The sequence below is a fragment of the Streptomyces sp. CA-181903 genome, assembly GCF_050937075.1.
GTDB lineage: Bacteria > Actinomycetota > Actinomycetes > Streptomycetales > Streptomycetaceae > Streptomyces.
Genome location: NZ_JBNJLY010000001.1, coordinates 224,925 through 340,267 on the forward strand (window position 1 = coordinate 224,925; position 115,343 = coordinate 340,267).

The window sequence follows — 115,343 nt, forward strand, 5'->3', positions numbered from 1 at the left end:
GGTCCTCACCGAGCGGCTCTTCCCGCAGTGGGCGGAGGTCGTCGGCGTCGACGACTGGCTCAAGACGGTCGCGCCCCGGTAGTGGCGGCGATTTCGGGACGGGACGGTGCCGGCCTCGCCGTGTGGGAGTTGAGCATGGCGGACGCCGCCACGGCGTCGCAGGTGCATCGCGTCGGCCGCCGCGCCTACGCGGTCGAGGCCGAGCTGATCGGTCACACCGGCATCCCGGCTCTGCGGGAGAGCCTGGAGGAGATGCGCGCCCAGCCCCTGCGGTGGCTCGGCGCGGTCACCGGAAGCGGTCGGGTCGCCGCGTTCGTCGCCTGGCAGGAGTTCGGCGAAGACGCGGCCGTCGATGTGCACCGCGTCTGCGTCGATCCGCCCTGGTTCCGTCGCGGGCTGGCGTCACGGCTGCTTCGCCACCTGCTCGGGGAACTGGTTCCGGGCCGTGACGTGGTGGTGAGTACGGGCGCGGACAACCACCCCGCCGTGGCGCTGTACCAGCGACTCGGTTTCGCGCGTCTCGCCGACTTCGAGCCGGTTCCGGGGCTGGCTGTCGCCCGGTTCCGCCTCACGAGGTCCGGGGGTCCGTAGGCCGGATCCGGCGACTCCGGTGCGGGAGTCACGAAGGCGGAGCGCGACGAGTCGGTGCGGGCCGCCGTGAAGCGGACCGTGGCGGAGGAGGAGCAGGCGGCCGCCGTCCGGTGCGGAATATCCGTGTGCTCGGACGGGCGCCGTTCCGGTAGCGTGCCGGGCATGTCGCGCCCCGAAGCATCCAGGGTGGGGGCTGCCGGTCACGCCGTCAGCCCCCAGCGCCACCACTGAACTCCGCCGTCCTTTCCGGACGCCCGCCGGACGCGTGTGCCCGTGGGTGCCGACCGCGGTGACGAGACGAGCCGTTCCTCGCCTCCCCTCACCTCGGAGCCCCTCCATGCCCCTCCCCTTGTATCTGCTCGCCGTGGCGGTCTTCGCCATGGGAACCTCCGAATTCATGCTGTCCGGACTCGTGCCGGACATCGCCTCCGACCTCGGCGTACCGCTCGGTACGGCGGGCGCGCTCACCCCGGGCTTCGCGGTCGGGATGGTCGTCGGCGCCCCGCTCGCGGCCGCGTTCACGCGCGGCCGGCCGGGGCGGAGCAGCCTCCTCCTGTTCGTCCTCGGGTTCGCGGCGGCCCATGCCGTGGGGGCGATCACGACGAGTTTCCCGGTCCTGTTCGCGACGCGGGTCGTCGCGGCGCTGGCGAACGCGGGCTTCCTCGCCGTCGCGCTGACGACCGCCGCCGGTCTGGTGCCGCGCGACGAGAAGGGGCGGGCGCCGGCCGTCCTGTTGTCGGGGACGACGGTCGCCACGGTCGCCGGTGTCCCGGCGGGAGCGCTGCTGGGCGCGCTGCTCGGCTGGCGGGCCACCTTCTGGGCGGTGGCCGCGCTCTGTCTGCCCGCGGCCGTCGGCATCCTCGCGGGCCTGCCCGCCCGTCCGCGGCGGGAGGACGCGGCCGGCAGGCCGGCCCTCCGCTCGGAGCTCGCGCGGCTCGGGAACCCGCGGCTGCTCCTGGTGATGCTGCTGGGCGCGCTGGTCAACGCGGCGACCTTCGGGAGCTTCACCTTCCTCGCTCCCGTCGTGACCGACCGCGCCGGGCTGGGCGAACTGTGGGTCCCGGCCGTGCTGATGCTCTTCGGGGCGGGTGCCTTCGCCGGTGTCACCCTCGCCGGGCGGTTCGCGGACCGCCGCCCGGGCCTGGTCGTCGCGGCCGGCGGCCCGCCGCTGCTCGTCGGCTGGCCGGCACTGGCCCTCCTGGCCGAGCGGCCCGCCGCCCTGCTCGTCCTCGTTCTCGCCCTGGGCGCCCTGTCGTTCGCGCTGGGCGGCACGTTGATCACACGGGTCCTGTACGAGGCGGCGGGCGCGCCCACCATGGCGGGCGCGTACGCGACCGCCGCCCTCAACGCCGGCGCCGCCGTCGGACCGCTCGTCGCCGCCACCACCCTCGGCACGGGCCTCGGGCCCGTCGGACCGCTGTGGGCCGGCGGCTGCCTCGTCGCGGCGGCCCTGTCCCTCGCGCTGTCCTTCCGCGCGGTCGTCTCGGGAGCGGAGGGGAGGAAAGGGCGGGGCGCCGGTCCGCTGACGTCGTCCGCGCCGGCCTCCACCGGGTGACCAGGCCCGCCGTCCCCGTCACGGCAACCGGCCGCCCGGTCCACCCGCTTCGCGCCAAGTTCCCACGGCCGCGCGGTGACAGCGCAGCAGGGCTTCTCCCAGGAGCCCCGGCACCACCCGGCCCCCTTCGGTCCCGCGCGGAACGGCGGAACGGGTGGCCGGTTCCCCTCCCCTCTCCCCCGCCTCGTCCCGGTTCCGCTCAACGGACGGGCGCGGTACGGGAGTCCTGTCTCCCGTACGCACCCTTCATCGCACAAGGACCGAACGGAGACCGCGGATGGGCAGCGCAAGGACAGTGCACAGGGCTTTGATCGCCGGGGCGGCGGCCGTGACGGTGGCCGCGACCGCCGTCACCTCGGCCGTGGCCGCCCCGGCGGCGGACGCGCGCACCTCGCACAGGGCGACACAGGCCGCACTGGAGGCACAAGTACGCGCCGGGATACCCGGATTGCTCGCGGAAGCGCGGGACGAGGACGGGCGGTGGAACGGCTCGGCGGGAGTCGCGAACCTGGAGACGCACCGCAAGCGGCTGCCCCAGGACCGCTTCCGGATCGGCAGCATCAGCAAAGTGTTCAGCTCGGTCGTCCTCCTGCAACTGGAGGCGGAGGGCAAGGTCGACCTCGACGACACAGTGGAACGCAGACTGCCCGGTGTCGTCCGGGGCAACGGGAACGACGGCGGCCGCATCACCATCCGGCAGGTGCTCAACCACACCAGCGGCCTCTTCAACTACACCAATGACGAGGGCTTCCGGAAGGCCCTCGGCACGGACTTCTTCAAGCACCGCTACGACACCCGGAAGCCGGCCGACCTCCTGCGCACCGCCCTGTCGCACCGGCCCGACTTCCGGCCGGGCACGGACTGGTCCTACTCCAACACCAACTACATCCTCGCCGGGATGCTCATCGAGAAGCTGACCGGCCGCCCCTACGCCGACGAGATCCGGCGCCGCGTCCTGCGGCCGCTGGGGCTGCGCGCCACGACGCTGCCGGGCACCTCGCCGGGCGTCCCGGGCCCGCACGGGCGCGGGTACAGCAAGCTCTTCGGCGACCCGTCCGCGAAGATCCACGACACCACCGAGCAGAACCCGTCGTGGGCCTGGGCCGCGGGCGAGATCATCTCGACCACCGGCGATCTCAACCGCTTCTACGGGGCCCTGCTCTCCGGCAGGCTGCTGCCCGAGCGGCAGCAGCGCGAGTTGCTGACCACCGTGCCGAGCAAGGGCGAGCCGGGCGAGACGGGGTACGGGCTGGGCATTTCGCGGGCCGTCACCTCGTGCGGCACACCGGTCTGGCTGCACAGCGGCGGCATCCACGGTTCCACGTCGCTGGCCGTGTCATCGCCCGACGGGCGGCACACGGCGGCGTTCAACCTGAACGGCGACTGGGGCGGCGACCTGGCCGCCCTCGTCGACGCCGAGTACTGCGGCGCGGGCACCCCCGCCCCCGGCGGCGACGACGGGCGGGACGGTCACCGGGCGCTCCGGCGGCTGACCGCGCTGCGCTGATCCGACGCGGCGGGGCGCGGCGCGCGGCGGGGTGAGGCGGCACGACACGGCGGGGCGCGGCGGCTCGTTCCGGCCTCGCCCGCGACGGCTGCCTCACGGATGCGGAACGACCGCGACAGGGCCAGGCGGCTCGTCCCCGCCCCACCCGCTCCGCCGCTGCCCGTTCCGCCCCCGCTCGTCCCCGCCCCGCCCGCGCACGGCTGCCTCATGGATCACGGATGCGGAACGACCGCGACCGGGCCGGGCGCGTGGTGCAGGGCCGCCAGGGCGACCGGGCCGAGGCGGTGGACGCCGTGCCGCCCGGGCAGCCGTCGTCCGACGACCACGAGCGCGGCCCCGGCGCCATGGGCGAGCAGCACTTGGGCCGCGCTGCCCGTCTCGACGTGCGCGGCCACGTCGACCGTCGAATGGCGTTCGCGCCACGGGCGCAGGACCTCGTCGAGGCACCGGCGTTCGCGTTCGCGCATTCCCTCGTCCTCCCCGGCGAGCCACAGGGAGCCGGGGCTCCAGGCGAAGACCGGCGGGACCGTCCAGGCCCGTACCGCCCGCAGCCGCGTACCCAGTCGTTCCGCCGCGGCGAACGCGAAGTCCAGGACGGGAGCTCCGCGTTCCGCCAGGTCTTGTACGCCCACGACGACCTCGCCCGCGGCCGGGTCGTCCGTCTGACCGTCCGTGTACCGCCCGCTCCCCCGCCGGTCGTCGTCGCGCGGGCCGCGGACGACCACGACCGGGCCGGTGGCCTGGCGCAGCACGTGCAGGCCGACGGAGCCGAGCAGATGCCCGACGACGGTGCCGTGGCCGCGCGAACCGAGCACGAGCAGGTCGGCCCCGGCCGCCTCCGCGATGAGGGCCGGGACCGGGTCGGCGGCGACCTGCCGGGTGGTGACGGTGAGGGAGGGGAACTCCTTGGCCGCCCGCTCCCCCGCGTCGCGCAGGACGTCGGCCGCCCAGCGTTCCCGCGCGGCGGCGTCCTCGGCGGCGACCACGACGTGGGGGCGCCGTACGGAGGCGTGCACGAGGCACAGCTCCATGCCGCGCCGCGCGGCCTCGGCCGCCGCCCAGTCGGCCGCGGCGCGGCTGTGATCGGTTCCGTCGACTCCGACGGCGATGGTGCCGGGCATGGGACCCTCCTGGGGAGCGGGAGCGGTGGCGGTGGGTACGTGGGACGCCGAGCGGGAGCGGCCGCTGCTTCCAACGTGGCTGCCGGGGCCGGTCTTTCGGGAGGGCCGAAGGGCCCTGCTCCGGGTCCGAACGGGCCGGGAACGGGTCGGCACGGGCCGGAACAGGCGGGAACAGGTCCGCCGGGCGGGCCGAGACCCGGCGGACCGCCCGAGAGGGGCGACGCCCCGCGAAGCGTCGTCGAGATGCCGCGTCCCCCGCCAGGAGTCGGTCAGGTACCGCTCAGGGGCTGACCGCCAGCACCACGTACGCTGCCAGCAGCGACAGGTGCACGCCGCCCTGGAGGGGCGTGGCCCGGCCCGGGATCACCGTGAGGGTGCCGACGGCGACGGTGAGGGCGAGCAGGACCATGTGGGTGGCGCCGAGGCCGAGGACGAGTGGGCCCTCCAGCCAGACCGAGGCCGCGGCGACCGCCGGGATGGTCAGGCCGATGCTGGCCATGGCCGAGCCGAGGCCGAGGTTGAGGCTGGTCTGGACGCGGTCGCGGCGGGCGGCTCGGACGGCGGCGATGGTCTCCGGCAGCAGCACCAGCAGGGCGATGACGACGCCGACGACGGACGCCGGGAGGCCGGCCGCGGCCACGCCGGACTCGATCACCGGCGAGACGCCCTTGGCCAGGCCGACCACCGAGATCAGGGCGACGCCCATCAGTCCGAGGCTGGTCAGCGCGGTCCGGGCGGAGGGCGGGTCGGCGTGCTCGTCGGAGTCGATGACCTCGCCGGCGGCCGTCACGGGCAGGAAGTAGTCCCGGTGCCGTACGGTCTGGGTCGCCACGAACAGGCCGTAGAGGATCAGGGCGGCCAGCGCGGCGAAGACGAGCTGGGCGGCAGAGAAGCGCGGCCCGGGGGTGCTGGTGGTGAACGTCGGGAGGGCCAGGCTGAGCCCCGCCAGGGTCGCCACCGTGCCGAAGGCGGCGGCGGTGCCCTCGGCGTTGAAGACCGCCACGCGCCGCCGGAGCGCCCCCACCAGCAGGGACAGGCCGACGATGCCGTTGCAGGTGATCATCACGGCGGCGAAGACGGTGTCCCGGGCGAGCGAACTGCTCTTGTCGCCGCCGTCGGCCATCAGCGTGACGATGAGGGCCACCTCGATGACGGTCACGGCCAGGGCGAGCACGAGCGAGCCGAAGGGTTCGCCGACCCGGTGCGCGACGACCTCCGCGTGGTGCACCGCGGAGAGCACCGCGGCGGCCAGGCAGCAGCTCACGAGGGCCACGAGGCCCGGGGACAGCGACCGCCCCCAGGTCAGCGCGAGGACGGCGGCGGCCAGGACGGGCGCGCCCACCGGCCAGCGCGCCAGGAGGGAGCGGAACCGAGCGCTCATGAGCCGATCTTCGCAGATCGCCCGATACGCGCATGTTTTCCGCCATCGTCCGCTGTTCTCCGCCGTCGTCCGCCTTTCCCTCCTCCGCCGCACGACGATCACCGTGCGTGATGCGATCGTCCGCATATCGGACGAGGCGCGCGCCGGGCCATCCCTTTGCCCATAATCGAGACCTCCCGATCTCGCATATTGGACAGGCATGACCATGAGCCGGACACTGACGCCCTCTCCGCCGCCCTCGGGCGGAGGGCCCGCAACCGACACGCCACCCGCCGACGGCACGGTCCTCGACGGCCGCCCGGCCGACGACGCGTCGCGGCCGAGCCCCTCGGGCTCGCTGTCGAACGGGCTCAAGCAGCGGCACCTGTCGATGATCGCGCTGGGCGGGGTCATCGGCGCGGGCCTGTTCGTCGGGTCGGGCGCCGGCATCGCCGCCGCCGGGCCCTCCATCGTGCTCGCGTACGCCGTGTCCGGCCTGCTCGTGATGTTCGTGATGCGGATGCTCGGCGAGATGTCCGCCGCCAACCCGGCGTCCGGTTCCTTCTCCGTGCACGCCGACCGGGCGATCGGCCCGTGGGCCGGCTTCACCGCCGGCTGGATGTTCTGGACGCTGCTGGTGGTGGGCGTCGCGATCGAGGCGATCGGCGCCGCCCACATCCTCCAGGGGTGGTTCCCCGGCACCCCGTCCTGGATGTGGGTGCTGATCCTGATGGCGCTGTTCTGCGGCAGCAACCTGGGCTCGGTCGCGCACTTCGGCGAGTTCGAGTTCTGGTTCGCGGCCCTGAAGATCGGGGCCATCGCCCTCTTCCTGGGCCTCGGCGTGCTGGCGATCCTCGGCGTGCTGCCCGGCAGCGACTCCCCCGGCACCGCGCACCTCCTGCACGACGGCGGGTTCCTGCCGACCGGCACCAACGGGTTGCTGATCGGGCTGCTGGCCTCGGTCGCCGCGTACGGCGGCCTGGAGACGGTCACCATCGCCGCCGCCGAGTCCGAGAACCCCGTGCGCGGCGTGGCCAAGGCCGTGCGGACGACGATGTGGCGGATCGGCGTCGTCTACGTAGGGTCGATGCTGGTGATCGTCACGCTGCTGCCGTGGCACGACAAGTCCGTCACCGAACAGGGCCCGTACGCGGCCGTGCTGGAGCGGCTCGGTGTCCCGGGCGGCGGCCAGATCATGAACGTGGTGGTGCTGGTCGCGCTGCTGTCGGCGATGAACGCCAACATCTACGGCTCGTCGCGGATGGCCTATTCGCTGGTCGCGCGGGGTCAGGGCCCGAGGTTCCTGGCGAAGGTGTCGGGCGGGATCCCGCGCCGCGCGGTGCTCGCCTCGTCCGGCTTCGGCTTCTTCGCCGTCCTGCTCTCCTTCTGGTGGCCCACCACCGTCTTCGCCTGGCTGCTCAACATGGTCGGCGGCGTCGTGCTGGTCGTGTGGGGCTTCATCGCCGTCTCCCAACTGCTGCTGCGCCGCCGGCTGGAGCGCGAGGCGCCCGGCAGGCTGGTGGTCCGGATGTGGGGCTTCCCGTATCTGACGTGGGTGACGCTGGCCGGGGTGGCCGGGGTGCTGGTGCTGATGACGCTCGACGCGGACACCCGGGTGCAGCTGTACTTCACGGGCGGCCTGGCGCTGACGCTGGCCCTGGTCGGGCGGCTGCGGCAGCGCGCCGGGAGGCGCTGACCGGGCGGCTCCGCATCGCCTTTCCGAGAAAGCCGGCAGGCCGCTTCCCGTAGGACGGGGAGCGGCCTTCGCGGCGTCCGCGCTCCGGCTCCAACGGGCGCCGCCGGAGCCGGAGTCGGGCACGTCACAGGAATAGCGGGCGGCCCTCCGGGCAGCCGTTCAGTCAGCAGTCAAGAGATCGACACGCGACGACGCGGACGACTGACGGAACGTCAGGCGGCGTGCCGTCGCCCGCGGGCCACCCTTCGACCGCTCGAGAGAAAGGACGGACATGTTCTTCCTCGTCCTGGCCCTCTTTCTGCTCGGCGTCCTGACCGGGACGGCCGCGCACGTGCCGCTGCCCGTGACCCTCGTCTCCGCGGCGGCGATCCTCGCCTGGCTGGCCGCCTTCGCGGTACGCGAGCGCGGCCGGGCGCACCGGCGGGACCGGTAAGGAGCAGCCCTGATGAACCGCATCTCTTCCCTGGACACGCGAAAGCCCACCGGCACGCACGGCACCGCCGGCACGCACGGCACCGCCGACGCCCACGGTTCCGCGCACACGCACGGCCCCGCGGACACCCGCGACTTCACCGACACCCACGAACGTGCCGACACCCACGAACGCGCCGGTGAGCGCCCCACGACCGCCGTCAGGCCGGACGCCGAGCACCCCGGCCACGTACACCATCCGGCGGGACACGCCCCCGGGCACCGCGACGCCGCACGCCGGCGCCGTAACGCCGACTTCATGGCCGTAACGTCGTTCGTCACGGGCCTCCTCGGGCTGCTGATCGCCAACGTCGTCTTCGGCCCCTGCGCCATCGCGCTGGGTGCCGTCGCCCTCGCCCGGGGCACCGCCCGGCGTTTCCGCGCCCGACTCGGCATGGTGCTGGGCGTCATCGGGCTGGTGCTGTTCGTCGTGCTCTCGGTGGCGGACGGGACGCCGAGCTGGCATCTCTGAGCCCGCGGGGGCGTCCGGGCGCGCCGGCACGGCACCACCCGCGCCGGCGCCCCGCCTGCCGGGCGGCCACCCGACCCGGCCGCCGGCCCGCACGACCTCCACGTGCGCGCGGGCCAGTCTCCGTCGTTCCCGTCCCGGAGGAATCCGGGCGGGGCGCCGGGTCAGTGGTCGACCTGCACCTCTTCCAGGCCCAGGTACATCACGGACGGCCGCGCCGGGTTGAAGGCGATGGCCGAGATGCCGTCGTGGGCGTTGTGCGTCTTGCCGACCTTGCCCGTCCGCGCGTCGTAGCGGTAGAGGTCGGTGCCGTACGCCTGGAAGTACGTGCCGTACTCGAAGTAGAGGACGTTGGCGTCCACGGGACTCGGCGCCAGCAGGGTGCTGTTGGTGAGCTCGGTGTCCGGGGTGTCGTCGACGATCCGGGTGTACGTCCGGCCGCCGTCGGTGGACCGGTACAGGTGCCGGCCCTCGGCGCCCGAGCCGGGCGCGGCCTCCACGAGGTCGATGCCCAGGGCGTAGACGACGTTGCGGTCGGCCGGGGAGACGGACGCGGCGAAGAGGTTGGACTTGCCGCCGGCCGTGGCGGACAGGCCGGTGGCGGCGGTCCAGGTGGCGCCGCCGTCGGTGGTGACCGCGCCGCCGGTCGTCATGCCGCCGGCGACCGCGTGGTCGAGGTCGGCGGGGTCGAAGGACACGGTGTAGAGGTTGGCCCCCGGGCCGAAGGCGAGCTTGCCGATCGGCTTCCAGGTGGCGCCGGCGTCCGTCGAGTCGTAGAGCTGCCCGTCGCTGCCGGCGAGGCGGACGTGGTCGCGGCGCGCCTTGTCGGTGCCGACGCCGACGATGTCGGCGCTGGGCGAGGACAGCTTGGTGACGGTCTTGCCGTCGACGCGGGCGAGGTAGCCGCCGTTCTTCTCCCAGGCGAAGGCCCGGCCGCCGGTGGCGGCGGTCAGCCAGGTGGAGCCGCTGCCGAGCGAAGCGACGCGGGTCCAGGTGCAGCCGGCGTCCGTCGAGCGCTGGAGCTCGTCGTTGTGCGTGGCGAGGAGCGTGTTGGGGGTGTCCAGCGCGACCAGGCCGTGGGTGTAGCTGACGGACTTCAAGGTGCCCGTCGTCGGGGCGAGGGTGGCGCCGTCGTCGGTGGTGAAGGTGACGGCTCCGTCGCCGGTGACCTTGGTGCACGAGGGGGCCCGCCACCCGGAGGTGGAGTCCGCCGCCTGGGCGGCGAGCGACGACTGGGCCAGGACGATGGTGGTGACGGCCGCGGTGACGGCCCATCCCATCCGCTTCACGATCTCTCCCTTGTGGGGCGCAGACATGAGGTTGTTGTTGACGATCAGGTTCTATCGGGGCGGAGCTTCGGAGCAGAACACGCTTGAGCGCCAATCTTCCTGTCCAGAAAGGATCTTGACGTAAGGTTTCCGGTCTGCGGGCGGGGGTTTCGTCACCCTTCCGTCCGCCGGTGTTCACCGGCGCGCCGTCCGGCCGTCCCCTCGGCCGCCCGCCCGTCCGGGCCCGCCGGTGCGGCGACGCCCCGGCCCGTCCGCGCGTCGCGCGATTCGCCGACGACGGAGGGCGGCCCTATACCGCTTTAGTCGGCCCGGCGCCGAAGCGTCCTCCGGGATGTTCATCCATTTACGATCTTGATCACGTCGGCCGCGCGACTTATTACCAGTGGGTATTCCTCAGCGGTCCCCACCTGCGCTTCCCCTTCGGGGATTCGCGCTCCCCGCCTTCCCCGCAAGCGGTCTTTGCCCCGGCCATCTATCGGCGGGCGGAAGCGATACGGGAGCAGGATCACATTCGAGCGATCACCCATTGACACGCCGCATTCGGTGATCAATCATCGCCGTACAGTCCAGACACCGATACACGGCGCCTGTCGTCCCGCGTTCCGTACGCCAGGGCGGCCTGTGCGGCCCGGAGGTTTGCCATGCCCTGACGACGCCTCATGAAGTCGCTCATGACGGTCGGTCGTTACCGGTGCCGCAGCCGGATTTCCCCCAGCAACCGCACGCTCCCCGCATGCCATCTCCCGTTTCCCCGTCGCCCCGTTTTCCCGTTTCCCCCGCACAAGCGGTGCGGTGCCGGGGCGGGCCCCGTCCCCCGTCCGGCGATCCCGGGCCACGGAACGGCGAAAGCCCGCCGCAGAACCACCCTCCCCTTGAGGAGAAGAAGCAGCCTTGCCCGCGCAGCAGACGCCCAGCGCCCCCTTCCCCAACAGCCCGACGCGGCGCGGAAGGAGTCGGCCGGCGGGCCGCCCGCCCGCCCCGCGCCGCCCGCCGCCCACGACCGGGACTCCGCTCCGGCGGCCGCCGCGCGGGATCGCGTCCCGGCGTCGTTCGCCCAGCGACGGCTGTGGTTCCTGGCCCAGTTGCCGGGGGCGAGCGAGGCGTACCACGTGCCGCTGGCCTTCGACGTGCGCGGCCCCCTGGACCGTACCGCCCTCGCCCGTGCGCTCGACGCCTTGACGGCACGTCACGAGGCCCTGCGTACGCGTCTGTTGGCGGTGGACGGCGAGGTGTTCCAGCAGGTGGATCCGGCGGACAGCGGCTTCGCGCTGTCCGTGGACGACCTGACGCGGGCCGTCGGCGCCGACGCCGGCCTGGCGGAGCGGCTGGAGCGGCTGCGGCGGGAGGAGGCCGCGGCCCCCTTCGACCTGGCCCGCGGTCCGCTCGCGCGCGGCCGGCTGGTCGTCCTGGGCGAGGACCGGCACCATCTGCTGCTGACCTTCCACCACACGATTTACGACGGCTGGACGGAAGTCCTGCTGATGCGGGAACTCGGCGCGCTTTACACGGCGTTCCTGCGCGGGGAACCCGATCCGCTGCCGCCGCTCGCCTCCGGATACACGGATTACGCCGTGCGGCAGAAGCGGGAGTGGGAGGACGGCACGTTCGCCGAGCAGGCCGCGTATTGGACGGAATCCCTGGCGGGCGCGCCGCCGTTGCTGGAACTCCCGACGGACCGGCCGCGTCCGGCGGAACAGGATTACCGCGGCGCCGAGGTCCGGTTCGCTTTCGACGCGGAACTGACGGCGGCGGTGAAGTCGCTCGGCGAGCGGCAGGGCGCCAGTTTGTTCATGACCGTGCTCACCGGCTGGTCCCTGCTCCTTTCCCGCATGTCGGGACAGCGGGATCTCGTCGTCGGGATACCCGTCGCGAACCGCCGGCGGGGCGATGTCGAGGACGTCGCGGGATTCTTCGTCAACACCCTCGCCCTGCGCGTCGACCTGTCCGGGGAACCGACGGTGGCCGAGGCGCTGGAGCGCGTACGGGCGGTGGCACGCGCCGGACTGCGCCGTCAGGACCTGCCGTTCGAGCACGTCGTGGAGCTCGTCAAGCCCGTGCGCAGCCCGGCGCACACCCCGCTGTTCCAGAACATGCTGGCGTGGCAGTACACGGACGGCGGCGCGCTGGAGCTGGCGGGCGCCGAGGTGACGCCGCTGCCGCTGCCGGCGCCCGGTGCCACGTTCGACCTGACGCTGATGGCGGCGGAGAAGGACGGCCGGCTGACCGGCAGCCTGCGCTACGCCGAGGCGCTGTTCGACGAGGTGACGGCCGAGCGGTACGTCGGCCGGCTGCGGCAGGTGTTGGCGTGGATGGCGGACGGCCCGGAGCGTCCGGTGGCGGATCTGTCGCTGCTCGACGGGCGGGAGCGCCGGCGGGTCCTGGAGGAGTGGAACGACACGGCCCTGCCGGGCGGCCCGGCGGGGCTGGTGGAGCGGTTCGAGGAGCAGGCGCGGACCCGCCCGGAGGCGACGGCCGTGGTGGACGGCGCCGTCCGCCTGCCTTACGCGGAGCTGGCCCGGCGCGCCGACCGGGTGGCCCACGCCCTGATCGCCCGGGGCGTGCGGCGCGGCCACGTGGTCGGGCTGCACATCCGGCGGTCGGCGGAGCTGGCGGTGGGTGCCCTGGGCGTCCTCAAGGCCGGCGGGACCTGTCTGCCGCTCGACCCTGACCTGCCGGCGGAGCGGCTGGCCGGGATGGTGGAGGACGCCGGTCCGGCCGTGGTGCTGAGCGCTGAGCCGGCGCCGCCCGGGGGCTGGGTACCGCTCGCCGCCGTGGAGGCGGAGGCGGAGCGCGAGGACGCGCCCGGCGTCGCCGTGTCCCCCGACGACCTGGCGTACGTCATCTACACGTCCGGTTCGACCGGCCGCCCCAAGGGCGTGGCGGTGCCGCACCGCGCCGTCCTCAACCTGCTGGACCACTGGGTGGCGCGCTGCGGCGCACTGCCCGGCGAGCCCGCGGCGCAGTGGGCGAGCACCGGATTCGACGTGGCCCAGCAGGAGTTGCTGCTGCCGCTGACGACCGGTGGTGTGCTGTACCCGGTGCCGGACGAGGTACGCCTCGATCCGGCGGCGCTGCTGGACTGGATGCGGGAGCACCGGGTGGCGCAGGCGTTCCTGCCGCCGGCCTTCGTCCGGTGGATCGACGAGGCGCCCGCCGAGCGGCTGAAGGGGCTGGCGCTGCGGCAGTTGCTGACGGGCGTGGAGTCGCTGCCCGAGGGCACGCTGCACCGCTTCACCGAGGCGCTGCCGGGCCTGCGGCTGCTGTACGGCTACGGGCCGACGGAGACGACGGTGTACAGCACGGCGTACTTCACGCCCCGGCCGCTGGACCGGCAGAGCCCGGTCGGCCGGCCGATCGCCAACACCCGGGTCTACGTGCTGGACGAGCGGCTCCGGCCGGTGCCGCCGGGTGTGCCGGGCGAGGTGTACGTGGCGGGCGCGGGCCTGGCCCGCGGCTATCTGGGCCGGCCGGGGCTGACGGCCGGGCGGTTCGTGGCCGACCCGTTCGGGCCGGGCGGGCGGATGTACCGCACCGGCGATCTGGCCCGGTGGCTGTCGGGCGGCGATCTGGAGTACGCGGGGCGCCGGGACGACCAGGTGAAGCTGCGCGGGTTCCGGATCGAGCCGGGCGAGGTGGAGGCCGCGCTGCGGGCCGAGCCGGGCGTCGGCGAGGCGGCGGTGCTGGTGGACCGGGCCGCGCGCGGCGGTCCCGTCCTGGTGGCGGCCGTGGGGCGGGACGGCGCGGAGCCGCGTCCGGCGGCGGAGTGGCGGGCGGCGCTGGCCCGCCGGCTGCCGGATTACATGATCCCGCAGGTCTTCGTGGAGTTCCCGCGGCTGCCGCTGACGCCCAACGGCAAGCTCGACCGCGCGGCGGTGCTGGAGCGCGCCGCGTCCCGCGGCCCGGCCGCCGTCAACCAGGCGAGCCCGCGTGACGACATAGAACTGACGCTGTACCGGATATGGCGGAGCGTGCTGCTGCATCAGGACATCGGCGTCCGGGACGACTTCTTCGCCCTCGGCGGCACGTCGATCTCGGCCATCAAGCTGGCGCACGCGGTCCGCGAGGCGTTCGGCGTGACGCTCCAGGTGCGGGACGTCCTGCTGCACCCGACGATCGAGGCGCTGGGCGGTCTGCTCCGCGAGGGCGCGGCGGAGCGCCGCCCCGGGAGCCTGATCGAGTTCCGTCCGGGTACGGGCGCCGCGCGGGTGGTCTGCGTCCACCCGGCCGGCGGTACGGCCTTCTGCTACCTGCCGCTCGCCGGGCTGCTGCCGGACGAGGTCGGGGTGACCGGCGTCCAGGCACCGGGCCTCAACGAGGGTGAATCGTTCCTGCCCACCGTCGAGGCGATGGCGGAGGAGTACCTGCGGCTGATCGAGCCACTGCCCGAGGGGCCGCTGGTGCTCACCGGGCTGTCGTACGGCGGCCTGATCGCGCACGAGATGGGCCGCAGGCTGGCGGCGGCCGGCCGCGCGGAGGTGAGCGTGGTGCTGCTGGACACCCACGGCACCGACGACCCGGCCGAGCGGGCGGCGATCGAGCCGGTGGAGCTCGCCGAGTTCCGCGACAAGCTCGTCCGCTTCAACGGGATGTACCCGGGCATCGACGACGAGCAGATCGAGCGGTACTTCCGGGTCTACAACCACAGCCGGCTGACGACGCGCGACTACGAGGTCCCGCCGACGGCCGCCCGTACGGTGCTGCTCCAGGCCGAGGGCCCGGAGGACGACCGGGTGACGCCCGAACAGCTGGCCCGCCAGCGGGAGTTCTGGGCCCGGCGGGCCGGGGACGGCCTGACCGTCGAGCCGCTCGCGTGCGGCCACTGGGACGTGCTGGAGGGCGGCGGCGTGGTCCGGGTGGCCGAGCTGATCGGGGCCGAGCTGTCCCGCCTCCCGGCGTCCCCCGCCGCCGTCCCCACCCCTCGTACCGCCCCGGCGCAGGAGACACGATGACGAACACCCCCCTCGGCCTGGCCCGGAGCGTCCTGGAACAGGCCCGCCGCACCCCGTCCGCGCCCGCCGTGGCGGAGGGCGACCGGATCCTCGACTACGCCGGGCTCGACGCCGGTTCCGCCGCCGTCGCCGGCGCCCTGCGCGCCCACGGGGTGCGGCCGGGGCAGGCGGTGGCCGTGGCGCTGCCGCGCTCGGCGCGCCTGGTCCGGGTGATGCTGGGCGTGCTGCGGCTGGGCGCCGTGGTGGTCCCGCTGGACGTGCAGAGCCCGGCCGGCCGGCAGCGGCACATCCTCGCCGACTCGGGCGCCACCGTGGTGGTGCACGACGGGACGCCGCCCGCCGGCGCGGGCGAGGGCGTCACACCGCTGGAGGCGTCGGCTCTGGAGGCCGGCCCGGCGGCGGTCGGGCCGGCGGCCGACCCGTCCGGGACGGCGTTCGTCTTCTACACCTCGGGCACCACCGGCCTCCCCAAGGGCGTGGAGGTGCCGGGCGCCGGGATCCTGCGGCTGGCCCGGGAGGGCTGGCTGCGGCCCGGTGGCCCCAAGCGGCACGCCTGGCTGGCCAATCCGGCGTTCGACGCGCTCAGTTTCGAGGTGTGGGTGCCGCTGCTGACCGGCGGTTGCTGCGTGGTGTTCGACGACGCGACGGTGCGGTCGCCCGAGCTGCTGGACGCCGCGCTGCGCGATGCCCGGATCGACACCCTGTTCGTCACGACGGCCCTGTTCAATGCCGTGGTCGACACCGTCCCCGGCTGTTTCGCGGGCGTCGGCGAGGTGCTGGTCGGCGGCGAGAAGCTCACCGCCCGCGTCATCCGCGACTGGTACCGCGCCAACCCGGACAGCACCACCACGCTGTACAACGCCTACGGCCCGACGGAGTGCAGCACGTTCGCGCTGGCGTACCCGATCCCGCGCGGCTTCGACGGCGACGCGGTGCCGATCGGCCGCCCGCTGCCCGGCACCGGCGCGCTCGCCGTGGCCGGCGACCGCCCGGCCGCCCCGGGTGAGCTCGCCGAACTCCTGCTCTCCGGCGAGGCGTTGGCGGCCGGTTACCGCAACCGGCCCGAGGAGACCGCCCGCGCGTTCGTCCGCCTGCCGTGGCACGACGGCGGCCGGGAGCGCCACTACCGCACCGGCGACCTCGTCCGGCTGGACGACGACGGGCTCGTCACCTACGTCGGCCGCGTGGACCGGCAGGTGAAGGTGCGGGGCTTCCGCATCGAGCCGGGCGAGCTGGAGCAGCGGATCACGGCCCATCCGGCCGTCCGCCGGGCCCATGTGTGCGCCCGGCCCGACGCGGCCGGGGTGCTGGAGCTGCTGGCGTTCGTGGTGCCGGACGAGGGGCTGTCGTACGAGGAGTTCGACCGTCATCTGACCGCGGCCCTGCCGCCGTACATGCGCCCGCACCACCTGTACCGGGTGGCGGCGCTGCCGCGGAACGTTAACGGCAAGGTCGACGAGGCCGCGCTGCTGGCGTACGACGGGGAGCCGTGGCGCCCCGGGCGGGCGCCGGGCGGTGGGGACGGTGGCGGTGACGGGGACGTCACGCCGTGGCAGCGCGAGGTGCTGGGCCTGGCCGAGGGGGTGCTGGGCGTCACCGGTCTGCGGCCGGGCGACCGCTGGATCGCCAGTGGCGGCGACTCCCTCAAGGCGCTGCGGCTGCGCTTCGAGGCGCGCCGCCGCTGGGGCTGCGAGCCGCCGCGCGCGGCCGTGATCGGCGGGGACTTCGCGTCCTTGGCGGCCGCCCTCGCCGCGCTGCGCGACGGCGCGCCGGCGGCGTACCCGCCGGTGCCCGCCCCGACGGACGCCCGGTCGGCGCCCGCGACCTCGGAGCAGCAGCGGCTGTGGCTGCTCCAGCAGCGGGACCCGGACTCCCGCGCGTACCACGTGGGCATGGCCTTCCGGCTGGACGGCGCCGTGGACGCCGGCGCGCTGCGCGAGGCGCTGCGCCTGCCGGTGGTACGCCATCCGGCGCTGCGTACGGCCTTCGTCCCCGCGGCCGAGGGGCTGCGGCAGGAGGTCGGCGCGCCCTACGACCCGTGGGTGACCGGCACGGACACCGGGGACGAGGCCCGACACAGGTTCCTCACCGCGCCGTTCGACCTTTCCCGGCCCGAGATGTTCCACGCCCGCTGGCTGCCGGACGGCGACGACGGTGGGACGCTGTTGCTGCGGCTGCACCACATCGCGATCGACGGCTGGTCGCTGAACGTGCTGTTCGAGGAGGTGTCCGCGGCGTACGCGGCCCTGGTGTCCGGCGCGGAGCCGGTCGGGCCGGCCGCCGTGCCGACGCCGCTGGACTTCGCCGGGTGGCAGGCCGAGTGGTTCGCCGCGCCCGGTTACGCGGAGCAGCGGGCCGCGCTGCGCGAGCTCCTGGACGGCGTCGAGGAGGCGGAGCCCGCGCTGCCGTCCCTCCCCCGGCCGGCGGAGCCCGGGCGGCTGCTGTGCACCACGCTCGACGGCGAGCGGCGGGCCGTACTCGACCGGCTCTGCGCCGACCTGGGGCTCACCCGCTTCCAGCTGCTGCTGGGCGTGTACGCGTGGAGCCTGTACGGGGTGGCGGGCCGGACCCGGCCGCGGCTGGCGGGCCCGGTGGCCAACCGGCCGGTGCGGGAGTTCGCGGACAGCGTCGGTATGTTCGCCAACACCGTGCCGCTGCCCGTCGAGGTGGCACCGCGCGAGAGCCTGCGCGGTCAACTGCTGCGCCAGGGCGATCTGGTGCGGGAGGTGCTGGAACGGCAGGACGTGGCGTTCGCGGACGTCCTCGCCGACCGGCCGTCCCGCGCGGACGGGCCGCCGTTCGACTTCCTGTTCGTCCTGGAGAACACGGACTTCTCCGCGCTGTCCCTGCCGGGCGTCGCGACGCGCCCGCTGTGGCCGGCGCCCGCGGACGCGAAGTGCCCGATGACGCTGTCCGTCGTGGAGCGCGGCGACAGTCTGGACTGCCTGTGGGAGTACGCGGCCGATCACTTCACGGCCGACGAGGTCGCGGCCATGGACGCCCTCTTCCGGCGGGGCCTGGACGCGCTCGCCGAGGGCGGCGACACGACACCGGCCGAGCTGGTGGCCGGCTACCGGCGTGCCCTGCCGGAGCCCGGCCGGGGACCCGCGATCGAGCCGGCGTTCACCACGGTGGCCGAGGGCTTCGCCCGCCAGGCGCGCCGCACCCCGGAGGCGACGGCGGTGGTGACACCGGACGGCCGGGAGATCCGCTACGCCGAACTCGCTTCCTATGCGGCCGGGTTGGCGTCGGAGATCCGGCGGGCCCACCCGCTGCCGCCCGCCGGCCGCCCGGCGAGCGTCGCCCTGTACCTGGAGCCGTCGGCCGAGCACGTGGTGGCGCTCCTCGCGTTGGCCCGGCTCGGTGTGACCGCCGTCCCGCTGGACCCGGCGTACCCGCCGGAGCTGCTGCGGCAGGTGCTGGACCAGGCCGCGCCGCTGTGCGTGCTGGTCCCGCCGGGCGGCGCGCCCGCGCTCGACGCCATCGCCCCGGAGGGGCTGCCGCGCCACCCGGTGGTGCTGTCGGCGGCGCCGGACGGCACGGAACTCCCCACGCCGGACGGCACGCGCCCGCTGTACACGCTGTTCACCTCCGGCTCGACGGGCCGCCCCAAGGGCGTCCAGGTGCCCGACGCGACGCTGTGCAACCTGCTGCGCTGGCAGGAGACGGACGGCGGGCTCGCGGGGCCCGCGGTCACCCAGCAGTTCTCGATGCTGTCGTTCGACGTGTCGTTCCAGGAGATCTTCACCACGCTGACCGGCGGCGGCCGGCTGCACCTGGTCCGGCCCGACTGGCGGCGCGACGCGCCCGCGCTGCTCGACCGGTTGGAGGCCGACGGCGTCGAGCGCCTCTTCCTGCCCTACGTGGCCCTCCAGTTGCTCGCCGAGCACGGGGTGCGGCTGGGCCGCTTCCCGTCCCGGCTGCGCGAAGTGGTCACGGCGGGCGAGCAGTTGCTGTGCACCGACGCCATCCGCGGCTGGTTCGCGGGGCTGCCGGGCGCCCGGCTGTTCAACCACTACGGGCCGACCGAGACACACGTCGTCAGCGGCCTGTGCCTGGACGGCGACCCGGCCGGCTGGCCGTCCCGCCCGGCGATCGGCCGCCCGGTGGCGGGCGCCGTGCTGCGGGTGGTGGACGCGGCGGGCGAGCCCGTACCGCCGGGCTGCCCGGGCAGCCTGCTGATCGGCGGCCCGATGGCCGCGCCCTGCTACCTGGGCGACGCGGACCTCAACGCCGCCCGGTTCACCGAGGTGCCCGGCGAGGGGCTGTTCTACCGCAGCGGCGACCGGGCGTCCTTCGACCGGCAGGGGCTGCTGCACTACCTGGGCCGCGAGGACCAGCAGGTCAAGCTGAGCGGCCACCGGCTGGAGCTGGGGCAGGTGGAGGCGGCGCTGCTGCGCCACCCGGCCGTCGTCAACGCCGTCGTGGCGCAGGACGGCGGGCGCCTGGTGGCGTCCCTCCAGTGCCACGGCGAGCCGCCTGCCGCAGACGACCTGACGGACCATCTGGCCGGGCTGCTGCCCCCGCACGTGCGGGTGGACCGCTTCCGCGTCGTGGAGGCGCTGCCGCTGACGCCCAGCGGCAAGCTGGACCGCCGCCGCGCCCTGGCGGCACCGGGTACGGACCTGCGCCCGCGGAGCGCTTCCGGACCGGCGCTGTCGCCGTTGGAGGCGCGGATCGCGGGGCTGCTGGAAGAGGTGCTGGGCCGTCCCGTCGGCCCGGACGAGCGGTTCTTCGACGCCGGGGCGTCCAGCCTCGACCTGATGCGCTTCCACCTGCGCTGCACCGGCGAGCCCGGGCTGCGGTTCTCGATCCCCGACCTGTTCGAGCACGTGTCCGTGCGGCGGCTGGCCCGCTTCCTGGAGGCGGGCGCCACGCCGGACTCCCCCGTCGTCGCCGAAGACCGACCCGCCGCCGACGAGCCGATCGCCGTCGTCGGCATGGCCGTCCGGCTGCCCGGCGCGGACGACCTGGCCGCCTTCTGGGACCTGGTCCGCGAGGGCCGGCGCGGCATCGAGACCTTCGAGGCGGCCGACGGACTGGTGGGCGCCCGCAGCCAGTTGACGGGCCCGCTGGACTTCGACCCGGAGCACTTCGGCATCAGCCGGCAGGAAGCGCGGCTGATGGACCCTCAGCAGCGCCACCTGCTGATGGCGTCGGTGCAGGCGCTGGCCCACGCCGGGATCGCCGGCGACACGGCGGCGCGGCGCACCGGCATCGTCGCCGGCTGCGGGGAGAACACCTACTTCCAGTCCCTGCTGCGGGACGCCGACCCGGCCGCGCTGCCGGACGCGTTCCGGCTGGCCCAGCACCACGACAAGGACTTCCTGACCACCAAGGTCGCCTACCACCTCGGGCTGCGGGGCCCGGCGTTCACCGTGCAGGCGGCGTGCTCCAGTTCGCTGCTCGCGGTGCACGTCGCGGCCGGGCTGCTGCGCCAGGGGGACGCGGAGGTGATGCTCGCCGGCGGCGTCCTCGTCGACCCGACGCTCACCGGCGGCTACCGCTACCAGTCGCAGCACATCTTCTCCCCCGACGGTCACTGCCGCCCGTTCAGCGACGACGCCGCCGGGACGGTCGGCGCGAGCGGTGTCGGCGTGGTGGTGCTCAAGCCGCTGCGGCTGGCCCGGCGGGACGGTGACACCGTGTACGCCGTCGTGACCGGCTCGGCCGTGAACAACGACGGTTCGGACAAGATGAGTTACAGCGCGCCATCGCTCGCCGGGCAGCGTGAGGTGATCCGTACCGCCCTGCGGCGCAGCGGCCGGACCGCGGCCGACCTCGGCTACGTCGAGGCGCACGGCACCGGCACCCGGCTCGGCGACCCGGTCGAGGTGGGCGCGCTGCGGCAGGCGTACGGCCTGGAGGAGCCGGGCCGGTGCGCGCTGTCGTCGGTGAAGAGCCAGTTGGGGCACCTGGGGGCCGCGGCGGGTGTCGTCGGGCTGGTCCGGGCGGTGCTGGCGGTGCACCACGGCGTCGTCCCGCCGACCGTCGACTTCCGGCGGCTGAACCCGCAGATCGCCGACGAGCGGCTGCCGTTCCGGATCCCGACGGCGGCGGAGCCCTGGCCCGCGGACCGGCCGCGGGTCGCGGCGGTGAGCAGCTTCGGCATCGGCGGCACCAACACCCACGTCGTCCTGGAGGCCGGCGAACCGGCCGCCCCCGACGCCGCCGGGCCGGTCCTGCCCGTCCTGCCGCTGTCCAGCGGCAGCGAGGCCGGGCTGCGCGCCGACGCGGCACGGATCGCGGACTATCTGGAGGCGCGTCCGGAGGCGTACGGGCGGGTGCTGCGGCACCTCCAGGCCGGGCGCCCGGCCCGCGCGTGGCGGGCGGCGGCGGTGTGCGCCGACGCGGCGGAGGCGGTGGCCTGGCTGCGGACGGTGACCGGCGGCACGGCCGTGACGGCGGACGGCACGGCCGTCGACGCCGTGGGCCGGCCGGCCGGGGAACTGGCGGCCGCGTGGCGGGCCGGTACGGACGTCCGCTGGCCGGCGGGCCCGGCGCAGGCGCCGTGGGACTTCCCGCCGCCCGCCTTCGGCCTGGCCCGCTACGAGATCGAACGGGCGGCCCCCGCCGAGAAGCCTTCCTGGCCCGAGCGGCTGCCGGAGGCCGAGTGGCTGCGCCAGCCGCACTGGGTGCGGCGGCACCACGCGGCCGCGGACCCGGCGTCCCGCGTCGCCGGCACGCTCGTCGTCCTGACGGACGGGCCCCTCCCGGACGGCGCGCTGCGCCCGTTCGAGGCGGCGTACGAGCGGGTGGCGCACGTCCGTGCGGCGGCGACTTTCGCCCGCGTCGGCGCGGACCGGTACGAGGCCGACCCGGCCGACCCCGCCTCGCTGCGGCGGCTGTTCGAGGCGCTCGCCGGCGCCGGGGCGGACACGGTCGACTGGCTGCACGCGCTGCCGCTCGCCGTCGAGGGCCCCGTCGGCGAGGAGTCGCTCGACCGCGCCCGCCGGGCGTGTCTCGACACCCCCGCCGCGCTGCTCCGGGCCGCCGCCGACCTGCCGGCCGGGACACGGCTGCGCCCGTGGTGGCTGTCGTACGGCGCCCAGCCCGTCGAGGGCCCGGTCACCCGCCCCGAACTCGGGCTGCTGGCGGGCGCGGCGGAGGTGGTGCCGCAGGAGAGCGGCGTGGACGGCCGCTGGCTGGACCTGCCGGGCCGCGACCCGGCGCACTGGGCCGCGCTGCCCGCCCTGCTGGCCGAGGCGGACGCGGGTGCGGAGCTGCCGCGCCGGCTGGCGCTGCGGCAGGGTTACTGGTGGCGGCAGGCGCTGCTGCCGGTGCCCGCGCCCGCCCCGGTGGCGGCCCCGGCGCGGCCGGTGGGCCCGGGTACGTACCTGGTGCTCGGCGGGACGGGCGGCATCGGCCGCAGCGTCGCCGCCTGGCTGCTGGAGCACGCCGACTGCCGGGTCGTGCTGCTGGCCCGCCGCGCGGAGCTCCCGGAGGAGCTGACGCCGTGGGCCGACCGCGTCGACCTGCTGGAGGCGGATCTCGCGACGGTGGCACCGGAGGCGGTCCTCGACCGGCTCACGACCCGTGTCGACGGTGTGGTGCACGCGGCGGGCGTGGCCGCGGGCGGCCTTCTCGCCCGGCGCGACGCCGCCGCGGCGCGGGCGGCCTCGGCGGCCAAGCTGCGCGGCGCGCTCCTGGTGGAGCGGCTGATCGAGCGCGACCGGCCCGCGTTCGCCGTCTACTGCTCGTCGATGGCGGCGCAGTTCGGCGGCGTCGGCCAGTTCGACTACGCCGCCGCCAACGGCCTGCTGGACGGGTTCGCCCGGTATCAGGGGGACGGGAGCACCCTGCGGATCGGCGTCGACTGGGACGTGTGGAGCGAGACCGGCATGGCGCTGGGCGCGCTGCACGCCGACGCCCGCCACCAGGCGCACCTGGCGGTGGGGTTGACGGTGAAGGAGGGGCAGCGGCTGTTCGCCGACGCCCTGCGGCTGCGGCTGCCGCAGCTCCTGGTGTCCACCACGGATCCGGAGGAGGCGCGCGTCTTCTACGCGCCGCCGCCGGGTGAGGACCGGCCGACGGCTCCCGAGGCCGCGGTGGCCCCGGCCGCCGCCGAGCGGCTCGCGGAGTGGCTGTGCCGCTCCCTGGGCGTGGACGGGCTCGACCCCGAGGCGTCCCTCTACGACCACGGCGCGGACTCGCTCACCCTCCTCGATCTGATCAGCACGGTCGAGGAGGAGTACGGCGTCGAGCTCGAACTGTCGCGGCTGAGCCACCGGGTGAACCTCACGGAGGTGCTGGCGCACCTCGCGGCGGCCACCGGCGCTTCCGGTGCGGCCTCGGACGAGGTGCCGCTGGACGTCTGGCAGGAGGGTGCGGGCGGCGACGTGCTGTGCCTCGTGCACCCGGTCGGCGGGGACGTGCAGGCGTACCGCGAGCTGGTGTCGGCCCTCGACCCCCGGCTGACGGTCTGTCTGATCAGCGACCCGGGCCTGCGCGGCGCGGAGGCCCCGGACTGGACGGTCGCCGAGCGCGCGGACCGCTACCTGGCGGCGCTGCGCCGGCGCTTCCCCCGGGACGCCTGGCGCTGGCGGCTGGCCGGCTGGTCGTTCGGCGCCTGGGTGGCCCAGGCGATGGCGGCCGGGGCGGAGGCGGCCGACGGGCCGGTCGCGGAGCTGTACCTGCTGGACCCGCCGCCGCCCGGCGCCGGGCAGGACGTACTGGGTTACGACGAGGGCCAGTTGGAGCGGCTGTTCGCCCGGGAGCTGGCCGAGTCCGGTTCCGGCGGGGCGGCGGGCCCGGAGACCCGGGCGTACGCGGAGCGGCTGGCGCGCTGTTGCCGCGCCAACCTGGCCGGCATGGCGGCCCACGAGCCGCCGCCGCTGCCCGCCACGCCGGTGCGGCTGTGGCTCGCGGACCGGGCGGAGTCCGGGCTGCCGTCCCGGGTGCCGGCCGAGGAGCAACGACGGCTGTGGGCCGAGCGGTTGGCGCTGCTGACGGAGGCCCGGTGCCTGGACACCACGCACTACGGGATCGTCCGGGCGCCGCACGTGACGGCGGTCGCCGAGGCCGTCAACGCGGCGTGCGTCCCCGCGCCGACGACCTGACGCCCCATCAACCGACAACGCCCACCACACGGACGAACCGAGGCCGAGAACCCCACCCCATGAATCCCTATCAGTCACTCCCGCCCCGCTCCTTCTGGCGGACCGCGGTCGCCGAGCCCGCGTGGGCGGACATCGACGACCTCTGGACGCCGAAGTTCGCCATCGGCCAGGACGACCTCCTCCTCACGGCCGGGTCCTGCTTCGCCCGGCACATCGGCCGCGCCCTGCGCGACCGGGGCATGAACTGGCGGGACACCGAGCCCGCGCCGCCGGGCCTGACACCGGAGCAGCGCCGCGACCGCCACTTCGGCGTGTTCTCCTTCCGCACCGGCAACATCTACACCGCCGCCGTGCTCCGCCAGTGGTTCGCGTGGGCGTTGGGCACGGAGGAACCGCCGCGGGACGTCTGGATCGAGGACGGCCGCTTCCACGACCCCTGCCGCCCGGCGGTCGAACCGGCCGGCTACGCCTCCGCCGAGGAGCTGTTCGCCGCGCGGGAGGCGACGCTCGCCGCGGTCCGCGAGGGCCTCGCGGAGGCGGACTGCCTGATCTTCACGCTGGGGCTGACCGAGGCGTGGCGCGACCGCGACGGCGGCACGGTCCACCCGGTCTGCCCGGGTACCGTGCGCGGCACCTTCGACGCCGAGCGGCACGTCTTCCACAACTTCACCTTCGACGAGGTGCGCCGGGACCTGACCGCCGCCCTGGAGCTGGCCCGGTCGGTCAACCCCGGCCTGAAGGTGCTGCTCACCGTCTCGCCGGTGCCGCTCACGGCGACCGCGACCGGCGGCCACGCCCTCACCGCCACCACGTACTCGAAGTCGGTCCTGCGGGCCGTCGCCGGCCAACTCGCCGCCGAGTACGAGTACATCGACTACTTCCCGTCGTACGAGATCGTCACGGGCACCCCGTTCCGCGGTGTGTTCTTCGAGCCGAACCTGCGGACGGTGACGCCGGAGGGCGTCGCGTTCGTGATGGACCGGTTCTTCGGCGCGCTCGACGGCCGGCGGGACGTCGCCCTGAAACCCGCCGCCCCGGAATCCGTCGCCCCGGAACGCGCCGTGCCGGAGCCCGCCACGCCGGCCCCCGACCCTTCCACCGCCCAGCCCACCGCCGGAGAGGACTTCTGGTGTGACGACGCCGTACTCGACTACTACAGCCCCCGCTAGGACTCCGGCCCCCGCCAGGTTCCTGCTGCTGGGCGACTCGCACGCCGGCCCCGTCGGCCGGGCGGCCCAGGCGGCCCGCATCCCCTTCGCGGGCGGGCCCATCGGCTCGGGGCGGGACTTCACCGCCGGCTTCCACGACCTGCGCGGGAACGACGTCGTCTTCCGCGACGCGGAGACGGAGGCCCGCTACCGGGCGGCCCTCGACGAGCTGGGCGTGCCGGGCCTGGACGGGCTGACCGTGCCGCTGGTATGCACGTTCGGCTTCAGCGCCCACTTCGTCGCGACCACGGAGAACTGGCGGATCTACCGCACCCGCGGCGGCGCCTTCCCGCCGGGCTTCCTGGACAGCCCGCTGTTCGACGCGCTCGTCCGGGCGGCCGTCCGCGACGCGCTGGCGTTCTACGCCCACGCCCGCGGCCTCGGCCTGCGGGTGCTGGCGGTGATGCCGCCGCAGCGGGTGCCCGGCATGTCGGACCGCGAGGTGTTCATGGCGGCGCAGGAGCGCGTCCGCCGGGCCGTCGCCGAACTCGGCGTGGAGGTCGTGGACCTGCGCGCCCGCACCACCGACGCGTCGGGGCTCCAGCGGCCCGAGCTGTGCGAGAAGGACGACATCATCCACGGCAACCTCGCCTTCGGCCGCATCATCCTCGCCGAACTCCTCGACCGCGGGCTCTGAAGCCCCCACCCCTACCGCGACGCAGTACAGGAAAGGCCATGGAAGACTACGCACTCGACGCCGTGAAGGCGCTCACCACCCGCCCGAAGCCCGCCTACGAGACCATCACCCTGGACCCGCTGACCCCGGTCCTCGGCGCGGAGGTCTCCGGTGTCGACCTCTCCCAGGAACTGACGGAGCGTCAACTCACGGAGATCAAGGACGCTTTCCTCGCCCACCACGTCCTGGTCTTCCGCGACCAGGAGATCACGCCCGAGGACCACAAGCGGTTCGCGGCGCACTTCGGCCCGCTGCACCCGGTGGCACTGGCCGCCCCCGACAGCGACCCGTACGTGCTGGAGATCAGCGCCTCGGCCGAGTCGAGGAACGTGGCGGGCAACGGCTGGCACGCCGACGGCACCGCCGACGCCGAGCCGTCGCTCGGCTCGATGCTGCACATCACCCGCATACCGGAGGCCGGCAGCGGCGGCGACACCATGTTCGCCAACATGCACCTCGCCTACGAGATGCTCTCCCCCGCCATGAAGGCGTTCCTCGACGGCCTCACCGCGGTCCACGACGGTGCCCAGCCGTGGGGCAAGCAGGGCCCGCCGGCCGAGTACGAGGTGCCGGTGAACGAGCACCCGATCGTCGTCCGCCACCCGGAGACCGGCCGGAAGCTCCTCTTCGTCAACCGCCCGTACACCTCGCACATCCCGCAGCTGTCGGCCGCGGAGAGCGAGGCCCTGCTGGAGATGCTGTACCGGCACATCGCCGACACGCCGCTGCTCGTCTGCCGGGTGCGCTGGCAGCCGAAGACCCTGGTGTTCTGGGACAACCGCTGCGTCCAGCACCACGCGATCTGGGACTACTTCCCGCACAGCCGCTACGGGCGGCGGGTCGCCATCGACGGGACGAAGCCGCAGGCTTGACGGACCGTCAACGGCGGTCCGCCCGCTCCGCGTTCACGGGGCGGGCGGACCGCCGTTCGGCGTGCCCGTCAGGGCCCGGTGTCCCCCGGGTGGGAGCAGAGCCCGCCCCGGTAGCCGCTGTCGTACCAGGCGCCGGTGGCGTCGAAGTCGAGATTGGTGCGGCCCGGTCCGACGCAGCGGTGGTAGTTGCCCCGGGGAACCGGGTGACCTGGATCCACACGTTGGTGTTGGTCGCGCAGTGCTCGTAGTAGGCGCGCTCGCCGCCCCTGCTCTCGTTCCAGCCGCAGCCCTGGATCCGTTCCGGGGCGGCCGTCGCGGGAGCGACCGTGGCACAGGCGAGGGCGCCGGCCAGGGTGACGGCCGCGAGGCCGAGCCGGGCGGTGGTGCCGGACAGTGATCCGCGGAGTTTCATGCGTCGTCTCCTTCGCCGGAGGGTGGTGGCGGAGCCGGTCCCGCCACCGCTGCTGACGACGCCAGAGTGGCCTGGCGGGAGCTGTGTCACCAGGCGTTTCGACGGTGCTCGAAGGGGTCGGAACGGCGTTTCCCGGATCGAACCGCCGTCCGTTTTCCCAGGGGCTCCCGGCCCCGGCCGCGTCACTCCCCCGCGGCCCGCTCCAGGCTCTCGGCCAGACCCGCCGCGAGCCGCCCGCAGGCCGCCCGGCGCCGCTCCTCCCGGCCGTCCGCCGTGTCCTGCCCGGCGAGCGCGAGCGCGTAGGCGTTCACCGAGGCGAACGGGTAGCACGCCGCGTAGGCCGCCGGGTCCGCCGCCGCGTAGGCCGCCGCCAGGGCGCGGGCGTGCACGAGGGCGTTGGCGTCGGCGTACGAGGTCACGTTGGCGCCGGTGCTGAGCTCGGCGTAGCCGTCCGCGAACTCCTGGGCCTCCGCCTCGCCGTAGTCGTTGGTGCGCGCCCAGGCGAGGGCATTGGACGCGGCCGTGGCGAAGGCGTCGCCGTACGGGTAGGCGCGCCGGTGGACGTCCCGCAGGACGGGTTCGAGGGCGCCGGCCCAGGCGTCCTCCGCGACCGGCTCCCCCGCCGCCGCCCGCAGGTGCAGCGCGCGGACGGCCTCGTAGGGCACCGCCTCGTCCGGCCCGGCCAGCAGCGGTACGACGGTGCGGGCGTGCCAGTCGTGGACGACGGTGAGGGGGACGCGGCCGTCGAGGCGGGCGCAGGCGTCGTGGACGCGCCGGGCCCACTCCCCCGCCGCTTCGGAGCCCTGGCCACCCTGGCCGTTCTGCGCGTCCTGCACGTCCTGCACGTCCGGACCGGTCCGCCCGTCAGGCCCGGTCTGCCCGTCCCACAGCGCGCCGGCGAGCTGGACGAGCCAGTCGGGCAGGTCCGGTCCCTGCGCGGGCCGCCCCTCCCACCGGCCGGCCGCGGCGGCGTCGAGCCGGGCGAGGAAGCGCGGGAGTGCCTCGGCGGAGGGCGCGGGACGGCTCACGGTTCTTTCTCCTGTTCCGCTGTACTGCTGCGTGGTGCGGGCCGGAGCACTCGGGCCCGCACCCGTATCCTCACCCGCCGGGGACGCCGGGCGCGATGTCGCAATGATCACGTCCGGGCGGGACCGGCTCCGAGAGCCGGCGGGCGGCCCGGCGGCCGGAGCGCCCCGCTCGCCCGGGCCCCGGCCATGGGGCGTCCGCCGGGGCCGCGAACCGGCTTGACCTGGACCGCACTCCAGCTCCTAGCGTCCCCGCCATGAACACACCGCACCACGCGCCGCAGGACCTCATCCACCGGCAGCGCCCGCTCGGCTCCGGTTTCGGCGCCGCCGACACCGCCGACGACGTCCTCGCGGGCGTCGATCTGACCGGCCGGACCGCCCTGGTCACCGGCGGCGCCTCGGGCCTCGGCCTGGAGGCGACGCGGGCCCTCGCCCGGGCCGGGGCCCGCGTCCTCGTCGCCGTCCGCCGGCCCGCCCCGGCGGAGGCGGCCGTACGCGCGGCGCTCCCGGCGGATTCGCACGCCTCCGTCACCGTCCACGCGCTCGACCTCGCCGACCCCGCCTCCGTCCGCGACTTCGCCGACGGCTTCCTCGCCACCGGCCGCGCCCTCGACCTCCTCCTCGCCAACGCCGGCGTCATGGCCTGCCCGGAGACGCGCACCGCCGCCGGCTGGGAGCTCCACTTCGCCGTCAACCACCTGGGCCACCACGCCCTCGTCAACCGCCTCCGCCCGGCCCTGAACCCGGCCGGGTCGCGGGTGGTGACGGTCGCCTCCTCCGGACACTTCCTCTCCCGCATCCGCTGGCACGACCCCCACTTCCGTACGGGCTACGACCGGTGGCTCGCCTACGCCCAGTCCAAGACGGCCAACGCCCTGTTCGCCCTGCACCTCGACGCCCTGGGCGCCGACGACGGCCTGCGGGCCTACTCCGTCCACCCCGGCAGCATCCTCACGCCCCTCCAGCGGCACGTCCCGCGCGCCGAGCAGATCGCCCAGGGCTGGACGGACGCGGACGGCAACCCGGCGGCGGGCTTCAAGTCCCCGGCCCAGGGCGCCGCGACGGCCGTCTGGGCGGCCACCTCGCCGCTCCTGGCCGGGCACGGCGGGGTGTACTGCCAGGATTGCGACATCGCCGGCCCCGCCACCACCGACGACATGCTCGTCGGAGGCGTCAAGCCGTGGGCGGCCGACCCCGGGGCGGCGGCCCGCCTCTGGGACCTCTCCGCCCGGCTCACCGGCCTGGACGCCTTCGCCTGACCTCGAAAGGATCCCGAACGGCCCGAAGGGCATTAGGCATACACGGCTCCCAGGCGGTAGAAGTGGACGGCCCACAGAAGGGAAACCCATGGGATCGACGCCGTGTTCGACCTGCAACGGGACCGGGTACGTCACCATCGGCGGCCTGACCAGCTCGTGCCCCGACTGCGACGGTACCGGGCGCATTGAACACACCCAGGAGTGATCGCGATGTGCCACAAGTGCTTCGGAGTGGGATTCATCGACGAGCATCTGCAGGGCGGCACGAAACTGGTGCACCCGTGCCCCGCGTGCAACAAGGGCGAGTCGGACAGCACCCGCGAGCCGCGCAGGCTGCCCGGATGGATCAAGCGCCTCCCCCGCGCGGACGCTCCCGTGCCGGGCGAGCCGGGTAAGCCGGGCAAGTAGGCGGGAGAGAACGGGAGAAGCCCCGTCCGACGGCCGGACGGGGCCCTTCCGTGTCCGCGGCCGACGCTCCGGCACGCGGCGCGGTGCGCTGTCTGCCGGGAGGCCGGGAACTGGAGTGCGGTCCAGGTGGGGTTAGGCTGCGGCGCCATGGACACGAGTGCGGGAGACACGAGTGCGGGGCATACGGGGACGGGGCACGCGAGGGCTGGTCATGCGAGGGCGGGCGGCCTCTGCATAGGCGAGGCCGTGCGGGCGACCGGGATGAGCGTGGACACGCTGCGGTTCTTCGAGCGCGAGGGCCTGCTGCTGCGCCCGGTCCCGCGCAACGCGGCGGGCCGGCGGGTATACGAACAGGCGGACGTGGACTGGCTGTTGCTCGTCGGCCGGCTCCGGGCGTCGGGCATGCCGGTGGCGACCGTCGGGCGCTTCGCGGAACTGGTGCGGTCGGGGCCCGGGAACGAGGCGCTGCGGCTGGAGCTGCTCCGGAAGCACGAGCGAACGGTACGCGCGAGGATCGCCGCCCTCGGCGCGGATCTGGAGATCATCCGGGACAAGGTGGCGGTCTACGAGCGGCACGTGCGCGAGGGGACGGCCGCCGGGCTGTGGGCGCCGGCCCCTTCCGCGCCCGGCGATGCCCCGTAAACCCTGTTTCGGCGGCGGTCGGGGCCGCGCGGGCTCCTGCCGCCTCTCCCCTCTTCCCGGTGCGGTTCCGCACCCGCCGAAGGGCCGGACGGGCCCGCGCCCGTCCGGCCTCCGCCTTCTCCCGGCCCGCCGGCCTTTCCGCTCCCCGCGCTATGAGAACACCACTCCCGTCGCATGAGACACACCGTCCCCGCCACTCCCGCCGCATGAGACCCGCCGGCCTGGGTAGCAGCCCGTTCACCGCGGACGGCGTGCCTCCTCATCGGCACCGCGCGGCACCCCCACAGGGAAATGGTGAAAGGAGTGGTGACCGTGTTGATGGCTCACCCCGCTGTCCTGGCGAATCTCGTGGAGCAGTACACGGCGCTCGACCTGCTGCACGCGGAGTCGGGTGATCCGGAGGCGCGGCAGCGGCTGGACGACGTCGCCTACCTCCTCTGCCTGGCCACGGGCACCAACGACGTGGACGCGGCACTGATCGCCGCCCGCTACCGGCTGCCGGGCGCCCGGGTCCAGGACGATTCCCTGCTTGCCGCGAACGAATGAGCACGCATACGGCCCGGCCGTCGGCCGGACGCCGTGTGAACGTCCGGCGAAGGGGTAACCGGAGGGCTCGGAAAGCGAGCACTCGCCCAGCACGGAAACACGCAGGGAGGACACACCATGGCCACGGGTGAAACCGGATTCAGCGACGTCGTCTTCGATCTCGTCTCGGTGCAGTACCACTCTCTCAAGGCGGGTCACGACTACGGGCAGTACGTCCGCGACGCCGAGAACGCCGGCAAGAAGGAGATCGCGGAGTTCTTCCGCTCGGTCATGGCCGAGGACTCGCGCCGCGCGGCCGAGTGTCACCGGTTCCTCAAGGAGCTGTCGGGGACGAAGGACGCGGGCCCGGCCGCCGACTGAGCGGGCCGGATCACCGTCGGAGGGGGGCCGTTCCGTCCGGTGCGGCCCCCCTCCTCCCGTCCGTCCCGGGCACTTCACGGCGACAGCCGGCGACACACGGAATCTCCGGCACGAATCGGGGGAACACGCGGCCGGAATTCCGGCCGGATTGCGTAAACCCCCGGCCGGGGGTTGGCTGGAAGCGGCGGTTCCACACGCGTACGGCCGCCGGTCGGAACGCGGAGCGCTCGGGAATCCGGGCCCGTTCCAGGCGCCGCCCCCGTCGCGTTTCCGGCCCGGCGCCCGGCCGAAACGCAGCGCGAAACGCGAGAAGCGAAATGCGAAACGAGTGCGGAGGAACCGCCGTCGATATGACCGCCCCGGAAGCCCTGCCCGTTCTGACGTCCCTCGACGACCTGGTCGCCATGGTCGAGCGCGGGAAGAACCTGTTCGTGCGGTGGTCGCGGGGGCCCGGCACGGATCTGGGCGCCGCCTCCAGCACCGACGACCTCACCGGTATCAGCCTGCCCGGCCTGTCCGTCAACGCCCTCGGCATCGAACCGTGGTGGGGCGACCGCCCGCTGCGGCTCTGGGTCGCCCGGCGCCTCTACGACTACTGCCACCTGCGCCGCGACAAGGGCCCCGGAGTGCGGCCCTGGGTGCTCGACGGCCGGGAGATCGGCCGGGGGCCCGACAACGAACCGCTGGTCCGGGACGTACGGCCGCTCGCCTGGATCGACACGGAAGTGATCGACGAGGCGGAGGTCGAGGTCGTCCGCCAGCGCGGGCCCTGGGGGCCGCTCCGCCGGTCGGCCGACGGCGAACCGGCGGGGTGAACGGGACCGAAGGACTGAAGGGGACCGACAGGCCGACCGGGAACGACAGGCCAACCGGGACCGAAAAGCAACGGGCCCAGAGGGGCGCGGGGAGGACCCCGCGCCCCTCTCTCGGTCCTCCAGTTCTCAGACCTCCAGCAGCTCCCGCATCACCGCCGCCGACCGGACGGCCGCGTCACCGCAGCAGTTGTTGAACAACACGTGCACCTGCTCGGCCTCCCCGGCCAGCCGCAGGATCCTCTCCCGCCAGGGCACCAGTTCCTCGGCGGTGTAGGAGTGCCGGTACGCGTCCTCCTTACTGCCGGTACGCCACGCGGCCGACCGCCCGTGGAAGCGCACCACCGCCAGCTCGGGCCGGGTGACGGCGGCCACCGGCGGGATGGCGTCCGGCACGTCCTGAGCGGTGTCCACGGCCACCAGCGACATCCCGTGCGCCCGCAGCACGTCCAGCGTCCGCTCCCGCTCCCCCGGGGCGAGCCAGCCGGGGTGCCGGAACTCGACGGCCAGCGGCAGCCGGCCCGCGCGCCGCCGGCACTCGGCCAGGAACGCGTGCCCCCGCTCCCCTGCCCGCACCCACGGCGGAAACTGCAGCAGCACCGCCCCCAGCCGTCCTGCGTCCCACAGCGGGCGCAGGGCGCCGGTGAAGCGCTGCCACAGCTCGTCCACCACGCCGCGCGGCAGCCGGGAGGGGGTCAGCCGGCGCTGCGGGGGCCCGGGCGGGCGGAGGTCGGGCGGCAGCGCGCCGGCGCGGGCGGAGTGGCCGGTCAGGGTGGCGAACGCCTTGACGTCGAAGACGAAGCCGGGCGGGGTGCGGTCGGCCCAGAGCTTGCAGTTGCGGGTGCTGGGCAGCCCGTAGTACGTCGCGTCGACCTCCACGACGGGGAACCGGGCGGCGTAGTGCCGCAGCCGCTCCTCGGGGTCGTCGCGCGCGGCCGGCGGGTACCAGCCGCTGCCCCGCAGGGCGGGATCGGTCCAGGAGCAGGTGCCGACGAGGTACTTTTCCATGCGGGGGCGGTTACCCCGTCGCGGCGTGGGTCCGCACCGCCCGGTCCGCGCTTCCGCCGGTGCGGTTGAACTGCCGTCGGCCGGTTATCCGTTGGTGCGTGACGACGACGGAGAAAAGCACGGAGGGGGCCGGCCCGGACCCCCGGGTGGAACGGCGGGCCCCGGACGAACCGACGCAGTTGCCCGCCCGCTCGTGGTGGTCGGTGCTGCGGCGGACGGCGAAGGAGTTCGTGGACGACGAACTGGCCGATCGCGCGGCCGGGTTGACGTACTACACGATGTTGTCCCTCTTCCCGGCGCTGCTGGTGCTGGTGTCGCTGCTGGGCGTCGTCGGGAAGTCGGCGACGGAGAAGCTGCTGGCGAACCTCGACCACCTGACGCCCGGCCCGGTGCAGGACATCCTCACCGGCGCGGTGCGCCAGGCGAGCGCGAGCGGTGGCGCCGGTTCCGTGCTGGCGGTGGCGGGCCTGCTGGGCGCGCTGTGGTCCGCCTCCGGCTATGTGGCGGCGTTCATCCGCGCCTCCAACGCCGTCTACGACATCAAGGAGGGGCGGCCGGTCTGGAAGGTGACGCCGTTGCGCCTCGCGGTGACCCTGGTGCTGATGCTGCTGGCGACGGTGAGCGCGCTGATCGTGGTGTTCACCGGTGGCATCGCGCGGCAGGCGGGCACCGCGCTGGGCGTCGGCGACGAGGCGCTGACGGTGTGGTCGGTGGCCAAGTGGCCCGTGCTCGTCCTGCTGGTGACGGTCATAATCGCGATGCTGTACTGGGCGGCGCCGAACGTGCGCGGGCGCGGCTTCCGCTGGGTGACGCCGGGCAGCCTGGTGGCCCTGGCGCTGTGGATGGCGGTCTCGGCGGGCTTCGCGCTGTACGTCGCGAACTTCGGCACCTACAACAAGGTGTACGGGACGTTCGCCGGTCTGATCGTCTTCCTGATGTGGCTGTGGTTCACCAATCTGGCGATCCTGCTGGGCCTGGAGTTCGACGCCGAGCTGAGCCGCGAGCGGGCGATCCTCGGCGGCCACCCGAAGGACGAGGAGCCGTACGTCCCGCCCCGGGACACCCGCGCCTGGCCGCCGGGCGACGACGGCGCGGCGTAAGGGCGGGCTCCGTCCGGGAGAACGCCCGGGGGCGCGAGGCTCGGGCCTCGCGCCCCCGACCGCTGTTTACCAGCTCCAGTAACCGTGCGAGATCCAGCCGGACACGCCCGTGGTCACGTCGTAGACCTTGTCCCACTGACCGTCGCCCGAGACGTCGCGGTGCGCGAGGCGGTGGTCGCTGTAGCACAGGCCGACGACCGAGCTGGCCGTGCTCGCGGCGGCGCGGATGCGTACGCCCTCGCCCCGGCAGTGCCCGTAGACGTCGTCGGCGTGCGCCGGCGCAGCCAGCGCGGCGCCGCCGAGCGTGGCGGCGGCCAGCAGGCCCGCCATGGCGGCGGCACGCTTGCCCGCGGCCTTCCCCCGGTTTTCGGAATTCACTTGCTGCTCCTTGCTGTCGGTACACCGGTTCACCGCTGGTCACGGGCCCGGCGAGAAGGAACGTATCAACGGATGATCTTGAAAAAGGCCCTGCGACGATTTCAGGACATGTCCATGATCAAACGGTGACATGATCGAACAGTGACAGTGCCGCGCCGCCCGGCACGCATGCCCGGCGGCCGGCCGGGCACCCGGTACCCGGGCCGGAGGATCACGGCCCGGCCGCCGTACACGGACGATCAAGCGGAGGACCACGCATGAGGGACAAGGACACCCCGGAGCACAAGACCGGCAAGCCCCGCACCGCCGCCGAGGAGGTCATCGAGGAGCTCGGCGAGATCACGGCCCGCCCGGACCGCCGGCACGAGCGGGACGCGGCCGACGGCATCACGCCCAGCACCGAGGCGCAGGAGTCCGTCCAGCGCGCCGGACGCGACCGCGGCGGGCAGCCGCGGAAGGGGCGCTGACCCCGCACCCGGAGGTAAGTACGCACTGAAAAGTGGGTACTTGGCCTGGCCCGCCGCCTCTCCGAGACTGACACCGCGGCCACCGCCAGGGTGGCCGCGGTGTCGGCGCGCGGGCGCGGAGAGGTGGCGGAACATGCCGGAGACAGGGCGGGGAACGGAAGCGGCGGCCGGGCGGCGGGAGGCCCGTTCCGTGGCGGTGCTCGGGCTCGGCAACATGGGCACGGCCCTGGCCGACGCCCTGCTGACGGCCGGCCACCGGGTGACGGTGTGGAACCGGACGGCCGCCAGGACCGCGGGCCCGGCGGAGCGCGGCGCGGCGGTGGCCGCGACCGTCGGGGCGGCGGCCGAAGCCGCGGACCTGGTGATCGTCTGCGTCCGCGACTACCCCGCCGTCGGGGAGCTGCTGGACCGGGCCGGGGCCGCCCTGAAGGGCCGGACCGTCCTCAACGTCACCAACGGCTCCCCCGCCGAGGGCCGGTCCATGGCCGGACGGGCGGCGGCCCTGGGCGCCGGCTACCTCGACTGCGGCGTCATGGCCGTGCCCGCGATGATCGGCTCCCCGGAGGCCCTGCTGCTGTGCAGTGGCTCCGAGGCGGCCTACGCGTCCTGGCGCGACGTCCTCGACGCCCTGGGCCGCGGCTCCTACCTGGGCGAGGACCCGGGCCTCGCCCCACTGGCCGACCTGGCCCTGCTGACCGGCATGTACGGCATGCTGGGCGGCTTCCTGCACGCGGCGGCGCTGGTGCGGTCCGCCGGGGCGTCAGTCGGGGAGTTCACCACGGACCAGCTGGTGCCGTGGCTGCGGGCCATCGCCGGGATCCTGCCGGGGATGGCGGCGCAGGTCGACAGCGGTGACTACACGGCCACCGGCTCCGACCTGTCCATACAGGTGTCGCACGACGCCATCGGGGACGTCAGCCGCGCCCAGGGCGTCGGCACAGAGCTGTTCGACCCGCTGCTCGCGCTCATGCGCCGCCGGGTGGCCGACGGCCACGGGAACGAGGACCTGGCGGGCGTCGTGGAGCTGCTGCACCGCCGCTGACCCGCCAGGAGCCCCGGCGTTTCCCCCGAGGAGCGCCGGGCAGCCGCACGGAGGAGACTGGAAGTGACGTCGCTGCGGGGCCGCGCGGGAGGAAGGAGCGCAGCATGTCCGACGACGCGATGGGTGACGAGGTCTATCAGCCGGTGCGTTCCGACACCCGGGACAACCCCGACGACCTGGACCTGGAGAACGCGCTCGACGGCGACGGCCTGGACGAGGTGCTCGACGAGGGCTGGTCGCCGCCGGAGAAGCCGCTGGCCGTGACCCACCACGGCACCACGGCCCGCGAGCAGCGCGAACGGGAGACGCTGGACCAGCGGCTCGCCGAGGAGGTGCCCGAGCCGGCCGTCCCCGACGGCGACGGCATCGGGGACGCGCCGCGCGACGGGGAACCGATCGACGAGGAGGCCGGCGACGAGCGCGCCGGGCGGCTCACCGGTACGGCGGACCTGATGCCGCCGCGCATGAACGACATCTACGCGCGGGACGTCGGCGTCAACGGCGGCGCCGCCTCCGCCGAGGAGGCGGCGATGCACGTGGTGCCCGAGGAACCCGTGGTGCCCCCGGAGGAGTTCGAGGGGTGACACACCGGCCGGCGCGGCCGTCAGACGCGGCGCCAGGAGTCGTCCTCCAGGTGTGACCCCGCCTGGGGCCCCATCCGCAGCATCCCGCCGTCCACACTCCACGACGCGCCGGTGACGTACCCCGCCTCGCTCCCGCAGAGGAACGCGATCACAGCGGCCACCTCCCGGGCGTCCCCGGGCCGTCCCGCCGGCACGCCTGGGCGGCGGACCTTCCGCACATCGACGTCCTCTTGGCCGGTCATGGGGGTGGCGATCTCGCCGGGCGCGACGGCGTTGACGGTGATGCCGTGTTCGGCGAGTTCCAGGGCCATGACCTGGGTGAGCAGGCCCAGCCCGCCCTTGGCCGCGCAGTAGGGGGCGGCGCCGACGCGCGGCTGGTGCTCGTGGACGCTGGTCACGTTGACGATCCGGCCGCCGTCGCCCTGCCGGATCATCCGCCGTGCGGCACGCTGGCCGCACAGGAACGGCCCGATGAGGTCGATGTCGAGCACCCGCCGGACGGTCTCCAGGTCGAGGTCGAGGTACGGCGTGACCGTGCCGGTTCCGGCGTTGTTGACGAGGACGTCGATCCGGCCCAGTTCGTCGGCGAGCGCGTCGACGGCGTCGGCGGCCTCGGGCAGCAGGGTGAGGTCCATCCGGGCCAGGGCGGCGCGCCGCCCGTGGGCGCGGACCTCCTCGGCGGTGCGTTCGGCGCCCGCCCGGTCGCTGTGCCAGGTGATGCCGACGTCCAGGCCCTGCCGGGCCAGGTGGACGGCCGTGGCGCGGCCGATGCCGGAGTCGGCACCGGTGACGACCGCGACGCGGGGGCCGGCCGGGTGGCTGCTCATCCGCGGACTCCTCTCGTACAGGTGCTTTCCGTACGGGCCCGCGGGCCGTGGCCGGGGCCCCGCGAGCGGGTACCCGACGGGCGGAGCCACACACGGGCGCCGGTTCGGATGCCCGCTCGGGCGCCGGCCCAGCTGCCGACTCGGGTACCGGAAGCACGCCGCGCGCGCCGCCGGGCCGGACCCGGGCCACGAGGGGCGGCGGGCCGGCCGCGACGGCGCGCGGCGATCGTTCCGAGCGGGTGCCCGGAGGGCTATTTCTTCTTGGTGACGGCCTCGGTCACGGCCGCCGGCGAGTCGTACTCCTTCGTGGGCATCGAGCTGAGCGCGTCCAGGGTGGACTTGTCCGCGCCCTTCTTCTTGGCGTGTTCGACGAGGGTTTCCTTGTCGGCGGGGTAGTGCATGCCGCCGAGGCTCTTCTGGAGCTCAATGGGGTTCGGCTTCGCTGTCATGGGCTCCGGGTACCCGTGGGGCGCCAGGGGATGAGCGGGCGCCGGGGAATCACCCGGACGGCCGTACTCCCGGAACCCCGCTGCGCCGTCCTCCGGCCCTCCGCATAAGGTGGCGATCATGGAAACGGAAGATCGGAATCCGCATACCCGGCCGGGCCCGTGGGAGCGCTTCCGGCGGTCCCCCTTCCTGCCGGCCACCGTGCTCGTCCTGATCATCTCGGCGGCGGCCGGCCTGTTCGCCGGTTCGTACACCTACGCCATGGCCAACCCCACCCCGCACCGCATCCCCACCGCCGTCACGGGGGTGCCGACCTCGGACGTCAAGCGGGTCGAGTTCGTCCAGGGCATGGAACGCGCCCTCGACGCGTCGCTCGAACTGCACCACTACGACACGTACGCCGAGGCCCGGCGGGCCGTCGAGGAGCAGAAGGTGTACGCGATCCTGCGGGCGCGGCCGCGCGGCGCGGCACTGGACGTCTCGGGCGCCTCCGGCGCCACCGTCGCCCAGCTGCTGAGCGAGACCGCGCCGAAGGTGGGGGACGCGATCGGGGTACGGGTCGCCGTCAAGGACATCAACCCACTGCAGGAAGGCGACCCGCGCGGGCTCGCCCTGTTCTACATCTCGCTCGCGGCCGTGATCCTCGGCTTCGTCGGCGCCATCCAGCTCAGCGTCCACGCCCGCTCCCTCAACCCGGCCGAGCGCGTCGCCTTCACCATCGCCTACTCGGCGCTCGGCAGCTTCGCCATCGCCGCCATCGTGGACTGGGGACTGGGCGCGCTGCGGCTGCCCTTCGGCGAGTCGTGGTTCATTCTCGGCCTGACCATGTTCACCAGCGGCATGTTCTTCACCATGTGCAACACCCTGTTCGGCCGGTGGGCGATGCTGCCGACGTGGGGCCTTATGGTGCTCCTGGGCAACCCGTCCTCCGGCGGCGCCGTCTCCTGGCCCCTCCTCCCTCCCCCCTCGCCGAGATCGGCCGCTGGCTCCCGCCCGGCGCCTCCGTCAACGCCCAGCACACGGCCGTGTACTTCCGCGGCCACCAGCAACTCTTCCCGTTCGCCGTGCTGGCCGTCTGGGCGGCGGTCTCCACGGCGGTCTTCTGGGTCTGGCGCCACCGCCACCCGGGCGGCCGCGAACTGGGCGACCGGCTCGTGGAGGCACCGCAGCCCTGACAGCCCTCAGGGGCGCCCCCAGGCGCCGTCCGCTGGAGCCGCAACCGGGAGTGGCCGCAGGGTGGCTTGTTTTGCGCCTGTACGGCCTCAGCGGAATGCCCTCAGGATTTCCCTCGCCTACCGGACGGCCGCCCTTGAGGGCCGTATCCGGTGATCAGCCGAGCCACCGAGAGGTACGAATGCGCAGCTTACGCAAGAGGATGACATCGGCCGCCGTCGTGGCCGCTGGGGTGCTGGCCGTTGGCGGGGTCGCCGCCCAGGCGCAGGCGTCGACGAGCGGAGTGCTGGATCAGGGAGAGACGCACCGGACGGTGTGGACCAGCGACGGGTCGGGAGAGATCCACGTCAGCTGGGAGTGGGCGAGTAACGGCAAGGGCAGTTACGACGGTCACTACTGGGGCAAGTTCTACGACCACAAGATGGACGGCAAGTACGTGGTTCTCCAGGCGAAGTGGGAGGGGCGAGGCTGGTTCACCGTTCAGTCGGCCCAAAACGGCGAAGGCTTCGACTCCCGGTTCCACGACCTCAGGGGCCTGAACTTCCGTGCGTGTCTGCAAGGTGGAGGCAAATGCGGGGCTGCCGCCTGGTAGGGACGCGCCGCCCGGGCTCGGGCGTCGTCCGGTGTCCGAACCCGGGGCTTCCCTGTCTCGTCCGGCCCCGGCCGCCTGACGCGGTCATGTGCGCGGCGACGCGACGCCCGCGGGGCGGGAGCACGAGGCGCCCCCACCCCGTCGTCCGGCGGGCCCGGCCGCGGCCGTCGGCGGGTCACGGCGGAAAGCGCGTCCGGTGTGCCCCCGGTGTGTGGCCGAAGGCCCGGCGGAAGACGTCGATGAAGGCGCTGCTCGACGCCCAGCCGCAGCGGTGGGCCACGGTGGAGACCGAGGCGCCCTCGGCCAGCAGGCGCAGGGCGTGGTGGAGCCGGACCTGGGTGCGCCATTGGGGGAAGCTCATGCCGAGTTCGGTGCGGAAGAGCCGGGTGAGGGTCCGTTCGCCGGCGCCGGAGGCCGCGCCGAGCTGGGCGAGGGTGCGGTGGTCGGCGGGGTCGGCGTGGAGGGCGGCGCAGACCGCGGACAGTCGGGGGTCCCGCGGGGCGGGGACGTGCAGGGGCTGTTCGTCGGAACGGCGGAGCCGGTCGAGCAGGACGGCGCGCAGCCGGAGGCGTTCCGGCGTGGGGTCGGCGGGCTGCTCGGTGTAGGCGAGGATCAGTTCCCGCAGCAGCGGGCCGACGCCGATGACGGCCGGCCGGTCGAGGGACAGCGGGTTGTCCTCCAGTGGCAGGCCGACCAGGTGGATCTCGGTGTCGCCGTACGCCCGGTGCTCGTGGACGGTGCCGGCCGGGATCCAGATGGCGCGGTTGCCGGGCGCGATCCAGCTGCCCGCGTCCGTCGTGACGGACAGGACGCCGCGGCCCGCGTAGACGATCTGGTGCTCGTCGTGCCGGTGGGCGTCGACCTCCGTCCCCGCGGGCAGGGGGCGGTGGCCGGTGGTCGCGCGCGGTGTGTGCCGGATGCGGGCCCGGTGCGCGTCCTCCTCGCCCTCCGGCGGTCTTGTCGTCGTCACCCCGGCCTCCCTCCTGGTCCAGACCTATTGACGAGTGTGGCGGGCGCTCCTACTTTCCCTGACACCCCACTCCCACCCCCCACTCAGGGAGCGAACGTGACCTCTCGGACCCTTGGGACGGTACGCCTGTCGGCCACCGTCCTGGCCCTGGCCTGCGCCCTGCAACTGCCCGCCGCCGCGTCCCCGTCCGGTGCCCCGGAGGAGGTGTGCGCCGTCAAGCCCAAGCCCGCGGGCAAGGTCCTCCAGGGCTACTGGGAGAACTGGGACGGCGCGGCCAACGGCGTCCATCCGCCGCTCGGCTGGATCCCGGTGACCGACGACCGGATCGGCGCCCACGGCTACAACGTGCTGAACGCGGCGTTCCCGGTGATCCTCTCCGACGGCACGGCGCTGTGGGAAGACGGGATGGACGCGACGGTGAAGGTGCCGAGCCCGGCGGAGATGTGCCGGGCGAAGGCGGCCGGGGCGACGGTGCTGCTGTCCATCGGCGGCGCGGCGGCCGGCATCGATCTCAACTCGTCCACTGTGGCCGACCGGTTCGTGGACACGGTGGTGCCGATCCTGAAGAAGTACAACTTCGACGGCATCGACATCGACATCGAGACGGGCCTCACGGGCGGCGGCGACATCACCAGCCCGTCCGCCTCGCAGGCCAACCTCATGCGGATCATCGACGGTGTGCTGGCCCGGATGCCCGACGGGTTCGGGCTGACGATGGCACCCGAGACGGCGTACGTGACCGGCGGCAGCGTGACGTACGGCTCCATCTGGGGCGCCTACCTGCCGATCGTGAAGAAGTACGCGGACAACGGCCGGCTCTGGTGGCTCAACATGCAGTACTACAACGGGAACATGTACGGCTGCTCCGGCGACTCCTACTCCGCCGGCACGGTCGAGGGGTTCACGGCGCAGACCGACTGCCTGGACCGGGGCCTGGTCGTGCAGGGCACCACCGTCAGGGTGCCCTACGACAAGCAGGTCCCCGGTCTGCCGGCGCAGCCGGGCGCCGGCGGCGGGTACATGGCGCCCGGTCAGGTGGCGCAGGCGTGGCGGAACTACGGCGGCCGACTGAAGGGGCTGATGACCTGGTCGGTCAACTGGGACGGGTCGAAGGGGTGGACGTTCGGCGACAACGTCAAGGCGCTGCAGGGCCGGTGAGCCGCCGCCCGGGCCCGGCCGCCATGCGAGGATCGCCGGCGTCCGGGCCCGGCGGCGGAGGAGGCGGGAGCCAACCGCGCGCGTGCGGGCCGTAGACGCGCGGCAGTTGACGGTCGCGTGGTCATGTACATGGTGGACAGTGCCGTCGGGGCACCCTATATTGATCGGCGCCGCCACATGAACGCGATCCAGCGAGACGTGCCGGCGATTTCACGAGTCGGGGGATTTGTGATCGCGCTGCGCTGACGACGCGCCGTGGTCGTGTGTTTCCCCCGGCTGTCGCGCCTGTGGGTTCACCGTGATCCACGTCAATGCACGCAAGGGTATTCCATGTTCAAGATCGCTTCTCGTGTCGCCGCCGTTTCCGCCGCGACCGTCGCGCTCGGCCTGATCCCGCTCGCCGGCACCTCCTACGCGGCGGGCTGCTACGGGACCGCCTGTGACAACCAGGGCCCGAAGAGCACCGGTTGCGAGGACGGCGCCGTCGGTCACGGCACGGTGGACAACAACGGCCGCGTCGCCGAGCTGCGTTGGTCCGACAAGTGCCGTGCCGCCTGGGTCCGTACGACGCAGAAGGCCACCCCGTCCTACTACGACTCCTACGCCACGATCGAGAAGTACGACAAGTACGGCAAGCTGGTCCGTTCGCTCAGCGTCGACACCCCGAGCCAGTACAACGCCTCGGACTGGTCGAACATGCTCGGCGGCAACGACTACTCTTACCGCGCCTGCGTCGGGTTCAAGAAGGACAGCGGCGCCCCCTACGGCGTGCAGTGCACCAACAAGTGGGGGTGACGCGCCCGTTCCCCGCCCCGCAGGGCGGTTGAACACCGGGTGAATCGAGCACGGCCGCGACGGCGCGCCGCGTCGGCACGGCCGTGTTTCGTTCCCCTGAGAAAGCGCCCGGCGAAAGAGGCTCGCCGGGACGTTCGCCATGCGCTTTTCCGGTCGGTTCCCCTCCCGCACAAGGGATGTGTTCCGGCCTCGGATGAGCGCGATCACTCGGCGGGCGGGCCTTCGCGGCCCGTCCGCCGTCGCACCGACGCCAGGGGGAGGCGCGGACCCGGTGCATCGCGCGTCCGCGCTCCCTTCCGTCGCGTGCCGTCCGCGAAGAGAGACGGAAGAGTTGAGATCCTTCAGACCGGTCCGTGCCGGGACGGCGGGGCTTGCGGCCGCCGCCGTCCTGGCCGGGCTGATACAGAGCGGTGCGGCGATCGCCGCACCGGACACCCCGCCGGCCGACGTGAAGCCCGTCGGCGCGCCGGCGGGCTCGGGGGCGGTCGACGACCCCGACAAGCACCTCGGGAAGGACTGGAAGACCTCGGAGGACCAGGCCGTCACCGCCGCCGCGGACTCGGCCGGCCTGCGCGTCCTCGTCGCGGAGTCGGGCCGGGCCTACGCGTGGCGGACGGCCGCCGTCCTCAACGAGCCGGGCGTGCCCGCCGATACGTGGATCGGCAACCAGTGTGTCATGGACGACTCCCACGTCGCCGCCGTGTACGCCCCGCGCGCCTTCACCAACAAGCCGGACCTGATGCAGGGCGGAGCGTTCACGGCGATCGTGAACACCACGACGGGCGCGGTGACGAAGCTGCCGTTCACGGCGACGCTCGCCTATTTCGATCCCACCTGCAACACCGCCACGCACACGGCGGCCTTCACCCAGTACCGCGACATGAACGACGCGTCGCGGACGAAGACGCGCGTGATCACCGTGGACACGTCCGGCAACACCGTCCTGAAGACGGGTGAGCTGCGGGGGCAGGTGTCGTCGGCCGCCCCGGTGAAGGACGGCGTCGTCGCCGGTCTCGGCAGCGAGCTCGTCCGGATCGACGGCCGGGGGAAGACGAGCCGGCTCGCCAAGGGCGACAGCATCCCCTTCGACATCCGTCCCCTGGCCGACGGCCGGGTCGGTTTCGTGGACCGTGAGGGCACGAAGACGGCGCGGGCGAAGGTGTACGACGGCCACGGCGCGCCGCGCACGGTGGCCACCGGTACCCTCGGCGACCTCGACCTGGTGCAGGGCGCGCGGGGCCGGGCGTTCCTCACCGGCCGCCCCCGGGACGTGAAGGTGGAGGGGAGCGGGATCACCAGGATCGACGCGCCGTCCGGCACCGACGTCTCCTCGCTCGGCCGGCTCGCCGTCGACCCCGTGCTCACCCCCGGCGTCCGCGCCGGGCTGACCCGCATCAAGGGCGGCGGCAAGGGCTTCGACAAGGCCGACGAGCCCGAGGCGGGCGTGCGGTCCCGGTCCGGCAAGGCTCCCGGGGTGGCGGACACCGCCACCACGCTGACCGTCACCTCGACCGCCACGCCCACGGGGGACAAGGTCGAGCAGCGGGTGGCCTCGGCGCGGCCGCGCCTGCAGGAGGGCCTGTCGCCCGCGCTGACCGGCGGCACCCGGCCGCGTACGCTGGGCCGGCCGTCCGGATCGCTGAAGGCGCCCGTCCCCGCGCCCGACTCGCACGATCCGACCGACACGGACCGCTGGTGCTCGGTCTCCCGCAACGACCTGGGCGTCCAGGCGCTGCAGCCGACGCCGAACCAGGTCGAGTGGGCGGTGGACATGGCCGTCCGCGGCGAACTGCGCGGCAAGTGGATCCGCCAGGGCGGCTACCGCGACCAGGCCGGGCTGGGGACGGTCGACCCGCAGGGCCTGTTCCCCCTCCCGTCGCTCACCGGCGGCGGCCGGATCCCGGCCAACGTCCTGCTCGGCATCCTGGCCCAGGAGTCCAACCTGTGGCAGGCCGAGTCCGGCGCGATCCCCGGCCAGATGGGCAACCCGCTGGCCGCGGTGGACGGTTACTACGGCCACAACACCAAGGACACCCTGCTCGGCTACTGGCGCATCAACTGGGAGAAGTCCGACTGCGGTTACGGCGTGGGCCAGGTCACGGACGGCATGCGCATGAAGGGGCACGAGAAGACGGACAAGGCCACGGGCCAGAAGACCGAGACGAGCCTCGACCCGAAGCTGCAGAAGATCATCGCGATCGACTACGCGACCGACATCGCCGCCTCGATGAAGATCCTCGCCGACAAGTGGAACGAGGTCCACAAGGACGGCCAGAAGATCACGGTCAACAACGACGACCCGTCCCGCGTGGAGAACTGGTTCACCGCCGTCTGGAACTACAACCTCGGCTTCAACCCGCCCTCGGAGGCGGGCAAGAACGGCGGTCACTGGGGGCTGGGCTGGTACAACAACCCCGCGAACCCCATGTACAAGGAGGGTGCCTGGGACCACCCCTTCATGGACACCTCCCTCAACGCCAAGAACATCACCGACGCGGCGCACCCGCAGAACTGGCCGTACGAGGAGAAGGTGATGGGCTGGGCCGCCTGGTCCATCGACACCGGCTTCTCCTACGACTCGGACGGCAAGCAGGGCTGGAAGGGCGAGTCCGGCTACGCCACCGCGGGCTTCCAGCCGGCCTGGTGGCTCACTGTCCAGAGCCGTTCCCGCGTCAGCCCCCAGCTGGACACCTTCTGCAACAAGAACAACAACTGCAACCCCGGCAACCCGTTCGACTGCCCGGACGAGGCGTGCTATCGGCAGTTCTGGTGGACCCAGGCGAACGCCACCTGGAAGCCCGACTGCAAGGACTCGTGCGGCAACGAGAAGATCAAGTACGCCACCCTGCGCGACGAGCCCGGCCGCGGGTACCGGCTGAAGAACGGTGACCCGGTGTGCGGCGGGGCCCCGAGCGGCGCCGACGTCGTCGCCTCGGTCCCGGCCGGCACGGAGACGTGGTCGACCTGCGGGAAGGCGTCGTCGACGGGCAGGTTCGAGTTCACCTTCCACCCCGACTGGGACAAGCACTACGAGGCGAAGGCCGATCTGCATTCGATCGGCGGCGGCCACGGCGGTCACTTCTGGTACTCCCACACCCGTGACGACGACCACCTCGGCGGCGACGGCAACCGGATGACCGTCGAGGGCGAGTGGACGGCGGGCAAGACGTACGACCTCGCCGCCGTCTACGCGTACGTCCCGGACACCGGGGCCCAGACCGAGCGGGCCACCTACGTCATCGACGGCGCCGTCGGCGGCCCGTACCAGCGGGTCGTGGACCAGAACGCCAACAACGGCAAGTGGGTGCCGCTGGGCGCCTACAAGTTCACCTCCACACCCAAGGTGAAGCTGACGAACTACGCGAAGGGCGGCACCGCCGACGAGGACATCGCCTGGAACTCCGTGGCCTTCAAGCCGATCAAGGGCAAGTTCGTCCGCCGCTCGCTGACCGCCGCCGCGGTCTTCGACCCGAACCAGGAGCTGAACTCCAACTGGCCGGTGACGGACCTGGAGACGCCCGTGCGGTCGATGAAGTCCCTCTACGACTGGGGCCTGGGCCTCGCCGAGCGGGGCCCGCTGTGGGACAACAACGGCAACGGCGTCGAGGCGTTCGGCCTCACCTACGAGGCGCGCTGCCCGGCGGCCAAGGCCGTGGGCGAGTGCACGGGCCAGAAGACGTACGACGAGGCCGCGAAGTGGGCGAAGGACATCAAGGCGGGCGGCTGGAAGCCGAACGCCGACGGTTCCGTCCCCGCGATGTCGATCCCGGTGTGGATGGCCATGGCGAACCCCCAGCGTCCCGACGCCTCCAAGTCCGCTTCCGAGATGTTCAAGGACCCGAACAGCTACAAGATCAAGTCTGATGTCAGCGTGACCTTCGTGGTCGGCGAGGACGGGAAGATCATCGATGGCAGCGTGGGGTCGGACTACCGGAACCGCGTCGGCAACGCCCACCTGCCCTACTTCGTCACGAAGATCATGAAGGCGATCGAGGCGGACTACGGCATCCTCGCCCCGGACATCGACTACACCACGCAGGACGCGCTGGAGTACGGCGACGTCCGGACCTCGCACCCCTATGCGGACGGGGACACGCCGGGCCAGGCGTACTTCCCGCACTTCCGCGCCGCGCGCCTCGACGACGCCAAGCAGTGCGTCGACTTCCGGGCGATCGGCGGCGGTGTGCACGGCTACCGCGCGATGATCGGCCACAAGTCGGTCAACGACAACGTCAAGAAGTGGGTCGACCAGATCAACTCCAGCACGGAGACCAACCACGCGGTGCGGCGGTTCGCCGGGGACGTCTACTCGATGTTCTTCAAGAACAGCGGCTCGTGGGACAACAACATGTGGGGCTCCATGATCGGCAACGCGCCGCCGATCTGGCAGGACGTCGCGGCGGCCTTCTGCGCGGACGGGTCCGTCAAGCCGACGCACTACCTGAAGGACGACGACGCCAAGCCGTCCGACGGCATCGTCTTCCAGTCCTACATGCCCGACCTCTACCTGTACGTCGACGACCGCATGACGGACAACCTCGGCCGCTCGTCCAACCAGCGGATCAGCGGCGGCGACTGGCGGAACTTCTCCAACTTCCCCGGCACCGCCCCCAACGGCAACGCCTACGCCTGGTGCGGCGTGGGGACGCGGGGCAGCGGAGGCAACCCGTGGGGTGTGGACGCCCCGGTCCCGGTCTTCGGCGACGGACCCGGGAACCGGCCGGACAAGGTGGCCCACTGCGACGAGCCGGAGCAGCAGTTCAAGGTCAACCTCACCCGGTGACCGGGAGAGCGGCGGCACGGTGAGGTGACATCACGATGAGGGGAGGGAACCGGTTCCCAGGAACCGGTCTCCCTCCCCTCATCGTCGTTTGTCGCGGACGCTCGGACGTCAACTCGTCCCGTAGGGCCGGACGTCAACTCGCCACGCGACGTCGCACGTCGGCTCACCACGCGAGGGCGAGTGTCGACTCGCCCTCGACAGGCCGGACGTCAGCCCGCTACGGAAGGTCGAACGTCAGCGGGGCGCGGTCCCGCCACATCGCCACCATCGGCTCCAGCATCGGCGCCAGTCCGGGCATCCGCGGGGCCATGGCGAGGGCCGACACCGTCTGGAGCAGCCGTGCCCCCTCCATCACGTGCAGCAGCGTACGGTCGACGCGGGCGCCGCCCGCGCGCTCGTACGCCTCGACGCCGAGGGGGCCGACGAGGGTCAGGTCCCACTCGACGGGTCCGCGCGTCACGTCCTCAAAGTCGCTGAAGCGGTGACCCTCGGCGGTGCGCAGGACGTTGTACGCCGGGGAGTCGCCGTGCAGGGCCTGGAGGCGGGCGCCCGGGAAGCGGGCGGGCAGGTCCCGGACCAGGCTCTCCAGGGCGGCGTACTCCCGCTCGGCGCGGTCGAGGTCGGCCGTCGTGAGCGTCTGGGGGTCCTTGCGCAGGGCCTCCAGCGCGGAGCCGATCGCCGGGACGAGCGGGGCGAGGACGGGCAGTTCGCCGGGGTAGTCGGCGAGGTGCCGGTGCAACTCAGCGGCCCAGCCGGTCTGTTCGGTGAAACGCTCCTGGAGCGCTTCGGCGTCGTCCTGCGGGAGGTCGGCGAGGCGGTCGGTCTCGGTGACGAACTCCCAGAAGGTGAGCGACGTGCCGTCGATCTCCACGGGTTCGCGGGGCACCAGCGGGCTGGGCCCGACGACGGGGACGCCCCGGTCGGCCAGCCAGCCGGTCACCGCCAGTTCGCGCCGCTGCTTGGCCACCAGTTCGTCGTACGGCATGAGGGCCAGGGACGGGACGCGGACCACGACGGGGTCCGGCGCCAGGTGCACCAGGACGTTGAAGACGTCGTGCAGGACGCGGGGTTCGTCGGCGCGCAGGCCGAGCCGGCGGCCGGCCCGGGTCGCGAGGCCCACGGCGCGCCGGGCGCGGTCACTGAGGGTGGTCTCGGGGGAATGCGGGTTCACCATGGAAATGATCTTGCCTGGTGGACGGGCCGGTTGTCGACGCGGTTTCCCGGCCCGGCCCCGGCTCAGGCGGCCGCGCCCCGCCGCCGGTACGTCAGCACGAGGTGTGCGCCCATGCCCAGGACCAGTCCCCAGAAGGCGGACCCGATGCCGAGGAGGGTGACGCCGGAGGCCGTGGCGAGGAAGGTGACGAGGGCCGCCTCCCGGTCGTCGGCGTCCCGCACGGCACCGGTCAGGCCGCCGGACAGGGCCCCGAGAAGGGCGACGCCGGCGACCGCGGCGACCAGTTCCCTGGGCAGGCCGGCGAAGAACACCACGAGCGTCGCCCCGAAGACGCCGATGAGCAGGTAGAACACCCCGCAGGCGACGCCCGCGACATAGCGCCGGCGCGGGTCCCGGTGGGCTTCGGGGCCGGTGCAGATGGCGGCGGTGATGGCCGCGAGGTTGACGGCGTGCGAGCCGAAGGGGGCGAGCAGGGTGGAGACCGCGCCGGTGGTGCCGATCAGCAGGCGGTCGTCGGGCCGGTAGCCGGACGCGGTGAGGACGGCCATGCCGGGGGCGTTCTGCGAGGCCAGCGTGGCGATGGCGAGGGGGACGGCGATCCCGATGAGGGACGCGGCGGAGAAGTGCGGCGCGGTCAGTACCGGGTGGGCGAACTCGATACCGTCCAGGTGGACGTCGAGGCGGGAGTCGGCGGCGGCGCAGACCACGCCGACCGCGAGGGCCGCCAGGACGGCGTAGCGCGGCAGCCACCGCTTGGCGAGGAGGTAGGCGAGGAGGACGGAGCCGGCGACGAGCGGCGCGGTCTTCAGCGAGGTGAACACGCCGACGCCGAAGGGGAAGAGGATGCCCGCGAGCATGGCGGAGACGACGGCGGGCGGCACGCGGCGTATGAGCCGGCCGAACACGCCGGTCAGCCCGGCGACGGTGATCGCCACTCCGGTGACCAGGAACGCCCCGATCGCCTCCGGGTAGGAGTAGGCGCCCAATCCGGTCACCAGGAGCGCCGCGCCGGGCGTGGACCAGGCGGTGATGACGGGCGTCCGGGTCCACAGGCTCAGGCCGAGGCAGGTGAGGCCGCTGCCGAGGGAGATCGCCCAGACCCACGAGCCGGTCTGCGCGGTGTCCAGGTGTCCGGCGCGGGCGGCGGTGAGGACGATGGCGAGCGGGCCCGAGTACGACACCACGACGGCCACGAGCCCGGCGAGCACGGCGGAGACGGAGGCGTCGCGCAGGAGGCGCGGCCGTTCGGGCGGTGCCGCTCCGGACGTGTCGTCCTGGGCGGCGGCGGGATCGGTGGAGCTGCTGGTGCCCGGGGTCATGGGGGTCCTCTTCTGTCGTGGGGCCCCGACGGTATAGCGCCGACGATCAAGCTTCCACCCTGTTCAAGGCGGTGGAGCGGAAGGGGACTTCACACGTCCGCAGCGCGGCGGCGGCCCTCGGACCGCCCCCCTACCCACCCTCAACATCGACTTAGGTTAGGCTGACCTAACCAATAGTCCGACCCAGGCAAACAGCCGGCGACAGGAAAGGTGCCACCGTGACGACGGCGTTCCCCCACGAGGTCCGTACCCCGGCCCTCGCGCCCCTCGGTGAACGGGACCCGGGCCGCGTCCGCGCGGCCGGACCGGCCGACGCCGCCGCGCTGTACGCGCTGTCCGAGCCGTTCATGCGCTCCGGCGCGCTCCGCCGGCGCGCCCGACGGCTCTACGAGCTGACGGCCGGTCAGTTCCTGGTGGCGGAGGACGCCGACGGCACGCCGGAGGGCTGTGTGGCCCTGCGCACCTATCCGGACGAACCGGCCGCCGTCCTGCACAACTTCTGCGTCCGGGCCGACCGGCAGCGGCGCGGCGTGGGCTCGCGGCTGCTGACCGCCCTGCTGGCCGAGGCCGCCGCCCGTTCGGCGAGCGAGGTCTTCGCGGCCACGACCGGCGGCGGACGGTCGTTCCTCCGCGCCGGCTTCCGGGAGACCGACGCCTCGGCGGCTCCCCGGGCCTGGGCCGCCGCGCTGGATCCGGCGCGCGGCTCACGGATCTTCGTCCGGGACCGGCCCTTCGTGGCGGGCGCCCCCTTCCCGCGGAACCGACCGGAGTGCGCCGGAAACAGGTGGTGAGGACACGGCCGGAAGCCCGACGGCCCCACCGCGCCCTCCTCTCCGTACGGCCGGTCCCGCGTGGCCCCCGGCGTGGGATGCTGCGCACGCGGTGGCATCGGGGAAGTCGCCCGGCGGGAGCGGAGGGAGCAGGGTGGACGTCCGGCAGTTGGAGTATTTCCTGGCCGTCGTCGACCGCGGCGGGTTCAGTCGGGCGGCCTCGGCGCTCTACGTGTCGCAGCCGTCGCTGTCCCAGGCCGTCCGGGCGCTCGAACGCGATCTGGGCGCGGAGTTGTTCCACCGGATCGGTCGCCGGGTGGTGCTGACGGAGGCGGGCAGGGCGCTGATCGACCCGGCCCGTGCCGCCGTGCGGAGCCTGGAGACGGCGCGCGCGAGTGTGACGTCCGTGCGCGAACTCCGTTCGGGGCGGCTGGACATCGCGGCGATGCCGTCCCAGGCGGTCGAACCGCTCACCACGCTGATGCGCTCCTATGCCGACCGGTACCCGGGAGTGCTGGTGACGGTCGGCGCGGCCTTCACCGCCCGCGACGTCATCGGGGCCGTGCGGACGGGGGCCGCGGAACTGGGTCTGCTCGCGTCGGCCGGTCCCGTGCCGGACGCCGCGGTCCGCTCGCGGGTGCTGGGCGAACAGCGCTTCGTCCTGCTGGCCCCGCCGGGCGGGCCCTTCGCCGGCCGGGAGAGCGTGCGGTGCGAGGAACTGGCGGGTCAGCGGCTGATCGTGGGGCAGCCGGGGACGGGGATGCGCGCGTACGTCGACTCCCTGCGGGACCGGGGTGTCGACTTCACCGTGGCGGCCGAGACCGAGCACCGGGTGTCCCTGCTGCCGCTGGTGCTGGCCGGGGTCGGGCTCGCGGTCGTGACCGAGTCGTGGCGGGACATCGCCCGGCGGACAGGGGCCGACGTCCTGGACATCGAACCCGCTACCGCGCTGACGGTCTCGCTCGTGAGCCGCCGCGGGGTCCTCTCCCCCGCCGCCGCGGCGTTCTGGTCGGCGGCGGCCGTGCCCGCCGCCCGCTGACGCCCGGGCGGACGGGCGCCGCTCCCACGGATAGGCGCGGCTTATAAGGCGCATCCGCTTCACGTCTTGGACGCCCTCCCGGTCCCGTTGCTGGAATCGACGGCATGACGAACCACCGCATCGCCCTGATCCCCGGGGACGGCATCGGCGCCGAGGTGCTGCCCCCCGCGCGCCGGGTCCTCGACCGCGTCGGCCGCCGCCACGGCTTCACCCTGACGTACACGTCGTACGACGACTGGTCCTGCGAGCGGTATCTGCGCGAGGGCGCGATGATGCCCGCCGACGGCATCGAGCGGCTCCGTGACAAGGACGCGATCCTGCTGGGCGCGGTCGGATACCCCGGGGTGCCCGATCACGTCTCGCTGTGGGGCCTGTTGATCCCCATCCGGCGCGGCTTCCGGCAGTACGTCAACCTGCGGCCCATCCGGGTCTTCGACGGGGTCGACAGTCCGGTGCGCGGCGCGCGCCCCGGCGAGGTCGACTTCGTCGTCGTGCGGGAGAACGTGGAAGGCGAGTACAGCGAGATCGGCGGCCGGTTCAACAGGGGTCGCCCGGACGAGACGGCCGTCCAGGAGGCCGTGTTCACCCGGGCCGGTGTGACCCGCGTGCTGGACTACGCGTTCGGGCTCGCCGCGCGGCGCGGCGGCCGGCTGACCTCCGCGACCAAGTCGAACGGCATCGTGCACACCATGCCGTTCTGGGACGAGCTCGTCGCCGAGCGGGCCGCCGCGTTCCCTCGGGTGGCCTGGGACCAGGAGCACATCGACGCTCTCGCGGCCAAGTTCGTCCTCGCACCGGGCCGGTTCGACGTCGTGGTCGCCTCCAACCTCTTCGGCGACATCCTCAGCGACCTCGCGGCCGCGGTCGCCGGGTCCATCGGGATCGCGCCGGCGGCCAACCTCAACCCCGAGCGGGAGTTCCCGTCGATGTTCGAGCCGGTGCACGGCTCGGCGCCGGACATCGCGGGGCGGGGGATCGCCAATCCGCTGGGCGCGATCTGGTCGGCCGCCATGATGCTCGACCACCTCGGCCACCCGGCCGCGGCCGCGGACATCACGGACGCCATCGCCGCGGTCCTGGCCGAGACCGACGTCCGGACCCGCGACCTGGGCGGCACGGCGACGACCGCCGAGTTCACCGACAGGCTGCTCGCACTCCTCTGAGCCCTCGGAGCCTTCCGGTCGCGCCCGCTCCCCCACGAGGAGGATCACCATGGCAGCACCCGCTCCCGCCCCGCCCGCCGGTGCCCGACGGCCCTGGTACGGACAGCTCTACCTGTGGGTCGTGACCGCCATCGCCGCCGGCGTCCTCACCGGATGGCTGTGGCCCTCGGTCGGCACCGCGCTGGAGCCCCTCGGCACCACCTTCCTCGCGGCGATCAGGATGCTCATCGCCCCGATCGTCTTCCTGACCGTCGTGGGAGGCATCGGCGGCGTCGACAGCCTCGGCCGGGTGGGCCGCGTGGGTCTGAAGTCGCTGCTCTACTTCCAGGCGGGCACGCTCGCCGCGCTCCTGGTGGGCCTGATCGCCGTCAACGTCTTCCGGCCCGGTGCCGGCGTGCACGCGGACCCCGGGGACCTCCATCTGACGGGCGCCGCCGGGCAGTACGTGAAGGAGGGGCAGGACCAGGGCTGGTGGCACTTCCTGACCGACCTCGTGCCGTCCAGCGCCGTCGGCGCCTTCGCCGAAGGCGACACCCTCCGGGTCCTCTTCTTCTCCGTGCTCTTCGGCGTCGCGCTGAAGGCGGTGGGCCCCGTCGGCGAGCCGCTCGTCGACGGCGTCCACCGGCTCACGGCCGTCGTCTTCAAGGTGCTGCACCACGTCATGCTGGCGGCCCCGGTGGGCGCGTTCGGCGCCATGGCCTTCACCATCGGCAAGTACGGCGTCTCCACCCTCACCGGCCTCGGCAGACTCGTGGGGCTCATGTACGGCGCGTCCGCGTTCTTCGTCATCGTCGTCCTCGGGGCCGTCACCGCCGCGCTCAGGGTCAACGTCTTCCGGCTCCTGCGCTACCTGCGGGAGGAGTTCGTCCTCGTCCTGGGCACCTCCTCGTCGGAGAGCGCGCTGCCCCGGCTGATGGCGAAACTCGAAGGGCTCGGCATCCGCCGCGACATCGTCGGCCTGACCGTCCCGACCGGCTATTCGTTCAATCTCGACGGCAGTTCCCTCTACCTGTCGCTGGCCGCCGTCTACATCGCCCAGGCCACCGACACGCCCCTGGGCGTCGGACGGCAACTCGGCCTGCTGGCCGTCATGCTGCTCACCTCGAAGGGGTCCGGCGGTGTCACCGGCGCCGGCTTCGTCGCCCTCGCCGCCACCCTGTCCACGGTGGACGCGGTCCCGGCGGCGGGGATCATGCTCGTCTTCGGCGTCGACAAGTTCATGTCCGAGTGCCGGGCCCTGACCAACCTCGCCGGCAACGGCGTCGCCACCCTCGTCATCGCCCGCTGGGAGAACGCCCTCGACACCGCGCGCGTCGACGAGGTCCTGCGCGGCCGCGCACCGGGGTCCGAGCGGGACCACGGTGGCGGTACGGGCCCGGCTCAGCCCTGCCCGGACCGCCACTGCCGGGCCAGCACCCACACCAGGTAGCAGCCGCCGACGACGCCCGTCAGCACCCCGACGGGCAACTGCGTGGGCGCCAGCATGCGTTGCGCGGCGATGTCGCTGAGCGACAGCAGCAGGGCGCCCATCACCGTGGACGCGAGCAGGTTGGGGCCGGTGGCCCGGGTGAGCCGGCGGACGACCTGCGGGGCGACCAGGGCGACGAACGGGACGGGCCCGGCGACGGCCGTCGACAGTGCCGTGAGCCCGACGCCGGCGGCGAGGGCGCCGGAGGTGACGCGCTGGACGGGCACCCCGAGCGCGGCGGCCGTGTCCTCACCCATCTCCAGCATCCGCAGCGGCCGGCCGAGCAGCACGGCCGCCGCCCCGAGGACGGCCAGCGTCGCCACCATCGTCCAGACGTGTTCCCAGCCGCGGCCGTTGAGGCTGCCGGTGAGCCAGACCTGGGCGCTCTGCGCGTCGTTGAAGGAGGCGCGCGCGATCAGGTAGGCGTTGGCGGCGGTGAGCAGCGAGCTGACGCCGATGCCCACCAGGATGAGCCGGTAGCCGGCCGCGCCGCCCCGCCAGGCGAGCAGGTAGACGGCGGCGCTGGTGACCGCGCAGCCGATGACGGAGCCGACGGCGACGGAGGCCGCGCCCGCGCCGAGCACCAGGATGGTGACGAGGGCGCCGGTGGCGGAGCCGACCGTGAAGCCGATGACGTCGGGGCTGCCCAGCGGGTTGCGGGCGACGGTCTGGAAGAGGGCGCCGGACAGCCCCAGGGCGGCGCCGACCAGGAGCGCGGTCAGCAGCCGGGGAAGCCGGAGCTCCCCCACGACGTAGTCGGCGCCGGGCACGCTCTCGCCGGCCAGGACCTTCAGCACGTCGCCGACGGGGACGTGGAAGTCACCCGTGGTCAGCGTCCAGACGCCGACGGCGGCGGCGGCCAGGGCGAGGAGGGCGCCGACGGCGGTGGCGCGCGGGTCCCAGCGCACCGACAGGGTCCTGCCGCGGCCCGGCAGGCGCAGGGCGCGCGGCCGGTGCCGCGGCGCCGGGCCGGCGGCGGGGCGCGCGGGCGTGGTGCTGCTGGTCACAGTTGGGCGATCCTCTTGCGGCGGACGAGGGCGATGAACAGGGGTGCTCCGAGGAACGCGGTGACGACGCCGGCCTCCAGCTCCTCGTTGGCGAGGACGACGCGGCCGACGATGTCGGCGGCGAGCAGCAGGGCCGCGGCGAGGACGGCGCTGTAGGGCAGCAGCCAGCGCTGGTCGGGGCCGGTGATCAGCCGGGCGAGGTGCGGAACGGCCAGTCCGACGAAGGCGATCGGGCCGACGGCGGCGGTGGCCGCGCCGCACAGCAGGGTGATCGCGGCCATGGTGGCGAACTGGGTGCGGCCCGGGTGGGCGCCGAGCGAGCGGGCGGTGTCCTCGCCGAGGGCGATGGCGTTGAGCGGCCGGGCCAGCAGCGCGGCCAGCAGGGCGCCGGTGCCCAGGAAGGGCAGGAGTTGGACGAGGACGGAGCTCGACTGCCCGGCGAGCGTGCCGATCTGCCAGAACCGGAACCGGTTGAGGGTGAGCGGGTCCAGCAGGATCAGCCCGTTGACGACGGCGGTCAGCACGGCGGAGACGGCCGTCCCGGCGAGTGCCAGCCGGACGGGCGTGGCGCGCGACCGGCCGCGGGTGCCCAGCAGGTAGACGGCGGCGGCGGCCACGGCCGCGCCGAGCAGGGCCGCCCAGACGTAGGCGGAGAAGGAGCCGAGGTCGAGCAGGGCGGTGGAGCCGGCGACGGCCGCGGCCGCGCCCGCGTTGACGCCCAGCAGGCCGGGGTCGGCGAGCGGGTTGCGGGTGAGGGCCTGCATCAGGGCACCGGCCAGGCCGAGGGACGCGCCGACGACGATGCCGAACAGGCTGCGCGGCAGGCGCGAGGTGCGGACGACGATCCAGTCGTCGCTGCCGGGGTCGCGGTGCAGCAGGGCGTGTACGACGTCGCCGGGCGGGATGCTCTTGGCGCCGATGCCGATGCCGAGGACGGCCAGGACGAGGACGAGGCCGACGCAGGCCAGCAGCCCGGCGGCCCGGCGGGCGTGCCAGGCGCGCCCGGCCCGGGGCGGTGCGGGGGCGGGCGGGGGTGACGAGGGCGAGGGTGAGCCGGTGACGGCCGGGGCGGTCGTGCTCACGCGTGCTCGTGCTCTTCGTCCTCGTGGTGGTCGTGGTTCTCCACGCCGCGCTTCCAGTAGCCGTCCACGTCCACCTGCTCCTTGGCCAGGCCGAGTTCGCGGCGCAGGTAGCGGCGGATGGGCTTGAGGGAGGTCGCCTCGCCGGCGACCCAGGCGAAGCCGAGGCCGTCGGTGGGGAGTTCGGCGGCGCGGATGGCGCGTTCGATGAGGTCGCTGTGGCCGGCCGGGGTGGTGCCGCGGTGCAGCCAGGTCAGCGAGAGGTCGGTGGCGGTGCGGAAGGTCTGCTCGTCCTCCGGGCCCGGGACCTCGGCGAAGGCGATGACGCGGACGCCGGCGGGCAGCTTCTCCAGCCAGCGGCCGAGGGCCGGGAGGGCGGTCTCCTCGGCGGCCAGCAGGTACCAGTCGTGGACCATGGGCAGCACCTCGGAGCCGCGCGGGCCGAGGACGCCGAGCCGCATGCCGGGCCGGGCCCGCTCGGCCCAGGTGGAACCGACGCCGCTGCCGTGCAGGACCATGTCGACGTCCAGCTCGCGGGCGTCGCGGCGGTAGTGGCGGACCGTGTAGTCGCGGGTGATGGGCTCCACGGGGGCGTCCATCCAGGTGTCGTTCACGACGACCGGCTCGACGGGGAGTTCGGCGCCGTCGTGGGCGAAGCAGAGCTTCACGTGGTCGGTGGGCGCCTGTTCGCAGAACCCGTCGAGGTCGGGGCCGCCGAGGGTGACGCGTACGGTGGAGGGGGTGATCCGGTCGACCTTCCGCACTTCCAGCAAGCGGTACTTGAGGGGGTGGCGGACGATGCGCATGCGCGGGAGCAGCGTGTCGGTGGTCATCGATCATCCCTATCCGGTCGGGCGTGCGGCGGGGCCGGTGCCGGTGCCACCGCGGCCCCGGCGCGGGGTACGCGCCGGGGGCCGACGGGGATCGGCTCGTCGGTCGGGCCAACCTCCCCGACCGAGGTTAGGCTACCCTAACTCAGATCATGAGGTCTGCGCCATCCGCCCGTCCACCCGGCCCTGTTCGAGCCGGATCACCCGCGGCAGCCGCGCGATGGTGGCCGGCCGGTGGGCGATGACGATCAGGGTGCGGTCCTCACTCATGCCGTCGAGGGCGTGCTCCAGCCGGGCGGCCGTCACGGGGTCGATGTCGGCGGTGGCCTCGTCGAGGACGAGCACCGCCGGGTCGGCGAGCGCCGCCCGCAGCAGGCCGACGATCTGCCGCTCCCCCGCCGACAGCCGCTCGCCGCGCACGCCCACCTCGGCGTCCAGGCCGCCCAGGTCGCGCAGCCAGTCCTCCAGTCCCAGCTCGCGGACGGCCCGTTCCATGGCGGCCCGGTCCGGGGCGCTGTGCACCAGTTCCAGGTTGCGGGCGACCGTGCCCGTCACCATGCGGACCTCCTGTGGCACCAGGACGACGCGGCGCCGCAGTTCGGCCTCGGACAGCTCCCGCAGGTCCGTCCCGGCGAACCGGACGGCCCCCCGGTCGGGGGCGTAGAGCCCGCAGAGCAGCTTGGACAGGGTGGTCTTGCCCGACCCCGTCTCGCCGACGACGCCGACGCGGTCGCCGGCGGGGAACGCCAGCGTCACGTCGCTGAGCACCCGGGTGCCGTCCTGGTAGCCGTACTCCACGCCGTCGCAGCGCAGTTCGCCACGGACCGGCAGGTCCGCCGGGCTCGCGGCGGCGGGCGCCTTGGGCTTGACCCGTTCGGTGGCGGCGAGCAGGTCGAGCAGCCGGGCCAGCCCGGTGCGCGCGGTCTGGACGTGCCCGACGAGCTGCGACAGGTCGGAGAAGGAGTCGAAGAGGTTGCGGCTGGCGAGGACGAAGGTGACGACCGTGCCGATGGTGATGTCGCCGTGCGTGGCCTGCCAGCCGCCGAAGAGGAGCAGGGCGACGAGCGCGACGCCCTCGATGAGGCTCACCAGGTCGATGCGGTTCTCCACCCGGACCGCCCGGCGGGCGGCGGTGACCGCCACGGCGTTCTCCCGCCCGAACCGGCGCATCCAGCCCGGCAGTCCGCCGGCCGTCTGCAGCGCCTCCCGGACGGCGAGGGTCTCGGTGAACGTGGCGGCCACGGTGGCCTCGGCCGTCGCCTTCCCGCCGAACGCGTCGGACGCGTCCCGCTGGAACCAGCGCATCGCCAGCAGCGCCGGCGGGACGAACACGACGAGCTGCACCAGGGCGAGCTGCCACGAGTAGAAGAACAGCACACACAGCGTGAAGACCAGGGTGGCCGTGGCGGACACCAGGTTGCGCAGGTGCATCCGGACGAACGCGGCGAGCGCGGCCACCTCGCCGGTGGTGCGGCGCAGCAGTTCGCCGGTGCGGTGCGACTCCAGGAACCGCAGGGGCGCCGCGGCCAGGTTGGCGACGGACCGCTCGCGCAGGCTGCGGACGACGTTCTCGCCGGCCTTGGCGAGGAGGAGTTCGCCGGACCGGGCGAGGCCGAGCTGCACGACGGCGAGGGCGACCAGCGCCCCGGCGGCGACGAGCAGCCCGGCGCGGTCGTGACGGTTGAGCGCGTCGGTGGCGCGGCCGACCAGCGGGGCGACGGCGACCAGCGCGGCGGAGTCGGCGAGGCCGACGGCCACGGCGGTGATCAGGGCCCGCCGGTGCGGGCGGAGGTGGGGGGCGGCCCGGCGCAGCACCTGCCGCTCGTCGGGCCGGTCGTCGAGGAGAACGGGCTCAGCCACGGTCGGCCTCCAGGGGTGCGGCGGACAGGGCGGGCTCGCGGGGGGTGGCCGTCGCGTCGCGGTCGGCGAGGGTGACGACGCGGTCGGCGGCCTCCAGGACGGCGGTCCGGTGGGTCGCGAAGAGGACCGTACGGCCCTCGGCCCAGGCCCGCAGCCGCTTCAGCACCATGGCCTCGGTGGTGGTGTCGAGGGCGGAGGTGCAGTCGTCCAGCACCAGCACCTCGGGGTCGCCGAGCAGGCCGCGGGCGAGGGCGAGGCGCTGGATCTGGCCGCCGGACAGGGCGGTTCCGCTCTCGCCGAGCGGGGTGTCGTAGCCGTCGGGCATGGCGGCGATCTGGTCGTGGACGCAGGCCGTCTCGCAGGCGGCCCGCAGGGCCTCGTCGGACAGGTCGCGGCCGAGCCGCAGGTTCTCGGCGACGGTCCCGGACAGCAGCAGCGGCCGCTGGGCCACGTAGCCGATCCGGCGGCGGACGTCGTCGAGCGCGGCGTCGCGCAGGTCGGTGCCGCCGTAGCGGACGGTGCCGGTGGCCGGGTCGTCCAGCCGGGCGGGCAGCCGCAGCAGGGTGCTCTTGCCGGAGCCGGTGGCGCCTTGGACGGCCACGAACTCGCCGCGCCGGACGGTCAGGTCGAGCGGGGCGAGGACGGTGACGCCGTCGCGCACCGCGCTGACGCCGGACAGCTCCAGGTCCCCGCCGGGGGTCAGGGCGACCGGCTCGGCCGGGTCGGTGACGGTGGAGGTGAGGGACAGCGCCTCGTCGATCCGGGCGGCGGCCACGTCGGCCTGGCCGCGTTCGAGGAGCCGCGTGACGAGAACGCGGGTGGCCAGGGTGACGATGGCCATCCACGAGGTGAAGGCGACCAGCCCGCCGATCGTCAGCCGGTGGTCGAGGACGGCGAGGCCGCCGACGCCCACGCCGACCGCGACGGCCAGCCGGGGCACGAAGGGCGCTACGGCCGCCCAGTTCGCCTCGATGCGGGCGGCCTTGACGGTCTTCTCGGTGACCTCGGCGCTGGCGGTGTCATGCCGGTCGAGCAGCGGCCGGTGGCCGCCGGTGCCGCGCAGCCCGGTGCCGACCTGGAGCAGGTCGGCGACGGCCTCGGCGCGTTCGCCGTGGGCGGCGGACAGCTCGTCGCTGGCGGCGCCGAAGCGGCGCGGGAAGTACAGGTTGACCCAGGTGAGGAAGGGCAGCATGCCCAGCGTCACCAGCAGCAGGACGGGGTCGAGGGCGGCCAGGCCGGGCAGCACGACGACGAAGGTGGTGGCGAGCACCACCCAGACGGACAGGCCGTGCACCCACTCGCGGACCATGTCCGTGTCCCGGGTGGCGCGCATGGCCAGGTCGCCGTGGCCGCGCTCGGCGAGCGCGGCCCGGTCGAGCCCGGCCAGCCGGCCGAGCAGCCGCGACCGCAGGTCGGCGCCCACCCGGGCGTCGGTGAGGCTCGCCCAGTACTGCCAGCCGTAGAGCCCGGCGAACTGCACGCAGGCGGCGAGCGCGGTGGCGCCGGACCACAGCAGCAGGGCGTTGTCGTCCTTGCCCGTGATGCCGTCGTCCAGGGCCCGCTGGACGCACCACGGGACGGCGAGCAGCGCGACCTGGCGGAGGCAGGCGGAGACCATCGCGGCGAACAGCGTGGCCCGGTGCGGGCGCAGCGAGCCGCGCAGCAGGCGGCGGGCGCGCCGGCGGCGCTCGGCGGGGAGGCTCTTCGGGTCGTCGTCCTCGGCCTCGTCGGCGGCGGCCTCGACCGGCTCCTCCCCGGTCACCGGGCCGGTGGCCGGCGCCCGTTCGTCGGTGGGGGCCCGGTCCTTCGCGGGCTCGTCGGCCGGCCGGTCGCCCGGTGGCGGGTCGGCGTGGCCGGGGCGCTGCTCCGGCTGGGCGGGGTGGGTGCTCACGACGTCAGGTATCCGATCCGAGGGGTGGTTCGACCGCGCGGTCCGGCCGGGACGACCGGTCCGGACCGCGCGGGGCGGGGGCGGGGGTCCGGGTCAGGACCGCGCGGCGAGACTGGCCGGGCGCATGTCCGTCCAGTTCGCGTCCACGTACTCGGTGCAGCCCTGGAGGCTGTCCTCGCCGTGGACGACGGTCCAGCCGGCGGGGACCTCCGCGAACACCGGCCACAGCGAGTGCTGGTTCTCGGCGTTGACGAGGACGTAGTAGCGGGCGTCGTTGTCCTCGAAGGGGTTGGTGGCGCTCATCTGCGGTGCTCCTTTGGTGGGGTGGAGGTGATCCGGGTCGATTGTTGGCGATCTTGGGTGGTTCAGGAAAGGGCCGCGGTGGCCTCCGGGGCTCCCCCGTCCGCCCGGGCGGTGAGGAAGGCCGCGAGCTCGGCGACGGTGGGCCGGGCCAGCAGGTCGGCGACGGTCACGCCGGTGCCGAACGCGTCACGGACGCCGTGCAGCAGGGACATCAGCAGCAGCGAGTGGCCGCCGAGGTCGAAGAAGCCGTCGTCGACGCCGACGTCGGGCAGTCCGAGCACCTCGGCGAAGACGTTACACAGCGCCTTCTCCACGGGGTCGCGCGGGGCCCGGCCGGTGGAGCCGACGGCCGTGTCGGCGGCGGTGGGCGCGGGGAGGGCCTTGCGGTCGAGCTTGCCGTTGACGGTCAGCGGCAGCGCGTCGAGGACGACGAACGCCGACGGGACCATGTACTCCGGCAACCGCGCGGCCAGCGACCGACGCAGACCCGCGACGTCCACCGCATCGGCGGCGGGGACGAGATAGGCGGCCAGGCGCTTGACGCCGGGCGTGTCCTCGCGGACCACGACGGCCGCCTGCGCGACGGCCGCGTCGGCGGTCAGCGCGTCCTCGATCTCACCCGGCTCGACCCGGTAACCCCGGATCTTCACCTGGTCGTCCACCCGGCCCAGGAAGTCCAGCAACCCGTCCTGCCGCCACCGCACCACATCACCCGTGCGGTACATCCGCGCACCCGGCTCCCCGAACGGATCCGCCACGAAACGGCCCGCCGTCAGCCCGGGACGGTCGAGGTAGCCCCGGGCGAGTCCGACGCCGGAGACGTAGAGCTCGCCGGGGACGCCGACGGGCACGGGCCGGAGGTGGGCGTCGAGGACGTGGGCGCGGGTGTTCCAGATCGGACGCCCGACGGTGGCCGTGTCACTGTCGAGCGTGCCGCCGCCAAGGGTGTTGATGGTGTACTCGGTCGGACCGTAGAGGTTGTAGCCCATCACACCCGGCGTCTCGCGCAGCCGCGTCCACAAGGACTCGGGCACGGCCTCACCGCCCAGCAGGACCAGCGCCGGCCGGTGCCGGCCCTCGTCCAACAGGCCGCATTCGACCAGGGCCTGGGCATAGGAGGGCGTCACGTTGATGACGTCGATCGTGTGCTCGGCGCAGTAGGCGGCCAGCCCCTCCGCGTCACGCCGCAGCGACTCGTCCAGGACGTGCACCTCGTGCCCCTCGACCAGCCACAGCAACTCCTCCCACGACATGTCGAAGGAGAACGACACTGTGTGCGCGATCCGCAACCGCCGCCCACCCGCAGCCGAGATCACCGGCTCGAAAATCGCCTCACGGTGATTGAGCTGCATATTCGTCAGACCACGGTACGGCGTCACCACACCCTTCGGCCGACCCGTCGAACCCGACGTGAAGATCACATACGCGGCGGCGTCCAGATCGACGTCCGCGTCCACCGGACCGGACGGGAAGCCGGCCAACTCCTCGGCGACGCACGGATCGTCCAGCTCGACGACCGGAACGCCGTGCACGTCGGGCATCCGGTGCCGGGCGGTCGAGTCGGTCAGCAGGACGACGGGACGCGTCTCGGCGACCATGTAGGCGAGGCGGTCCACCGGGTAGTCCAGCTCCAGCGGCAGGTAGGCCGCCCCGGTCCGCAACACCGCGAACAGCGCCGCGACCATCTCCAGCGACCGCGGCAGCCCCAGTGCCACCACCCGCTCTGGTCCCGCACCACGGGCCATCAGCAGTCGCGCCAGACGGTTGACTTCGGCGTCCAGTTCGGCGAAGGTCCACACCCGCTCGCCGGCCACCAGCGCGACCTCGTCCGGGACGGTCGCGGCGCGCTCGGCGAGCAACTGCGCCACCGACTTCTCGGGCAGTTCCCGGTCCGTCGCCGCCCACTCCCCCAGCACAAGGTCGCGCTCCCGCCCGGTCAGCACGTCCAGGGTGCCGACGCGGCGGTGCGGGTCCTCGGCGATCTGGGCGAGGAGGGAGAGGAGGCGTTCGACGAGGGCCTCGGCGGTGGCGCGGTCGTAGAGGTCGACCGCGTACTCGAAGGCGATGTCGATCTCTTCGGCGGTGGGCGTCTCCTCGAAGTTGAAGTCGAGTTCGAACTTGGCGGCGCCGAGCTCGAAGGGCAGGATGCGGCTTTCCAGGCCCAGCAGTCGGCCGGCGCGGCCGTCGTTGTTCTGGTAGCCGAGCATCACTTGGAACAGCGGGTGCCGGCCGGCCGCGCGCGGCGGGTTGAGCGCCTCGACGAGGCTGTCGAACGGCAGGTCCTGGTGGGCGAACGCGGCCAGGTCGTTCTCCCGGACGCGGCCGAGGAGTTCGGTGAACGTCGGGTCGCCGGACAGGTCGTTCCGCAGCACGAGGGTGTTGACGAAGAAGCCCACGAGTCCGTCGAGCGCCGCGTCCGAACGGCCCGCGACGGGCGCGCCGAGCGGGATGTCGTCGCCGGCGCCGAGCCGGTGGAGGAGCGTGGCGACGGCGGCCTGGAGCACCATGAACGTCGTGGTGCCGGTGGCCGTCGCGGCGTCGCGGAGGCCGCGGTAGACGGCCGGCGGCACCTGGGCGCGCACGGTGTCGCCGCGGTGGCCGGTGTCCCGGCCGCGCGCCCGGTCGCGGGGCAGCGCGAGTTCGTCGGGCAGGCCGTCCAGGGCCTGCCGCCAGTAGGCGGTCTGGCGGTGGTGCGCGCTGCGCTCGTCGGCCGGGTCGCCGAGCAGTTCGCGCTGCCAGAGCGTGTAGTCGGCGTACTGCACGGGCAGCGGCTCCCAGCCGGGGGCCGTGCCCGCCGCGCGGGCGGTGTACGCGGCGGTGAGGTCGTCGATGAACGGCAGCATCGACCACTCGTCGCCGGCGATGTGGTGGAAGAGGAGGACGAGGACGTGGTCCTCGGGGGCCACCTCCAACACCGTTATCCGCAGGGGCAGTTCGCGCGCGAGGTCGAAGGCGTGGCGGACGGCCGCCTCGACGTCCGCGGCCAACAGCTCCTCCGTCGTCGCGGCGGTGTGCAGCGCGTCGGCGGGGTCGGGCGCGTCGAGGATCCGCTGGACGGGCCGGCCCTCGTGCTCGCCGACGATCGTGCGGAGGCTCTCGTGGCGCCGGGTCACGTCGGCCACGGCGTGCCGCAGCGCGTCCTCGTCGAGTGCGCCGGTCACGCGGACGACGAGCGGGACGTTGTACGTGGCGCCCGCGTCGTCGAGGTTCTGGAGGTACCACATGCGTCGCTGGGCGTGCGAGAGCGGCAGTTCGGCCGGGCGCTCGCGGCGCGTCAGGGCGGGGCGGCGGTCGGCGCCGGGGGTGGTGCGCTCGGCGAGCGCGGCCGGGGTCGGGGCCTCGAAGAGATCGCGGACGGCGAGGTCGGTGCCGAGTTCGGTGCGGATACGGCTGACGAGGCGGGTGGCCAGCAGGGAGTGCCCGCCGAGGTCGAGGAAGTGGTCGTCGGGGCCGACGGCCTGCACGCCCAGCACCTCGCCGAAGAGGGCGCAGAGGAGTTCCTCGCGCTCGTTCCGGGGGGCGCGGCCGGTGCCGTCGCGGCCGAGGTCCGGGGCGGGGAGGGCCTTGCGGTCGAGCTTGCCGTTGACGGTCAGCGGCAGCGCGTCGAGGACGACGAACGCCGACGGGACCATGTACTCCGGCAGCGACGCGGCGAGCGACCGGCGCAGACCCGCGACGTCCACGGCTCCGGCGGCGGGCACGAGGTAGGCGGCCAGGCGCTTGACGCCAGGCGTGTCCTCGCGGACCACGACGGCCGCCTGCGCGACGGACACGTCGGCGGTCAGCGCATCCTCGATCTCACCCGGCTCGACCCGGTAACCCCGGATCTTCACCTGGTCGTCCACCCGGCCCAGGAAGTCCAGCAGCCCGTCCTGCCGCCACCGCACCACATCGCCCGTGCGGTACATCCGCGCACCCGGCTCCCCGAACGGATCCGCCACAAACCGGCCCGCCGTCAGCCCCGGACGGCCGAGGTAGCCGCGCGCCAGGCCCACGCCGGACACGTACAGCTCGCCCGGCACCCCGACCGGGACCGGCCGCAACCAGGCGTCGAGGACGTGCGCGCGGGTGTTCCAGATCGGACGCCCGACAGTGGCGCTGTCACTGTCGAAGGTGCCGCCGCCAAGGGTGTTGATGGTGTACTCGGTCGGACCGTAGAGGTTGTAGCCCATCACACCCGGCGTCTCGCGCAGCCGCGTCCACAAGGACTCGGGCACGGCCTCACCGCCGAGGAGAACGAGGACGGGCCGGTGCCTGCCGTCGTCCAACAGGCCGCATTCCACGAGTGCTTGGGCGTAGGAGGGCGTCACGTTGATGACGTCGACCTCGTTCTCGGCACAGTAGGCGGCCAGCCCCTCCGCGTCACGCCGCAGCGACTCGTCCAGGACATGCACCTCATGCCCCTCGACCAGCCACAGCAACTCCTCCCACGACATGTCGAAGGAGAACGACACCGTGTGCGCGATCCGCAACCGCCGCCCACCCGCAGCCGAGATCACCGGCTCGAAAATCGCCTCACGGTGATTGAGCTGCATATTCGTCAGACCACGGTACGGCGTCACCACACCCTTCGGCCGACCCGTCGAACCCGACGTGAAGATCACATACGCGGCCGCGTCCATATCGACGTCCGCGTCCACGAACTCACCGGACAGCGCACCGAGTTCGGCGGTCACGGCCGGGTCGTCCAGCTCCAGGACCGGGACGCCGTGGACATCCGGCATCCGTTCGCGGACGGTCGAGTCCGTGACCAGCACGACCGGGCGGGTCTCGGCGACCATGTAGGCGAGGCGGTCGGCCGGGTAGTCGAGTTCGAGCGGCAGGTAGGCGGCGCCGGCGCGCAGCACCGCGAAGAGGGCCGCGACCATGTCGAGCGACCGGGGCAGCCCGAGGGCGACCACGCGGTCGGGGCCGGCGCCCCGGGCGAGGAACAGCCGCGCGAGGCGGTTGACGCGGGCGTCGAGTTCGGCGTAGGTCCAGACGCGGTCCCCGGCGACGAGGGCGACCGCGTCCGGGACGGCGGCGGCGCGTTCGGCCAGCAGGTCGGCCACCGACTGCTCCGGCAGCTCCCGCTCGGTCGCCGCCCACTCCCCCAGCACGAGACCGCGCTCCCGCCCGGTCAGCACGTCCAGGTCGCGGACGGGCACGTCGGGGCCGGCGGTGATGCGGTCGAGCAGGGTGACGAGCCGGCCGGCGTGTTCCTCGACGGTGGGGCGGTCGAAGGCGTCAGGGCGGAACTTCCAGTCGAAGGTGAGCCGCGCGCCGGGATTGGCGGTGAAGATGAGCGGGAAGTGCGTGGCGTCAACGTCCGTGACGCCCTCGACGCCCAGGGCCTCGCCGACGCGGTCGCGCTCGTCCTGGTCGACGGGGGTGTTGCGGAGCACCTGGAGGGTGTCGAAGAGGCGGCCGAGTCCGGTGGTGCGCTGGATGGCGCCCAGGCTGAGCTGGTGGTGCGGCAGCAGGGCCGCCTGTTCGCGCTGGAGGCGGGTGAGGAGGCCGGCCGCCGTCTCGTCGCGGTCGAGGCGGACGCGGACGGGGACGGTGTTGAGGAACATGCCGACGGTCCGCTCGATGCCCGGCAGGTCGGCGGGGCGGCCGGAGACGGTCGTCCCGAAGACCACGTCCTGCCGGCCGGTGAGCCCGGCGAGCAGCAGGCCCCAGGCGCCGGAGAGCACGGTGTTCAGGGTCAGGCCGTGGGTCTGTGCCCAGCCGGTGACGCGGTCGCTCAGTTCGGCGGTGAGCTCGGTGGTGTGCTCCTCGGGGAGCAGCGAGGCGCGCTCGCGGGCGTGCGGGGCGACGAGCGTCGGCTCCTCGACGCCGGCCAGGGACGCCCGCCACGCCTCCTCGCCGGCGGTGGTGTCCTGGGCGTGCAGCCAGGCGAGGAAGTCCCGGTACGGCAGCGGCTCTTCACCTTCCGGAGCGGCCGGCGTGCCGGTGGTGACGAGCGCGTGGCAGTGCGCCAGCAGCTCCTGGAGGAACAGCCCGGACGACCAACCGTCCCAGAGCAGCGTGTGGTTGGTGACCAGGACGTACTGGCGGCCGTCGGGGGTGAGGACCGAGACCAGGCGCAGCAGCGGCGGGTTCGTCAGGTCGAAGCGGGTGCGGGCCTCCGCGTCCCTGAGCCGGGCGAGTTCGGCGTCGGCGGCCTCCGGCGCGAGGCCGCGCAGGTCGGCCTCGGTGACGGGCACGTCGACGGCGTCGGGGACGAACTGGACGGGCTCGTCGAGTCCGTCGTGGAGGAAGCCGGCGCGCAGGTTGGGGTGGCGGTCGAGGACGGCGGTGACGGCGGCGCGCAGCGCGTCGAGGGGGACGGGCCGGCGGAGGGTGACGACGTCGCGGGAGGTGTAGACGTCGAGGGCGTCCTCGTCGTACAGGGCCTCGAACAACAGGCCGCGCTGGAGCGGGGAGAGTGGCCAGATCTCGGCCCCGGCGGGCACGGCGGCGCGGGCCTCGTCGCTCGGCCGGGGCAGCTCGGGCGCGGTGAACGGCTGGTCGGTGACCGTCTCCCCGCGGGCGCGCTCGGCGAGTCCGGCGGGCGTGCGGCCCTCGAAGACGTCGCGGGGGCTGAGGGCGAGGCCCTCGGCGCGGGCGGCGCCGACGAGGCGGATGGAGGTGATGCTGTCGCCGCCGAGGCGGAAGAAGTCGTCGTGGACGCCGGCCCGGGGCAGTTCGAGGACCTCGGCGAAGATCCGGCAGAGCAGGGCCTCGGTGGCGTCGGCCGGTTCGCGGTCGTCGGTGTGCCCGGCGTAGTCGAGGGTGTCGTCGGCCGGGAGCGCGGCCCGGTCGATCTTGCCGTTGACGTTGAGCGGGAGCGCGTCGAGGACGGCGAAGGCCGACGGGACCATGTACTCGGGCAGCCGCGCGGCGCAGACGGCCCGCAGCTCCCCGGTGTCCGGCGTGGCGCCGGGGGCGGGGACGACGTAGGCGACGACGCGCTTGACGCCGGACGCGGTGGTGCGGACGAGGACGGCGGCGTGGCCGACGGCCGGCTGGTCGGCGAGGACGGCCTCGATCTCGCCGAGTTCGATGCGGTAGCCGCGGATCTTCACCTGGTCGTCGGTGCGGCCGAGGAAGTCCAGGCCGCCGTCCGGGCGGCGGCGGACGAGGTCACCGGTGCGGTACATGCGGCTGCCGGCCGGGCCGTAGGGGTCGGCGACGAAGCGGGACGCGGTGGTGGCCGGACGGTTGAGGTAGCCGCGGGCGAGCTGGGCGCCGGCGAGGTAGAGCTCGCCGGGGACGCCGACGGGCACGGGCCGCAGCCAGGCGTCCAGGACGTGGGCGCGGGTGTTGCGCAGCGGCCGGCCGACGGTCGGGGTGGGGCTGTCGGCGAGGTCGGCGGCGAGGGCGTCGACGGTGAACTCGGTGGGGCCGTAGTAGTTGACGCAGGTCAGGCCGGGTGCGCGGTGCAGCCGCGCCCACAGCGCCTCGGGCACGGCCTCGCCGCCGAGCAGCAGGACGGCCGGGCGGTGTGGGGCGTCGGCGTCGAGGAGGCCGCTGTCCAGCAGCTGCTGGGCGTAGGTGGGGGTGACGTCGAGGGTGTCGACGCGCTGCTCCCGGGCGTACGCGACGACGGCCTCGGCGTCGCGGCGCTCGTGCTCGCCGAGGACGTGCAGCTCGTGGCCGCCGATCAGCCAGATGAGCTGTTCCCAGGAGGAGTCGAAGGAGAACGAGGCGGTGTGCAGGGCGCGCAGCCGGTCGCGGCCGGTGGCGCGGACGGCGTCGGCGAAGACGGTGTCGAGGTGGTCGTGGGCGAGCGCGGTGAGGCCGCGGTGCTCGATGACGACGCCCTTGGGGCGGCCGGTGGAGCCGGAGGTGTGGATGAGGTACGCGGGGTGGCCGGGGGCGATGGGTCCGCCGCGTTCGGCGTCGGTGAGCGGCCCGGCGGGCAGCGCGTCGAGGGTGGCGCGGAGGTCCGGGTCGTCGAGGAGGACCACGGTGGTGCCGGGGACCTCCGGCAGGCGGTCGGCGACCTCGCGGGTGGCGACGAGGAGCGCGGGCCGGGCGTCGTCCAGGAGCAGGGCGAGGCGCTCGTCCGGGTGGTCGAGGTCCAGCGGCAGGTAGGCGCCGCCGGCCTTGAGGACGGCGAGGATCGCGGTGACGGACGCGGTGGTGCGGGGCAGGGCGAGGGCGGCGACGCGCTCGGCGCCGAGGCCGCGGTCGCGGAGCAGCCGGGCGAGGCGGTCGGAGTGCTCGTCGAGTTCGGCGAAGGAGAGCCGCTCGGTGCCGCCGTCGAGGGCCGGGCCGGCGAGGGCGGTGGCGTCGGGGGTGCGGGCGGCCTGCGCGGTGAACAGGTCGGTGACGGCCCCCGCCGGGACGGGGTGGTCGCCGCCGTCGGCGGCGGCCGTCAGCTCCTCGCCCTCGCCGGGCAGCAGGGCGTCGAGCCGGGCGAGCGGGGTGTCGGGCTGCTCGGCGAACAGGGTGAGCAGGCGCAGGAAGCGGTCGGTGACGCGGCGGGCCGCCGCGTCGTCGAACAGGTCGGTCCGGTAGCCGAGTTCGAGGCGCAGGGTGGCGCCGGGCAGCACGGACATGGTCAGCGGGTAGTGGGTGGCGTCGCGGGCGCCGAGGCCGGTGACGCGCAGCCCGCTCGCGGCGGCGGCCGCGCCGAGGGTGTCGGAGACGTCGTCGCTGCCGCTGTAATTCTCGACGACCAGCAGGGTGTCGAACAGCGGTCCGTCGACGGCGGTGAGCCGCTGGATGCCGCCGAGTCCGAGGTGCTGGTGGTCCATGAGGGCGGCCTGCTCGGCCTGGACGGCGGCGGCCGTGCTCGCGAGCGTCGCGTCGGGTGCCAGCCGGACGCGCACGGGCAGGGTGTTGATGAACAGGCCGACCATGGTGTCGGCGCCGGGCAGGTCGGCCGGGCGGCCGGAGACGGTGGTGCCGCTGACGACGTCGGCGGCACCGGTGAGGGAGCCGACCAGGACGCCCCAGAGGGTGTGGGCGACGTTGCCGAGGGTCAGGCCGCGGGCGCGGGCCACGGAGGTGACGGCGGCGGTGAGTTCGGGGCCGGCCTCGGTCTCGACGGTGCCGGGGTCGACGGCCGCGCCGAGCGCGGCGCCGGGCGCCACCGGGTGCGGTTCGGTGAACCCGTCGAGGGCGGCGGCCCAGGCCCGGCGGGCGGCCTCGGTGTCGCGGGTGGCGAGCAGTTCGAGGTGGTCGCGGTAGGGGCGGACGGCCGGCAGGGCGGCGAGGTCGCCGCGCGAGCCGACGAGGGTGAGCAGCTCCCGGACCAGGATCGGCATGGACCAGCCGTCGAGGAGGAGGTGGTGGCAGGTGATGACCAACCGCGCCCGCCCCTCGTCCAGGCGCAGCAGGGTGAGCCGCAGCAGGGGCGGCTCGGCGAGGTCGAAGCGGTGGTTCCAGTCCTCGGCCATCGCCGCGCGGACCGCGTCCTCCCGGGCCGCCGGGTCGCCGGCGAGGGCGGTGAGGTCGCGTTCCCGCACGGGGGTGTCGACGTCGCGCGGGACGAACTGGACGGGCTCCTCGCCGTCGTCGTACCAGAAGCCGGCGCGCAGGTTGGCGTGGCGGCGCAGCAGGGCGTCGGCGGCGGCCGCCAAGTCCGCTGTCCTCAGGGGGCCTTCGAGGTCCAGGTGGGACTGGACGACGTAGACGTCGCGCGCGTCCTCGTCGTAGACGGCGTGGAAGAGGAGGCCCTCCTGGAGGGAGGACAGGGGGTAGACGTCCTCCAGCGCGGACCCCGCTGCGGAGTCGGCCTGGGTCGGTGCGGTGGCGTCGTTCATGGTGGGGTTCTCTGTCCGGGAGGGAGAGGGGGCGGTGGGCTGGGGGCCGTGGCTCATCGGCCGGTCGGGGTTCATCGGCGCCTGCGCAGGCGGGCTTCGAGGCGGTCGATGCGCTTCTGGTCGAGGCTGACCAGGCGGACGTCGGACGGGGTGATGCCGCCCGCGTGCGGGTCGGCGGTGTGCCGGGCGAGGGCGTCGAGCGCGGCGAAGAGGCGGTCGGCGAGGACGGCGACCTGGTCGTCGGTGAACAGGGCGCCGGGCCAGCTCCATTCGACGACCAGTTCCGGCCGGCCGTCGGGGCCGGTGGTGACGACGGCGTCGAGCTCCAGCGGGTACGGAACCGGCATGGCCGGGTCGGGTGCGGCGCCCTCGGCGACGGCGGCCCGCTCGGCGTCGGGGGCGAAGGGCCAGCGGCCGTCGCGCGGCCCGCCCTGGTGGTCGGTGCGCCCCCGGTAGTTGAAGAGGAGCTGGGAGGCGGGGAGCGCGGCGAGCAGCGGCGCGGTCTGCGCGTTGAGGTGGCGCAGCAGGCCGTGGCCGAGGCCCCGGTCGGGGGCCGCCCGCAGCTGCTCCTTGACCCGCTTCAGGGCGTCGCCGGCCGCCGGACCGCCGGCCAGGGCGGCGGACACGTCGAGCGTGGAGACGTCCAGGCGGACGGGGTGGACGGTGGTGAACCAGCCGACCGTACGCGACAGGTCGGGGGCGAGCCCGGCCGTGTCACTGCCGCCGCGGCCGTGGCCCTCCAGGTCGACCTGGAGGGCGCCGGTGTACGCGGCGGGCAGGGCCGGGTTGGCGACCCGGCGCCAGTCGGCGGCGGCGAGGGCGAGGCCGGCCAGCAGGACGTCGTCCACACCGGCGGAGAACGCCTGCGGCACGGCGGTCAGCAGCGGCGCGGTGCGGTCGGCGGGCAGGGTGCGGCGGAGCGTCCGCAGGGTGGCGGTGGTGTCGCGGCGCGGGTCGACGGGCGTACGGGACAGGGGCGCCTGCGGCCCGGCGAGCGCGGTGCGCCAGTAAGCGGCCTCGGCGGTACGGGCCCGGCTGTGGGCGTGCTCCAGCAGCTGGGCCGTCCAGGCGCGCAGCCCGGTCGCCTCGGGTTCGAGGGCGGGGGTACGGCCCTCGGCGCGGGCCGCGTACGCCTCGGCGAGCTCGGGGAGCAGGACGTGCCACGAGACGCCGTCGACGGACAGATGGTGGACGGTCAGCAGCAGCCGGCCGTCGGCGTCCGGGCCCGCGTCGCCGTGGACGGCGCGCAGGACGGTGCCGGTGGCGGGGTCGAGCGCGGCGGCGGAGGCGTCGGCCTCCTTGACGAGCAGGTCCCGCAGGGCGTCGGCGTCCAGCCCGGTGAGGTCGGCCTGCCGCAGGGTGGCCGGATCCGTGACGGCGGGGGCCGTGTCGGCGGGCAGGATCTCCTGCGTCCACAGCCCGTCGGTACGGTCCAGGCGCAGGCGCAGGGCCGGGTGGTTGCGGGCGAGGTCGGCGAGGGCCGCGCGCAGGGGCTCGGGGCGGAGTCCGGCCGGGACGGTGAGCAGCACCGACTGGTTGAACCGGTCGACGGGGCCGCCGTGTTCGCGCAGCCAGTGGACGACGGGCAGCAGGGGCAGTTCGCCGTCCTCGGCCACGGGTGCGGCGACGGGCTCCTCAGTGGGTGCCGTGCCGCCGGCGGCGGCGAGCGCGGCCGGGGTCGGGTGCTGGAAGACGTCCTTGGCGGCGACGGCGAACCCGGCCTTGCGGGCGGCGCCGACGAGCTGGATGGAGACGATGCTGTCCCCGCCGAGGGCGAAGAAGTTCTCGTCCTCGCCGACCTCCGGCAGGCCCAGGACCCGGGCGAAGACCGCGGCCATGGCGGCGGCCGGGGTGCGCTCCGCAGCGACGGGAGCCGCCTTGCGGGGGGCGCGGCCGGGCTCGGGCAGGGCCTTGCGGTCGAGCTTGCCGTTGACGCTCAGCGGCAGCGCGTCCAGCAGCGCGACGACGGCGGGGACCATGTGCTCCGGGAGCCGCGCGGCGAGGGCGTCGCGCAGGTCCCGCGGGTCGGGCGTGGCGCCGGGGGCCGGGACGGCGTAGCCGACGAGCTGCCGGGCGCCGCCGGGGGCCAGCGGCCGGGCGACGACGGCGGCCTGGGCGACGGCCGGCAGGCCGGCCAACGCCGCCTCGACCTCGCCGAGTTCGATGCGGAAGCCGCGGATCTTCACCTGGTCGTCGGTGCGGCCGAGGTACTCGACCGAGCCGTCGGCGCGGCGCCGGACGAGGTCGCCGGTGCGGTACATGCGGGTGCCGGCGGGGCCGTACGGGTCGGCGACGAAGCGGGACGCGGTGAGCCCGGGGCGGTTCAGGTAGCCGCGGGCGAGCTGGACGCCCGCGAGGTACAGCTCGCCGGGGACGCCGACCGGGACCGGGCGCAGCGCCGCGTCCAGCACGTGCAGACGGGTGTTCCACACCGGCCGGCCGATGGGGACGATGCCGGCGCCGGGCTCGGCACGGTGGTGGGTGACGTCGACGGCGGCCTCGGTCGGCCCGTACAGGTTGTGCAGCTCGATGTGCGGCCACAGCGCGGCGAACCGGTCCACGGCGGCGGCGGGCAGGGCCTCGCCGGAGCAGAAGACGCGGCGGACGCCGCGCAGTCCGGCGCGGATCGCCTCGTCCTGCTCGGCGGCCGCGGTGAAGGCGGTGAGCATGGAGGGGACGAAGTGGGCGGTGGTGACGGCGGTTTCGGCGGCGAGAGCGGCCAGGTAGTCCGGTTCGCGGTGCCCGCCGGGCCGGGCGAGCACGACGGCGGCGCCGCTGACGAGCGGCAGGAAGAACTCCCAGACGGAGACGTCGAAGCTCGCCGGGGTCTTCTGGAGGATCCAGTCGGCGGGCCGGATGCCGTACGCCTCCCGCATCCAGTCGAGGCGGTTGACGATGGCCTCGTGGGTCACCACGACGCCCTTGGGGCGGCCGGTGGAGCCGGAGGTGTAGATGACGTACGCGGCGTGGTGCGGCGCGGCTTCCACCGGGACGGCAGCGTCCGAGCCGGGCTCGTCGGCGAGCACGACGGGCGTCCCGTCGAGGAGCGGCAGCCGGTCGCGGACGGCGCCGACGGTCACCACGGCCACCGGCGCGGCGTCGGCCACCATGTCCGTGAGGCGCTCGGCCGGGTGGTCGAGGTCCAGCGGCAGGTAGGCGGCGCCGGACTTCAGGACGCCCAGCAGGGCGGTCATCAGCTCGGCCGAGCGCGGCACGGCGACGGCCACGATCCGGTCGGGCCCGGCACCGAGGGCGGCCAGCCGCCCGGCCAGCTCCCTTGCGCGCTCGTCCAGTTGACGGTACGTCAGTTTACGGTCCTCGTACACGACGGCCGTCGCGTCGGGAGCCGCGGCCAGCCGCTCGGCGAACCGGGTGACGAGGGTGCCCGGTGCCACGAGGTGATCGGTGGCGTTCCACTCCCCCGCCAGCGCCCTGCGCTCGCGCGGGCTGGTCACGTCCACGCGGTCCAGGGGCCGGCCGGGGGCGGCGAGGACCTGTTCCAGGACGTTCAGCAGCCGCTCGGCGAGGAGTTCGGCGGTGGCGAGGTCGTACAGGTCGGCGGCGTGGATGACGGTGAGGTCGGTGTGCGCGCCGTCGGCGGACTCCAGGAAGGTGAACGCGAGGTCGAAGCGGGCCGCGTGCAGCGGGTCGGGGAGCAGCGTGGTCCGGGCGCCGAAGAGGGCGTCCAGGCCGGCGGCCTCCTTGCGGTGCTGGACCATCACCTGGAACAGCGGGTGGCGGCCCAACGACCGCTCGGGGCTGACGATGTCCACCAGCCGGTCGAAGGGCAGGTCCTGGTGGGCGAGGGCGCCCAGCACGGTCTCCCGGGCCCGCTCGACGAGCCGGTCGAAGGTGAGGGCGGAGCCCTCGGGGGCGGTCAGGTCGTGCCGCAGGACGAGGGTGTTGACGAAGAATCCGACGACGTTCTCGACGGCCTCGTCCGTGCGTCCGGCGACGGGCGTGCCCAGGGCGACGTCGGTGCTCCCGGCGAGGGTGCCCAGCAGCAGGGCGCCGGCCGCCTGGGTGACCATGAACGGGGTGACGCCGGCGCGGTGCGCGTACGTGCGCAGCGCCCGGTGGAGGGCGTCGGGCAGCCGCAGCCGGACGGCGCCGCCGCGGCCGCTCGGCTCGGCCGGGCGGGGACGGTCGGTGGGCAGCGTCAGCTCGTCGGGGAGGCCGGCGAGCCGCTCGGTCCAGTAGGCGGTCAGGCGCTCGTCGGCGGGCAGGTCGCGCTGCCACAGGGCGTGGTCGGCGAACTGCAGCGGGAGCGGCTGCCAGACCGGCGCGGCACCCTGGCGCCGGGCGGCGTAGGCGGCATCGAGGTCGCGCAGGAGCACGCCCTCGGACCACTCGTCGCCGACGATGTGGTGCAGGGCCACGCACAGCACGTGCGTCTCCGGTCCGGCGACGAGGAGCGTCGCGTGCACCGGGGGCGCGGCGGCCAGGTCGAAGGCGCGGGCGCCGGCCTCGGCGACCGCCTCGTCCAGCCGCTCGGGGGCGGCCTGCCGCACCTCGAACGGGATCCGGGCCTGCTCCGGCGTCAGCACCTTCTGGTACGGGCGCCCGTCGGTGTCCGGGAAGGCGGTGCGCAGCGCCTCGTGGCGGGCGACGACGTCGGCGAACGCGGCGCGCAGGGCGTCGGCGTCGAGCGGTCCGTCGATCCGCAGCGAGCAGGGGATGGTGTAGGCGGTGCTGGGTCCCTGGAGCTGCTGGAGGAACCAGAGCCGGGCCTGTGCGGGCGACAGCGGCACCTCGGCCGGGCGCGGTCCGGCGGTGGGGCCGGGGCGGTCCGTGCCCGCGCCGTCCAGCCGGCGCGCGAGGGCGGCGGGGGTGCGGGCGTCGAACAGGTCGCGGATGGTGACGGGCGCGCCGAGGGCCGTACGGACGCGGCCGACGAGGCGGGTGGCGAGCAGGGAGTGGCCGCCGAGGGCGAAGAAGTCGTCGTCGGGGCCGACGGCGGGCAGGCCGAGGACGTCGGCGAACGCGCCGCACACCAGGGCCTCGCGCTCGTCGCGGGGCGCCCGGCCGCCGCCGGCCGTGCCGGCGAAGGCGTCGGCGTCGGGCTCGGGGAGGGCCCGCCGGTCGAGCTTGCCGTTGACGTTCAGCGGCAGCGCGTCCAGGAGCACGATCGCGGACGGGACCATGTACTCGGGCAGCCGCTCGGCGAGGGCGCCGCGCAGTTCTCCCGCGTCGGGCCGGGTGCCCGGCGCCGGGACGGCGTACCCGACGAGGCGCTTGACGCCGCTCGCCGTACCGCGCGCCAGCACGGCGGCCTGCGCGACGGCCGGCAGGGCGGCCAGCGCGGCCTCGACCTCGCCGGTCTCGACACGGAAGCCGCGGATCTTCACCTGGTCGTCGTCGCGGCCGAGGTAGTCGAGGGTGCCGTCGGCGCGCCACCGGACGACGTCGCCGGTGCGGTACATGCGGGTGCCGTCCGGGCCGTACGGGTCGGCGACGAAGCGGGACGCGGTGAGGGCGGGCCGGTTGCCGTAGCCGCGGGCGAGGCCGGGCCCGGCGATGTACAGCTCGCCGGGGACACCGGCGGGCACGGGCCGCAGCCGCGAATCGAGCACGTAGACGCGGGTGTTGGCGATGGGCCGGCCGACGGACGGCGTGGGGCTGTCGTCGAGGGCGGCGCCGAGGGTGTCGACGGTGTACTCGGTGGGGCCGTAGAAGTTGTGGCCGATGACGCCTTCGGTGTCCCGGATGCGGGTCCACAGGGCGTCGTCGACGGCTTCGCCGCCGAGCAGGAACAGCACCGGCCGGTGCCCCTGCCCGTCCAGCAGGCCCCACTCGACGAGCTGGCGGCCGAAGGACGGGGTGACGTCGAGGGTGTCGATCCGGTCGGCGCGCAGCCGGGCCGCGAGGGCCTGCGGGTCGCGGCGCGACTCCTCGGTGTAGACGTGCAGTTCGTGGCCGCAGACCAGCCAGAGGAGCTGTTCCCAGGAGGAGTCGAAGGAGAACGAGGCGGTGTGCGCGGCGCGCAGCCGGCGCCCGCCGGCGGCCTCCACGGCGCGGGCGAAGACGGTGGAGCGGTGGTGGTCGAGCATGTTGGCCAGGCCGCGGTGCGGCACCTGGACGCCCTTGGGGCGGCCGGTGGAGCCGGAGGTGTGGATGACGTACGCCAGGTCGTCGGGGCCGGGGCGGCGCGGGGTGGCGCCCGGGTCGCCGTCGTCGCGGACGTCCTCCAGGAGGACGGCGGTGCGGCCGTCGAGGGGCAGCCGTCCGACCACCTGACGGCTCGTCAGGACGGCGACGGGCGCGGCGTCTTGCAGCATCAGCGTCACGCGGTCGGCCGGGTGGTCGAGGTCCGCCGGCAGGTAGGCGGCACCCGCCTTGAGGGTGCCGAACAGGGCGGCGACCAGGTCGGCGGAGCGGGGCAGGGCCAGGGCCACGACGGTGTCCGGGCCGGCGCCGAGGGCGGTGAGGCGACGGGCGACGGCGTCCGCGCGGGCGCCCAGGTCGGCGTAGGTCCACCGCTCGGTGCCGCAGACGACGGCGGTGGCGTCGGGCGTCGCGGCCACCTGTGCCTCGAAGGCGTCGACGACCGTGCCGTCGGGGACGGCCCGTTCGGTGGCGTTCCAGGCGTGCAGCAGGGTGTCGCGCTCGGCCGGGGCGAGGACGTCGAGGGAGCCGACGGGCGCCTCCGGGCGGGCGGCCATGGCGTCGAGCAGCCGCAGCAGGCGTGCGCCCAGGTCGGCGGCGCGGGCGGCGGTGAAGGTGTCGGGCCGGTACTCGACGGTGATGCGCGGGGCGTCGCCCGGCAGGACGAGGACGGACAGCGGGTAGTGGGTGGCGCCGCGGTGGTTGATGCCGGTGACGCGCAGGTGCCCGGGCCGGCCGGCGGGGTCGGGGGCGGTCAGTTCGTCGGCGTCGACCGGGTAGTTCTCGAAGACGAGGAGGGTGTCGAAGAGGGTGCCCAGCCCGGCCTGCGCCTGGATGTCGGCGAGGCCCGCGTACTGGTGGTCGAGCAGCCGCGACTGCTGCCCCTGGAGGCGGGCCAGGGCGGCGGCGACGGTCTCGTCCTCGTCCACCGTGAAGCGGACGGGGATGGTGTTGCTGAAGAGTCCGATGATGGACTCGACGCCGGGGATGTCGGCGGGCCGGCCGGAGACGGTGGCGCCGAACACGACGTCGGTACGGCCGGTGAGCCGGCCCAGCAGGACCGCCCAGGCGCCCTGCACGAGGGTGTTGAGGGTCAGGCCGTGGTCGCGGGCGAGCGCGGTGAGCGCGGCGACGGTCCCGGCGGGCAGCGGCAGGTCGACCTCGCCGGCCGTGGCGCCGGCGGCCGGGTCGCCGTCGGCGAGGGTGTCGGCGAGCAGCGTCGGTGCCGTCAGGCCGTCGAGCGCGGTACGCCAGGCGGCGGTGTGCGCGTCGTCGTCCTGGCGGGCGAGCCAGGCGAGGTGGTCCGCGTAGGAGGCGGCGGGCGGGAGGGCGGATACGTCGCCGCCGGCCGCGTAGGCGGCGATGATCTCGCGCAGCAGTACGGGGGTGGACCAGCCGTCCATGACGAGGTGGTGGCGGGTCAGTACGAGCCGGTGGCGCTCGGGGCCGAGGCGCAGCAGGGCGCAGCGGAGGAGCGGCGGCCGGGTCGGGTCGAAGGGGGTGGTGGCCTCGGCCGTCTCGACGGCGGCCACGGCGTCGGCCGGGGCGTCCGTGAGGTCGTGGACGGTCCACGGGACGGTGACCCGGGCGGCGACGGTCTGCACCGGGCGGTCGGCGGCGGTGTGGTCGAAGGCGGCGCGCAGGGCGGAGTGACGGTTCGTCACCTCGTCGACGGCGCGGCGGAGCGCTTCCTCGTCGAGCGGTCCGGTCAGTTCGAGGCCGGTGAGGGAGGTGTAGAGGCCGTCGGCGCCGGTCTCGTAGAGGGCGTGGAAGAGGAGGCCGTCCTGGAGCGGGGAGAGCGGCCAGACGTCCTGGGTGCCGGGCCGGGCGTCGAGGACACGGTCGAGGGCGGCCTGGCCGAGCCCGGCGAGCGGGACGTCGGAGGGGGTCGGCCGGGGTTCGCCGGCCTCGGCGGCCCAGGCGGCGAGCGCGTCCAGGGCGCGGAACCAGCGGTCGCCGAGGTCGCGGACGGCGTCCTCGGTGAGGACGCCCTCCGGCCAGGTCAGGACGGCGGTCAGCTCGGGGCCTCCGGGGCGGTCGTGGACGAACGCGCCGATCTCCAGGGCGTGCGCGGCGGGCAGTTCGGGGTCGCAGGCCGCGGCGAACGCGTCGCCGGCGGGCGTCCAGGGGGCGTCGCCGGACGCGAACCGGCCGAGGTAGTTGAAGAGGAGCCGCGGCGTGGGCGCGGCGGCGAGCTCGGCGCGCGCCTCGGGGTCGAGGTACCGCAGCAGACCGTACCCGGTGCCGTCGTCGGGCAGGGCGCGGAGCTGCTCCTTGACGAGGGTCAGGGCGCGCCCGGCGTCGGCCGGGTCGACGCCTTCGAGGTCCAGTCGGGCGGGGTACTCGCTGGTGAGCCAGCCGACGGTACGGGAGGTGTCGGCGCCGGGGACGAGGTGGTCTTGGCGGCCGTGTCCCTCCAGGCGCAGCAGCAGGTCCGCGCGGGCCCCGGCGCCCTGCCGCTCGCGCCGCCGCCCGAGCACGGCCAGGGCGAGGCCGGTGAGCAGCACGTGGTCGACGCCGGCCCGGCGGGCGGCGGGCACGTCGGCGAGCAGGGGCGCGGTGCGGTCGGCGGGCAGGGTCAGCCGCAGGGTGCGGCTGGTCGCGGCGGTGTCGCGGGCCGGGTCCACGGCCGGCTCCCCGAAGAGCGACCCGGCGCCGGGCGCCGACACCTCGCGCCAGAGCGGCAGTTGGGCGCGGAGGGTGCCGGAAGCGGCGGCGGCGTGCAGCCCCTTCACCCAGCGGCGCAGCGGGGTGCTCGCCGGCGCGAGCGCCTCGCCCTCGTAAGCGGCCCGCAGGTCGGGCAGCAGGATGCGCCAGGAGACACCGTCGACGGCGAGGTGGTGCACGGCCAGCACGAGCCGCCCGGGCGTGTCCGGGCCGAGGTCGCACCAGGTGGCGGCGAGGACGGTCCCGGCGGCGGGGTCGAGCCGGTCGACGGCGGCGGCGCGCTCGCGCTCGACGACGGCGTCGAAATCGCCTTCGGCCGTGCGGACCAGGTCCGCGCGGTGGAGAGTGACGGCGGGGGCGGTGGAGGCGGGGAGGATCTCGGTGGTCCAGGTCGCGGCGCCGGCGGCCGCGTCGGAGCCGAGGACACCGGCCTCGGGCTCGGTGCCCACGGACGCGTCCGGGCCGCCGCGACCGGGCTCCGCCTCGGCCCCCGGCGTGCCGGTACCAGACGCCGATACGGTGCGGCCGTCCTGCCGCTCCGCGACCGCGCCGTAGCCGCCGGACTCGCCGTCCGGACCCAGCACCAACCGCAGCCGCAGCGCCTCATGATGGCGCGTCAACTCGTCCAGCGCGCCCGTGAGCCGCTCCGGCTCCAGGCCCGCCGGGACCGTGACGACCGTCGTCTGGGCGAAGCGCCGTACCGGGCCGCCGCGTTCGCGCAGCCATTCCGTGATGGGGGTCGCGGGGAGGGGGCCGGTCGCGTCCTCGCGGCGGTCCTCGGCCGTCCCCCCGTCCCCGGCCAGGCGCTCCGCGACGGCCGCCACGGCGGCGATCGTCTTGCGCTCGAAGACGGTCCGGGGCGTGATGCCCCAGCCCGCCCGGCGGGCGCGGCTGCCGAGCTGGATGGCGGAGATACTGTCGCCGCCGAGGGAGAAGAAGTTGTCGTCGACTCCGACGGCGTCCAGGCCGAGGACGTCGGCGGCGACGTCGGCGAGCACCCGCTCGGCCTCCGTGCGCGGGGCCCGTGCCGTGGGCGCGGCGGCGGGGGCCGGCTCGGGCAGGGCCTTGCGGTCGAGCTTGCCGTTGAGGCTGAGCGGGAGGACGTCGAGGAGGACGACGACCGGCGGGACCATGTGCTCGGGCAGCGTGGCGGCCAGCCCGGCCCGCAGCTCCTCGGGGTCGGGGGTCCGTCCGGCGGCGGGCACGGCGTAGCCGACGAGGCGACGGGCGCCGCCGGGGGTGGTGGCGCGAGCGGTGACGGCGGCCGCGGCGACGCCGGGCAGCGCCTCCAACGCGGCCTCGACCTCGCCGAGTTCGATGCGGAAGCCGCGCACCTTGACCTGGTCGTCCGTACGGCCGAGGTATTCGACGACGCCGTCGCCGTGCTCGTCTACCGTCCATCGGACGAGGTCGCCGGTGCGGTACATGCGGCTGCCGGCCGGCCCGTACGGGTCGGCGACGAAGCGGGACGCGGTCAGCCCGGGGCGGTCGAGGTAGCCGCGGGCGAGCTGGACGCCCGCGAGGTACAGCTCGCCGGGGACGCCGACCGGGACCGGGCGCAGCGCCGCGTCCAGCACGTACAGGCGGGTGTTCCACACCGGCCGGCCGATGGGGACGACGCCGGCGCCGGGCCGGGTGCGGTGATAGGTGACGTCGACGGCGGCCTCGGTCGGCCCGTAGAGGTTGTGCAGCGGCACCTCGGGCAGCGCGTCGTACCAGCGTTCGACGACGTCGCCGGGAAGGGCCTCGCCGGAGCAGAAGGCGCGGCGCAGTCCGGCGCAGGAGCGGGCGGCGGACGGCTCCTCCAGGAAGGCGCGGAGCATGGAGGGGACGAAGTGCAGGGTGGTGACGTGCCGTTCGGCGATGAGCCGGGCCAGGTAGGCGGGGTCCTTGTGGCCCTCGGGGCGGGCGAGGACGACGGTGGCGCCCTCGCAGAGCGCCCAGAAGAACTCCCAGACGGAGACGTCGAAGCTGGCGGGGGTCTTCTGGAGCACCCGGTCGTCGGCGCGCAGCCGGTACGCGTGCTGCATCCAGGCGAGGCGGTTGGCGATGGCGCGGTGGGTGACGACGACGCCTTTGGGACGGCCGGTGGAGCCCGAGGTGTAGATGACGTACGCGGGGTCGTCGGGACCGGGCCGGGTGACGGCGGCGCTCTCGGCGCCCTCGGACGACTCGTCCAGCAGGAGGGCGTGCTCCCGGACGGCGGCCGGGAGCCGGTCGAGGACGGCGCGGACGGTGACGACGCGCACCGGACGGGCGTCCTCGGCCATGGCGGCGAGCCGGTCGGCCGGGTAGTCGGTGTCGAGCGGCAGGTAGGCGGCGCCGGACTTGAGGACGCCGAGCAGGGCGGCCATCAGCTCGGCGGAGCGCGGCACGGCGACGCCGACGATGGTGTCCGGTCCCGCCCCGGCGGCGGCCAGCCTGCGGGCCAGCGCCTCGGCGCGCGCGTCGAGTTCGCGGTAGCTGAGGAGGGTGTCCTCGAAGACGACGGCGGTGGCGTCGGGGGTGGCGGCGGTCCGTTCGGCGATGCGCTGGACGAGGGTGGTGGCGGCGAGGGGCCGCTCGGTGGCGTTCCAGGTGCGCAGGACCGCCTCCCGTTCGCCGTCGGCGAGGAGTTCGGCGCGGTCGAGGGTGAGGGCGGGGTCGGCGGCGAGCCGGGCGACGAGGTCGGCGCAGCGCTCGGCGTGGCCGGCGAGCGTCGCGGCGTCGTACAGGGCCGGGTTGGCGTCGAACTCCAGGTGCAGCAGGCCGTCGGGGCTCTTGGTGACCGACACCGACAGGTCCTCGACCGGCCCGGAGGCGAGGTTGACGGTGTGTCCGGGGACGCCCGCGAAGTCGAGGTCGAGGTCGAAGGGCTTGATGTTGAGCATCGGCCCGTACAGCCGCGTCTCACCGCCGACGAGGCCGAGGTCGCGGCGGATGTCCTCGCCGCGGTAGTGCTGGTGGCGGCGGGCGTCCTTGAGCTCCCCGGCGGCGCGCCGGATGAGGTCGGGGAAGGTGTCGGTGCCGGATACGGGGAGCCGGACGGGCAGCACGTTGACGGCCATGCCGGGGACGCGGAGGGTGCCGGGGGCGCTGCGGGCCATGAAGTGCATGCCGAGGACGGCGTCGGGGGTGCCGGTCATCCGGTGCAGGTAGGCGGCGACGCCGGCGGTGGCGGCCTCGGCCCAGGTGGCGCGGACGGCGTCGGCGCGGGCCAGGACGGCGGCGGAGCGCTCGGCGCCGAGGGCGACGCGGTGCCGGAGGAAGGTGGAGGACGCCTGGGCGGTCTGCTCGGTGAGGCCGGTGGCGGCCGGGCGGCCGGTGTGCCGGCCGGTCCAGTAGGCGCGGTCGGCGGCGGGCCGGTCGGAGGCGAGGTAGGCGCGGTCGGCCTCGACGAGCCGGGCGACGGGCTCGAACGGCGAGGCGGGGACGGGCTCGCCGTGCACGAGGGCGGTGTAGACGGCGGCGACGCGGCGGGTGAACAGGGCGACGCTGTAGCCGTCGACGACCAGGTGGTGGAAGTACTGGAACCACAGGTGGTGGTCGGGGGCGACGGTGACGAGCAGGGAGCCGGTGAGCGCCGGGGGTTCGCCGTCGGCGGCGTCGAGGCGGGGTGGGCAGGAGAGCTGGGCGCGGACCAGTTCGACGGCGGCGTCGACCGGGGAGGCGGCGCCGGTGGTGTCGAGCCGGGGCAGGTGCCAGGCGGCGGCGTCGAAGGGGACGGGGACCTGGACGGTGCGGCCGTCGCGCTCGGCGAGCCGGATGTGCAGGCCGTCGGCCTCGGCGAGGGTGCGGCGGAGGGCTTCCTCCAGGGCGGGGACGTCCAGCGGGCCCTGGAGTTCCACGTACTGGCCGACGTTGTAGCCGGGGTTCTCCGGGTCGATCCGCTGCGCCGAGAGCACGCCCTCCTGGGCTCGTGTGAGCTCCAGGGTCCGTCCTGCGTCGCTGGTCACCTCTGGCATGGCGCCTTCCGGGTCGTTCGTGGGAAGTGAGGGTGGGGGTACGGGTTCCGGGGCCCGCCGGCCGTACCGCCGACGGGCCCCGGGGGCGGGAGCCGGGGGACGAACCCCGGTCGCCCTACAGGCCCTTGAGGATCTTGTCGATCTGGTCGAGGACGTCGATCGAGGTGCCGTAGCGGTCGCTGGTGGCGTAGGTGACGGGCAGCACGTGGTTGTCCTTGGCCGCCTTGAGCAGCTTCCAGGAGGGCTTGTCCTGGAGCTCCTTGGTCTCCTTGGGCACCTCGCCGGTGGCGGCCGTGCGCGGGACGAGGATGACGTCGGCGTCGGAGAGGACGTCGATCTTCTCCTGGGAGTAGGTGACCTCGTGTTCCTTGCCCTCGGCGGACGCCTTGGCGAAGTTCGCGCCGACGTCGGCGAGGATGCGGCCCACCCAGGAGGTGCGGGTGTCCACGAGGAACTCGCCGTTGCCGTAGGAGGACGCGAGGGCCCACTTCCTGGACTTGAGCTTGTCCGCGTAGGTCGACTTGATCTTGTCGGCCTTCTCCTTGTAGGTCGCCTTCAGCTTGTCGAGGGCGTCCTCCTTGCCGACGGCCTGCGCGATCTTCTCCTGGGCGTTGTAGAGGTCGCCGGGGGTCTTGATGCCGAAGTAGAGCGTGGGGGCGATGCCCTTGAGCCGGTTGATCTTCCAGTCGAAGGCGGCGGCGCCCTCGACGATGATCAGGTCGGGCTTGAGCGAGGCGACCTTCTCGATGTTGGTCTCGATGCCGGAGCCGATCGAGGTGATCTTCTTGCCCTGTTCCTTCTGCGAGGGCAGCAGTTCCATCGGGTTGTTCTCGTCGATGGCGCTGGTGCCGACCGGCTCGACGCCGAGGTCGAGCAGGGCGCCCGTGGCGTAGGAGATGCTGACGATGCGCTCGGCCTTCGCGGGCACCGTCACCTTGCCGTCGCTCGTCTCGATCACCCGCTTCCCGCCGTCGCCCGCCGCGGACTTGGCGTCGCCGGACGAGTCGTCGCTGCCGCAGGCGCTCACGGTGAGCAGGGCGGCCGCGGCGAGAACGGCCGCGACACGACTGCGGCCAGCCTTGCGGCCGCTACGGACGGGACGGGTGTTCATGGTTCTCCGTAAGTTGTTGGGCGGCCCGGGAGGGCCGGGTGCGACGCGGGGGGGCGGTGGGGGTCAGACGCCGGCGGTGAGCAGGCTGTGCCAGCCGCGCAGGGTGGGCTCGGCCTCGGCGAGTTCGGTGAAGTCGGCGGCCAGGCCGCGGGCCCGCCAGCGTTCCACCAGGCTCATCAGCCGGATCGAGTCGAGGCCGAGGTCGCGCAGGTCCTCGTCGTCCGGCAGGTCGGCGGGGTCCTCGCCGAGGACGTCGGCCACGTCGAGCCGGAGGGTGTCGATCGGGACGGGGGTCGCGGGCATGCGGGGTCCTTCGGGGGCTTGGCGTTCGGGGGTGGGGGTCTCAGCCGACGGGCGCGGCTACGGTGCCCGCGACGGCATCGGTGTCAGCGGCGTCGGCCCGTCCCCCGGTCCGGCCCGCGAGGACGTCCCGCTCGGCGCGGCGCAGCAGCAGCGAGTCGCAGATCTCGCCGGAGCGGACGGCCAGGGTGGAGAGCAGGGAGGAGGTGATGCCGTGGGTGTGCTCGGTGCCGCCCTGGAGGTAGATGCCGACGCGGACCCGGTCGGTGGTGAGGACGCGGTGGTCCCGGTCCACGCGCAGCCGGCCCTGCTCGTCGGTGAGGCATTCGTCGGCCAGGTCGCCGAGGAGCTCGCGGGGGTCGGCCGCGTGGTAGCCGGTGGCGAATACCACCGCGTCGCAGTCGAGCGTGAACGTTTCACCGGAGGTCAGGGAGCGGATCACCGCACGGGCGCCGTCCGCCAGGTCCTCGACGGCGGTGAGCCGGCTGGTGTTGAGGATGCGCAGCCGCTCGCGGCCCTGGACCTTCTCCTGGTAGGCGGTGCGGTAGAGCTGCTCGATGAGCTCGCCGTCGACCACGGAGTAGTTGGTGTTGCGGTGGTAGCCCAGCAGCGTCCGCTTGACGTCCTCGGGGGCGTCGTAGAAGTGGTCCACGGCGGCCGGGTCGAAGATGCGGTTGGCGAAGGGGCTGTCGTCGGCCGGGCTGTAGCCGTAGCGGGAGAAGACCGCGCAGACCTCGGCGTCGGGGAAGGTGCGGTGCAGGTACTCGGCGCTCTCGGCGGCGGACTGGCCGGCGCCGACGACCACGAACCGGCGGTGCCGGCGGGCGGCCGGCTCGGCGGCCCGGAACAGCAGGTCGCGGTTGTGCCAGACGTGCGGGCCCAGGGCGACGCCCTCGGGGAGGCGGGGGGTGAGGCCCGTGCCGACGGACAGGTTGCGGGTGCGCCGCACGGTCTCGTCGGCCGGGTCCCCGACGGACCGCGAGACGACGTCCACTGCCTCCACCGTCCCGCCGTCCTCCACCGCGCGCACGGCGGTCGCGGTGCGGCCGTACTCCACGACGGACCCGAACTCGGCGGCGCACCATTCCAGGTAGTCGTGGAACTCGATCCGGGTGGGGAAGAACGTCTTCTGGTTGATGAAGTCGGCGAGCCGGCCGCGGTCCCGGAGGTAGCACAGGAAGGAGAAGCGGCTGCCGGGGTCCCGCATGGTGACCAGGTCCTTGAGGAAGGACACCTGCATGGTGGCGCCTTCGAGGAGCATCCCCCGGTGCCAGCCGAAGCGCTCCTGCCGCTCCAGGAAGCCCGCGCGGAGGGCGCCGGACGGGGCCCGGCGGTTGTGGTCGTCGATCGCGATGGCGAGGGCCAGGTTGGCGGGACCGAAGCCTATGCCGACCAGATCCTCGATGGGGGCGCCCGTGTTCGCGATGTCCCCGCGCCGTGCCGACATGCTCATCCTCTCGTCGTACCGCCCCGGTCCCGACTCTTACGGCCGTGCCGGCCGGGCATGAGTCGGGGAGGGCAACCCGCACACGTATTGATTAGGTATGCCTAACCTAACTTTCTCGGCAGGTCAGGTGTCAAGTCCAGCCGTCAGATCTCGCGTCACGGGAGCCCTTTGGCGCGCGGCCTCCCTACGGCGAACGGGCCGGACGGCACGTGTCGCCACGCACCGCCCGGCCCGCCTTCCCTTGGGGTTCAGACGTCCAGCATCCGGGGCAACGCCCGGACGAAGGCGTCCACTTGCCCCTGTTCGATCACCAGCGGCGGCGCCAGCCGGACGACGTCCGGGCCCGTCGCGTTCACCAGGAAGCCCGCCTCCAGGGCCGCCCGCTGCACGCGGACAGCCACCGGCCGGTCCAGGACGAGCCCGAGCAGCAGCCCGGCCCCGCGCACCGCGCGCAGCAGCGGATGACCGGACGCCCGGGCCCCGGCCGCCAACCGCTCCCCCATGCGTCGGACATGTGCGAGGATGTCCTCTTTCTCCAGTGTGTCGAGGACCGCGAGGGCCGCGGCACAGGACACCGGGTTGCCGCCGAACGTCGAGCCGTGCTGACCGGGCAACAGCAGCCCGGCCGCGTCGCCGAAGGCCACGGTGGACCCGATCGGCAGCCCGCCGCCGAGCCCCTTGGCCAGCGTCATCACATCGGGCACCACCCCGTCCGCCTGGTGGGCGAACCAGTGCCCGGTGCGGCCGACACCCGTCTGCACCTCGTCCAGCACCAGCAGCGCCCCCGCCGCCTCGGTGATCTCGCGGGCCGCCGCGAGGTAGCCGGGTGGCGGGACGACGACGCCGTTCTCGCCCTGCACCGGCTCCAGGACGACGGCGGCGGTCCGCCGCGTCACGGCGGCGCGGAGGGCGTCGGTGTCGCCGTACGGGACGTGGGTGACGTCGCCGGGGAGCGGAAGGAACGGTTCCTGCTTGGCCGGCTGGCCGGTGAGCGCGAGGGCGCCCATCGTGCGCCCGTGGAAACCGCCCTGGGCGGCGACGATGTGCGGCCGCCCGGTCCGCCGGGCGATCTTGAACGCGGCCTCGACGGCCTCCGCCCCGGAATTGCAGAGGAACACCCGGCCGTCGCGGCCGGCCAGCTCCAGCAGCCGCTCCGCCAGGGCGACGGGCGGCTCGGCCACGTACAGGTTGGACACGTGCCCGAGGGTGGCGATCTGGTCGGAGACCGCGCGGACGACGGCCGGATGCGCGTGGCCCAGGGCGTTGACGGCGATACCGCCGACGAAGTCGACGTACGTCCGCCCGTCGGCGTCCCGGACCGTCGCCCCCTCTCCGCTCACCAGCGCCAGCGGGGGCGTGCCGTAGGTGTCCATCAGCGCGCCACGCCAGCGCTCGGCCAGCCGCTCCCCCGGCGTGCGGGTGCCGTGCGCGGTCACGCGGTCACCTCCACGAGCGCGTCGGGCACGCCCGGCGGCGGATCGGGCACCACGGTCGTCCCCACCGCCTCGTCGGTGAACACCTCCAGCAGCAGCGAGTGCGGCACCCGGCCGTCCAGCACGTGCGCCGCGCCCACCCCGCCCCTGACCGCCCGCAGACAGCCCTCCATCTTGGGGACCATGCCGCTCGACAGGGCGGGGAGCAGCGCCTCCAGGTCGCTCGCGGTGAGGCGGCTGATGACGTCGTCGCTGCGCGGCCAGTCCGCGTAAAGCCCCTCGACGTCGGTGAGGACGACCAGCTTCTCGGCGCCCAGCGCCCCGGCGAGCGCGGCGGCGGCCAAGTCGGCGTTGACGTTGTACACCTCGCCGTCCGCGCCCCGGGCGACCGGCGAGACGACGGGGATCCGGCCGCGGTCGAGCAGGGCCTCGACCGTGCTCGGGTCGACGGCGACGACGTCCCCGACGAGGCCGATGTCCACCGGCTCGCCGTCGACCTCGGCCTGCCGCCGGACGGCGGTCATGGTGTGGGCGTCCTCGCCGGTCAGGCCGACGGCGAACGGGCCGTGCCGGTTGATCAGCCCGACGAGTTCACGCTGCACCTGCCCGGCGAGGACCATCCGGACGACGTCCATCGCCTCCGGCGTGGTCACCCGCAGGCCCGCCTTGAACTCCGAGGCGATGCCGAGCCGGTCGAGCAGCGCGCTGATCTGCGGCCCGCCGCCGTGCACGACGACCGGCCGCACTCCGGCGTACCGGAGCGACACCATGTCCTCGGCGAACGCGGTCTTCAACTCGTCGTCCACCATGGCGTTCCCGCCGAACTTGACGACGACCGTCTTGCCGTGGAGGCGGCGCAGCCACGGCAGCGCCTCGATGACGGTACGGGCTTTGGGGGCGGCTGCGCGCCGCGAGGGAAGGGTGGGATTCATGAGGAGTACGCGCTGTTCTCGTGGACGTAGTCGGCGGTGAGGTCGTTGGCCCAGATGACGGCGGACTCGGCGCCCTCGGCCAGATCGGCGGTGATGCGCACTTCGCGGTAGCGCATGTCAACGAGGTCGCGGTCGTCACCGACCGAGCCGTTGCGGCACACCCACACGTCGTTGATCGCCACGTTGAGCTTGTCGGGGTCGAAGGCGGCGGAGGTGGTGCCGATCGCGGAGAGCACCCGCCCCCAGTTCGGATCCTCGCCGTGCAACGCACACTTGAGGAGGTTGTTGCGGGCGATGGACCGCCCGACCTCCACCGCGTCCTCCTCCGACGCGGCGTTGATCACCTCGATACGGATGTCCTTGCTCGCGCCTTCCGCGTCCCCGATGAGCTGCCGCGCCAGGTCGTCACACACCTCGCGCACGGCATCGGCGAACGCGGCCGCGTCCGGGCTGATCCCGGAGGCGGCGGACGACAGCAACAGGACCGTGTCGTTGGTGGACATACAGCCGTCGGAATCGACCCGGTCGAAGGTCGTGCGCACCGCGGCACGCAAGGCATCGTCCAGGCCGGGAGCGTCGACGTCGGCGTCGGTGGTCAGGACGACGAGCATCGTGGCCAGCCCCGGGGCGAGCATCCCCGCACCCTTGGCCATGCCCCCGACCACCCAGCCGTCCCGCTCCACCACCGCCGTCTTGTGCACGGTATCCGTCGTCTTGATCGCGATGGCGGCCTTCTCGCCGCCGTGTGCCGACAGGCTCGCCGCGGCCTTCTCGACGCCCGGCAGCAGCTTGTCCATGGGCAGCCGGACGCCGATCAGGCCGGTGGAGGCCACCGCCACCTCGCCGGAGCCGCAGCCGAGCACCTCCGCCGCCTTCTCCGCCGTCGCGTGGGTGTCCTGGAAACCGGCCGGGCCGGTGCAGGCGTTGGCGCCACCGGAGTTGAGGACGACCGCCGCCACCTCCCCCGACTTCAACACCTGCTGCGACCACAGCACCGGAGCCGCCTTGACCCGGTTGGAGGTGAACACCCCCGCCGCAGCCCGCGCCGGCCCCCGATTCACCACCAACGCCACATCCGGCGCACCACTGTCCTTCAGCCCGGCCGCCACACCCGCCGCCGCGAAGCCCTTCGCCGCCGTCACACTCACGGAGCCACCCCTGTCGTGGAAAGTCCCAGTTCCTCGGCCAGCCCGAGGGCGATGTTCATGCTCTGCACCGCACCACCGGCCGTGCCCTTGGTCAGGTTGTCGATCGCGCTCACCGCGATCACACGCCCCGCCGCCTCGTCCACGCTCACCTGCACCTGCACGGCGTTGGAGCCGACCACGGCTCCCGTGGACGGCCAGCGTCCCTCGGGCAGGAGGCGGACGAACGGCTCGTCGCCGTACGCCTTGTCGTAAGCGGCGCGGACGGCCTGGGCGGAGGTGCCGGGGAGCGCCTTGGCGCTGCAGGTGGCGAGGATGCCGCGGGGCATGGGCGCGAGCATCGGCGTGAAGGACACCGACACCGGCCCCCCGGCCACAGCGGCGAGGTTCTGCGCGATCTCCGGCGTGTGCCGGTGCCCGCCCCCCACCCCGTACGGGCTCATCGACCCCATCACCTCACTGCCCAGCAGATGCGCCCTGACGGCCTTCCCCGCACCCGACGTCCCCGACGCCGCCACGACCACCGCCTCCGCCTCCACCAGCCCCGCCGCGAAAGCCGGCCACAACGCCAACGACACCGCTGTCGGATAACACCCCGGCACCGCCACCCGCCTCACCCCACGCAACGCCTCCCGCCCACCCGGCAACTCCGGCAACCCATACGGCCACACCCCCGCATACGGCGACCCATAGAACCGCACCCACTCCCCCGCATCCCGCAACCGGAAATCCGCACCACAGTCGACCACGAGGACATCAGGGTCCAGTTCGCCCGCCAGCGCGGCGGACGCGCCGTGTGGGAGGGCGAGAAAGACGACGTCATGCCCCGCGAGCGCCTCGGGGGTGGTCTTCTCCAGCACTCGTTCCGCCAGCGGGGCGAGGTGGGGCTGCACCTCACCCACCGTCCGTCCGGCGTTCGAGTCGGCGGTCAGCGCGCCGATGTCGACGTGGGGGTGCCGCAGGAGCAGACGCAGCAGTTCACCGCCCGCGTATCCACTCGCGCCCGCCACAGCTATGCGCACCATGTCTGGTCCTCGGATCCGTTCCTCGCTCAGGGGTGTGGGCCGGCCGCCGTCCGCGGGAAGGCGCGGCACGCTGCCGGCTTGGCGAGGCAACGGGGCGGGCGGTCCCACCGGGCCTTTCTGCCGCCCGGACGGAGCTTAGCTTAGGCTACCCTTACCGTTCTTTGTCGACAGGGGGAGATTCCGCGCGGCCTCGGAGGCCCCGCCCCGCCACCCTCCGGCACCGTCACCCGCGCGAGTGAGGTCTCTTCGCCGTTTGCCCAGAACAGGGCCGTTACGCGTCAACTCTTCCTGGTGAGGCGTCCGTTACTTCTGGTAGACAGCTCCCCGTCTCGCAAGGACGGCCGCCCCGCCGCCCGACGGAAAGGGAAGCATGGACGAGGAAGAAGACCGCCGCCTGTACGCGATCGCGCCCGAGATCAGCCGGGTGACGGTGGGCCTGCTGCGGACAGTGGTCGGACTGGAGCCGGCCGAGCGGGTGCCGGAGGAGGCCCTGGGGGTGGCCGACGACGTGCTGGCCCGGCTCGGCACGGACGGGCTCCGGTCACTCGTCATGAGCCTGGCCGGGTGGGCGGCGGTGGGCATGGAGAACGTCGCGCAGCTGACCGGCAAGACGTACGAGGCGCTCGTCGACGAGATCGAGCTGACCTGCCTCGAGGCCAACCCCGAGGGCTGAGGGCACGCGGCCCGCCCGCGAGCGACCCGCCCGGCGCCGGAGGGCGCGCATCCGCCGCTTCCGCCCCTGAGCGGGCCCGGCTCCGACGCCGGAGTCCCCGGCGCGTCACGCCGCGAACACGCGAAGCTCCCCAGGCCGCCGCACCCTTCTGCCTTCGCACGAGGAACCAGGCAACGGCCCGGACACCCGCGCCGTGCGCCGCCGCGTGCTGCCGAGCGCCCATAGCAGCCGACTCCCGCTCCCGGTAGGGCGGTCGGCCCGCGCCCGGAGGAAAAAGGGGGCGCACAGCGCAACTCCCCAGAAACCCGATAGGACTATTGCATTCTCCGCTAAGATGCTCCATCGAGCGATGCCATCGATCCGATGAGCGGCCCGCCCCGGGCCGTACGGGTTTGACGACGGGGACCGACTGCGCGTCAGCTCACCGGCCGGGCCGCGGCACGTGCCCCCACGCACCCCTGTCGCCCCGCACCTCCTGTGTCGTCCGACCCGTTTTCCGTCGCCGCTCCAGGACCAGGACCTCTCCCGCATTCGCGCAGGCACAGCCGCCGCAGCCCCTCGACCGCCGGAGGACAGCCGCCCATGCACCAGACCACCACGCTGCTCATCGAACTCGGCGTCGTCATTCTCGCCCTGGGTCTCCTCAGCCGACTCGCCGGCCGGATCGGCTTCTCGCCCATACCCCTCTACCTCCTGGCCGGTCTCGCCTTCGGCCGCGGGGGCATCCGTCCGCTCGGCGCGAGCGAGGGGTTCGTCGCCACCGGGGCGGAGGTGGGCGTCGTCCTGCTGCTGCTCCTGCTGGGGCTGGAGTACAGCGCCTCCGAGCTGATGAGCAGCCTCCGCGCCCAATCCCCGTCCGGGGCCGTGGACTTCGTGCTCAACGCCCTGCCGGGAGCCGCCGCGGGGCTCCTGCTGGGCTGGGGCGCGGTGGCCTGTGTGGCGCTGGCCGGCGTCACCTGGGTCTCGTCCTCCGGTGTCATCGCCAAGGTGCTCGCGGACCTCGGCCGGCTGGGCGCCGAGGAGACACCGGCCGTGCTCGGCGTCCTCGTCATCGAGGATCTGGCGATGGCCGGTTACCTCCCGCTGCTGACCGCCCTCCAGGCGGGGCTGAGCGTCCGGGCGGGCGGACTGATCCTGCTGACGTCCCTGGGCACGGTCACCGCCGTGCTCTATGTGGCGCTGCGCCACGGGCACGTCATCAGCCGTGCCGTGTCCTCGGACAACCCGGAACGGATGCTGCTGGTGGTGCTCGGGCTGACGCTGTCGTTCGCGGGGGTGGCGCAGGAGCTGCACGTGTCGGCGGCGGTGGGGGCGTTTCTCATCGGCATCGCGCTGTCGGACGAGGTGGCGGAGGACGCCCGGGCGCTGCTGTCCCCGCTGCGGGACCTGTTCGCCGCCGTCTTCTTCCTCTTCTTCGGGCTGAGTACCGATCCGGCGTCCGTGCCCCCGGTGCTGGGCCCGGCGCTGGCGCTCGCCGGGGTCACCGTTCTCACCAAGGTGGCGACGGGCTGGTACGCGGCCCGCCGGGCGGGTGCCGCGCCCGCGGGCCGCTGGCGGGCCGGCGGAACGCTGGTCGCCCGGGGCGAGTTCTCCATCGTGATCGCCGGTCTGGCGGTGGGCGTCGAGCCGCGGGTCGGGCCGCTGGCCACGGCCTACGTCCTGGTGCTGGTGGTGCTGGGCCCGCTCGCGGCGCGGTGGACGGAGCCGCTGGTGCGCCGGGTGACCCGGCGGCGCGCCGTCGCGCCCGTACCGGCGCAGGCCGGGCCCGTGCGGGCGGCGGCGCCGGCGGTGGAGCACGCGGACACCCGGTGAGCGGGGGTCAGAGGCGATGCCCGGGCGGCAGCGGCTGTTCCGTCCAGACGGTCTTGCCCTCCCGCTCGTAGCGGGTCCCCCACCGCTCGGTGAGCTGGGCGACCAGGAACAGGCCGCGTCCGCCCTCGTCGGTGCTGCGGGCCCGGCGCAGGTGCGGCGAGGTGTTGCTGGTGTCGGTCACCTCGCAGATCAGGCTGTGGCCGCGGATGAGCCGCAGGGTCACCTGCCCCTTCGCGTACCGGTAGGCGTTGGTGACCAGTTCGCTGACGACCAGTTCCGTCGCGAACACCAGCTCCTCCAGGCCCCACTTGGTGAGCTGCTCGGTCATCAGCCGGCGGGCCGCGGCGGCGGCCCGTTCGTCGCCGGGGAGGGTCCAGGTGGCCACGCGCTCGGGGCCCAGGACGCGGGTGCGGGCGAGCAGCAGGGCGACGTCGTCGTGCGGCCGGGCGGGCAGCAGGGCGTCCACCACGGCCTTGGCCGTGTCCGGCAACGGCCGGTCGGCGACCGTCAGTTGGCGGCCCAGTTCGGCGAGCGCGGAGTCGACGTCGCCGCCGGGCGACTGGATGAGCCCGTTGGTGAAGAGGGCCAGCAGGCTCCCTTCGGGGAGTTCCAGTTCCGTCGCCTCGAAGGGCAGGCCGCCCAGGCCGAGCGGGGGTCCCGGCGGCAGGTCGGGCAGGGTCACCCGGCCGTCCGGGGTGACCACCGCGGGCGGCGGGTGGCCGGCGCGCGCCAGGGAGCAGCGGCGGGAGACCGGGTCGTAGACGGCGTAGAGGCAGCTGGCGCCGGTGACCTGGTCGCGGGGGAAGTCGCGGGTGTTGACCTCCTGTTCGGCGGCCAGCCGGTGCACCAGGTCGTCCAGGTGGGACAGCACTTCCTCGGGTTCCAGGTCGAGTTCGGCGAGGGTGTGGACGGCGGTGCGCAGCCGGCCCATGGTGGCGGCGGCGTCGATGCCGTGGCCGATGACGTCGCCGACGACGAGGGCGGCGCGGGCGCCGGAGAGCGGGATGATGTCGAACCAGTCGCCGCCGACGCCCTCCGCGGCACCGGCCGGGATGTACCGGTGGGCGACCTCGACGGCGGGCAGGTCGGGCACCTCGCCGGGGAGCAGCCGGCACTGGAGGTTGAGGGCGGCCTGATGCTGGCGGGTGTAGCGGCGGGCGTTGTCGATGCAGACGGCGGCGCGGGCGGCGAACTCGGTGGCGAGCGTCAGGTCGTCGTCCTCGAACGGCTCGGGGCGGCGGGCGCGCCACAGGACGACGAGGCCGAGGACGAGGCCGCGGGCGACGAGCGGCACCGTCATGACGGAGTGCACGCCGAGTTCGGCCGCGCGTCCGGCCCGTTCCTGGGCGACGGCCCGCAGCCCGGCGGGTCCCCTGCCGTCCTGGACCAGCACCGGGCTCTTCTCGGCGAGGCAGCGGGCCTGGGGGCTGTCCGGGGGGAAGACGATGCGGTGGCCCACCGGGTGGAGCGCCTCCTCCGCCTCGGCGACGACGGAGACGGCGGCGGCGCGGCAGACGGCGCCGGTGCCGTCCTGCGACGGTTCCTCGCCGTGGCTGACGGGCTCCAGCAGGTCGACGGAGACCCAGTCGGCGAGCTCGGGGACGAGGACGTCGGCCAGCTCGCGGGCGGTGGTGCCGACGTCGAGGGAGGTGCCGATGCGCCGGCCGGCCTCATCGAGGAGGGCGAGCCGCACCCGGGCGCGGTGGCGTTCGGTGACGTCCTCGACCAACTGGGTGACGCCGAGCACCCGTCCGGCCGAGTCGGTCGTCCGGAACGCCGAGACGGAGACGAACCGTTCCTCCGCCGGGGCCGCGCGGAGCCGGCAGGGCTGCTCGGTGAAGATCATGGGACGTCCGGTCTCCAGCACCTGCCGCAGCCGGTTCTCGACGGTGTCGGCGTCGTCGGTGATGAGGAAGTCACCGGTGCGGCGGCCCGCGGCCTGCTCGGGGCGGATGCCGCCGATGTGGGCGACGGCCCTGTTGACGCGGAGGATGCTCAGGTCCGGGGCGTGCACGACCAGTCCGATGGGCGAGCGCCGGAACAGCCCGTCGAGCACGGACCGGTCGGTCTCCCACTGGACGACCTCGTCGGCGACGGCGCCGACCAGGAACCATTCCGGCGGGGCGTCCGGCCGGACGACGCGCCGGGCCCGGACGCCGACGTGGATCCGGGTGCCGTCGCCCCGGACCACGGGGAGCACCCCGAACCAGCCGCCCTCCCGGGCGCAGGTCCTGGCCGTCTCGACGACGGCGGTACGGTCGCGGGGCGCGAGGAGGACGTCGGCGGCGGGCCTGCCGGTCACGTCCTCGGCCCGGCGGCCCAGCAGCTCCGCGGTCTGCTCGCCCCAGCCGACGACCGTCCCCCGGTGGTCGAGCACCATCGTGGCCGCGCGGGCGAGCGAGAACGGGTCGTCCGGGCTCTCGCTGACGGGCGTCGTGGCTCCGTCCGCCATGGGCTGCCTCCTTCCGCGCGGGGCCGGCCGCGCTCGCTCGCGCCGGGACACCTTCCACAGTGACGGCTCTCCGGCCCGCACGCCCTTCGGGCGCATCCGGCCCGGCGGGGGCGGGGAACGGGTGTCTCGCCACGGCTGCCTCCAGGACGGCAAATTGCTTTGTGCCCTCATCGATTTATGGTGATGATTCGGGTTATGAACCGTGGATTCGATGATCTGGTGGCCGAGGCGGCCTCCGTTTCCGTGGACGGCTGGGATTTCTCCTGGCTGGACGGCCGGGTCACCGAGGAGCGCCCGTCGTGGGGCTACCAGAAGCTGATGGCGCGGCGGCTGGCCGGGGCGTCGGCGGCGCTGGACGTCCAGACCGGGGGCGGTGAGGTGCTGGCGGGGGCCTCGGTGCTGCCGCCGACGATGGTGGCCACCGAGTCCTGGCCGCCGAACGTCGCCAAGGCCACCGCGCTGCTGCACCCGCGGGGCGCGGTCGTGGTGGCGGCGCCGGACGAGCCGCCGCTGCCCTTCGCGGACGCGGCGTTCGACCTGGTGACCAGCCGGCATCCGGCGACCGTGTGGTGGTCGGAGCTCGCCCGGGTGCTCCGGCCCGGCGGTACGTACCTCGCGCAGCACGTCGGACCGGCCAGCGTGTTCGAGCTGGTGGAGTTCTTCCTCGGCCCGCAGCCCGAGGCCCGCCGGAAGCGACACCCGGACGACGAGAGCGCCGCGGCCCGGGCCGCCGGACTGGAGGTGGTGGACGTCCGGTCCGAGCGGCTGCGGATGGAGTTCTTCGACGTCGGCGCGGTGGTGTACTTCCTTCGGAAGGTGATCTGGACCGTTCCCGGCTTCACCGTCGACCTCTACCGGGACCGGCTGCGCGAACTGGACGAGCGGATCCGGGCGGAGGGCCCGTTCGTCGCCCACTCGTCCCGGACGCTGTTCGAGGCCCGCAAGCCGGCCTGAGCCGGAGGCCGTCCGCGCGGACGGTTCCTTCTCCAGCGGCGGGCGTCCACCGCCGGAGAAGGGCCGGAGCGCGGGATCGGCCGGCGCGGGATCGGCCGGCGCGGGATCGGCCGGCGCGGGATCGGCCGACGCGGGGCTGCCGGCGCAGGGCTGCCGGCGCAGGGCTGCCGGCGCAGGGCTGCCGGCGCGGGATCGGCCGAGGACGCACGGGTCGGCGCCGTGGGCGCCGGGTCGGTGCTTCTTCACCGCCACGGATGTCGGGAACCGTCACCGGCACCGGACCGGGGGCCGTCACCACTACCGGGTCGGGGGGCCGGCGCGGTCCCGCTCCGGAAGGCGCGACCGATGCCCCGGGCCGCCGCAGGTCGGGAACCCCCGGCGCCCGTCGCGACGTCCGGAACCCGCGACTGAGGGCCCGGCGCGCGCCGAGCGACAGCAGCCGCCGTCCTCAATTCACCGCCGAAGCAAGCCCCTTGAGGCCCCCCGCCGAGCGGCCGTCGGCCGGACCCGGTAGCGGCGCCGGGTCGGTACGGGGGTTCGGCGCCGAGCGCACTCCCGTCCCCGCTTGTCATGGCTCCCGCCTTCCCCTCGCACGGCGGCCCCCCTATGCTGCCCGGGGAACACCGTGGTCCAGACCAACGCCGTGGAAGCAATGGGGAGTTGCGACCGCGTCCGACCGGTCCGCGCTGTTCCGCCGAGGGGGGTTGCAGTCCCCACGCCTGCGGAGGAACCATGACGCTCTCTCCCACCGTCCGCCATGCCGTCGTCGCCTCAGGAGTCGCGCTCTGTCTGCTGACGGGGGCGGCCGCCGCCCTGCCGGCCGGCGCGGCACCGTCTCCCACAGCGCCCGCCGCCCGCACCGCCGCCGTCGGCCCCCTCGGGGCCGAACTGCTGTCCGCCGCGGACAAGGTCGGCCTGACCTGGACGGGAGACCAGTCCGGGAGCAAGGACCAGAACTGGGGCAGCGGCGGCACCTACCACTACGTGCTGAAGCCCGTCAGCGGGCAGGCCACCCCGGACGTCGACTGGAAGGTGCGGTTCACCCTACCCGAGGGCCAGGCGTTCGACAGCGAGTACCAGCAGGACCAGGTCACCGTCGCCGGCTCGACGCTGACCGTGGCGCCGTCCCAGGACTGGCGCAGAAAGGTTCCGCAGAACGGGCTGGAGATCATCATCGCCTGGAAGGAGGACCCGTCCCCCATAGCGGCCGTCCCCGGGAAGCCCGACGCTCCCGCCACCTGGGCCCCTTACGTCGACACCAGCCTCTATCCCGAGCCCGATCTGCCGAGGATCGGCGAGGTCAGCGGGACCAGGCAGTTCACCACGGCGTTCATCGTCTCGGACGCCCAGGACCGGAAGACGCCGGTGTGGGGCGGCCAGCACGCGCACCCCGTCTCGGGCAACTACGGGGTCCCGCGGATCAACGAGCTGCGGCGGGCCGGCGGTGACGTGGTCGTCTCGTTCGGCGGCGAGAACAACAACGAGCTCGCCCAGGACATCACCGACGTCGGCGCCCTCACGGAGGCGTACGGCGGCGTCGTCGAGCGGCTCAAGGCGTACAAGCTGGACTTCGACATCGAGGGCACGGCCGTGGTCGACAAGGCGGCCAACACCCGCCGGGCCAAGGCGCTCGCGGCGCTCCAGCAGCGGTACGCGACCAAGGGCACGCCCCTGCACATCTCGTACACGCTGCCGGTCCTGGCGAGCGGGCTCACCCCGGACGGCATGGAGGTGGTCCGCGACGCGCTGCGGAACGGGCTGGCCGTGGAGACCTGGAACGTGATGGCCATGGACTACGGCCCGCCGGTCCAGGACATGGGCCAGGCCGCCATCGACGCGGGCACCAACCTCCACGACCAGCTCGCGTCCGTCTACCCCGGCACCCCGGACGCGGCGGTGTGGAAGATGATCGGCGTCACCCCGATGATCGGCGTCAACGACAGCCCCGGGGAGACCTTCCGGCTGGAGGACGCCCGCCGGCTCGCCGCGTGGGCGTCCCAGAAGCACATCGGCCGGCTGGCCATGTGGTCGGCCACCCGCGACCACCCGTGTGACAAGCCGACCGCCAGCCCGGTCTGCTCCGGCATCCCCGGCCAGCAGGAGTACGAGTACAGCAAGGCGCTCGGCACGTTCACCGGCTGACCTCCCGCACGGGTGCGCGACGGTACGGGGGCTTCCGTCCCCGTACCGGGTGGTCGGCGGCCGTCCCCGGGGTGCGGCCACGCCGGGGCCGGTACCGTCGGTTCCGGCAGCGCCGGGGCTCCGGACCACGACGACTCCGAGGACGGTATGACCACGACTCCTCCGCTCGGCTACGCGTTCGACAACGACAGTGAGCACGCCACGGAGCAACACCGTTGCCTCGCCGCGGCGTACGACGGCTTCACCACCCACCGGCTCGCCCGGCTCCCGGTTGCCCCGGGGGCGCACTGCCTGGAGGTGGGCGCGGGCGGGGGCAGTGTCGCGCGGTGGCTCGCGGCCCGGGTGGCGCCAACGGGTTCCGTGCTGGCCACGGACGTCAAACCGCAGCACTCCCCGGCCGCGCCCGGCCTGCGCGTCCTCGTCCACGACGCGCGGAGCGACCCGCTGCCCGAGGGCGCGTTCGACATCGTCCACGCCCGGCTGGTGCTGATGCACCTGCCCGAGCGCGACGAGGTGCTGCGCCGGCTGGTCGGCGCGCTCCGGCCCGGGGGCTGGCTCCAGCTCGACGAGTTCGACGAGACCACGTACGGCCCGCTGGTGCCGGTGGGCGGGTGCGACGAGGCCGCGGCGGCGGCCTACCGCGACTACCTCGACGCCAAGCTCCGCCTGCTGCGGGCGGCGGGGGTCGACCTGGCATGGGGCCGGCGGGCCGCGACCGCCATGCACCGGGCCGGGCTCGTCCACGTCGACGCGGAACCCGCCGTCCAGCAGTGGCGCGCCCACTCCCCCGGCACGGCCCTGCAGATCCACAACACCCGCCACCTCCGCGACCGGTTCCGCTCCGCCGGCATGACGGACGACGGACTGCGGGCGGCCCGCGAGGTCATGAGCCATCCGGACTTCCTGGCAACCTCCTGCCTGATGTACTCGGTCCAGGGCCAACGGCCCCTCGGCTTCTAGCCCTTCGCACGGCCGTCGCCCCGGGGCACGGACAGGAGCTCCCGTCCCCGCTCCGGGGTGATCAGCGCGGCCAGGACGGGGTCCGCGAGGAGGACGATTGGGGCAAGGTGATCGTCGCTCAGCGGGCGCCACCAACGGAGGGCGTCCTTGAGCTCCGGCCAGACGGCGTCCCCCAGGCGCCGGCGCGCCTCCTCGCTCTCCGGCGTCCCTTCCCCCTCCGGCGTTCCCTCGCCCTCCGGCGCCGCCGTGAGCCGTGCGGTGACGCGCCGCACCGCCGCGTCGAACTCCGGGTTCCCGTAGGGGAAGGGGAAGCCGGGCTCCCGCAGGCGCCGCCGGTGGTCGGCGATGAGCGCCCGCACGGACTCCGGCCCGCTCTCCTCCAGGGAGGTCAGCGCGGGGTTCGGCCGCCCCCAGGGGCCGCACGCCTCCTCCGTGAAGAGGAGCGGCAGCAGTTCGGGGCCGAAGAGGGGTTCGCTCCCGGTGTCGACGTACGACGATATGAGCGTGTACGGGGACAGGGTGTGCCAGTCGCCCAGCAGGACGAGCAGCTGGAAGCGGAGCAGTTGCGCCCGGCGGCGTCCGTACTCCGCCGCCTCGGCCAGCACCGCCAGGGGATCGTCGACCGCACCGCCGAGCGCGGCCCGGCGGGCCTCTTCGACCTGGGCGTCCCAGTGGTCGCGGGTGGCACCCGGCGGCTGCCGCAGGGCGTGGAAGGAGGCGAACTCCCCCCGCATCAGGGAGTGGAAGGAGTCGTGCCGTTCGGGACCCATGCCCGACCAGGAGGACAGCCAGTAGGCGGCCCACTCCCCGCGCTCGTCGACGTCCTCCGGGTCGAGCAGCATGACGCAGGCGTCCCCGTCCAGGGAGAGCTTCAGCGACCGGCCGAGGATGGCCCCGTCGTCCGGCTCTCCCTCTTCCGGTTCTCCCTCCTCGGTGTACGCCTCGATCCACCCCGCCTCGTCGGAATCGGCGAGCCATTCGAGGTCGCGCGTCCCCGCGAGCCGGTAGACGAACGGGCCCGCGTCCCGCCACCCGTCGGTGACCAGCAGGAACTCCCGGAGCGAGGGTGGCAGTCGGCGGCCGAGCCGGGCTTCGGCCGCGGCCACGTCCGCGTCGCTCGCCGGGGCGAAGCCGAGCCAGCCGTCGCGCACCGTCTCCTCGTCCAGTGGATGGTCGCACTCCGGATCGTGCGCGGCGATCCACTCCTCGCTCCAGCGCTTCAGGAACGGCCGCCACTGCTCACGGTCCATCGGGGGCTCCTCCGGGTCGGGATCCCCGCGTCGTCGGGATCACTGCGACAAGCACAGCACAGGGGTACGACATCGGGCCCCGGCAGCTTCACCCGCGGGCCGCGTCCGCCCGTCGCCGAACCGTCCGCCCGTCGGCGCAGCGACCGCCCGTCTGCGCCCGCACGCACCCCGATCCGGACCGCGCCCGCGCGGGTCTGCATGATGGGCCGATGACCAGCACCGATCCCCACCCCAGCACGGAAGCCGTCGTCACCGCGGTCCGCGAGGTCGCGGCCGAGTACGGGCGTACGGTGGCCGCCGTCACGCACGACATCGGCGCCGACCGGGTGGCCCGCCGCACCTCAGCACCGCTGTTCGCGGTCGCCGACCCCGACGGCTCGCTGCCGCACGAGGCGTTCGTGGAACTGGCCGGTCCGCCGCACGTCGAGCTCACGGTCCATCCGGAGGGCGACACCCGCGTCGTCGTGGAGGGCGTGGACTTCCCCGATGTGGCGCACGAGCACGTACCGGACTTCCTGCGCGCCCTGTTCCTCGGGACCGCCCACGTCGCGACCCGGTTCTTCCCGCCGGCCACCACCTTCGTCGTCCCGCTGCCGGGCGACGTGACATACAAGGAGTACGTGGGTGTGCCCCTCTCCCCGTGGCTGGCGGCCCGGCGGCGCTGAGCCCCGGACGCCCCGCCCTTGAAGTCGATCTTGCCGGGTAGGGTGACCGCCCGGTGCCCGTCAGCGGGTCCGCCGGACCCGGCACCGTACAGCGAGGAGCGTCACCGATGCGCCGTATTTCCACCCTTGTCGTGACCGCCGCGATGGCCGCGGGCGTCGTCTTCACGGCCCTGCCCGCGCAGTCCGCCGCCGCGGCCGGGATCACCTGCAACGTGCCGGAGATGCACCAGCAGATCACCCGGCTCCGGGACCGCGCCAACAGCCTCGACCGCGCCGGCGACCACAGCGCCGCCCGGAGCACGCGCTCGGAGGCCGACGCCCTCCAGCGGCGGATGCAGTGGTGCGTCGACGCCGAGAACAACCTCTGAACCGGCGCCTCCGGGCGCGGGCCGGGGTGACGCGACGCCCCGGCCCCGGCGTCAGCGGGCGGTGAGCGCCGCCAGGTCGCGCGCGGCCGGCAGCGGGTCGTGCCGCACCCGCCCGGCAGGCAGGCCCGCGGCCGCGAGCCCGGCCGTCGTCGCCCGGACGAGGGCGGGCGGGCCGGCGACGAACGCCGTGTGCCGGGACCAGTCGGCGTGCCGCAGCACCGCGTCGGCGACCGCCTCCCAGCAGCCGGGCCCCGGAACGTCCTCGATCACCGGGACCACCCGGAGCCAGGGCCGGCGCCGGGCGAGGCTCGCCGGGGTCTCGGCGTCGTAGAGGTCCGCGAAGCTCCGCGCGCCCAGGAAGAGATGCACCCCGTGCTGCCCCACGCGCCCCGAGGAGAGCTCCTCCAGCAGCGCCTTCGCGGGGGCCCAGCCGGTGTCCCCGGCCACCAGCAGGAGGTCGCCGGTGAGGTCGTCGTCCAGCGTCATCGTGCCGCTCGCCGGGCCCAGGCGCAGCGTGTCGCCGACGCGGGTGTCCTTCACCAGCGCCTCGCTCACTCCCCCGCCGCCGGTCAGCCGGACGTGGAACTCCAGCTCCCCGTCCGGGCGGGGGCGTTGGCGAACGAGTAGTAGCGCCACGCCTGCGGGAGCCGCGGCGACTGGACGGCCGCGTACTGGCCGGCTCGGTAGGTGTACGGCTCACCGGTGCGGACCCGGAGCACCGCCAGGTCGCGGCGCGGCCGTTCGAACGCGGTCACCTCGGCCTGCCAGGCGGCCGGTTCGCCGAGCGCCGCCTCGGCCCCCGCGACCATCGCGGCCACGGCGAAGCGCAGCATGCGCAGCCACGCCGCCTCCATGGCGCCGGTCCAGCGCGCGCCCGCGGTGCGGCGCAGCGCCTCGCGCAGGGCGGCCTCGAACGCCTCGTAGTGCGCGGGCCGGACGCCCAGCTTGCGGTGGTCGCGGCCGAGGCGCTTGAAGGTGGCGGTCACCTCGTCCGGGTCGTGCAGGTGGTCGATGAGGTAGCGGAAGATGTGCGCGAGGTGGCGGCGCTGGAACTCCATGGACTCCGGGAACAGCGACCGCAGGTAGGGCCACCGCTGGAAGAGTTCGTCGTAGAGCTCGGCTATCAGCCCGTCGAAGGGTGACACGAGGTCGAGTCCGCGCAGGATCTCCCGCTGGTCGGCCGCGCCGTCGTAGGGCGCCGCGGTCCGGCGCGGCGCGGCGGGGGCCCGCCGCTCGCCCTGGGACAGCAGCGAGCGGCGGAGCCGCATCGCGTCGTGGCGGGCCAGCAGGCCGTGGTACTCGTCGCCGACGGGGCCCATGTCAGCACCCCGCCGGGCGGTCGCCGCGGCGCGCGTGGCGGCCGTGCGGGGATGGGCCCGGACGCGCCGTCCCGGCGCGGGGGCGTGCGGTCGGGTGGCGGGGGCGCTCCAGTCGTGGCGTGACACGGTGCGGGGACTCCTGTCGGAGGGGTGGTACGGGCCGGCTGCCTGCCGCCGGTCCCGGCCGTCGCGTGGGCGGCGCGCGCCAGTATGGCACCCGGCACCTGTGCCCGAAGGGCCCCGTGCACCAGGGCCGTTCGGCCCTTCCGGAGCGTCGCCTCCGGTGTTTTGACGCGGCGTCAGGGGACCCTTGGACCACGCCGGGTCCGTTCGGCCCACGGTCCGGCCGGGCCGGGCCGCCGATCCTGGACGCGGGCCGGGAGGAGCCGCCGATCCCCGATGGCGCCCTGGCTCCTCCCGGTTCCGCGCGTCGTCGGGGCCCGCGCCCCGATCCGGTTCCGCTCCGAGGAGGAACGTCATGTCCCACGCAGTGCTGGCGCTCGGCGTCGTGGTGCTGTGCGTGTCCGGCTGCGTCTGGTACCTGCCGGCCGTCATGGACGTCCGGGCGGGCGGCGACCGGCCCCGGTCGTGCCGGCTGGCCGCCACCGCCTGCCTGACGGGCTGGGGGACGACGGCCCTGCTGGCCCCGCTGCTGCTGGCCGGAGCGGCGTGGGCGACGATCGGCGGCGTCGCCGCGGCGGGAGGCGCCGTCTGCGCGGCACTGCGCTCCCGCGCCGCCGCCGAGCGGCGGCGCGAACGGCGGGAGACCGACCGGCACTGGGCGGTGCTCGGCGCCCCGGCCCTCGGCGAACCGGCCCGCCCCCGGCGGGCGTTCACCGGCTGGCTGCTCGCCGGACTGGCGGCTGCGGTGGCGGTCTTTGCGGCGGTGCTGGCCGGAGGGACGGCGAGCGGCGCCCGGCTCGCGGGCGCGATCGCCGCCGGGGCGGCCGTCACCCTCGTCTCCCTGGGCCTGGCCGGGGTACGCGCGCACACGACGGCGCGGCGGGGCTGAGGGAAGGGGCCGGCGGGGCGGGTCCGGCTCGGCCCGGCTCGGTTCGGCTCGGCTCGGCTCGGTTCGGGGAGACTCCCCGTTCGCCGGACAACCCGGCCGCCCGCGGGGGACCATGGGGCGACGGGCGCATATAGAGAGGTGACGATATGACTTCCCGCATCGGCGACTCCAAGACCATCGACGCACGGGCCCGCGCGCATCTGGGGTCGAAGGGGCTGCTCCGGTGCCGCACCTGCAACAGTTCCAAGGTGTCGGTCCACGACCAGGGCACGCTGGGGGTCCTGGTGATGTGCCAGGTGGACGGCTGCCTCGGGGTGCACACCGTCTTCCAGAGCTGAGCGGCACGGATGAACTGCCCCGCCTGCGGCAGCGCCGAGACGACGGTCTTTCCCCGCGACGACGGGTCGGCCTACGGCGAGTGCGGAGACTGCGGCGCCTCGTTCACGATCAATCCCTGATACGGATCGCCCGGGAGACGGATCGTTGCTGAGACGGATCCCCTGAGACGGATCGCCTGAGATGGATCGCCTCCGGGACGAGGGCGGCCCCGCCAGTAGCGGCGGGGCATCTCAATGCCCGGCGTCAAGGGCCCGATGGTCTCGCCTACTCAGCCGCCCTGTGCAGTCGGCAACCAGGGGCTGCACAGCAGCGCTCGGTGCCCCTGCGGAAGCGGGGCACCGAGCGCTTGACCTTCAACCGCCACAGCAGCCCGGCTGGAGGCGGGGGATTGGTCACCCTCCAAGAAGACCCCAAGGGTCAGCGACGGGTTGATTGACGCTGTCGAGAAGGTGGCTAAGGCTGCCGACAAGGCCGTTCGCGTCGCCGGTGGGGGGCATGGGTTGCGGGGGCGTGGGTGCTGCCGAGGCCGCGCCCATGGCCAGGATCGTGGAAGAGACCGCCAGGGCCGTCACGATGAGCGCTCGTTTAATCACGCAGTCAGGATGATGGTGCCGATCCGACCGGCACAGTCCCCCTAAGGGGTGAGACACCCGCCTCGATATCCCGTGATTCGTCAGCAGCACCTTCCCTCGACACCCCGCCGCCTGCGGCCGGAGCATCTCAACACAGAAGTCAGGCCGCCGGCGGAACTGGCGCGGCGTCCGTGAACAGGCGTTTGTCCCTCAGCGTCGCCCACAGCACGTCCACCCTGCGACGGGCCAGGGACAGCAGCGCCTGGGTGTGGATCAGGCCCTCGCGTCGCTTCTCCCGGTAATACTCCTGTAGTACTCCTGCGACGGCCCCGGCATCGTCATGGTGACCTGCGCGGACATGTAGAACAGCCAGCGCAGACGCCGGTTGTAGTGCTTGGGGCGGTGCATGTTGCCGGTCTTGCGTCCGGAGCCCCGTGGCACGGGAGCCAGGCCGGCATGGGCGGCCAGATGGCCCGCGTCCTTGTGGGCCGACATATCGCCGACGACGGAGGCCCCCGACATGCGGTTCACGGTCCGGCCCGGGATGTAGACCACCGGCTGTCCGTGGGCGAGCAGCAAGGCCAGCAGCAGAGCGGACTGTCCACGGCCCAACGGACCTCGTCCAGCCAGGTCCAGCACGGCACCAAGCAGTGCCAGGATTTCGTCCTCGTCGTTTGCGACCTTGCGCGACAGGAGCGTGGTGCCCTCGCCGTCGACGGCCACCGCCCAGCGGTGGCCCTTGCCGGCGTCGATGCCGACCCAGATCCGCTGATGTTCAGTGCTCAACGCGCGTCCTCACCCATCGTGACCTGCACTTTGTGGTCCGGGGAACACTCCGCCGTCGAAGCCTTGATCAGCGATGTCCGCATCTCTCAATCAGCAGTCAGAGCGTCCAAGGGAGCCGGGCGGCCATGCCCCGCGAGCCATCTGAGCGGCACTTTCTCATCAGCCACACCCAGCTCCCCCGGACCACAACCAACCTGCCCTCGCCTTGGGACCACACCGATGGTTTTAAGGCCTTCTCATCGGTACGAGTGCGGGTACGGGTGGGGGACGGGCGGGTCGGGCCCGCCCGCCGGAGGTCAGTGGCGGATCGCCGCCACGTGCTGCCGCTGCTCCTGCAGTTGCCGCGCGGTGACCACGTCCGCAGCCGCCTTGGCGGCCTTGTCCGCCTTGGCCTCGGCCTTCACCCCGGCCTCCGGAGCGGGCGGCTTGGCGCAGGCGACGTCCGTGCCCGTCGTGTAGACGCCGTCCTTCTTGGCCTGGCCGCCCTGGTACTCGTAGTAGACGTACGAGTAGAGGTCGATCCGCCTGCTGGGGCCGCAGGCCGAGTCGGCGGCGATGTCGTAGGTCAGCTTGACCGTGCGGGTGGCGCCCGGGATGACGGGCACGTTGTAGCGGACGACGCCGGTCTGGCCGTTGACGTCGCACTGGACGGCCTCACCGGTACAGGACTTGAAGGTGTACTTCAGCCCCGGGTCCTGCGAGGTGGCCCAGGTCGGCTGGATCGACTGGTACACGAACTGCGTGTTCGTGGTCTGGTCGTTGGTGAAGGTCATGGTGAGGGTGACCGTGGAGCCGGGGGTCGCCGACGTCTTGTCGGCAGTGATGGTCATGGGCGGCGCGGCGGCCGCCGAGGCCGGCTGCTGGACCAGGCCGGGCAGGCCGATGCCGAGGGCGAGGAGACCGGAGAGACCGAGGCGTCTGCGTGTTGTAGGGCGCATGGCGGAGGAGAGTAGACAGCCGTGTTTCCCGTGACTGCACCGCCCGAAAGGGATCGGCCACGCTCCGGCGGGGGCGAGTGACTCGCGGTGCTGGTGCAGCGCCGGATGCCACGCTTGGACAGGTGTGCGAGTTGGCCGGGAAGCGACGGGTGGAGGGGGTGAGAAGAGGCGGATGTCGCGCGGTGGGGCCGGTGGGGTACGTCCCACCGCGCCCGTAGCGACGTCCGCCCCTCCCCGTCCCCCGACCCTCCCCTCCGCAGCCGCTCCGCCGTCGCCGTGCGCAGGAACGGCGGGGCGGGCAGGCCGACGTCCGCCCCTCCGGCCCCCGCGAGCGCCTGATCGTGCCGCCCGCACCCTGGATTAGGGTGCTCGGGTGAAAGCGACGGGAACAGCGACAGGAACACTGACCGGGCTGGCCATCGGGGATGCGATGGGCTTCCCCACCGAATTCGACGACGTGGCGTCGATCCTCGCGAAGTGCGGGCCCTGGCGGAGCATGGACCTGCCGCGCCCCGCGTTCATCACGGACGACACGCAGATGACCCTCGCCGTCGCGCGGGCGCTCCGCACGGCCCTGGAGGAGGGTCCGCTGGAGGCGCGGCACCTGGCGCCGGCGCTGCGGGCGGAGTTCGTCGCGTGGTGGCGGTCCCCGGACAACGACCGCGCCCCCGGCCGTACCTGCCTCACCGCGTGCGAGCGCCTCGCCGCGGACGACGGCCCCTGGCAGGCCGCCTGCGATCCGCACTCCAAGGGGTGCGGGGCGAACATGCGGGTGGCCCCCTTGGGTCTCGTGCCCGGCCTCACCCCCGAACAGCGTGCCGGTGCCGCCCAGTTGCAGTCCGGGCTGACGCACGGGCACCCCGCGGCCCTCGCGGCGAGCGACCTCACCGCCTACGCGGTGCACGTGCTGGCGCAGGGCGCCCGGCCGGCGGAACTGTGCGGGCTGCTGCGGTCGTACGCCGACGAGAACCGCACCCGCTACCACGAGCGGTGGCTCGGCGACCTCTGGCGCTACGCCCACGACGCCTCCCCCGAGGCGTTCGTCGCCCGCGGCTGGGACACCTGCCGCGCGACGCTCGACCGGCTGGAGGAGGCCCTGCGCGCCCCCGACCCGGAGGCCGACCCGTGCCTGGCCACGGGCGCGGGCTGGATCGCCGAAGAGGCTCTGGCGACGGGGCTGTTCTGCTTCCTCCTCTTCCCCGACGAGCCGCTCGCGGCCGTACGCCGGGCCGCGTGCAGCTCGGGCGACTCCGACTCCATCGCCTGCCTCGCCGGCGCGTTCGCCGGCGCCCACCTCGGCGCCGCGGCCTGGCCCGAGGAGTGGACCGACCGCCTGGAACACCGGGACGAACTGCTGGCCTTCGGCGCCGCGTGGGGCGGCTGAGCCGCCCGGGAGGCGACGGGCCCGGCAAAGGTCGGGCCGGGGGGCCAGGGGTCCACGGGGACTTGGGCAGGCTCGGACGGGTCCGAGCGGACCGGTTTCGGTGACGCCCTCGGTGTCACTCGGGGTCCGGCAGGCCCGCGATGGCTCGTAGGGCGGCGAGGTGCCGCCGGTAGCCCGACCGGCCCTCGTCGGTCAGGGAGAGCCAGGTGCGGACCCGCCGACCCACGCGCCCCTTGGCCACCACGACCCAGCCTGCCTCTTCCAGGGCCGCGGCCTGCTTCGAAAGCACCGAGTCGGTGATCTCGACGAGGTCGCGAACGTAGCCGAACTCGGCCTTGTCGACCGGAGCGAGGGCTGCCACGATCGACAGCCGCACGGGCGACGAGAGCAGCGGCGCCAGCGCGTGCCGCGGATGCCGGCCCTGGGCAGCGGGGCTCACGGAGCTCACCGCCGTATCCCCCGCAGGGCACCGGCGGCCGGTGGCAGGGCGCAGACAACGGCCGCCACGGCGGCGAGCGGGACGCTGCCCTTCAGGACCGTGGTGCCGAGGATCACCGTGCCGACGTACAGGGCACTCCAGGTGCCGATGACGGTCAGGTGGGTGCGGGTGAAGTGCCGCGGCACGACCGGCTGCCGCCCGGCGTGCCACGAAAGGACGCCGACGAGCACCGCGTTGAGAGCGCTGACCACGGCCGCCGCGGCCGGTCCGCGCCAGAGGACGACCGCGGGCACGAGCAGCGGTTGCCAGCCCGCGAAGATCCACAGGTAGGCGGCGTACCACCCGCCGCGCCGCCGAGCGGCCGTCTCGAAGCGTTGGACGCCGAGCAACCGGGTGGCGGCTTGGGCGTGTTCGGACATGATTCCCCCTTATTCGGCCGGCCGGGCGGGCAGATCGTCGCCCCCGACCATCCCTTGCCAGCATGGCAGATACTTTCCACTTTGGAAAGTGACAGACGCGACCCGGCCGACAAAGTCCGCCGCGGTCGCCTGACGCGGCGTTGATCACCCCTTCCCTACGCTCAACGGCACGTCGACGCCTCGCCGTTCGCCGGCGTTCCGAGGAGAGGAGAAGCGGAATGACCAGTGCCGTACAGCCGGCTCTCTGGCGGCGGGTGGGGGTGGTGGCGGCCCTGATGGTCGCCGCGTTCACCTTCAACACGGTGGAGAATCTGCCGATCGGCTTGCTCAGGCTCCTCTCGGACGACCTGGGCGTCTCGCTCGGGGCCGTCGGGATCCTGGTCACCGGCTACGGCGTGGCGGTGGCCGTCGTTTCCCTCCCGCTGGCCCACGTCACGCGGTCCGTCCCCCGCCGTCACCTGCTCACCGCGCTGCTCGCGGCGCTGGCGGTGGCGAACGCGACGGCCGCGGCCGTCTCCTCGTACGGACCGATGTTCGCCGCGCGCGTGGTGACGGCGCTCGCCCAGGCGCTGTTCTGGGCGGTGATGGGACCGGTGGCCGTCGGCCTGTTCCCCGAGCGGGTGCGGGGCCGGGTGCTCGGCGTGCTGTCCGTGGCCGGGTCGCTCGCCATGGTGCTGGGCGTCCCGGCCGGAACCTGGCTGGGCCGGCACTACGGCCGCGAGGCGCCGTTCGCCGTCCTGGCGGGCGCGGCGGCGGTCTCCATGGTCCTGATCGCCGCCCTGCTGCCCGCCACCCGGCCCGAGGAAGGGCACGGCTCGCGCGGCACGCGCCCGGACCGGCGCCGCTTCGCGGTCGTCCTGGCGACCACGGCCCTGTCCGTGACGGGGGCCTTCGCCGGATACACCTACGTGGTCGAGTTCCTGGGCCAGGTCGGCGGCTTCTCCGACGACTCCGTCAGCGCCCTGCTCACCGTGCCGGGCGTGGCGGGCGTCGTCGGGGTCTCCGTCGCCGGCCCGCTGCTGGACCGCCACCCGCGCGCCACGCTGGCCGTCCCGGTCGGCACGCAGGCGGCCGGGATGCTGGGGCTGTACGCGTTCGGCGACCGGCAGGCGGCGGCCGTGGCCTTCCTGGCGCTCCTCGGCGCCTCGCTGGGGCCGGTGTTCATGGCGACGCAGGCGCGGGTCCTGGAGTCCGCCCCCGGCCGCACGGAGGTCGCCCTGGCCGCGAACTCCGCCGCGTTCAACGCGGGGGTGGCCGTCGGGGCCCTCCTCGGCGGCGCGCTGCTGCCCGCGGCGGGCGTGCGCGGCACGTTCCTCGTGGGCGGCCTGCTGACCCTGGCGGCGCTGACGGCCCTGCTGGGCGAGCGGCTGCTCCCGGCCGCCGCGCCGCGCGGTCCGGCGATCCCGTCCTGAACGGCGGGGCGTCGAACGTCCCCGTGAACACCCCCACAACGGAAAACGGGATGTCCTCACCGCCTCCGGCGAGCCAGACTGGCGGCATGCACGACGACAGAACGGTGCGGGTCTCCAGGTACCTGTCGAAGCACCTGCGCCACGACCCCGGGCGCATCGGCATCCGGCTCGACGCGGCCGGCTGGGTGCGGATCGACGAGCTCCTGGCCGCTGCGGCCGCCCACGGCTTCCCGTTCACCCGCGAGGAGCTGGACCACGTCGTGGCCGTCAACGACAAGCGGCGGTTCGCCGTGGACGGGGAGCGGATCCGGGCCCGGCAGGGTCACTCGGTGCCGGTGGACCTGGCCCTGCCGCCCGCCGAGCCGCCGCCGTACCTGTACCACGGCACCGTGGCGCGCTTCCTGCCCGCGATCCGCGCGGAGGGCCTGCGTCCGATGGACCGCCATCACGTGCACCTCTCACCGGACCGCGAGACCGCCACCCGGGTGGGCGCCCGACGCGGCAGCCCCCTCGTCCTCGCCGTCGACACCGGCGCCATGCACGCCGCCGGGCACGTCTTCCACGTCACCGACAACGGCGTGTGGCTGACGGACGCGGTCCCCGCCCGCTATCTGCGCGTCCGGTCCGGCGGCGGGACGGACGGCGGGCAGGCGGGGAAGGGCACGACCGGACGAACGTGAGACCGGCCCAGCGCTCGGGCGGACGCCACGCCCCTCCCCTTCCCCTATGGCGACCGCACGGTCACGGATGCCACGAACGAGGCGTTCGCGCCGTGCGGTTGCCCCCGTTCCCGGGCTCGGCCGCGCACGATCCCCCGATGTGGCAGGACGGGCCCGCAGGCCGTCGCGGTCGGAGCCGTGCCCGGCCCGCAGAAAAAACACGAGCGCGGGCGGGCCCGACGGGTCCAGGATGAACTTCCGGCGCCCGGCACGGGGGTGCGGGCGCCGCCGGGGACCCGACGGCCCGGCCGGGGAGGCGCACGTTCCCCGGCCGGCCGGCGGACGGGCGCGCTCGCGGCACCTCGGCTCCGCCGCCTCGCGCCGGCGTCGCGCCCGGCGGCAGGTACCGCGGCGCCCACCCGCGCGCCCCTTCCGAGCAACCCGCGGCCGTCGGCAGGCGTCACGCTCACCCCGTCCGCGACCGGCCACCGGTCACGCCGACGGGCGTCCGGCCTCCTCAACGTCTCGCAAAGGACGGCGCACGGGCCGCCAAGCGTCCCCCTTTCGATCCTCCGCCGGCGGTGACGGGCGGCGACCCGACGGCATCCACGCCACGGACCGATCCCGCAGGTGGCGAGCGGGCCCGGTCCTCGCCGGGCGCGGCCGGCGGGGGTGGCGGGTCCGCCGTGCTGATTGGGGAGCGCGGGGGCCGCTCCGCTAGCCTGAGCGGCACGATGAAGCGTTTTTCCACGTCATGGGGCACGTTCGACCTCACCCGCTTTCCGGAGGACCCGCGCGACCGGCTGCTCGCCTGGGACGCCGCCGACGAATACCTGCTGCGGCACCTCGCGGGCGGGGACGACGGCCCGGTGGACCTGTCGGGCGACCTGGTCGTCGTCGGCGACCGCTGGGGCGCGCTGGTCACGGCTCTCGCCGCGCACCGCCCCACGCAGATCACGGACTCCTTCCTGACCCAGCAGGCGACCCGGGCCAACCTGGCCCGCAGCGGCGTCCCCGCGGAGTCGGTGCGGCTGCTGTCCACACGGGACGCCCCGCCGGAGCGGATCGACGTCCTGCTCGTCCGGGTGCCCAAGAGCCTGGCCCTGCTGGAGGACCAGCTGCGCCGGCTGGCACCCGCCGTGCACGCGGGGACCACGGTCGTCGGTACGGGCAAGGTCACCGAGATCCACACGTCGACGCTGAAACTGTTCGAGGACGTCCTCGGCCCGACGCGGACGTCGCTGGCGGCCAAGAAGGCCCGGCTGATCTTCTGCTCGCCGGACCCGGAGCTCGTGCGGCGGCCCAGCCCCTGGCCGATCGAGCACACGCTGGGCCCGGACGCCGGGCCGGCCGCCGGGCTGACCGTGGTCAACCACGCGGGCGTGTTCTGCGCGGACCGCCTCGACATCGGCACCCGCTTCTTCCTCAACCACCTCCCTCGACGGCGGGGCGGCGGGCGCGTGGTGGACCTCGGCTGCGGCAACGGCGTGCTGGGCACGGCCGCCGCGATGGCCGACCCGGACGCCGAGGTGCTGTTCACGGACGAGTCGCACCAGGCCGTCGCCTCCGCGCGGGCCACCTTCGAGGCGAACGCCGGGACGGCGCGGCCGGCCGAGTTCGTCGTGGGCGACGCGCTGACCGCGGTGGCCCCCGGCTCGGTGGACCTGGTGCTCAACAACCCGCCGTTCCACTCGCATCAGGCGACCACCGACACCACGGCCTGGCGCATGTTCACCGGCGCGCGCCGGGCGCTGCGTCCGGGCGGGGAACTGTGGGTCGTCGGCAACCGGCACCTCGGGTACCACGTCAAGCTGCGCAGGATCTTCGGCAACTGCGACGTCGTCGCGAGCGATCCGAAGTTCGTGGTGCTGCGGGCCGCGAAGCGGTAGCGCCTGGCGGCGCGGTCGGGGTGGACGTGTCGGGCGCCGACTGGCCGGCGCGCCATCGGTGTTCGGTCTCGGCCCAGCCGTCGGCCGGCCCTCCGGGGGTGCGCCCCTCCCCGCCCTTTCACCGTTTCCTGCGGGAGCGCCCGCCACCCCCGTGCAAGCGGCTGCGCCGCTTGTCCTCAAACGCCGGACGGGCTGAAGCCGACGCTCACCCACCACGGCGGCCGCTGGTCCGGCCCCGGCCGTCGGCTACCCCTCCGGGAGTGCGCCCCCGCCCTCGCAGGCGACTGCGCCGCTCGTCCTCAAACCCCGGACGGGCTGAAGAGGGTCAGCTCGGCAGCGCTACCGCCTCCACCCTCGGCAGGATCAGCGCCCCGGCGACGATCATCAGGGCCCCGGCGGCCTCCGGGATCAGCCACCAGCCGGTGCGGATGTGCTCCTCGTACACCATGAGTCCCAGCGTGAGGCTGACGAGCGCGTCCCCGAGGGTGAGGGCGGGCTGGGAGGCGATCAGCGGTCCCGACTCCATGGCGTTCGAGAGCAGGAACAGGGAGGCCGCCCCCGCGGCGGCGAAGGCGTACGTCTGCCAGCAGGTGAGGAAGGCGCCCGCGCCGTGCCGGGCGAAGGTCGTGGCGGCGTCCTTCATCAGCGCGGCGGTCAGCGCGTAGCCGACGGCCGCCGCCGCGCCGAAGAGGGCGGCTCGCGCCTTGCCCCGGGGGCGCGGCAGAGCGGCCGCGACGCAGGCCGCCATCGCCCCCGCGGCGGCGATCAGGGCGGCCAGCCAGCGGGCGGTGCCGACGTGGACGTGTTCCCCGCGCGGCGCGGCGGCGGCCAGGGCCAGCCCCAGCCCGGCGGCGACCAGCAGGATCGCCGCCCAGCCGTACGCCGGCAGCCGGCGGCGGAAGACGGTGCCGGCGATCAGCAGGGCGAACGGGAGCTCGCTGACGAAGATGGGCTGCACCAGCGAGAGGGAGCCGAGGGAGAGCGCGAGCGCCTGGAAGACGGCGGCGCACAGGACGGCGGCGATCCCGCCGAACCAGGCGGGGTGCCGCAGCAGGTCGCGGACCAGGCGGAGGCTGAAGGCGTCGGCCTTCGGGACGGTCCGCGCCGCCATCCGCTGGAGCACCACGGCGGTGGCGTTGCTGACGGCGGCCAGTACGGCGAACAGCAGCGTGAGGACGTCTGCCACGTATCGCTCCCCTCCTGTCCGGGCGGCGGGCGGTCGCTTGCGCCACGGTGGCAGAGCGCGCCGCCCCACCGGCCCCGCGGCGCCACCCGGGGGCCCGGTCATCACACGATCAGTCCATCCGACGCCTGCCCCGGGACGACCGGTTGCGCGCTCGCGCCCGGCGCGGCCCCGCGCGGACGGCGGCTGGTGAGCGGCGTGGGTGGCGTGGGTGGCGTCCCTGCCTTCTCCGGCCGGAACCTCCCCGGCGCACTTCGTAGGTCGCATTCCGCATCCGCGCGCGGGCGGGCACGCCTTGTGCGCGCCGGGTGGTGGCCGTGAAGGTGGGATGACCCGGCGTGAGCGCGCGGCGA

The 115,343-nt window shown here is 74.3% G+C and carries 77 protein-coding genes and 3 pseudogenes (1 of these 80 only partly in view); 44 read left to right on the top strand and 36 right to left on the bottom strand.

Annotation, left to right across the window (positions count from 1 at the left end):
• From ACQEVS_RS01055 to ACQEVS_RS01070, 4 genes are all read left to right on the top strand, one after another.
• Window positions 1-82: the 3' portion of a cysteine hydrolase family protein gene (locus ACQEVS_RS01055; protein ID WP_433013789.1), read on the top strand. Its footprint begins 479 nt before the window's first position; the window shows 82 of its 561 coding nt (coding positions 480-561); its start codon lies off the left edge, out of view; it ends in the stop codon at window positions 80-82.
• A gap of 53 nt (window positions 83-135) precedes the next feature.
• Window positions 136-591: a GNAT family N-acetyltransferase gene (locus tag ACQEVS_RS01060; RefSeq protein WP_433013792.1), complete on the top strand. Its 456-nt coding sequence runs from the start codon at window positions 136-138 to the stop codon at window positions 589-591.
• A 337-nt stretch (window positions 592-928) separates the two neighbouring features.
• Complete coding sequence (locus tag ACQEVS_RS01065; protein ID WP_433013795.1) at window positions 929-2,146, top strand: Cmx/CmrA family chloramphenicol efflux MFS transporter; 1,218 nt, start codon at window positions 929-931, stop codon at window positions 2,144-2,146.
• 277 nt (window positions 2,147-2,423) lie between these two features.
• Window positions 2,424-3,653, top strand: coding sequence for a serine hydrolase domain-containing protein (locus ACQEVS_RS01070; RefSeq protein ID WP_433013798.1), 1,230 nt, complete (start codon window positions 2,424-2,426; stop codon window positions 3,651-3,653).
• A 212-nt stretch (window positions 3,654-3,865) separates the two neighbouring features.
• Here ACQEVS_RS01070 and ACQEVS_RS01075 read toward each other — a convergent pair whose 3' ends face one another.
• Together ACQEVS_RS01075 and ACQEVS_RS01080 are read right to left on the bottom strand one after the other, a co-directional pair.
• Window positions 3,866-4,774, bottom strand: coding sequence for a universal stress protein (locus ACQEVS_RS01075; protein WP_433013801.1), 909 nt, complete (start codon window positions 4,772-4,774; stop codon window positions 3,866-3,868).
• 280 nt (window positions 4,775-5,054) lie between these two features.
• Window positions 5,055-6,155, bottom strand: a complete 1,101-nt coding sequence (locus tag ACQEVS_RS01080; protein ID WP_433013804.1) for a calcium:proton antiporter — start codon at window positions 6,153-6,155, stop codon at window positions 5,055-5,057.
• A gap of 205 nt (window positions 6,156-6,360) precedes the next feature.
• Between ACQEVS_RS01080 and ACQEVS_RS01085 the strand changes: the two genes are divergently transcribed.
• The 3 genes from ACQEVS_RS01085 to ACQEVS_RS01095 all read left to right on the top strand — a co-directional run bounded on the left by ACQEVS_RS01085 (window position 6,361) and on the right by ACQEVS_RS01095 (window position 8,773).
• The gene (locus ACQEVS_RS01085; protein WP_433013807.1) at window positions 6,361-7,830 is read left to right on the top strand and encodes an amino acid permease; all 1,470 of its coding nucleotides are present in this window, start codon (window positions 6,361-6,363) and stop codon (window positions 7,828-7,830) included.
• A 271-nt stretch (window positions 7,831-8,101) separates the two neighbouring features.
• A complete protein-coding gene (locus tag ACQEVS_RS01090) occupies window positions 8,102-8,263 on the top strand; it encodes a hypothetical protein (protein ID WP_433013810.1) in 162 nt (53 codons plus the stop codon).
• Between the two features lie 12 nt (window positions 8,264-8,275).
• Entirely contained in the window at window positions 8,276-8,773 is a 498-nt protein-coding gene (locus ACQEVS_RS01095; RefSeq protein ID WP_433013813.1) for a DUF4190 domain-containing protein, read from the top strand.
• Window positions 8,774-8,934: 161 nt separating this feature from the next.
• Here ACQEVS_RS01095 and ACQEVS_RS01100 read toward each other — a convergent pair whose 3' ends face one another.
• The gene (locus ACQEVS_RS01100) at window positions 8,935-10,050 is read right to left on the bottom strand and encodes a WD40/YVTN/BNR-like repeat-containing protein (protein WP_433027156.1); all 1,116 of its coding nucleotides are present in this window, start codon (window positions 10,048-10,050) and stop codon (window positions 8,935-8,937) included.
• Window positions 10,051-10,931: 881 nt separating this feature from the next.
• Here ACQEVS_RS01100 and ACQEVS_RS01105 point away from each other — a divergent pair.
• Genes ACQEVS_RS01105 through ACQEVS_RS01125 form a run of 5 tightly spaced genes read left to right on the top strand, consistent with a single transcriptional unit; the run spans window position 10,932 to window position 26,823 of the window.
• The gene (locus ACQEVS_RS01105; RefSeq protein WP_433013816.1) at window positions 10,932-15,008 is read left to right on the top strand and encodes a non-ribosomal peptide synthetase; all 4,077 of its coding nucleotides are present in this window, start codon (window positions 10,932-10,934) and stop codon (window positions 15,006-15,008) included.
• On the top strand, window positions 15,005-24,067 hold the full coding sequence (locus ACQEVS_RS01110) for an amino acid adenylation domain-containing protein (protein ID WP_433013819.1): 9,063 nt from the start codon (window positions 15,005-15,007) through the stop codon (window positions 24,065-24,067). The genes ACQEVS_RS01105 and ACQEVS_RS01110 overlap by 4 nt, the downstream gene beginning before the upstream one ends.
• A gap of 59 nt (window positions 24,068-24,126) precedes the next feature.
• Complete coding sequence (locus ACQEVS_RS01115) at window positions 24,127-25,236, top strand: GSCFA domain-containing protein (RefSeq protein ID WP_433013822.1); 1,110 nt, start codon at window positions 24,127-24,129, stop codon at window positions 25,234-25,236.
• Window positions 25,199-25,912: a hypothetical protein gene (locus ACQEVS_RS01120; RefSeq protein ID WP_433013825.1), complete on the top strand. Its 714-nt coding sequence runs from the start codon at window positions 25,199-25,201 to the stop codon at window positions 25,910-25,912. The genes ACQEVS_RS01115 and ACQEVS_RS01120 overlap by 38 nt, the downstream gene beginning before the upstream one ends.
• Before the next feature lie 38 nt (window positions 25,913-25,950).
• The gene (locus ACQEVS_RS01125; RefSeq protein ID WP_433013828.1) at window positions 25,951-26,823 is read left to right on the top strand and encodes a TauD/TfdA dioxygenase family protein; all 873 of its coding nucleotides are present in this window, start codon (window positions 25,951-25,953) and stop codon (window positions 26,821-26,823) included.
• A 7-nt stretch (window positions 26,824-26,830) separates the two neighbouring features.
• Here the strand turns inward: ACQEVS_RS01125 and ACQEVS_RS01130 are convergent, their stop codons facing one another.
• Window positions 26,831-27,235, bottom strand: a complete 405-nt coding sequence (locus ACQEVS_RS01130) for a DUF6355 family natural product biosynthesis protein (RefSeq protein ID WP_433013831.1) — start codon at window positions 27,233-27,235, stop codon at window positions 26,831-26,833.
• A 182-nt stretch (window positions 27,236-27,417) separates the two neighbouring features.
• On the bottom strand, window positions 27,418-28,263 hold the full coding sequence (locus ACQEVS_RS01135; RefSeq protein ID WP_433013834.1) for a SpcZ: 846 nt from the start codon (window positions 28,261-28,263) through the stop codon (window positions 27,418-27,420).
• A gap of 254 nt (window positions 28,264-28,517) precedes the next feature.
• Here ACQEVS_RS01135 and ACQEVS_RS01140 point away from each other — a divergent pair, with 254 nt between their 5' ends.
• From ACQEVS_RS01140 to ACQEVS_RS01165, 6 genes are all read left to right on the top strand, one after another.
• Window positions 28,518-29,522: an oxidoreductase gene (locus ACQEVS_RS01140; RefSeq protein ID WP_433013837.1), complete on the top strand. Its 1,005-nt coding sequence runs from the start codon at window positions 28,518-28,520 to the stop codon at window positions 29,520-29,522.
• A 210-nt stretch (window positions 29,523-29,732) separates the two neighbouring features.
• Complete coding sequence (locus tag ACQEVS_RS01145) at window positions 29,733-29,930, top strand: hypothetical protein (protein WP_433013840.1); 198 nt, start codon at window positions 29,733-29,735, stop codon at window positions 29,928-29,930.
• 147 nt (window positions 29,931-30,077) lie between these two features.
• Entirely contained in the window at window positions 30,078-30,572 is a 495-nt protein-coding gene (locus ACQEVS_RS01150; RefSeq protein WP_433013843.1) for a MerR family transcriptional regulator, read from the top strand.
• A gap of 312 nt (window positions 30,573-30,884) precedes the next feature.
• Entirely contained in the window at window positions 30,885-31,118 is a 234-nt protein-coding gene (locus ACQEVS_RS01155; RefSeq protein ID WP_433013846.1) for a DUF5133 domain-containing protein, read from the top strand.
• Window positions 31,119-31,235: 117 nt separating this feature from the next.
• Entirely contained in the window at window positions 31,236-31,478 is a 243-nt protein-coding gene (locus ACQEVS_RS01160) for an acyl carrier protein (protein ID WP_433013849.1), read from the top strand.
• Between the two features lie 350 nt (window positions 31,479-31,828).
• Window positions 31,829-32,293: a DUF6098 family protein gene (locus tag ACQEVS_RS01165; protein ID WP_433013852.1), complete on the top strand. Its 465-nt coding sequence runs from the start codon at window positions 31,829-31,831 to the stop codon at window positions 32,291-32,293.
• Window positions 32,294-32,419: 126 nt separating this feature from the next.
• Here the strand turns inward: ACQEVS_RS01165 and ACQEVS_RS01170 are convergent, their stop codons facing one another.
• Window positions 32,420-33,298 carry a DUF72 domain-containing protein gene (locus ACQEVS_RS01170; protein WP_433013855.1) on the bottom strand — a complete coding sequence of 293 codons (879 nt, stop codon included), beginning with the start codon at window positions 33,296-33,298 and terminating at the stop codon, window positions 32,420-32,422.
• A gap of 98 nt (window positions 33,299-33,396) precedes the next feature.
• Between ACQEVS_RS01170 and ACQEVS_RS01175 the strand changes: the two genes are divergently transcribed.
• Window positions 33,397-34,398: a YihY/virulence factor BrkB family protein gene (locus ACQEVS_RS01175; protein WP_433013858.1), complete on the top strand. Its 1,002-nt coding sequence runs from the start codon at window positions 33,397-33,399 to the stop codon at window positions 34,396-34,398.
• Window positions 34,399-34,464: 66 nt separating this feature from the next.
• Here ACQEVS_RS01175 and ACQEVS_RS01180 read toward each other — a convergent pair whose 3' ends face one another.
• Window positions 34,465-34,776, bottom strand: a complete 312-nt coding sequence (locus ACQEVS_RS01180) for a hypothetical protein (protein ID WP_433013861.1) — start codon at window positions 34,774-34,776, stop codon at window positions 34,465-34,467.
• 257 nt (window positions 34,777-35,033) lie between these two features.
• Between ACQEVS_RS01180 and ACQEVS_RS01185 the strand changes: the two genes are divergently transcribed.
• The 3 genes from ACQEVS_RS01185 to ACQEVS_RS01195 all read left to right on the top strand — a co-directional run bounded on the left by ACQEVS_RS01185 (window position 35,034) and on the right by ACQEVS_RS01195 (window position 36,869).
• Window positions 35,034-35,243 carry a hypothetical protein gene (locus ACQEVS_RS01185; RefSeq protein WP_433013864.1) on the top strand — a complete coding sequence of 70 codons (210 nt, stop codon included), beginning with the start codon at window positions 35,034-35,036 and terminating at the stop codon, window positions 35,241-35,243.
• A 133-nt stretch (window positions 35,244-35,376) separates the two neighbouring features.
• Window positions 35,377-36,285, top strand: a complete 909-nt coding sequence (locus ACQEVS_RS01190; protein WP_433013867.1) for an NAD(P)-dependent oxidoreductase — start codon at window positions 35,377-35,379, stop codon at window positions 36,283-36,285.
• A gap of 104 nt (window positions 36,286-36,389) precedes the next feature.
• A complete protein-coding gene (locus ACQEVS_RS01195; RefSeq protein ID WP_398265573.1) occupies window positions 36,390-36,869 on the top strand; it encodes a DUF5709 domain-containing protein in 480 nt (159 codons plus the stop codon).
• Window positions 36,870-36,889: 20 nt separating this feature from the next.
• Here ACQEVS_RS01195 and ACQEVS_RS01200 read toward each other — a convergent pair whose 3' ends face one another.
• Both ACQEVS_RS01200 and ACQEVS_RS01205 read right to left on the bottom strand, forming a co-directional pair.
• A complete protein-coding gene (locus tag ACQEVS_RS01200) occupies window positions 36,890-37,696 on the bottom strand; it encodes an SDR family oxidoreductase (protein WP_433013870.1) in 807 nt (268 codons plus the stop codon).
• A 251-nt stretch (window positions 37,697-37,947) separates the two neighbouring features.
• Complete coding sequence (locus tag ACQEVS_RS01205) at window positions 37,948-38,145, bottom strand: DUF2795 domain-containing protein (protein ID WP_433013873.1); 198 nt, start codon at window positions 38,143-38,145, stop codon at window positions 37,948-37,950.
• Between the two features lie 118 nt (window positions 38,146-38,263).
• Between ACQEVS_RS01205 and ACQEVS_RS01210 the strand changes: the two are divergent.
• Window positions 38,264-39,318 (top strand): annotated as a pseudogene (locus ACQEVS_RS01210) (ABC transporter permease).
• A gap of 200 nt (window positions 39,319-39,518) precedes the next feature.
• Window positions 39,519-39,908, top strand: a complete 390-nt coding sequence (locus ACQEVS_RS01215) for a hypothetical protein (protein WP_433013876.1) — start codon at window positions 39,519-39,521, stop codon at window positions 39,906-39,908.
• 175 nt (window positions 39,909-40,083) lie between these two features.
• Here the strand turns inward: ACQEVS_RS01215 and ACQEVS_RS01220 are convergent, their stop codons facing one another.
• Window positions 40,084-40,878 carry an AraC family transcriptional regulator gene (locus ACQEVS_RS01220; protein ID WP_433013879.1) on the bottom strand — a complete coding sequence of 265 codons (795 nt, stop codon included), beginning with the start codon at window positions 40,876-40,878 and terminating at the stop codon, window positions 40,084-40,086.
• Window positions 40,879-40,974: 96 nt separating this feature from the next.
• On the opposite strand from ACQEVS_RS01220, the gene ACQEVS_RS01225 reads away from it, so the two are divergent.
• The 3 genes from ACQEVS_RS01225 (at window position 40,975) to ACQEVS_RS01235 (ending at window position 47,614) form a co-directional block, all read left to right on the top strand.
• The gene (locus ACQEVS_RS01225) at window positions 40,975-42,036 is read left to right on the top strand and encodes a chitinase (protein ID WP_433013882.1); all 1,062 of its coding nucleotides are present in this window, start codon (window positions 40,975-40,977) and stop codon (window positions 42,034-42,036) included.
• A gap of 330 nt (window positions 42,037-42,366) precedes the next feature.
• Window positions 42,367-42,831, top strand: coding sequence for a DUF2690 domain-containing protein (locus tag ACQEVS_RS01230; protein ID WP_433013885.1), 465 nt, complete (start codon window positions 42,367-42,369; stop codon window positions 42,829-42,831).
• Window positions 42,832-43,162: 331 nt separating this feature from the next.
• The gene (locus tag ACQEVS_RS01235; protein ID WP_433013888.1) at window positions 43,163-47,614 is read left to right on the top strand and encodes a hypothetical protein; all 4,452 of its coding nucleotides are present in this window, start codon (window positions 43,163-43,165) and stop codon (window positions 47,612-47,614) included.
• A gap of 217 nt (window positions 47,615-47,831) precedes the next feature.
• On the opposite strand, the gene ACQEVS_RS01240 is transcribed toward ACQEVS_RS01235, so the two are convergent.
• Together ACQEVS_RS01240 and ACQEVS_RS01245 are read right to left on the bottom strand one after the other, a co-directional pair.
• Entirely contained in the window at window positions 47,832-48,788 is a 957-nt protein-coding gene (locus ACQEVS_RS01240) for an aminoglycoside phosphotransferase family protein (RefSeq protein ID WP_433013891.1), read from the bottom strand.
• 62 nt (window positions 48,789-48,850) lie between these two features.
• The gene (locus ACQEVS_RS01245; protein WP_433013894.1) at window positions 48,851-50,107 is read right to left on the bottom strand and encodes a benzoate/H(+) symporter BenE family transporter; all 1,257 of its coding nucleotides are present in this window, start codon (window positions 50,105-50,107) and stop codon (window positions 48,851-48,853) included.
• Window positions 50,108-50,325: 218 nt separating this feature from the next.
• Here ACQEVS_RS01245 and ACQEVS_RS01250 point away from each other — a divergent pair, with 218 nt between their 5' ends.
• The 4 genes from ACQEVS_RS01250 to dctA all read left to right on the top strand — a co-directional run bounded on the left by ACQEVS_RS01250 (window position 50,326) and on the right by dctA (window position 54,508).
• Complete coding sequence (locus ACQEVS_RS01250; protein WP_433013897.1) at window positions 50,326-50,898, top strand: GNAT family N-acetyltransferase; 573 nt, start codon at window positions 50,326-50,328, stop codon at window positions 50,896-50,898.
• A 133-nt stretch (window positions 50,899-51,031) separates the two neighbouring features.
• On the top strand, window positions 51,032-51,916 hold the full coding sequence (locus tag ACQEVS_RS01255; protein WP_433013900.1) for a LysR family transcriptional regulator: 885 nt from the start codon (window positions 51,032-51,034) through the stop codon (window positions 51,914-51,916).
• A gap of 104 nt (window positions 51,917-52,020) precedes the next feature.
• The gene (locus ACQEVS_RS01260) at window positions 52,021-53,079 is read left to right on the top strand and encodes a tartrate dehydrogenase (RefSeq protein ID WP_433013903.1); all 1,059 of its coding nucleotides are present in this window, start codon (window positions 52,021-52,023) and stop codon (window positions 53,077-53,079) included.
• Window positions 53,080-53,128: 49 nt separating this feature from the next.
• Complete coding sequence (gene dctA, locus ACQEVS_RS01265; RefSeq protein ID WP_433013906.1) at window positions 53,129-54,508, top strand: C4-dicarboxylate transporter DctA; 1,380 nt, start codon at window positions 53,129-53,131, stop codon at window positions 54,506-54,508.
• On the opposite strand, the gene ACQEVS_RS01270 is transcribed toward dctA, so the two are convergent.
• From ACQEVS_RS01270 to argC, 15 genes and pseudogenes are all read right to left on the bottom strand, one after another.
• The gene (locus ACQEVS_RS01270) at window positions 54,460-55,554 is read right to left on the bottom strand and encodes a FecCD family ABC transporter permease (RefSeq protein WP_433013909.1); all 1,095 of its coding nucleotides are present in this window, start codon (window positions 55,552-55,554) and stop codon (window positions 54,460-54,462) included. The two genes, dctA and ACQEVS_RS01270, sit on opposite strands and share 49 nt — an antisense overlap.
• A complete protein-coding gene (locus tag ACQEVS_RS01275; protein ID WP_433013912.1) occupies window positions 55,551-56,636 on the bottom strand; it encodes a FecCD family ABC transporter permease in 1,086 nt (361 codons plus the stop codon). The genes ACQEVS_RS01270 and ACQEVS_RS01275 overlap by 4 nt, the downstream gene beginning before the upstream one ends.
• Window positions 56,633-57,466 (bottom strand): siderophore-interacting protein, encoded by an 834-nt coding sequence (locus ACQEVS_RS01280; RefSeq protein WP_433013915.1) that lies wholly within the window; start codon window positions 57,464-57,466, stop codon window positions 56,633-56,635. Before ACQEVS_RS01280 ends, ACQEVS_RS01275 begins: the two co-directional genes overlap by 4 nt.
• A gap of 147 nt (window positions 57,467-57,613) precedes the next feature.
• Window positions 57,614-59,323 (bottom strand): ABC transporter ATP-binding protein, encoded by a 1,710-nt coding sequence (locus ACQEVS_RS01285; RefSeq protein WP_433013918.1) that lies wholly within the window; start codon window positions 59,321-59,323, stop codon window positions 57,614-57,616.
• Window positions 59,316-61,214 carry an ABC transporter ATP-binding protein gene (locus tag ACQEVS_RS01290; protein ID WP_433013921.1) on the bottom strand — a complete coding sequence of 633 codons (1,899 nt, stop codon included), beginning with the start codon at window positions 61,212-61,214 and terminating at the stop codon, window positions 59,316-59,318. Before ACQEVS_RS01290 ends, ACQEVS_RS01285 begins: the two co-directional genes overlap by 8 nt.
• A 93-nt stretch (window positions 61,215-61,307) precedes the next feature.
• Complete coding sequence (locus ACQEVS_RS01295; RefSeq protein ID WP_004945011.1) at window positions 61,308-61,517, bottom strand: MbtH family protein; 210 nt, start codon at window positions 61,515-61,517, stop codon at window positions 61,308-61,310.
• A gap of 62 nt (window positions 61,518-61,579) precedes the next feature.
• A pseudogene (locus tag ACQEVS_RS01300) lies at window positions 61,580-71,218 on the bottom strand (amino acid adenylation domain-containing protein); the annotation flags it as partial.
• A gap of 107 nt (window positions 71,219-71,325) precedes the next feature.
• Window positions 71,326-83,961 (bottom strand): amino acid adenylation domain-containing protein, encoded by a 12,636-nt coding sequence (locus tag ACQEVS_RS01305; protein WP_433013926.1) that lies wholly within the window; start codon window positions 83,959-83,961, stop codon window positions 71,326-71,328.
• Window positions 83,962-84,085: 124 nt separating this feature from the next.
• Window positions 84,086-85,081, bottom strand: coding sequence for an ABC transporter substrate-binding protein (locus ACQEVS_RS01310; protein WP_433013929.1), 996 nt, complete (start codon window positions 85,079-85,081; stop codon window positions 84,086-84,088).
• Between the two features lie 63 nt (window positions 85,082-85,144).
• Window positions 85,145-85,384 carry a phosphopantetheine-binding protein gene (locus ACQEVS_RS01315; RefSeq protein WP_433013932.1) on the bottom strand — a complete coding sequence of 80 codons (240 nt, stop codon included), beginning with the start codon at window positions 85,382-85,384 and terminating at the stop codon, window positions 85,145-85,147.
• Window positions 85,385-85,424: 40 nt separating this feature from the next.
• Window positions 85,425-86,828: a lysine N(6)-hydroxylase/L-ornithine N(5)-oxygenase family protein gene (locus ACQEVS_RS01320; protein WP_433027159.1), complete on the bottom strand. Its 1,404-nt coding sequence runs from the start codon at window positions 86,826-86,828 to the stop codon at window positions 85,425-85,427.
• 248 nt (window positions 86,829-87,076) lie between these two features.
• Window positions 87,077-88,264: an acetylornithine transaminase gene (locus ACQEVS_RS01325; RefSeq protein ID WP_433013934.1), complete on the bottom strand. Its 1,188-nt coding sequence runs from the start codon at window positions 88,262-88,264 to the stop codon at window positions 87,077-87,079.
• A complete protein-coding gene (gene argB / locus ACQEVS_RS01330; protein WP_433013937.1) occupies window positions 88,261-89,193 on the bottom strand; it encodes an acetylglutamate kinase in 933 nt (310 codons plus the stop codon). The genes ACQEVS_RS01325 and argB overlap by 4 nt, the downstream gene beginning before the upstream one ends.
• Window positions 89,190-90,341, bottom strand: coding sequence for a bifunctional glutamate N-acetyltransferase/amino-acid acetyltransferase ArgJ (gene argJ, locus ACQEVS_RS01335; RefSeq protein ID WP_433013940.1), 1,152 nt, complete (start codon window positions 90,339-90,341; stop codon window positions 89,190-89,192). The genes argB and argJ overlap by 4 nt, the downstream gene beginning before the upstream one ends.
• The gene (argC, locus tag ACQEVS_RS01340) at window positions 90,338-91,363 is read right to left on the bottom strand and encodes an N-acetyl-gamma-glutamyl-phosphate reductase (RefSeq protein WP_433013943.1); all 1,026 of its coding nucleotides are present in this window, start codon (window positions 91,361-91,363) and stop codon (window positions 90,338-90,340) included. The genes argJ and argC overlap by 4 nt, the downstream gene beginning before the upstream one ends.
• Before the next feature lie 370 nt (window positions 91,364-91,733).
• Between argC and ACQEVS_RS01345 the strand changes: the two genes are divergently transcribed.
• Both ACQEVS_RS01345 and ACQEVS_RS01350 read left to right on the top strand, forming a co-directional pair.
• Window positions 91,734-92,036, top strand: coding sequence for a hypothetical protein (locus ACQEVS_RS01345; RefSeq protein WP_004953812.1), 303 nt, complete (start codon window positions 91,734-91,736; stop codon window positions 92,034-92,036).
• A 582-nt stretch (window positions 92,037-92,618) separates the two neighbouring features.
• A complete protein-coding gene (locus ACQEVS_RS01350; protein ID WP_433013947.1) occupies window positions 92,619-93,848 on the top strand; it encodes a cation:proton antiporter in 1,230 nt (409 codons plus the stop codon).
• 7 nt (window positions 93,849-93,855) lie between these two features.
• Here ACQEVS_RS01350 and ACQEVS_RS01355 read toward each other — a convergent pair whose 3' ends face one another.
• Entirely contained in the window at window positions 93,856-96,300 is a 2,445-nt protein-coding gene (locus tag ACQEVS_RS01355; RefSeq protein ID WP_433013950.1) for a SpoIIE family protein phosphatase, read from the bottom strand.
• 195 nt (window positions 96,301-96,495) lie between these two features.
• Between ACQEVS_RS01355 and ACQEVS_RS01360 the strand changes: the two genes are divergently transcribed.
• The 3 genes from ACQEVS_RS01360 (at window position 96,496) to ACQEVS_RS01370 (ending at window position 100,356) form a co-directional block, all read left to right on the top strand.
• Window positions 96,496-97,254 carry a class I SAM-dependent methyltransferase gene (locus ACQEVS_RS01360; RefSeq protein WP_433013953.1) on the top strand — a complete coding sequence of 253 codons (759 nt, stop codon included), beginning with the start codon at window positions 96,496-96,498 and terminating at the stop codon, window positions 97,252-97,254.
• 732 nt (window positions 97,255-97,986) lie between these two features.
• Window positions 97,987-99,396, top strand: coding sequence for a glycoside hydrolase family 18 protein (locus ACQEVS_RS01365; RefSeq protein ID WP_433013956.1), 1,410 nt, complete (start codon window positions 97,987-97,989; stop codon window positions 99,394-99,396).
• Window positions 99,397-99,543: 147 nt separating this feature from the next.
• Window positions 99,544-100,356, top strand: coding sequence for a class I SAM-dependent methyltransferase (locus ACQEVS_RS01370; protein ID WP_433013959.1), 813 nt, complete (start codon window positions 99,544-99,546; stop codon window positions 100,354-100,356).
• Here ACQEVS_RS01370 and ACQEVS_RS01375 read toward each other — a convergent pair.
• Window positions 100,353-101,606, bottom strand: coding sequence for an SMI1/KNR4 family protein (locus tag ACQEVS_RS01375; protein ID WP_433013962.1), 1,254 nt, complete (start codon window positions 101,604-101,606; stop codon window positions 100,353-100,355). The genes ACQEVS_RS01370 and ACQEVS_RS01375 overlap by 4 nt on opposite strands.
• 209 nt (window positions 101,607-101,815) lie before the next feature.
• On the opposite strand from ACQEVS_RS01375, the gene ACQEVS_RS01380 reads away from it, so the two are divergent.
• Window positions 101,816-102,271: a hypothetical protein gene (locus ACQEVS_RS01380; protein WP_433013965.1), complete on the top strand. Its 456-nt coding sequence runs from the start codon at window positions 101,816-101,818 to the stop codon at window positions 102,269-102,271.
• A 107-nt stretch (window positions 102,272-102,378) separates the two neighbouring features.
• Window positions 102,379-102,639 carry a hypothetical protein gene (locus ACQEVS_RS01385; RefSeq protein ID WP_433013968.1) on the top strand — a complete coding sequence of 87 codons (261 nt, stop codon included), beginning with the start codon at window positions 102,379-102,381 and terminating at the stop codon, window positions 102,637-102,639.
• 51 nt (window positions 102,640-102,690) lie between these two features.
• On the opposite strand, the gene ACQEVS_RS01390 is transcribed toward ACQEVS_RS01385, so the two are convergent.
• Together ACQEVS_RS01390 and ACQEVS_RS01395 are read right to left on the bottom strand one after the other, a co-directional pair.
• Window positions 102,691-103,275, bottom strand: coding sequence for a hypothetical protein (locus ACQEVS_RS01390; RefSeq protein WP_433013971.1), 585 nt, complete (start codon window positions 103,273-103,275; stop codon window positions 102,691-102,693).
• The gene (locus tag ACQEVS_RS01395; RefSeq protein WP_433027162.1) at window positions 103,209-103,958 is read right to left on the bottom strand and encodes a globin domain-containing protein; all 750 of its coding nucleotides are present in this window, start codon (window positions 103,956-103,958) and stop codon (window positions 103,209-103,211) included. The genes ACQEVS_RS01390 and ACQEVS_RS01395 overlap by 67 nt, the downstream gene beginning before the upstream one ends.
• A 478-nt stretch (window positions 103,959-104,436) precedes the next feature.
• Here ACQEVS_RS01395 and ACQEVS_RS01400 point away from each other — a divergent pair, with 478 nt between their 5' ends.
• Both ACQEVS_RS01400 and ACQEVS_RS01405 read left to right on the top strand, forming a co-directional pair.
• The gene (locus tag ACQEVS_RS01400; protein WP_433013973.1) at window positions 104,437-104,970 is read left to right on the top strand and encodes a hypothetical protein; all 534 of its coding nucleotides are present in this window, start codon (window positions 104,437-104,439) and stop codon (window positions 104,968-104,970) included.
• 146 nt (window positions 104,971-105,116) lie between these two features.
• Window positions 105,117-105,308, top strand: coding sequence for a hypothetical protein (locus ACQEVS_RS01405; protein WP_433013976.1), 192 nt, complete (start codon window positions 105,117-105,119; stop codon window positions 105,306-105,308).
• A 733-nt stretch (window positions 105,309-106,041) separates the two neighbouring features.
• Here ACQEVS_RS01405 and ACQEVS_RS01410 read toward each other — a convergent pair.
• Window positions 106,042-106,667: pseudogene (locus ACQEVS_RS01410) on the bottom strand (IS110 family transposase).
• Between the two features lie 296 nt (window positions 106,668-106,963).
• Window positions 106,964-107,605: a hypothetical protein gene (locus tag ACQEVS_RS01415; RefSeq protein ID WP_433013979.1), complete on the bottom strand. Its 642-nt coding sequence runs from the start codon at window positions 107,603-107,605 to the stop codon at window positions 106,964-106,966.
• Window positions 107,606-107,978: 373 nt separating this feature from the next.
• On the opposite strand from ACQEVS_RS01415, the gene ACQEVS_RS01420 reads away from it, so the two are divergent.
• On the top strand, window positions 107,979-108,989 hold the full coding sequence (locus ACQEVS_RS01420; RefSeq protein WP_433013982.1) for an ADP-ribosylglycohydrolase family protein: 1,011 nt from the start codon (window positions 107,979-107,981) through the stop codon (window positions 108,987-108,989).
• Window positions 108,990-109,104: 115 nt separating this feature from the next.
• Here the strand turns inward: ACQEVS_RS01420 and ACQEVS_RS01425 are convergent, their stop codons facing one another.
• Together ACQEVS_RS01425 and ACQEVS_RS01430 are read right to left on the bottom strand one after the other, a co-directional pair.
• Window positions 109,105-109,428: a winged helix-turn-helix domain-containing protein gene (locus tag ACQEVS_RS01425; RefSeq protein WP_433013985.1), complete on the bottom strand. Its 324-nt coding sequence runs from the start codon at window positions 109,426-109,428 to the stop codon at window positions 109,105-109,107.
• A 5-nt stretch (window positions 109,429-109,433) separates the two neighbouring features.
• A complete protein-coding gene (locus ACQEVS_RS01430) occupies window positions 109,434-109,847 on the bottom strand; it encodes a hypothetical protein (protein WP_433013988.1) in 414 nt (137 codons plus the stop codon).
• 218 nt (window positions 109,848-110,065) lie between these two features.
• Between ACQEVS_RS01430 and ACQEVS_RS01435 the strand changes: the two genes are divergently transcribed.
• From ACQEVS_RS01435 to ACQEVS_RS01445, 3 genes are all read left to right on the top strand, one after another.
• The gene (locus ACQEVS_RS01435) at window positions 110,066-111,259 is read left to right on the top strand and encodes an MFS transporter (protein WP_433013991.1); all 1,194 of its coding nucleotides are present in this window, start codon (window positions 110,066-110,068) and stop codon (window positions 111,257-111,259) included.
• 86 nt (window positions 111,260-111,345) lie between these two features.
• Window positions 111,346-111,939: an RNA 2'-phosphotransferase gene (locus ACQEVS_RS01440; protein WP_433013994.1), complete on the top strand. Its 594-nt coding sequence runs from the start codon at window positions 111,346-111,348 to the stop codon at window positions 111,937-111,939.
• 713 nt (window positions 111,940-112,652) lie between these two features.
• Window positions 112,653-113,807: a methyltransferase gene (locus tag ACQEVS_RS01445; protein ID WP_433013997.1), complete on the top strand. Its 1,155-nt coding sequence runs from the start codon at window positions 112,653-112,655 to the stop codon at window positions 113,805-113,807.
• 325 nt (window positions 113,808-114,132) lie between these two features.
• Here the strand turns inward: ACQEVS_RS01445 and ACQEVS_RS01450 are convergent, their stop codons facing one another.
• On the bottom strand, window positions 114,133-114,993 hold the full coding sequence (locus tag ACQEVS_RS01450) for a DMT family transporter (RefSeq protein WP_433014000.1): 861 nt from the start codon (window positions 114,991-114,993) through the stop codon (window positions 114,133-114,135).
• Between the last annotated feature and the right edge of the window lie 350 nt (window positions 114,994-115,343).

Bases quoted from the DNA above. Each gene is read 5' to 3' on its own strand.
- ACQEVS_RS01230 (WP_433013885.1), top strand. From the start codon at position 42,367: ATGTTCAAGATCGCTTCTCGTGTCGCCGCCGTTTCCGCCGCGACCGTC.
- ACQEVS_RS01125 (WP_433013828.1), top strand. From the start codon at position 25,951: ATGGAAGACTACGCACTCGACGCCGTGAAGGCGCTCACCACCCGCCCG.
- ACQEVS_RS01430 (WP_433013988.1), bottom strand. From the start codon at position 109,847: ATGTCCGAACACGCCCAAGCCGCCACCCGGTTGCTCGGCGTCCAACGC.
- ACQEVS_RS01375 (WP_433013962.1), bottom strand. From the start codon at position 101,606: ATGGACCGTGAGCAGTGGCGGCCGTTCCTGAAGCGCTGGAGCGAGGAG.
- ACQEVS_RS01345 (WP_004953812.1), top strand. From the start codon at position 91,734: ATGGACGAGGAAGAAGACCGCCGCCTGTACGCGATCGCGCCCGAGATC.
- ACQEVS_RS01150 (WP_433013843.1), top strand. From the start codon at position 30,078: ATGGACACGAGTGCGGGAGACACGAGTGCGGGGCATACGGGGACGGGG.
- ACQEVS_RS01200 (WP_433013870.1), bottom strand. From the start codon at position 37,696: ATGAGCAGCCACCCGGCCGGCCCCCGCGTCGCGGTCGTCACCGGTGCC.
- ACQEVS_RS01095 (WP_433013813.1), top strand. From the start codon at position 8,276: ATGAACCGCATCTCTTCCCTGGACACGCGAAAGCCCACCGGCACGCAC.
- ACQEVS_RS01100 (WP_433027156.1), bottom strand. From the start codon at position 10,050: ATGGGATGGGCCGTCACCGCGGCCGTCACCACCATCGTCCTGGCCCAG.
- ACQEVS_RS01080 (WP_433013804.1), bottom strand. From the start codon at position 6,155: ATGAGCGCTCGGTTCCGCTCCCTCCTGGCGCGCTGGCCGGTGGGCGCG.
- ACQEVS_RS01315 (WP_433013932.1), bottom strand. From the start codon at position 85,384: ATGCCCGCGACCCCCGTCCCGATCGACACCCTCCGGCTCGACGTGGCC.
- ACQEVS_RS01075 (WP_433013801.1), bottom strand. From the start codon at position 4,774: ATGCCCGGCACCATCGCCGTCGGAGTCGACGGAACCGATCACAGCCGC.
- ACQEVS_RS01385 (WP_433013968.1), top strand. From the start codon at position 102,379: ATGCGCCGTATTTCCACCCTTGTCGTGACCGCCGCGATGGCCGCGGGC.
- ACQEVS_RS01085 (WP_433013807.1), top strand. From the start codon at position 6,361: ATGAGCCGGACACTGACGCCCTCTCCGCCGCCCTCGGGCGGAGGGCCC.
- ACQEVS_RS01295 (WP_004945011.1), bottom strand. From the start codon at position 61,517: ATGAGCGCCACCAACCCCTTCGAGGACAACGACGCCCGCTACTACGTC.
- ACQEVS_RS01260 (WP_433013903.1), top strand. From the start codon at position 52,021: ATGACGAACCACCGCATCGCCCTGATCCCCGGGGACGGCATCGGCGCC.
- ACQEVS_RS01070 (WP_433013798.1), top strand. From the start codon at position 2,424: ATGGGCAGCGCAAGGACAGTGCACAGGGCTTTGATCGCCGGGGCGGCG.
- ACQEVS_RS01440 (WP_433013994.1), top strand. From the start codon at position 111,346: ATGCACGACGACAGAACGGTGCGGGTCTCCAGGTACCTGTCGAAGCAC.
- dctA (WP_433013906.1), top strand. From the start codon at position 53,129: ATGGCAGCACCCGCTCCCGCCCCGCCCGCCGGTGCCCGACGGCCCTGG.
- ACQEVS_RS01060 (WP_433013792.1), top strand. From the start codon at position 136: ATGGCGGACGCCGCCACGGCGTCGCAGGTGCATCGCGTCGGCCGCCGC.
- ACQEVS_RS01370 (WP_433013959.1), top strand. From the start codon at position 99,544: ATGACCACGACTCCTCCGCTCGGCTACGCGTTCGACAACGACAGTGAG.
- ACQEVS_RS01435 (WP_433013991.1), top strand. From the start codon at position 110,066: ATGACCAGTGCCGTACAGCCGGCTCTCTGGCGGCGGGTGGGGGTGGTG.
- ACQEVS_RS01350 (WP_433013947.1), top strand. From the start codon at position 92,619: ATGCACCAGACCACCACGCTGCTCATCGAACTCGGCGTCGTCATTCTC.
- ACQEVS_RS01240 (WP_433013891.1), bottom strand. From the start codon at position 48,788: ATGGTGAACCCGCATTCCCCCGAGACCACCCTCAGTGACCGCGCCCGG.
- argC (WP_433013943.1), bottom strand. From the start codon at position 91,363: ATGGTGCGCATAGCTGTGGCGGGCGCGAGTGGATACGCGGGCGGTGAA.
- ACQEVS_RS01170 (WP_433013855.1), bottom strand. From the start codon at position 33,298: ATGGAAAAGTACCTCGTCGGCACCTGCTCCTGGACCGATCCCGCCCTG.
- ACQEVS_RS01400 (WP_433013973.1), top strand. From the start codon at position 104,437: ATGTCCCACGCAGTGCTGGCGCTCGGCGTCGTGGTGCTGTGCGTGTCC.
- ACQEVS_RS01310 (WP_433013929.1), bottom strand. From the start codon at position 85,081: ATGAACACCCGTCCCGTCCGTAGCGGCCGCAAGGCTGGCCGCAGTCGT.
- ACQEVS_RS01115 (WP_433013822.1), top strand. From the start codon at position 24,127: ATGAATCCCTATCAGTCACTCCCGCCCCGCTCCTTCTGGCGGACCGCG.
- ACQEVS_RS01245 (WP_433013894.1), bottom strand. From the start codon at position 50,107: ATGACCCCGGGCACCAGCAGCTCCACCGATCCCGCCGCCGCCCAGGAC.
- argB (WP_433013937.1), bottom strand. From the start codon at position 89,193: ATGAATCCCACCCTTCCCTCGCGGCGCGCAGCCGCCCCCAAAGCCCGT.
- ACQEVS_RS01395 (WP_433027162.1), bottom strand. From the start codon at position 103,958: ATGGGCCCCGTCGGCGACGAGTACCACGGCCTGCTGGCCCGCCACGAC.
- ACQEVS_RS01445 (WP_433013997.1), top strand. From the start codon at position 112,653: ATGAAGCGTTTTTCCACGTCATGGGGCACGTTCGACCTCACCCGCTTT.
- ACQEVS_RS01360 (WP_433013953.1), top strand. From the start codon at position 96,496: ATGAACCGTGGATTCGATGATCTGGTGGCCGAGGCGGCCTCCGTTTCC.
- ACQEVS_RS01415 (WP_433013979.1), bottom strand. From the start codon at position 107,605: ATGCGCCCTACAACACGCAGACGCCTCGGTCTCTCCGGTCTCCTCGCC.
- ACQEVS_RS01160 (WP_433013849.1), top strand. From the start codon at position 31,236: ATGGCCACGGGTGAAACCGGATTCAGCGACGTCGTCTTCGATCTCGTC.
- ACQEVS_RS01140 (WP_433013837.1), top strand. From the start codon at position 28,518: ATGAACACACCGCACCACGCGCCGCAGGACCTCATCCACCGGCAGCGC.
- ACQEVS_RS01205 (WP_433013873.1), bottom strand. From the start codon at position 38,145: ATGACAGCGAAGCCGAACCCCATTGAGCTCCAGAAGAGCCTCGGCGGC.
- ACQEVS_RS01145 (WP_433013840.1), top strand. From the start codon at position 29,733: ATGTGCCACAAGTGCTTCGGAGTGGGATTCATCGACGAGCATCTGCAG.
- ACQEVS_RS01405 (WP_433013976.1), top strand. From the start codon at position 105,117: ATGACTTCCCGCATCGGCGACTCCAAGACCATCGACGCACGGGCCCGC.
- ACQEVS_RS01380 (WP_433013965.1), top strand. From the start codon at position 101,816: ATGACCAGCACCGATCCCCACCCCAGCACGGAAGCCGTCGTCACCGCG.
- ACQEVS_RS01320 (WP_433027159.1), bottom strand. From the start codon at position 86,828: ATGTCGGCACGGCGCGGGGACATCGCGAACACGGGCGCCCCCATCGAG.
- ACQEVS_RS01365 (WP_433013956.1), top strand. From the start codon at position 97,987: ATGACGCTCTCTCCCACCGTCCGCCATGCCGTCGTCGCCTCAGGAGTC.
- ACQEVS_RS01130 (WP_433013831.1), bottom strand. From the start codon at position 27,235: ATGAAACTCCGCGGATCACTGTCCGGCACCACCGCCCGGCTCGGCCTC.
- ACQEVS_RS01165 (WP_433013852.1), top strand. From the start codon at position 31,829: ATGACCGCCCCGGAAGCCCTGCCCGTTCTGACGTCCCTCGACGACCTG.
- ACQEVS_RS01190 (WP_433013867.1), top strand. From the start codon at position 35,377: ATGCCGGAGACAGGGCGGGGAACGGAAGCGGCGGCCGGGCGGCGGGAG.
- ACQEVS_RS01090 (WP_433013810.1), top strand. From the start codon at position 8,102: ATGTTCTTCCTCGTCCTGGCCCTCTTTCTGCTCGGCGTCCTGACCGGG.
- ACQEVS_RS01280 (WP_433013915.1), bottom strand. From the start codon at position 57,466: ATGACCACCGACACGCTGCTCCCGCGCATGCGCATCGTCCGCCACCCC.
- ACQEVS_RS01215 (WP_433013876.1), top strand. From the start codon at position 39,519: ATGACATCGGCCGCCGTCGTGGCCGCTGGGGTGCTGGCCGTTGGCGGG.
- ACQEVS_RS01195 (WP_398265573.1), top strand. From the start codon at position 36,390: ATGTCCGACGACGCGATGGGTGACGAGGTCTATCAGCCGGTGCGTTCC.
- ACQEVS_RS01110 (WP_433013819.1), top strand. From the start codon at position 15,005: ATGACGAACACCCCCCTCGGCCTGGCCCGGAGCGTCCTGGAACAGGCC.
- ACQEVS_RS01355 (WP_433013950.1), bottom strand. From the start codon at position 96,300: ATGGCGGACGGAGCCACGACGCCCGTCAGCGAGAGCCCGGACGACCCG.
- ACQEVS_RS01185 (WP_433013864.1), top strand. From the start codon at position 35,034: ATGAGGGACAAGGACACCCCGGAGCACAAGACCGGCAAGCCCCGCACC.
- ACQEVS_RS01065 (WP_433013795.1), top strand. From the start codon at position 929: ATGCCCCTCCCCTTGTATCTGCTCGCCGTGGCGGTCTTCGCCATGGGA.